A 115343-nucleotide genomic window follows, 5' to 3' on the forward strand; every position below is an offset into this window, starting at 1 on the left:
GTTTGAGAATTAAGGGGTGACGTGGACCAAGCTGCACCGATTGCGAGTTGAGGTCCTGCCGCAGGCTATTGGCCTTGTCCCGCAGATCGGCCAGCGTTCCCGAAACGGTGGGGCTCGCGTTGTTTCCATTCACGCCGCCAGCGACCAGGGTGTCATAGCTTGCCTGCGCTGCTGTCGCGCGGGCTTGCGCCTCCACAATCTGAGAATTGAGCTGGGTCATGGCTTGCGAGCTGACAAGCTGGCCGTTGCTCGAGGACAGTTTGTGGTCGCGTCTATAGGCTTCAACCTTCTTTTCAGCCTCCAGCACGTCAGCCTTCAACTGCCGCAGACGGCCGTCAAGCGCTGCCGCAGCGCGGCTTGCTCCCTCAGCTTCCGACTTGGCGAGTTCCTCCTGGAACGTCTTCACGATGGCTTGCGATATCTCGATGGCCTTGTCCGCCGTTTCCGCAGAGACGGATAGGGTCGTGACGAATGAGTGTTCATCCGCTTCGGTCTTGACGCTGTCCTGCAGTTTCGCAACGGCCGCAAGCTTGGCGTCGGATGCCGTGCCGCTCCTAGCGATTGCGCCAGGCGCAAACTCGGGATCGTCGGCCAGGTTGAGCTCATCCACAACATGTGAAAGGACGTTGCGGGAGGTCAGGACGCGCTGCTTGCTGCGCGCATTGAGCACCTGGCTGTCGACCTGGCTCGATTGCGCGTACAGGTCATTGTCCATCACCTGCAAATTGGCAGGATTGATCATGATGTCGGTTGCGACAGTGTAGCGCTTCTTGGCCGTGAGCCCATAGAAACCGCCGGCCAACGCACCCGCCAGCGCCAGCACCAATGCCGCCTTCAAACCAGCTCGCAGCCAGACAAAAAGACGGCGGAAGTCCAGCTCGAGGAAATCTCCAATCTTCTCCAGCGTGACGGTCGCGACCGGTTCCGTTTCCGGCGATGAAAGCGCGACCTTCGTTTGCTGCTGCACTCGACGGGGTCGCCCGGCCGCAGGCTGCCCGATGTGGCTCGCATAGGCCGGCGAATATGAGCCCGCGGGCGATCGCGTGTCAGCTATCGCCGATGCAATGCCCAGGAGTGATGTATTGGCGAGCCGCCGATTGGCTTTGCGCGCGAGAGCATCAATGCCGAAATCCGCAGCAGACGGGTGGGGAGGCGACTCGGACATAAAGCTGGCTCATGAACATACGCTACGTGCTGCCAGCATCGGCATTACCTTACCTTCATTAAGATTGGGTTATCCAAGTTCTTTTACCCTTATGGAATGGAATGTCGCGTGAGCGAGGCTAGGGGTCGCTGAGCCCGTGATTTCAATCACAAACCACATGCTGGTCAGATAAGCCGTGAGTGTCATCCCAAGCGTGAGGCAATTCGTGTCGACCGAGGCACGCCGGCAAAATGCTATATCTATCCTGTTATTTATTTTTGCGGCTTCTGCTTTCGTTCTCCGATCTGTCATCTCTCCACAACTGATGAACATGGTGATGTCCTATTCGACGAAAGGCGGCTCCTTTCCGGAGAAGCTGCACATAGGGACATATGCAATATTTATTTTGCTCGCGGTCATTCTTGGAACTCGGCCAATTCGGCTCGAAGGCGACGAGATTAGGCTATTCAAGTCGACATTATGCTTTTCGGCGCTGCTCGTACTCATCACGCCTTATCTTTTCATCATGGGCCGTGCCGGCTCCGCTGGCTTCATTATCGATTCCTACTTGGTCGCATGTGCGGCTGCGATGATCATGCTGTCTCTCAATGACGAGGCGCGGAGAGCGATCGGAAATGTGATGCTCGGAATGGTTGTCCTCAGCGCGATCATGGGAACGATAGAAGCCGTCACCCGGCATCGGTTCCTGCCCTATCCCTTGGAGGAACTGGAGTTTCGGCCGATCGGACTGTCGTCCCATCCCTTGGCGCTAGGATCGCTTTGCGCCACGGCCATTGGCTTTGTCACGCTGACGCGATGGCCTATCTGGGTTCGGGCGCTTTGCGTGTTCATTCTCTTCATCGGCACGGCCGCCTCGGGCGCTCGAGCTGCTTTACTTCTCGCCACTGGCGAGATCCTGTTCCTGCTTGTGTTCCTGCCTTGGCCGGGCCTGTCCTCCAGAGATCAACGACAGGCAAAACTGTTTGTGCTGATGTTGACTCTGCTGGGCGGCGCCGTGCTGATTGCGGCACTTTTTTCTGCAGGGCTGCTGAATCGGTTCAGCAATACGATCTTTGACGAGAACTACTTTGCGCGCGTCAAGATATACGATGTATTTCAGTTTGTTACCTGGAAGGATATTCTGCTTGGTATGAATCCCGACGACCTGCTGAAGATCGTCAATGAAAAACTCGGACTTCCCTATATCGAGAGCGCGCAGGTCGTCCTCACGCTGCTGTTTGGCCTGCCGATCGCCTTGGTCTTCGCGGGAGGCTTCTTCTGGTTCATCTTCCAGTTGCTCCGCAATGCGCCTCGGGCCGCTCACGTGGCTGCGATTGTTTGCCTGCTTGCGGCACTGTCTAATAATGGCCTTTCTTCGAAGTCGCCGGACATCGTGGAACTCGTGGTATTGCTGCTCGCCTTTCGAAACTTGGCTCCGGCCCGGCGCCTCCAGGCCGCTCCGCCGCTTCGTTGAGGCGATGATCAACCGGCGCTATCGACCACTTCCACCCTGCCGACACGGTTGAGAGTGTGGATGCCTCTGCGAGCCCAGGCAGATCCGGAGAGGACAGGGCGGGGCGAGGCAAACTGAACATCATCTCGGTCGAGCCGCACGAGTTGCATCAGGCCCAAGCCGCCTCCATAGGCTTTCGATCCGTTCTGTACCGGAAGCAGGAAGTCGCTCCCCTGTCGAATAAAGGCGCCGCCAGGCCGAGCTGCAGAATGGTCAATCGCGATCGGATTAAGCGCGTGGGCAATCCATGGCCCTCGCAATTGAGCTGCAGAATAGGCCACCATCGTGTCCGAAGCGCTGCCGTAACCAAAACGCTCAGTGCCAATCAGCCAGAGACGACCTCCACGCTCCAGCAGTGTGGCGTCGTTGATGTCCCGATCGCCGATGAGAATGGTGTCACGTACCCAGACATTCGGAAACTGTATGGCGCGGTACAGCACAAGCTCGCGTGCCGCCGCACTCTCGGGAATCATATAGATGTCGTCGCCGTGCGCGAAGACTTGCGGATAAGAGAGGTGATGCAGCTCCTGCAATACGCTCGTCGGCCTTCCGAACGTACCGTCCCCACGCAATTCCGTGACAGAGATAACGCCGCGACCCGTGGCGTAAGGAAATTCCTCTACGAACAAATAGACGCGGCCATCGAGCTCGAAAACAAAGGGGTCGGCGTAGAACCGTTGGCCATCATCCGGCAGGACGGTGAAGGGAGGACCGTCAAGCTGCCCCGTTTCCGCGACCCCTGGCCGGTCGATCAACCGGTATGCCACTTGCCAGTAAAAGGGGCGGCGCCCACGCCTGAGCTTTCGGACAACGCGTTCTGCAATGCCTTTGCCCAAGAACAAAGGATAGTGCCAGCCGAACTGCTTATGAACAGCGACCGCAATTGGCGCATCGGCAATGACTGGGGTTTTCCCTGCAGAAAAATGCCCGACGGCCTGCACGATCAGCGAAATCGCACCGGCGAGCAGGTCGTTGGAGGCTCGTGTAAGCCAGAGCCGGTCGCTGACCATCGGCCGCGCGCGGGCAACGATGGCGCCGTTGATGCGGGCAGCAAGTTCCGGCAACCGACCACTTGCGACCATCGCGCTCAGACCCGCTGGAAAGCTGTCGCAACCGCAAAACTCGATCGTCAGAGCTGGAGCACTTGACTCTGCGGCATTGCCTGCCAGATCGACGACAAGATCTGCCGGCGTGAGCCCCGTGGCGGGCAGAGGTTCGCATGTGGTCGCAAGCGAGCAGCCGAATTGCCGGCTTTCCAGGGCCAAGACTGCTTCCAATCCGCGCGGCGCTGACAGCTTTGTGGGGGCATGACGGATCGAGACGATGTGGCCGACCGCAGCCAATCGCGTCACCACCTCAACTTGCCATCGCCGGCATCCGGCGGTTGGAAGTGTGACCAGGACGCGCATCGCCGAAAAACTCATAATCAAATCGCCAAAACGCGATTTTCACGCGAGAGTCTTACAATCAAGTGTCTGTTTCTGATGGGGACATGGCGAGACGCCAGTTAATCGACAGCCATGTGCGCGATGCGGGGAGCAATCCCGGCAACGGGCGGTCGCGCAATTCATCAACTCGGCTCGTACTTCGTCGCCAGCAGGTCGCGTATGGCGCCTGCCTCGAAGCTAAGCTCGCCGGCGTGTCGGACGAAGTTCAGCCGTGCAGCGTGCCCTGCAGCGGCGTTGCCGGCCTGCCATGCGCGGCAACGCCCGATCTAGCACTCCGCCAGAGCAGGCTCGCCCTTGCGCTCCCGGATCAGATTCACGAAGCGACGAAAGAGGTAGTGCGAATCCTGCGGGCCGGGCGATGCTTCGGGATGGTGCTGCACCGAGAACACGGGCCGGCCGGTCAGCGCGATGCCGCAATTCGAGCCGTCGAACAGCGAAACGTGGGTCTCCTCCACGCCTTCGGGCAATGAATCGGCGTCGACCGCGAAGCCGTGATTCATCGAGACGATCTCGACTTTGCCGGTGGTGTGGTCCTTCACCGGGTGATTGGCGCCGTGGTGGCCCTGGTGCATCTTCTCGGTCCTGGCGCCGAGCGCCAGCGCCAGCATCTGGTGGCCGAGGCAGATGCCGAAGATCGGCAATTCCGTGTTGAGCAGGTCCTGGATGACGGGCACCGCATATTCGCCTGTCGCAGCCGGGTCACCAGGCCCGTTCGAAAGGAAGATGCCGTCGGGCTTCATGGCGAGGATCTCGTCGGCGCCGGTCTTTGCCGGCACGACCGTTACCTTGGCGCCAAGGCCCGCAAGCAGGCGCAGGATGTTGCGCTTCACGCCGTAGTCGACAGCCACGACATGGAGTTGCGGGTCTTCCTGCTCACCATAGCCCTCGTTCCAGACCCAGGGCGTCTCGTGCCAGACGGACGACTGTCCGGATGTCACTTCCTTGGCGAGGTCGAGCCCGACTAGACCGGACCAGGCTTGCGCCTGCCGCTTCAAATCATCGATATCGAACTTGCCGTCGGGCGAATGGGCAATGACGGCGTTCGCCATACCCTTTTCGCGGATCAGCGCCGTCAGCGCGCGGGTGTCGATGCCGGAAAGCGCGATCACGCCGCGCCGCTTCAGCCACTCGTCGAGATCGGTCGCGGCCCGGTAGTTCGACGGATTGGTAATGTCGGCCTTGAAGATCGCGCCGACGGCGCCGGCGCGGGCGGCAGGCACCAGGTCCTCGATATCCTCGTCATTTGCCCCGACATTGCCGATATGCGGGAAGGTGAAGGTGACGATCTGGCCGGCATAAGAGGGGTCGGTGAGAATTTCCTGATAGCCGGTGAGTGCCGTGTTGAAGCACACTTCGGCCACGGCGCTGCCGGTGGCGCCCAGGCCTCGCCCTTCGATCACCGTGCCGTCGGCAAGAACGAGCAGCGCCGTCGGCGCTTCGATCCCCCAGGGAGCGGTGATATCGGACATAGGGCTCTCCACAAATTAGGGCATGCTTCATGTTCGCGCGCCGGGGCACTGGCCGCGCAAAAGGCGCGGACGCAAAGGCGGGCAAACACGAGTTCATGCGAGATCTGGTAAATAGGGGATCGATATCGTCCGGTCAACTTCCAGCGACTGAATTCGTTTCTTCAACCAAAACAAAGGCTTGGGGCTGGGAAGCACGATTGCGCGGACCGCAGGGCAAGGTTATCCTTCGAGAAATCATCAGGAAGGCTTGGGAAATGCGCGAGACGATCAATGAAGCTTTGAAGACGGCATTGAAGGCGCAGGACAAGAGCCGCGTCTCGACGCTGCGCATGATGCAGGCGGCGATCAAGGACCGCGACATCGCCAATCGCGGCACCGGCAAAGGAGCCGCCACGAACGAGGAGATCACACAACTGCTCGCGAAGATGGTGAAGCAGCGCGAGGATTCGGCGAAGGCTTTTGACGAGGGCAACCGGCCGGAACTCGCTGCGCAGGAGCGCGCCGAGATCGAGATCATCCGCGGCTTCATGCCGAAACAGCTCAGCGACGAAGAGGTCGAGAAAGCCATTCAGGGTGCTATCGCTTCGACTGGCGCGGCCGGTGCTAAGGACATGGGCAAAGTGATGACGGCGCTGCGCGAGAAGTTCGCCGGACAGATGGATTTTGGCAAGGCGAGCGGGACGGTGAAGCGGCTGCTCGGATAGCAGCCCAGTCGCCGCAGTGCCGTCGTATGGATCGTCGAAGAATCTGGCAGAGCCGATATCGATGCTTTTCGGCAGGCTCATCGGTGGGGGGCTAGAGCAGCCGCGATGATGAAGGTTCGGGCAGGTGCGCGGTTGGGCTGCCCCCTAGCGGGTTCATGCCGCTGCGTTCAGGCGCTTTTCGGCCATTGGCGCGGATCCGGGCAGACCGCAGCGGAAACCCTCGCGCCATGTCGGAAATTTGAGCTGCAGACCGAGTTCACGCCTGGCCTTCGCATTCGAAGCTCCGCGGCCCTCGTTCATCCATTGAACGGCCGCTTGCCCGGCAAGGATGCGCCCCAGCCAGGCAGGCAAACGAAGCGGGCGTGGCGCCCCGACGGCGTCCGCGAAATATGGCAGCCAATCCGAGACTTTGGCCGGCTCGTCGTCGGCAATGTTGTATATGCCGCGACGACCATGCTCCAGGGCCGCTACAGTTGCGGCGGCGGCATCGTCGACGTGGATCCATGACCATACGCCTGCTCCGCTTCCGAGGATGGGGAACATCCGCTTGCGGACGAGCTCGATCATGTCTTCCGACGCTCCGGACCCGTAGAAGGCGCCGAAGCGGAGCACGATACCTCTCAAGGGCGCCTCGGTCACCGCGTGTTCAAGATGGCGGAGGGCTGCAAGCGACTCGACCTGAGCCTTTGCCGGGCGGGGATCGGACGGATCATCTTCGGTTTTCACCGGCTCGCCCTCACGGATATTGTTCCAGCCGGTAAAGCTCTGGGCAACAAGGCATTCCACTCCTGCTGCCCCGGCGGCGGCAAGCAGATTGTCGGTTCCCATTGTCCTGAGCGCATTGGTCGCGGCGAACCAGCGGTCGAAATGCTTGAGATCCGGTCTGCCTGCCAGCGCCGTCATCTGATGCACAACCGCGTCCGGGCGTGCCTGGGCGACGGCCTTGGCGACGGCGGCCCCGTCGAGACCGTCAAGGACAACGGGGATTGCACCGACGCTGCCGAGCTGTTCCGCTTTTTCGGCGCTTCGTGTGGTTGCGGTCACCTGATGCCCCCGATCGATCAATTGCCGCAGGAGCGGCCTGCCGATCGCACCGGTGGCTCCGGCCAGAAACACCCGCATGGCATATCTCCAATCGGTGAGAGACCATTCACTTTCCAAAAGACATAGGCTAGCATGCAAGAAAGCTCAATAGCGTTCGGCAGGCTTCCGGAGGGCGAGCAGAAGGGCCATGAAAAGCGGAATTCGAACGGAAGCAGCCGAAAGGGTATTCCAAGCGGCGCTGCGCCTCTTTGCTGAGAAGGGGTATGAACGCACCTCGATCCCCGAGATCCAGGCGGCCGCCGGCCTTTCTCCGAATTCCGGTGCCCTCTACAAGCACTTCCCCTCGAAGAAGGCGCTGCTCGAAGCCATCGTCGAGCACTACATCGCCGCCGCGAAATCCGCTCAGTCGCATCTTGCCGACCACGATTTGCCGCCACGGGAAGCGTTGGCCTGGATAGGCCAGAGGACCCTTCAAATGATGGCCGAGCGGCGCTCCGAACTGCGCATCTTCTGGCGTGACCTGGAGCAATTCCCGGAGCTGCAGCAGCGCGTACGCGAGAGCGTCATGCGAGCCACCTATCAAGGCCTGGCGCGATGGCTCGAGCGCCAGCAAGCCCTGGGCCGTTTCCAGGTCAAGGACAGCCGGGCGTCTGCGGCCGTTCTTGTCGGAAGCCTGGCCATGTTCCGGGCTTTCGAAGCCCTTTGGGGAGAGAAGGCGATCGACGTCGCAGACGAGGATTTCCTCTCGGCATGGCGGGAGTTCGCGGAAAGTGCCTTGGGTCTCGGGCGACGAGATCCATGCTAGCCCGATCAAGCCAGCATCGTCTCGGCGACTGGCGACCCGTGGTGCTGGAAATCCAACGACAGCGCGCCTGTAACCGCGCTGATACATTTGGCCGGATGCCCCGGCTCGGCACGGCATCAGGCGGAAACGCTTCGTTATATATCCTGCCCGACACGCACAGGGTTCACGGCTTTGTCACGAGGCGAACATGGGCGATGTCTACATTCCAACCGTCTGGTCGCAACGCTACAGAAACCTGCCGGCCGCTGAACGGGCAGACGTGGACCAGGAGGTCGACAAGCGGTTGAAGGAGAGGACTGGGATCAGCCGCACTCTCGATCCCAAGAAGGACCACGATCTCGCCAACCGGTGGCTGCGCATCCGCGACGAGGTCATGGCGCAGATGGCCGGAAAGGGTACGCCCGATCCGCGCAAGACCAGCCGCGGCCTGGCCTTCGGGTTGCCGTCGCCGATGAAGAATTTCGCGTTCCTGCTGCTTTACAACTACGACATCAACGACCACCGCCCGAAACCCGAGCACCTGAAAGTGCTCGATGGCGCGGTCGGTCCCCTGATGAATACGCCGGGACTGGACCTCCATATCGGCGTCATCGGCTATGCAAGCAGGACGGGCAGCGACGCGGACAACCAGATCCTGTCCGAGCGCCGGGCCGCCGAGATCGACAGATACCTGCGCAAGCTCGCCAAACCGTCCGTCTTCTTCTTCAAGGCGGGCGGCTCGGGTGAGAAGGACCAGGTATCGAAGACTGCCCAATATCGCGATGCCTGGCCGCTGCTGGAATCGCTCGACGAAGACGAGCGCGACCGCTCGGTTGTCGTCATGATCCAGTGGCAGTCGATCGGCGTTATCGACGCGCTCAATCAGCCTAATGTCGATTGGGACAAGGCATTCGACCAGGCGGCTAGGCGAGCGGCATTGCTCTATGCGCTGGGGGCGTTCACCAAAGTCGCCGCTGATTATGCTCCCTCGCCCAAGGTCAAGGGGGTTCCCTCACCCTGGAACCCGGTGACAGGCTGGCCGAACAGCTGGACGAATGATCGGCCGGATGGTTGGGCCGTGATGAACGCCATTCGGCCCGAGATCATCAGTGACATCGAGCTGGCCGCCAAACGGAAGGGCCTCAACATCTCGCGCGATGAGATCGAGCGCCGCTACGAAGGGTGGCTGAAGAGCCCGACGAACAAGTGGGTGCCCCGCGCTCCATAGGAAGGGTCTTCATGCAGCCAAGCTTCTGCAGAGTCTGGAAAGAAATCGGCGTTGCTAAATGGACATGGGATGTCAGGCCGACCCTCATGATCCCGATTCAGCGTCCGAGCCTGGTCCTGCTTCGCAACGCTGGCGGACACTGGCCCGCGGCCGGGCCGGGGCTCAGCATCACGCAGATCGACAAGGCCGGGGTCAGCGCCGCGCTCGACAGATATCTCGCGGGCTTCGACTTGACTGGCTCGCGCCGGAACGGTCTCAGCGGAGAGCTCGGGACGGCCATCCTGCTGGAGATCGCAAACGGCGGCATCCTGCTTTCCGTCGATTCCAGGCATGCAGGCGCATCCTGGCTCAAGGCCGGTCGCGTCAGGCAGGAAGTGTACGTCAGTCGTCCCCTGGTGTCCGAGATTACCTTCAAGTTCCTGCACCATCTCGACGAGCGCGGAAACATGTTGCCCGTCACCCACAAGGATCCGGCGTTCGTACCCGAATGGATCTCCGACCTAGACTGGATCCTGGGAGGACAGGCCAATGTCTGGTTCGAGCTGCAAAAGGCAGAGCCGGTGAAGATCAACAGGCAGCTGGGCAGTCCAGTAAACGACGTGGCGTTCAGGACCTACATCGCCCAGCATAAGGACGCGCTCGCGGACGTGACTGTGTTCCTGGTCGGCAAATGGAGCGGGAGCGGCCACGCCGGCGGAACATTCTTCACCGATTTGGGCGACGTGATCGCGCTCGCCGACAAACCGGGGATCCCGGTGGTCGAGGGCAACAATCCTTTCATCGTCACGCTTGCGCACGAGCTCGTCCATTACGTGCTTCACTTTCGCGGCAACAAGCGCAACATCCACCACCTGCCAGACCAGCACGCGCTGCTGAACAAGCTGGTGGAATCGACCGTGGTGACGCCGTTTCTGCAGCAGGCGCTCAATCCGGGATGAGAGCGCCACGGTGTCTGCGCGCAGGTCTCATTCGTCCGAGATGTCGATAAGCCTCGGCATTTCAGCCCTCCGCTCCTCCGCCGGCGCCGGCTGGGGCGGCATGGCGCCGCTGCGCCGCTCGGAGGCGTAGTTGTCGTATCGCCGGGCTGTAGCCGCCTCTCCCTCGACCGCGCCTTTGAGATGGCTCAATAGAAATGCGGGATGGGACCGTTCTGCGGCGTGACACGATCGCCGAGGTCCAGAAAGACCTCATCGACATAGCACCATCCCCACCCCTCGGGCGGATCATAACCCTCGATTATGGGGTGGCCGGTCGCCCGAAAGTGTTTCGTGGCATGGCGGTTGGGTGAGTCGTCGCAGCAGCCGACATGCCCGCAGGTGCGGCAAAGACGCAGGTGCACCCAAGCCGAGCCACTCTTCAAGCATTCCTCGCAGCCGAGCGCGCTCGGGGTAACATCTCGGATGTCTGCGGCGTGGCTGCATTCGAATGCCATCAGACTCTCCTCACCAGTTCAGGCGCAGTGGCGCGGCCATTTTGTGCGAGCCGAGCGTGCAGCGCTGCCACCACCTGTGCACCTTCACCGACAGCGGCTGCCACGCGTTTGATCGATCCAGAGCGCACGTCGCCGATGGCGAAGACCCCGGTGCGCTTCGTCTCCAGCGGGTGTTCCTGGCCCGCGAGCGCTCCGGTGCGGATGAACCCCTTATCGTCCAGCGCGATGTCGCTTCGCACGAGCCAGTCGGTGTTCGGTTCAGCGCCAATGAACAAAAATAGATGTCGGATGGCACGCGCCATTTCTCTGTCGTCATCGCGGCGTCGCCAGCGAACCGCTTCTAGAACGCCTCCCTGGCCTTCCAGGGCCGTAACCTCAGTATTCGTCAGCACTTCAATGTTCGGCTGCGCTTTGATGCGCTCGACGAGGTAGGTTGACATACTCGCCTCAAGGCTCTCGCGGCGCGCTAGCAGCCATACCTTCCTCGCTTGACCTGAGAGAAAAACAGCCGCTTGCCCGGCGGAATTGCCTGCCCCAACCAGCGCCACCTCCTGACCGCTGCAGAGCCGGGCTTCGATCGGGGAGGCCCAGTAGTGCACGCATGTTCCTTCGAACTCGGCGAGGTTGGCCATATCGAGGCGGCGATAACGCGCGCCGCTCGCCAAGACGACGGTTCGTGCCCGGACCATCTCGCCGTCACCGACGCTCAGCTGATGATACTCGCCGGTTGTATCCGGCGCATCGATCAGCTGCATCGCCTCATCCGGTATCGCCGTCTCTACGCCGAACTTCTGGGCCTGGTTGTAGGCGCGCGCCATGAGCGCCATTCCTGAAATTCCTGTTGGGAAGCCGAGGTAGTTCTCGATACGTGCGGAGGCGCCGGCTTGTCCGCCGAAAGCCCGACAATCGAGCACCAGCACCGATAATCCCTCCGACGCGGCATAGACTGCTGCAGCCAGACCGGCCGGTCCTGCACCGACGATCGCCACGTCGTAGAGCCTCGTTGCATCGATTGGACGCACCAGGCCGAGGCAGCGGGCGAGCTCGATCTCCCCAGGATTTAGCAGAAGCCGACCGTTCGGACACAGCACCATCGGCAGATGATGAGGGTCGACATCAAACCGCTCAATCATCGTCTTCGCACAAGGGTCACTTGCCGAATCCAGCACGCGAAGCGGCAGACCATTGCGTGCAAGAAAGCCTTGCAGCCGCAACACGTCGGCGCCGTCCACTTGACCGATGATGACAGGTCCGCTGTCACCGCTCTCCAGCAGGCCGACGCGCCGTAGGATCAGGGCCCTCATGATGCGTTCGCCGAGATTGGCCTCCTGGACAATGAGGTCGCGCAGTCTCTGCGAAGGGATGACAAGCGCCTCTACCGCTCCAATTGCTTCGGCATTAACGAGCGACGGCCTAGAAGAGAGCTGTGCTAGCTCGCCGACGAAACCGCCGGGGCCATGTGTGACGATGATCTCCCGCTGACCGATGCTGCTCTTTTGACTGATCTCCACGTTGCCCGCCAGGACGACGACGATTCCCGGAGCCACGTCACCGGCATTGAATATGCGTTCGCCCGACGCGTAGGAGGTCGCCTGGCCGAAACGGCCCATGCGGTCGATTTCGGTCGCAGCCAGAATCGGAAACGCCTGGTCGCGGCGGGTGATGTAGGTCGCACCGGAAGTGAGGGACATGGCTCATTGCTAGCAGATTTGAAGGTTGAACGCATCACTCATAGGAGCGTCAACGCGAGGCCTCGGCCTGTTCAGATCGCCGGCTATTCCGCCGGCGCCGGCTGGGGCGGCATGGCGCCACTGCGCCGCTCGGAGGCGTGGGATGTGAACGCGACGGCGGTTGCCACGATCATGGCCGCGATACCGAGCAGCGGCAGGCTGCGATAACCGAAGCCGCTGTTGAGCAGCGTCGCGCCGAGGAAAGCCGCAAGCGCGATGCCGATATTGAAGCCGGAAGGAATGAGCGACGAGGCAAGGTTAGGGGCGTCGGCCGTCCAGCCGAGGATCCGGGTCTGGACGCAGGTGCCGATAGAGAAGTTCAGCCCGCCCCACAGCGTCAGAGCCGCGACCATCGGCAGAGGGTAGGGGCTGACGGCATAGATCGTTGCGAGCACGACAGCCTGGAGCGCCAGCATCGCGATCAGCGAGGACATCAGTTTCCAGTCCGCGAGCCTGCCGCCGACGAAAACGCCGAGCGTCGAGCCGACGCCGTTGAGAAGCAGCACCCAAGGCACGTACTCCTCGCCCAGGCCGGTTACCTCCTTGAGCATCGGCGCGATGTAGGTGAATGGCACGAACTGGCCGATCATCAGCATCAGCATGATGATCAGCGACGTCCACACCTGCTGGCGACCGAGCGCGCGCACCTCTTTCATGAAGCCTGCGGGGCTCGCGGGCGATCGCGAACCGCGCGGCAGCAATGCGATCATCGCCACCGTTGCCATCAGGCCGAGGGCGAACATCGCCCAGAAGGTGGATCGCCAGCCCCAGAGATTGCCTATTGCCGTGCCGGCCGGCACGCCGATGATGTTGGAGACGGTGAGCCCTGCCAGGACCAGGGCTACGGCCCGGCCGCGCTGGGCTTCGGGCACCAGGCTGGTCGCGACCACCATGGCGACCCCGAAATAGGCACCGTGCGCGACCGCGATGGCGAAGCGGAGCAGAAGCATCGAAGCGAAGCTTGGCGCCAGCGCGCAGGCGGCCTGTCCGATGGTGAAGGCGATCGCGAGCCCAAGAAGCAGCGACTTGCGGGAGAGCCGTGCGGTGGCGAGCGTCAGCAGCGGGCCGCCGATCGCGATACCCAGTGCATAGCCGGAGACAAGATAACCGGCGCTAGGGACTGATACATCAAGCCCTTCCGCCACTTGCGGCAGCACCCCCGCGATCACGAACTCTGTCGTGCCAAAGGCGAATGCGGCGATAAAAAGAGCAATGAGGGGCAGCGGCATGAGAACTCCGCCGGCGGGGCGGTTTCGGTTGAAGCGGCCTCAAACCATGGAGCGCCGGCGCACGCAATCCACAAATTCTGGGCTAGAGTTTAGGTTTTCTTCAACATGGGCGCGGTGAGGTTCGTCACGGCAGGACTTCAACTCGCCTTAAGCCGGGAGCCGCCGAGCAGGCCCTGTTCTTCCAGAACGGGATAGGCGATCGAGGCGAGCAGGGAATTGATCTCCTTCAGGTCGCGGATCGTATCGAGGTGGATGGAGCTCGTCTCGAGGCTCTTCGCCGTGCCGGCGCGCAGCCTCTGGAAATGACTCTGGCTCGACCGCTTCTCGAGGTCGCGAAGCCGCTCCTTCTCGCGCACGACGAGGCGCGCGGTCTCGGCATCGCGCGACACCAGCACGTTGAAGGCGAGCCTGGCGTTGGCGAGCACTGAAGCATGGAAGGCAAGCAGCTCGTTCCATCCCTCACGCGTGAATTCCACGCCCCGATCGAACTTCTTGCGCACATGCACGAGCATGTTGCGCACGATGATGTCGCCGACCTGCTCGAGCTTGACGCAGGCGCCGATCAGTTCCTGGCAGCGCAGCGCCTCGGCTTCGGTAAGCGTGTGCTGCGTCATCCTGGCGAGGTAGAGCTTGATTGCCGCGTACTGGCGATCGACACGGTCGTCGAGGGCGGCGAGCGCCTTTATCTGCTGTGGGCTTGCATCTTCGTAGAGCTCGATGATGCGCTTCAACATGATCTCGACAGTTTCGCAGACCCGCACCACCTCGCGGGTGGCGTTGGCGAGCGCCTGGCGAGGCGTGTCCAGCACGCTCTCGTCGAGCGCGCTGAGCTCCGTCGCAGCAAGGGTCTCCGCAGGCGGCGGTGCGCCCAGCGACACGAATTTCTCCGAGGCGCGATAGATCAATCCTGCGAACGGCACTCCTGCCAGCAAGACCAGGCAATTGAAAAGAATATGGGCATTGACGATCCGGGTGGCTTCGGTCGCACCGAGAAAGCCGACCGGCGGCTTCAGCCACAGAAAGGCGACCAGCATGAGCAGCGAGCCGGCGCCGCGCATCATCAGATTGGCAGTCGGCACGACGCGCACGCCCGGAGCCTCATGGCGGGTGAGGAGCGGCGCGATGACGGAGCTGCCGAGATTGACGCCGAGCACCAGCACGATGCCGAGCTCGGTTGGGATCAAGCCCCGGCCGGCGAGCGTCACCAACAGGAGCACCGCGGCAATGCTCGAATGGAACAGCCAGGTGAGGATGGCCGCAAGCAGGTAGGCGGTGATCGGATCGCCAGAGAAATAGTCGACGACCACCGGAAGCAGCCGGCTGTCGCGGAGCGGCTCCGAAGCCTGGCCGATCATCAACAGGGACAGGATGAGAAGGCCGATGCCGACGAGGATGCGGCCAAGCTGGCGCCAGGCGCGCCGTTCGGTGGTCATGAACATCGCTGTTCCCACGATCAGGCAGACCGGCACCAGCAGGCTGAGATCGAAGCTGAGGAGCTTGACCACGAGCGCTGAGCCGATCTCGGCGCCGCGCACGGCAAGCTGACCGATCATACCCTCGACGATGCCGGCGCCGGCGAAGGAACCGACGAGGAGGGTAACTGCGGTGGAGCTCTGGAAGGCGATCGCAAGGGCTGCGCCCGCAATCACCGCAAGAAGCGGGTTCCGCATCGTGGCGCGCAGTTCGTGGCGCAGCAGGTCGCCATAGGCGCGCTCGACGCCGGTCCTCACCATGCGGGTAGCCCACAACAGCAGGGCCACGGCCCCACCGAGATGCAAGAGGATGACCGAGCCGCTCATCGAAACATGCAACCGCCTTTCGCGGGACAAATCAGGTTCAAAGTCAGCTCACAATAACCAAAAGCGTCTTAGTCGGCTAATAAAATCGGCAGGTTTTCTGCCTCTTGACTGCCCGACTCCGCTTGTTGTGCGCGAAATCATGGCAGGCAAAGCGAACGGTAAAAAGGCGGCCAGGTTCCGTTGCGACAGCTGACATCGGACGTGATCAACCGCGTCTAACCCTAAGACCCCATTACGGAAATGTAATAAACATGTTCAGTTTCAGTTCACCTTCGCAGCGATAAATTCGCGAGCGTTACGAAGGAGACTTTCATGAAACGCTTTATCCTCGCTGCTCTCGCCACCGCGACGCTCCTTGGCCCGACCCTCCAGGGTCAGGCGGCGCCGCTAATCGAGCCGAGCCGGCCTCAGTCGAACCTGGTCCAAGTGGACTGGAAGCCGCACGCCGAAAAGAGGGTTGTGGTCAAGGACAGGACCGTAGTGCACAAGGACAGGACGGTAGTGCATAGGGACAGGACAGTAGTGCACAAGTGGCCGAATAAGCCGGTCGCGCACAACAAGTGGCGAAACGGACAGAGATACGCAAATTGGAAGCGCTATCGGCCGGTTGAATATCGCCACTACGGTCTGCATCGTCCCGGCCCTGGCCAGAGGTGGATTCGCGTAGACAATGACTTCCTTCTGGTCGGCATCGCGAGCGGCATCATTGCAGGCGTGGTCGCCGCGCACTAACCGGTTCGAGGGATCGGCTGGATAGAGGAGGGCGGTCCAAGGGGCCGCCCTTAATCGTTAAGTGCTATGGGCTGAAGGCCAGTCCGCAACTTGGCCGCGCAATGCAGTTGTGTCAGCCGCGTCCAACTGTGGAAACCGTGTACGGAGAACATCCGCTCGTTCATTATGCCGCACAACGGTATATGAAGGGCCCAAAGGCTGCCAATGCGCTTCCCCAATTCCTTCCTCGACGAAATCCGTGACCGCGTGCAGATCTCCTCGGTGATCGGGCCGCGGGTCGCGTGGGACCGCAAAAAGACCAACGTTTCGCGTGGCGACTGGTGGGCCTGCTGTCCCTTTCATGGTGAGAAGAGCCCGTCGTTCCACTGTGAGGACAAGAAAGGACGCTATCACTGCTTCGGCTGCGGGGCTTCGGGCGACCATTTCCGCTTCCTCACCGAGCATGACGGGCTGAGCTTTCCGGAGGCGGTGGAGCGGCTCGCCGAAATGGCGGGCGTGCCAATGCCGGCGCGAGATCCGGACGCAGAAAAGCGCGACGTCGAGCGCGCCAGCCTGCAGGACGTGATGGAGCTTGCGACCAGTTTCTACCAGGACCAGCTCCAGTCGGCGGTCGGGGCGAGGGGGCGCGCTTACCTGCGGGATCGCGGATTGTCGTCGGCGACGCAGCAGTCTTTCCGGCTCGGCTATGCGCCGGACAGCAAGAACGCGCTGAAGGAATTCCTGGCCCTCAAGGGAATCTCCAAGGCGCAGATGGAAGCCTGCGGGCTGGTGGTTCACGGCGATGACGTGCCGGTCTCCTTCGACCGGTTCCGCGACCGTGTCATGTTCCCCATTCCTGATTCGCGCGGCAGGATCATCGCCTTCGGCGGGCGGGCACTCTCGTCCGATGTGCCCGCCAAATACCTCAACTCGCCGGAAACCGAGCTCTTCCATAAGGGAAACGTGCTCTTCAACTTCGCCCGCGCGCGCAAGGCGCTGCAGAAGGACGGCACGGTGATCGCCGTCGAAGGCTATATGGATGTGATTGCGCTGGCGCAGGCGGGTTTCGAGAATGTCGTGGCGCCGCTCGGCACCGCTCTTACCGAGAACCAGCTGGAGCTTCTGTGGCGGATGGCGGGCGAGCCGGTGCTCTGTTTCGACGGTGACCAGGCTGGCCTAAAGGCCGCATGGCGGGCCGCCGACATGGCGCTGCCGCTGATCCAGCCGGGCCGCACCGTGCGCTTCGCGCTCCTCCCGGAAGGCAAGGATCCGGACGACCTCGTCAGGGCCGAGGGGGCGGATGCCTTCCGGGCCGTGCTTTCGGAGGCACGGCCTCTCGCCGATCTCTTGTGGATGCGTGAGACGTCTGGTGGGGTCTTCGATACGCCGGAGCGACGTGCCGAGCTCGAGAAGACGCTGCGCGAGCTTGCCGGACGCATCCGCGACGAGAGCCTGCGCTACCATTACAGCCAAGAGATGCGCGAGCGCGTGCACGCATTCTTCGGTGCCCAGCGTTCGCGTTCTTATGACAAGTCCGGATTCGACAAAACGAGGGGGCGAGGGGGAGCGGAGCAAGGTCGGGAGTGGGCGCGCGGCGGCCGGACGACAGGGCGGCTTGCCGTCTCCGAGAGCCTTTCGCGCTCGGCGCTCGTCAAGCGCGCCGGCGCCGTCATGCCTCTGCGCGAAGCCGCGCTGGTGGTCGCGCTCATCAACCATCCGCTGCTTGCCGAGGAGAATTTCGAAGAGGTCGAGCGGCTGGAGTTCAGTCATGCCGAGTTGCGTTCGCTGCAGTCGGCGCTGATCGACGCACATGCCCACGGGCTTGCGAACGATCGTGTTACGACGGTCGAAGCGCTCACAAATGCGGGCCTCGGCGACAGCTGGGAGCGCGCGGTGAGCCTCGTGCGCAAGGCACGGCTGTGGCCGGCACTCGAGGACGCCGCCCTCGAGGACGCGCGCGAAGCCTTCCTGCAGGCACTCCACTTGCAGCGTAGTGCCGGCGCTCTACATAAGGAGCTCAAGGCGGCGGAAGCGGCGCTAGCAACCGACCCCACAGAAGAGAATTATCGGCATCTCGTCGAAATTCAGGCGCAATTCCGGGATGTCCAGGCTCCGGAAGCGCTTGTCGACGGGTTTGGCGTCTCGTCGGGGCGTGTGGCGCGGTAACTTGTAGCATTTGATTCGCTTTTTTAACGCGAATCAGGGAAGAGGCGCTTGACCTGCCGCCGGAATGACGGAATCAGGACGATTCGATAAAGTCGAGAGTGAAGCGCGGCCTTGTCCGCATCCTATTTAAACGGGACGGAGCACTTGATGCAGGGGCAGGGCGGGCGACCGGCCGGCTGCAACAGGGTTGAACGGGTACCGATGCCGCCGCCGCGGGTCCGCAAAGGGCGCCGGGGGGCGGCATAGCTGTATCCTCAACCGATCCCTCGATGGGGACGTGCTATATCCGGCCGCTTGGAGAAAGAAAAGCATGGCGAAACCAGAAAAGGAAGAGGCCGAGACCGAACGCGAGGCGACTACTGACGGCCCGCTGCTCGACCTCTCCGACGACGCTGTCAAGAAGATGATCAAGGCCGCCAAGAAGCGCGGCTATGTCACCATGGATGAGCTGAACTCGGTGCTGCCTTCGGAGGAAGTTACCTCCGAGCAGATCGAGGACACCATGTCCATGCTGTCCGACATGGGCATCAACGTCGTCGAGGACGAAGAGGCCGGCGAGGAGGCGGAGGCTGCCGAAGCCGACGCCGAAGAGGACGCCAACGAGCTTGCCGAGCAGACCGGCACGGCCGTTGCGACCACGGTCGCCAAGAAAGAGCCGACCGATCGCACGGACGATCCCGTGCGCATGTACCTGCGCGAGATGGGTTCGGTCGAGCTTTTGTCGCGCGAGGGCGAGATCGCGATCGCCAAGCGAATCGAAGCCGGCCGCGAGACGATGATCGCGGGCCTGTGCGAGAGCCCGCTGACCTTCCAGGCAATCATCATCTGGCGCGACGAGCTCAACGAATCGAGGATCCTGCTGCGCGAGGTGATCGACCTCGAGGCGACCTATGCCGGCCCGGAGGCCAAGCAGGCGCCGGTCGTCGAGCGCATTGAAAGCGCCGAAAAGCCACGCGAGGAAGAAAAGCCGCGTCGATCGCAGCGCGACGACGACGACATCACCAATGTCGGCGGCGAGACGCGCGCCGAAGAAGAGGACGACGAAGAGGACGAGGCGAATCTGTCGCTTGCCGCGATGGAAGCCGAGCTTCGCCCGCAGGTGATGCTGACCCTCGACGTCATCGCCGATACCTACAAGAAGCTCAGGAAGTTGCAGGACCAGCAGGTTGAGAACCGACTCGCTGCCGCCGGTACGCTCTCGCCCAGCCAGGAGCGCCGCTACAAGCAGCTCAAGGACGAGCTGATCACGGCAGTGAAGTCGCTTTCGCTCAACCAGGCCCGCATCGAGGCGCTGGTGGAGCAGCTCTATGACATCAACAAGCGGCTGGTGCAAAACGAAGGCAAGCTGCTCAGGCTCGCCGAGAGCTATGGCGTCAGACGCGAGGAGTTCCTCAGGGAGTATCAGGGGTCCGAGCTCGACCCGAACTGGATGAAGTCGATCTCCAACCTTTCCGGCCGCGGCTGGAAGGAGTTCACGAAGAACGAGAAGGAGACGATCAAGGATATCCGTTCCGAGATCCAGCTGCTCGCCACCGAGACCGCTATCCCGATCGCCGAGTTCCGCAAGATCGTGAACCAGGTGCAGAAGGGCGAGCGCGAGGCGGCGATTGCCAAGAAGGAGATGGTGGAGGCCAATTTGCGCCTCGTGATCTCCATCGCCAAGAAGTACACGAACCGCGGCTTGCAGTTCCTCGATCTCATCCAGGAAGGCAACATCGGCCTGATGAAGGCGGTCGACAAGTTCGAGTACCGGCGTGGTTATAAGTTCTCCACATACGCTACATGGTGGATCCGGCAGGCGATCACCCGCTCGATCGCCGACCAGGCGCGCACCATCCGCATCCCGGTTCACATGATCGAGACGATCAACAAGATCGTCCGCACGAGCCGCCAGATGCTGCACGAGATCGGCCGCGAGCCGACGCCGGAGGAACTGGCCGAGAAGCTCGCCATGCCGCTCGAGAAGGTGCGGAAGGTGCTGAAAATCGCCAAGGAACCAATCAGCCTCGAGACGCCGGTCGGCGACGAGGAGGATTCACATCTCGGCGATTTCATCGAGGACAAGGGCGCGATCCTGCCGATCGATGCAGCGATCCAGGCGAATTTGCGCGAGACCACCACGCGGGTTCTTGCCTCGCTCACGCCGCGCGAGGAGCGGGTTCTCAGAATGCGCTTCGGCATCGGCATGAACACCGACCACACGCTCGAGGAGGTTGGCCAGCAGTTCTCGGTGACGCGCGAGCGCATTCGCCAGATCGAAGCGAAAGCCCTGAGGAAGCTCAAGCATCCGAGCCGAAGCCGGAAGCTCAGGAGTTTCCTGGACAGCTAAGCTTTGGCGATCAGGCAGGTTATTGAAAGGGCGCCGCAACGGCGCCCTTTTTTATTTCCCTTCCCGAAATGCCGCCCGCTTGCCGGCTCTATATTAGCGGATCATAATTCATTCAGGCGGTGAGGGCACTGAACCGGCGCCGGGCACATTGCTTCCGACGTGTCGCGGCACCGGAGGGAGGTGCGACGTGACCACTTACATCATGCTGATCAACTGGACAGAGCAGGGCGTGAAGAATGTGCGCGAGTCGCCGAAGCGGCTCGACGCCGCCAAGAAGCAGCTGGGGGAGATGGGAGGTTCCTTCAAGGAGTTCTATCTCACCATGGGCGACTACGACATGGTGGCCGTTTGCGATGCGCCGGACGATGCGGTCGCAGCCCGCTTCGCGCTTTCACTAGGTAGTGGCGGCAATGTGCGTACCCGCACGCTGAAGGCGTTTCCGGAGGCGGCCTATCGCGAGATCATCAATTCGCTCGGCTGAGCGAGAGGCCGGCGGACCCTGAGACCGTTCGCCCCGAGGCATTCAGGTTGACAGGCATCCTGCCGCAACGGAAAACGGCAGGATGCTGCAGACGACCCTCACGATCGCAACATCGGGCCAGGGGCTTTATGAATTCACCGATCGCGCGGAGCAGTTCGCAGGCGAGGCAGGCGTCGAGACCGGGCTGCTTACGACTTTCGTGCGCCACACCTCCTGCTCGCTGATCATCCAGGAAAACGCAGACCCCGACGTACGCCGGGACCTAGAGGCCTTTTTCAGCCGGCTCGTGCCTTCAGCCGACCATCCCTCGATGAACTATCTCACCCATCGGGTGGAGGGCCCCGACGATATGCCCGCTCATATCAAGGCGGCGCTGAACGCGGTTTCGCTTTCGATCCCGGTCATCGGCGGGCGGCTCGCGCTCGGCACGTGGCAGGGGATCTATCTCTTCGAACATCGCGAACGACCGCATCGGCGCGAAGTGGTGCTGCACCTCAGCGCATAGCCGCTGCACGTCAGCGGCCTAGGGCAGCGCTGGGCTCGAGGGCAAGCCTGATGTATCGTAAGATATATCTTGACCTGGCGCCCGTCCGATCTTACGTAAGATATATCGTAAGACACTATGTGAGGTTTCAACATGCATGGATCTGGACATAATTGGGGAGGCCGGCAGGCCTTCTGGCATATGGCCGCAAGTCATGGCGGTCACGGCGGTTTCGGGCCGTTTGGTCGCGGCTTTCGAGGCGGCGGTCGAGGCGGTGGCCGAGGCGACTTTTTGCGCGCCGGGCGCATGCTCGGTGATGGCGATCTCAGGCTGATCGCGCTGAAGCTTCTCGAAGAGCAGCCGCGCCACGGCTACGACATCATCAGGGCGCTGGAGGAGCGGTCGAGCGGCTTCTACAGCCCGAGCCCCGGCGTGGTCTATCCGACGCTGACCTATCTCGAGGAGGCCGGCTACGCCACTTCGGCGACCGAAGGCAACAAGAAGATCTTCTCGATCACCGATGAGGGCAGGAGGCATCTCGCCGAGAACCGCGTCGCCGTAGAGCATGTGCTCGACCACCTCGAGCGCTTCGGCCGCAAGATGGCCCGTGCTCGTGAATGGTTCGACTGGCGTGACGACGATGACGGCGGCGACCGCCGTGAGCGCGACGTGCCGGAAGGAATTCGCAAGCTGAAATCGGTGCGGCGCAGGCTGAGGGCAGCCCTTGCCGATGCGCTCGAGGCGGAAGCCGACAAGCGCGCGCAAGCAATCGATATCCTCGAGCAGACCGCCGAGGCACTGGAGGCACTTTTTCGACGCTGATGTCAGAGCGGCGTGCGCTCAATGGGAGCGTCACGCCGCTCTACCTCTTTTTTGCTCTTCGGATTTGTCCAGAGAACCGCTGCGCAGTGTCCACTGACGCTGTCGCTTCGGTTCGGCCCGATGCTGTAGTTCACTTGCCGGCTGGTCGCGGGATCGCTAGTGAAGAGTTGATCCCGGCCGTTCGCCGGCGCAGTGCAACGTCATCACGGAGGTGGCCCATGTCGTTTCTAAGACGTCTCTTCGGGTCTTCCTCGGGCGGGGAGACCGCTGCTTCGTCAGTAGCCGTCGCCAAGGAGATCGAGCACAAGGGCTTCCTGATCCAGGCAACGCCCTACAAGGCCGAAGGGGGGCAGTACCAGACCTGCGGCGTCGTCTCCAAGGAGATCGACGGAGTGATGAAGGAGCACCGCTTCATCCGCGCCGACCGCTTCGCCGCGCTCGACGACGCGGTCGACATTTCGCTCAAGAAGGGCCAGCAGCTCGTCGACGAGCAGGGCGACCGGATTTTCAATTAGGTACTGTGGTCGAAGGGCTGCCGCTAGGTGGTGCGACCGCGGCGCCTCCATCAGGGACGGCTGGTGAACTGTCACTGGGTACGGCAGGAGCGGCTTCCGGGGCAGGCGTCTCAGCTCTCTCCGCCGCTGCTTTCAGCTTGGCGAGACCCCTCTCGAATTCGGGGCCGATCCGCGTGTCCAACGTAAGGCCAAACCAGCGCGGCGCGATGCCGTCGAGCTTGGATGTGAGGCTCCAGCTCGCCCTGGTGCCGGTTCCAGAGGGTTCGAGACCCCACACCATCACAGCCCTGCCTCTTGGGCCCAAATCGAGCTGCGAAACAACATGCCTCGGCGGATCATATTCGGTGATCGTCCGGCTGCCTGAGCCTATATTCACGTTTTCGGACACCCAGCTCACCTTCTGGCCGATGCCGATTGGGGGCCCCTCATAGTTGTATTTCATGCTGGGATCGCGCTCGGCCCAGGGTGAAAATTCCTGGAGGCGATGCAGATCGCCAACGATGGCGAAGACCTTTTCGGGCGGAGCGGCAATCTCCATGGAGCGCGTCACAACCGCTTGCGAAGGCAGCAGGAAGGAACCGCCGAGAATGATGATGGCGGCTGTGACGATCAGGTAGAAAATCGCTTTCAGAAGTCTGAGCACCTGTCCCTCCTAGGATAGTGCCATGGGAGCATTCGCTCGACCGTACGTTGCGTCAGCCGTCACCATCATGGGCACGCGTTCCGCCGTCAAGCAACCCCTCTATCAGGGCCCGCATGGCGAGACGAAAGGCGTCCCGATCTCCGCCTCTATCGATGGCCAGCGCTGCGCGATCGAAGGCTGCACCGACAAGGACCGTCAGCGCATCCACCGGCACGTTGCTTATGTCACGCCTGCGCATGGCCGCCACGAGTCCCTCCCGGAGCGTGCGGTTGCCGTGGCGCTCGTCGATCGCATCCATCTCCTCGCGACCCAGCACTGCTGGGCCGTCGAGCAGAAGCAGCCGGGTGCGGCCCGGCTCTCGCATGGCGTCTAGATAGGCGTCGCCCCCGGCAAGCAGCGCCTCGGCTGCGGACAAGGTGGCAGGCGCGCGGCGCTCGATCTCGACGGCGATGGTGGCCGCCTCCTGTTCGACCACGGCACGGAACAGCGCCTGCTTGTCTGCGAAATGATGATAGAGCGCGCCACGCGTCACCCCAGCCGCGGCCACGATGTCGGGGGTCGCGGTCTCCGCATAACCCCTTTCGACGAACAGTCGTCGCGCGGCCTCAATCAGGGCCGCGCGGGTCGCCTCGGTTCGCTCCTTGTTCGACCGGCGGGTTTCTCGTTGCATACATGCAGCCTGTATGTTAATGAAAGGAAACATGCAGACTGTATGTGAGTTGCTCAGGGAAGGAAAGCAATGAGAACGACCCAATACTATCCAGTGATTCTCACCCCGGACGTGGCGGGCACTGCCGCCTTCTACCAGGCACATTTTCGCTTCCGCCCGCTGTTCGAGAGCGACTGGTACGTCCACCTGCAGTCGGCCGAGGACAAGCGCGTCAATCTAGGTATCGTCGCTGGCGATCACGAGACGATCCCCGTCGAGGGGCAAGGACGGGTCTCAGGGCTCATCCTCAATTTCGAGGTGAAGGACCCGGATCGGATCTACGAACAAGTGAAGGCCGCCGGGCTGCCGATCCTCAGAACCCTTCGCGACGAGGAGTTCGGGCAGCGGCATTTCATCACCGCCGACCCGAACGGCGTCATGATAGACGTGATCAAGCCCATTCCGCCGAGCGGCCCGTTCGCTGAGCAATATGCGCCGGAGGCGTTGCCGCAGTAGTCGATTTCCCCGCTTGTGCCTTCAGCCGCTTGCTAGCATCATCGCCAGGCCCCATTCGCTGTGCGGAGAATACGGAGGACGGAATGTCGCTGGCAGGGAAAACGCTTTTCATCTCCGGCGGTTCGCGCGGCATTGGACTTTCGATCGCGCTGCGGGCAGCGCGAGACGGCGCGAATGTGACGATCGCGGCAAAAACGGCCGAGCCGCATCCGAAGCTGCCGGGGACGATCTATACGGCGGCCGAGGAGATCGAGAAGGCCGGCGGCAAGGCGCTGCCAGCCATCTGTGACATACGCGACGAAGCGCAGGTCGGCGAAGCTGTTGCCAGGACTGTCGAGCGCTTCGGCGGCATTGATATCTGCGTCAACAATGCGAGCGCCATCCAGCTTACGGGCACGCTCGAGACCGACATGAAGCGCTTCGACCTCATGCATCAAATCAACACGCGCGGCACGTTCCTCGTCTCGAAATTATGCATTCCCCACCTGAAGTTAGCGGCGAACCCTCACATCCTGAATCTGGCTCCTCCGCTCGACATGGCAGCCAAATGGTTCAAGAACCACGTCGCTTACACCATGGCGAAGTTCGGCATGTCGATGTGCACGCTGGGCATGAGCGCCGAATTCGCCAGACACGGCATCGCGGTGAACTCGCTGTGGCCGCTGACGGCGATCGATACGGCCGCCGTGCGCAATCTACTTGGCGGGGCAAACGTCGCGGCAATGAGCCGCTCGCCCTCGATCATGGCCGATGCGGCCTACGCGATCTTGAACCGCCCGGCGCGCGAGACGACAGGCAACTTCTTCATCGACGAGGAGGTGCTGAGGGCCGAAGGCGTGATCGACTTCTCCATCTACGCGCCAGGCACCAAGGGCCCTCTCGCCGGCGATTTCTTCGTGCCGGACGACGTGTTCGAGCGGACCGAGACGCAGGTGTCGCGGGTTTTCAATTAGCTATCCGTCACGCTCGTTCATGAGCGCACGCCGCCTAGAGATCCGGAGCTTCGGCGTCCTTCTTCTTGCCTTTGGCGAGTGCCGTGACGCGGTCGATGAAAGCGAGCAGCAGCGCCGAGAAGACGAAGGCGAGGTGCATCATGGTCAGCCACATCAACTGGTCGGTCGTGTATTGCGCGTGGTTCAAGAACACTTGCAGCAGGTGGATCGACGAGATCGCGACAATGGTCGACGCGACCTTGATCTTCAGCGAGCTGACGTCGATCGTGCCGAGCCACTGGATCTCGCCGTCGTGCTCGTCGAACCGGCTGACGAAATTTTCATAACCGGAGATGATGACCATGACGACCAGGCTTGCGACCAGCGCCGCGTCGATCAGGCCGAGGATCTTCAGGATCGTGGTCGTGTCGTTGATCACGAGCACCGTCGACAGGAACTCATAGAGCTTGGCGCCGAACGACACGGCATAAACCGCAAGGGCCAGCGCCAGGCCGAGATAGAAGACGACGAGTAGCCAGCGCGAGGCGAGAATCACCGATTCGATGGCAAGTTCGAGACGTTTCATGCGGGCTCCATTGAACAGGGGTCCTATGTCTCGCGCGGGCGGACTGCTTGCAAGAGGGGAGGAGGACGAAAGCAGCCCGGCCGGAGGAGGGGGTATCCGGCCGGGCCATCCCTCTTCTCGGAGGGATAGGGCAGGGAACCCTGCTTAATAGTTGGTGTAGGGCGGCCCGCCTTTCAACGGCGGGCCGTCATGCGATCAATCGGCGCTCGCAACGGGCGCGACCAGCGGTGTGATACGACGGATCACCACGCGCCGGTTCGCCTGCTCCGGCCCGTCGGTCCTGATCTTGAGGAAGCGCTCGCCATAGCCTTGTGTTGCGAGGTTCTCCGGCGGGATGTCGAAGACGTTGGTGAGCGCCTGCGCCACGGCTTCCGCGCGCTGGTCGGAGAGCGCCAGATTGGCGACATCCGACCCGACAGCGTCGGTGTGGCCTTCGATCAGGAAGGTTTCGGCCGGATTCTTCTTCAGTATCCTTTCCATGGCTTCGGCAACGCCTTCCAGCTTCGAAATTTCGCTCTCGGCGACCGCAGCCGACCCGAAGCCGAAATTGACGGTCGTGAGCTCGACGCGCGGAACCATGTCGCGGATACGGGCCGAACGCTTGACCTCGTCGACCGAGTAGAGACGCTTGACACGCTCGACGGGTGGGCGCTCGAGGAACTCGTAGTAGGTGTCGGGATTTCCGACATTGTCGGCGTCGAGGATGTAATCTTCCTCGGGGACGTCGAGCTGCATCGGCGGCAACTCCAGACCAGGGTCGCGCCAGTCTTCAAGGCGATCGGAATAGCGGTCGTCGACATAGGCGAGGACGTATTCACGCCCATCGGGGGTAATGCGTGAGCGCCGGACGATGTCGCCATAGCTGTTGCGGATCGTGACGACCCGCGTGCCGTCCTCGCGAACCACGGTCTCGCGGATGCGGTTGCGTGGCAGATCCTCATACTGCACATCGCGCGCCTGGCGCGTCAGCCGCGGACGGTCGCTGCTCTCCACGAAATTCTGGTTGTTGAACTGAACGACCACGCGGTCGCCCATCTTACGGACCACGTCGACGCCCTGCGGCCGCCGGCGCGACTCGATCGGCGGTGGCGGCTCCGCGATGCGCCTGCCTCGCTCTGCAGTGAGCGGCTGGAGCTCGGCCGGGCGTGCGGCCTCCTGCGCTGCCCTGTCGTCGGCAGGTGGCGGACCCGGCGGCGTGGCCGGCCGAGGAGGCTGAGCCTCGGCTTCCCCGCCCATCGTCTCGGCAGTTCCGCGCCTGTTTCTTCCGGCCGGTGCGGCGGGCGCTTCCTTGGCGCTGTCGAGCATGGGAGCGGCGTCCGGCCGTGCCTTGGCTGAGCCGGAATCGGGCTGCACCGTACTGTCGGGCTGCGTGCCGGGTTGCTCAGGAGCGGCCTGCGGCTCGTTTGTGTCGCCCCCCTTGCCTTCAGGCTCCTTGCCAGGGCCTTTGTGAGGTGTGGGGGCCGCCTCCTGGGGCTGCGTCGGAGTGCCCTGCGGAGCCGGTTCACCAGAAGCAGCGTTAGGCGTCTCCGGTTCTGCCGGAGTCGTCGACTTGGGCGGGACGGGCTTTGATTCGGGGGCCGGTGCTTTCTCGGGCTCTGCCTCTTGCGTCTGCTGCTCGACGCGGGTTTTCGACTTTGGTTTTCCAACATTGGGTTCGGCCTGGGGAGCCGGTTCAGCCTGCGACGCGGGCGGAGCCTCTTCGGGCGCGCCCTGCTGCCTGCCCTTCTGCTTGCGCGGCGATTCTTCCTGAGCCTGGGGCTGCTGCTGTTCAGGTGTCGCCTGCTCGGGCGCGGCTCGCTGCTTGCCCTTCTGCTTGCGCGGCGATTCCTCCTGAGCCGGGGGCTGCTGCTGTTCGGGTGTCGCCTGCTCGGGCGCGGCTCGCTGCTTGCCCTTCTGCTTGCGCGGCGGTTCCTCCTGGGCCGAGGGCTGCTGCTGTTCGGGTGTCGCCTGCTCGGGCGCGGCCTGCTGCTCGCTCTTTTGCCTGCGCGGCGGTTCCTCCTGGGCCGAGGGCTGCTGCTGTTCGGGTGTCGCCCCCTCAGGGGTGGCCTGCTGCTTGCCCTTCTTTCTGCGCGGCGATTCCTCCTCGGTCCGGGGCTGCTCCTGTTCGGGCGTCGCCTGCTCAGGCGCGGCCTGCTGCTTGCCTTTCTGCCTCCGCAGTTGCTCCTCCGGCTCGTCGCTCGGCGCGGTTTCGTCCTGTGCGAGCATCATAGCCCCAGCAACGTGCCGAGCCGGCGTCGATGCCTCATGCGGCGAAGCGGCATTCGCCAGTCCCCACGCGCCAGGCGCAGCCGCGAGCAGCAGGCCCAGGGCCGACCCCGCGAGAAGCTTGAACCGACATTTCATCCCATTCTCCTTGGTAAATCATCACTTACGTGGCCGGAAACACAAAGCATCTAAATTCGTTCCGAGAACGCCGTCTTCGAGGCCCTCGCCGGGCGGCACCGGCTCTTTTGCGTGGCGGGAAGGCGGCTGAAAGGTGGCTAGAGCAGGATGAATGGACGCATTCATCCTGCTCTAGCTCTTTGCTTTTGCAGCATGATCTTACCCGAATAGTCTGCAACTTTTCGGGATTATGCTCAGGGGCCTTGACCGCGATCTTCCACAGGACCAAATCCGCGCAATGAAACCCTTCTGGAAGACCAAGACCCTCGAGGAGATGACCACCTCGGAGTGGGAGTCGTTGTGCGACGGCTGCGGCAAATGCTGCATGGCTAAGCTCGAGGACGAGGATACCGGCAATATATATTGGACGACCGTCGGCTGCCGTCTGTTTGACGCGGGCCTCTGCCGATGCACGGACTACGAGCACAGGTTGGAAAGGGTCAGCGATTGCGTGAGGCTGACGCCGGAGAACGTACGCACGCTCACTTGGCTGCCGTCGACATGCGCCTATCGGCTCGTCGCGGAGGGCAAGGACCTTTACTGGTGGCATCATCTGATTTCGGGCAGTCCGGAGACGGTCCACCAGGCTGGCATGTCGATGCGCGAACGCGTCACGGCAAGCGAAAGCGATATTGAAGACACGGACGAGTATTTCGACCACACGCTCGAATTCGAGCCATGACGTCCGGTCCGGGCTGCGGTTTCTCCCCTCGAAAGTTTTCCTTAACCCGAAACAGCTTCCTCATGATGGCAGCCGGCTGGATGCGAATCAGCCTGCCGGCGTGACTGTGGCTGCCCCGGGCTGGAGCAGATGAACGTCAGATGAACGCCCGGTTCCCAGAACGTTCAGTTGGATCGCTCTAGGGTCGCGGCATCGCTTCGGCGAACCAGGTAAAAAAAGCGGCATAAGGAGAATTCTGCCATGCTCACCACCTTCAAGACAGCGGCCATCGCCGGCCTGATCGGCCTCAGCGCGCTCGCTGCTGTGCCTGCCAAGGCGGACAGCATCTATCTCGGCTTTGGCGACAACCATCGCGATCCGCGCTTCGGCGTCTATGTCGGCGGCGACGGCGAGCGCTACTACCGGCGCGATCATCGCCGGGACGACTACCGCTACGACGACAGGCGCGCGGAGCGCTGCAGTCCCGACCACGCCTTGTTCAAGGCAGAACGAATGGGCATTCGCCGCGCTCGCATCGACTTCGTGTCACCGAGGCGAATCGGCGTCGTCGGCCGCTCGCGCGGCGACTGGGTGAATGTGACCTTCGCGCGTGCGCCGGGCTGCCCCGTCATCGGCTGACGTGAAAGCGCCGAAAACTAAAGAGAGCGCCGCCGGCACTTCCGGCGGCGCTTTTGTGTATGTCCTCAGTCGACCCGATCAGCGCTGCGCACGACGCGCTCAGTCTCGGGATCGATCAGATGCAAAGCATCCAGGTTGACGGAAAGATCGATCTTATGACCGGCGGCTAGTCGGGAATCGGGTTCCAGCCGCGCGACGACCGGCTCGGCCGCCAGGTCGAAGTGAACCAGCGTCTCCATTCCGAGCGGTTCGACGAGCTTTATGACGACCGAGATCGTCCGCCCGGAGTCGGCCCCAGGAACAGCGAGCTTGAGATGCTCCGGCCTTATGCCGAGCATCATGGTTCTCCCGACCGAGTCGGCAAAGGTCCCGGCCCGCGAGTCGGGAATGCTGAGGCTATGGTCCGCCCCGATTTTGGCTGACAGCCCCACTGGCGAAGCCTCGATTGCCGCGGGCACGAAGTTCATCCCGGGGGATCCGATGAAGCCTGCCACGAAGCGAGTCGCGGGGCTCAGATAGAGCTCCTGCGGCGATGCCACTTGCTCGATCCGCCCCTTGTTCATGACCACTACGCGGTCCGCGAGGGTCATCGCCTCCACCTGGTCGTGCGTGACATAGACGGTCGTGGTGGCCACGCGGGCGTGCAATTGCTTGATCTCGGTCCGCATCTGCACGCGCAGCTTGGCATCGAGGTTGGACAAGGGCTCATCGAACAGAAAGACCCGGGGCCTGCGGATCAAAGCTCGCGCCATCGCTACGCGCTGGCGCTGGCCGCCGGACAGCTGGCGAGGCTTGCGGCCAAGCAGCGCTTCGATCTGCAACATCGCGGCGGTCTCTTCAAGGCGCCGGCTCACCTCCTGTTTCGGCGTGTGGCGGAGTTTCAGCCCGAAGGTGATGTTGTCGGCGACTGTCAGGTGCGGAAAGAGCGCGTAGTTCTGGAACACCATCGCTATATCGCGGTCGCCGGGCTCGAGGTCATTCACGACCCGATCGGCAATCCGGATTTCACCGCTCGTGATTGCCTCGAGGCCGGCGATCATTCGCAGCGTCGTCGATTTCCCGCATCCCGAAGGGCCGACCAGCACGACGAACTCGCCGGCGGTTATCTCCAGATCGATGCCATGCACGGTCTGCTGCCCATCATAGGCTTTCGTGAGTGCACGCAGTGACAAGTCGGCCAAGGGAAGTTCCTCTTGCGTCATCGAGGTGCGGGACATCAGTCCCGGGCGAAGACCCGCTCGGGCGTCAGCCAGAAGGGGGGCAGCATCAGCGGCGTGGCCGAAAGCGGAAGGATCGATGGCTTCACCTCCACGCCGAGCACGTCGCGCATGAACGTCCGGCGCTTTTCGATGCGGGCTGCGCAATCAGGATGACGCGCGACAAGCTCGGCGCGCAGCGCTTCGTCGGCGAATGTGACGGGGTCCTCGCAGTTGAGCGCCTGGCCCGCAGACATGGGTACGGGAATCACATCAACCTGGAAAGGCATGCCGGAGCGAATGCGATCGCTCGATCCCGGACGGACGGGCGTGTGCATCCACTCCTCGTGGCCGGTCAGGTGCCCCGGATTGAGCGCCGAGCGAAGCCCGGCTCGTGCGAGGGTCTCCACAACGGCCGCGTAGAGATCGCCCCCGGCGATGCCGATGTCGGCGGCGGCGTACCAGGTGCATAGCGCCTCGAAATAGCCGGATGCCTTCGCCTGGAAGGCATCGTTTTCGGTATCGAGCAAGCCGGCGCGCGAGGACAGTGCGCCCCAGAAGCCGAGGGCCGTCGTCACGCCGTCGCCGCGCCGCAACCTGCGCGCGGTCGGGCTGCGCAGCCCAATCACCGGCTCGCCGGGCGCGGCCGAGGCGAACATGGTATGCACGTTGATCGGCTCGCCCGTGTAGCGCATTCGCGCAACGGCATCATATTCCGTGTCGCCCTCGCGCACGCCGGACACAATCTGCCAGAGCGCCAGCGAGCAACGCGTTGCCGACCACTCCCATGCGGCGATCTGATCGACGTCGACCTGCGTGCGCAGGCCCGTCTCGGGGTGCATCAGAACGGCCGTCGCGTCGGACAAAGAGCCAGAGCGCCCCACGACCCGCTCGACCATTTGGACGTATGCCGCGGGCACGAAGAAGGCATGCGCCGGCTCATCTTCCTCTTGCGCTTCAAGGTATTTCCAGCCAGCAAGAGCGACGGAATCGCCTGCTTTCAAGCCGGCGTCGCGCAGCCGATCGGCCAGGCGCGGATGCTGCGAGCGATCCTGGCCAGGCAGGCTGAGCGACTGGGCGAGGAGCACTTCCACGCCGGGCAGGCGGGCCAGTGGCGCGTAGCTTTCCGATTCGTTTCCGGTGATCAGCACGCGGCGGCCGCCACGACCGAGCAGCAGGAACGCCTCCTCGAAACGCGGCTCGAAACCACTCAGGAAGGCGATGTTTCCGAAGTGCTCGCGGTCTGCGTAGACGATCAACCAATCCTTGCCGGCGCGTGCGAAGGCGGCATCTGCGCGCGCTGCAAAGGTCTCCGCGGGTACTTGCGGCTGTTCTCCGGGCAAGTCGAAGACGGGAGGCGTTACGGTTTTCAGTATGGGAGCCATGGATGCGAACCTTTCCGTGTTAGTCGCCGTAGAGCCCGTCTTCGGGCGTCCAGTCGAAGTCGGTGTCGAGAGGATAGGTCGGCCGTGGCAGGGCAGACCAGTCCAGGCGCCTCATGTCGAGTTGAGAAACCCCGTCGCTCAACAAGAGGATGTGACGGGCAGCTATGTCTTCCAGTTGCGGGTGAAGGTAGCCGAGCTTCACGACATAGGCCTTGTGCGCGGTCGGTTGAATGCCCATGGCCGTGAAGTGGTGTGGGGTGGTGATACCGATCGCGCGAGCATGGAAAGTGGCGAGAACGCCGCCGATCCGAACGCAGGCCCAGGCGCCTTCGTGCGACCGGTAGGGCTGAAAACCGCCCAACTCCAGCGTCTCGCCGCAGGCTTCGACGCGCGCGATCACGCGCCGCTCGGTGCGAGGCCGCGACACGTGCTCGGCCCCGAGCACGATCTCGACCTCGGCGCCGACCCCTGCAGCGATCAGGCGCTCGACCGTAAGCGGCGCGGTGATGCCGGCGACCACGATGTCGCTCGCCTGCGGGTCGTCGAGTGCCGCCTGCAAGACGAAGGTCAGGTCGCCCGCAGCACCCGCGGTGGTGTTGTCGCCGGAATCGGAAACGAATACCGGGCGTTCGACGGCGTCCAATGCCCGGCGCAGGCCCTCCGCCGTCTCGGCCGTCTCCATCCGAAGGCGGAATTCCGAGCGCTCCGCCCAGATGCTGGCTGCGAGGTCGACTGCGGCGTTGCGTGCCGCGGCAGCGTCGCCGTCGCTCACGGCAAAAGCGGTGACGGCCGTCGATGGCCGGTCGTTCCAGGCAAATCCGACAAGGATGTTGGCCTCCAATATCCCTGAACGCGCGTCATATTCGGGCAGCGAACCGTAGAGCTCGCGGGCGGGTCGCAGCGCCGTCACGGCCGTCTCGCCCGGCACCAGGATAGGGATCCTCACGGCGGCCTTCTTCGGGCGAATGCCGCTGCGGATGACATGGACGAGCTGGTCGGCTGCGCGCCATCCCGTCTCGCGATCATCGCGATGAGGCGCGGTGCGAAGGACGCTGAAGACTGTGGCTGCCGAGAGCAGGCCTGGCGTCATGTCGCCGTGGAGGTCAAGGGAGACGCCGATCGGCACTTGCGGGCCGACGGCGGAACGGATCGCCGCCACGAAGTCGGTATCGGCGTCCTCATCCATGCCGGCAACCTCGAGAGCGCCGTGATTGGCCACGAGCACGCCATCGAAAGGTCCACCCTCGATCAGCCGACGGATCGTTTCCGACTTGATCTCGTCATAGGCAGCGGCGGTCATGGGTCCGCCGGGCAGGGCTGTCGCCCAAAAGAGCGGTACCGCCTCGATATCTGGTTCTTCGGCCAGCCGGGCCAGCATGCCGCGAACCATCCAGACGTCGCCCGCGAGCATGTCCTCAGCATCGTAGCGCTGAACGGCCGTCGTATCGGTGGCGACGGGCGAAGCGAGCATGATCTCGATTGAGAGGCCGACAATGGCGATGCGCATGAAAGGGTCCTTGATCCAAATGATAGGGGCGCCGGAACAGGTCAGGGAATGACGCTCGACGCGTCGAGCCCCGTCACTCCATCGAGCGCGAGGGCGACGCCGCCCAGATACGGCCGGTCGGTCGCGATTTCAGAGAAGATCACGCGGGTCTGAGCCGCCATATTGGGGTGGGCAAGCCGTCCCAGGCTGCGCTCGAGCGATTGGCCGAGATAGCGCGATGCACGGGCCATGTCGCCGCCCAGCGCGACGACCGGCGGATTGAAGATGTTCACGAGATTGGAGACCGCCGCCCCAAGGATCTCGCCCGCCTGCTCGAAAACCGACACCACCGCGGGATCACCGGCTTCCGCGCGATCCAGAAGCGTATCGAAGCTGCGAACCGTCTTGCCGCCGCGGGCTTCCACCTCGGCCGCAAGGGCGGGCTCTGAAAGATAGGCCGACAGACACCCTGCCGCGCCGCAAGAACAGAGCCTGCCCTGGGGGACAACCTTCATGTGCCCAAGCTCGCCGGCCAGCCCGTGGGCGCCCAGGTAGATTTCCCCGTCGAGAAAAAGCGCGCCGCCGACGCCCGAACCTGAGAAAAGATAGATGAAGTCGTCAAGGTCGATGCAGTTGCCGAACATATGCTCGGCCATTGCCGCGGCCTTCACGTCATTGCCTATGTAGAGCGGCGCTGAAACGATCCGGCTGAGGAGGTCGAGAACGGGCACGTCGCGCCAGCCCAGGATAGGGGCGTGCACCAGCATGCCTTCCGTGCTTACCAGGCCGGGCAGCGATATTCCCACGCCGAGCAGGGGACTCGTGCGGCCGCTGGCGGCCGTGACCGCCGCGATGCCGTCCGCGACTGCGCGGTCGAGGGTCTTGACCTTGCGATTGAAGGACTGCCGGTGATGGGCGAGGGGCCGACCGTCCAGTCCCGCGGCCACGAAGCCGAGCTCTTCGGACTCGACCTGAACGCCGACCAGCAATCCGCTGTCCGGGGAGATCGACAAGCCTTCAGCCGGGCGACCGGGCCGGTTGCCTGCGGCTGTGGGCGTGCGCACGACCAGCCCGAGCTCGTCGAAGCGGGTGACGATAGAGGACACGGTCGATTTGTCGAAGCCGGTCCTCCGAATTATCTCCTTCTGGGAAATCTGCGGCTCGATCCGGATACGATGAAAGATTTCGTTCGCGTGATAGCGCCTGATGTCCGAAGTCCGCACCGGCTTCCCTCATTAATCCCGGATCAAGAAAAATATCTGGCCAAATCGACCCAAACTGTCAATCTGTTTCATCAACTTTCAGCGCTCCCCAGAGCTGAACACACTGCGATGTAGCCGAAAACGTGTCAATCTGGCCGGAATGGCGTTGACAGTCGGCAAGATGGAGGCATAATTTTTCTTGTACACAGATTATTGTGACCTGCCCGGCCATGGGTTTGGCAGTTGGCTCCACAGGGGAAAGAGATGAAAAAGATCATATGGCTTGGTGCCGCTCTCGGCGCCCTTGCGTCTACGATCACGGTTGGCGCGCAGACCGTGCCTGAAATCTGGCACTACTACGCAGCAGGCTCGGAAAAGGCCGGAATCGATGCGCTCATCGCCTATACGAACAAGCAAAATCCGGACGCCCAGGTTGCCGGGCGCGTGATCCCGGGCAACGCCGTCGAATTGCGCCGGCAGCTGCAGACGGCTTTCATGGGTGGACAGCCGCCGGCGATCTATCAGAGCTCGATGGCTTCCGAACTGAAGACTTTCGTGGATGGGGGACGACTGCATCCTCTGACGGATGTCTGGAAAGAGATCCGGGGAGATCAAATATTTCCAGAAGGCGTTCAGCGCGTCGTTAAGATCAATGGGGTACCCTATGGCGTTCCGTATGATCTGTCGCTGATCAACAATGTCTTCTACAACAAGGCGACCTTCGAAAAACTTGGAATCACTCCTCCGGCCGATTGGGATAGCCTCAAGGCGGCATGCAAGACCCTGCGGGATGCCGGAATTCAGCCACTCGCCAATGCCGGCGGGCCGTTCTGGAGCCTCTACAATTTCTATGCGCCCTTGGTGTCGACAGTCGGCGTGGATGGCTATTACAAGATCGCCTCCGGGGAACTCGCCTTCGACTCGCCGGAATTCCGCAAGGCATTGGCGCTCTATCGGGACACGATGGTGAGTTGCTACGCACAGAACTGGAGCGGCAAGACCTGGACCCAGGCCGCGGACGATGTCGTGAACGGCAACAGCGGCATGTTCATGATGGGAATCTGGGCGGCCGCCTATATGAAGCAGGCGGGCTTCGAGCCGGGCAAAGGCTTCGATGTCTTCCCGGCGCCCGGAACGGACGGCAAGGCGATCTTCCAGATGGATGTCTTCGCCGCGCCGGAAGGGCCGGCCGAGACGGTGAAGGTTGCCGGGAAATTCATCGAGGCCGCGGTCAGCCCCGAAGGCCAAGCGGCCTTTGCGGTGCCGAAGGGTTCGCTCGCACCCAACATCGAGGTCGATCCCAAGATCTACGATTATGCCGGCGCCAAGTTCGCCCAGCAACTCGCGGCCGCTTCGAAGGCCAATGCGGTGCTGCCGAACCTGTTCTTCCTGCTGCCGACGAAGGTCGGTACGGAGCTTGGAACCCAGATCGAAAAATTCGCGATCGATCCCTCCGAGGCCAATGAATCCGACCTGATCGCCACCCTGGAAGCGCTGCGGCAGGAAGCGCTTGCTGAAAACGCCTATACGAAGTGGTGAGGACACGGGGAGGGTGCGTTCGAAAGCGCGCCCTCCCCAATGCATGAGCACGTGGCAATGAAACAGCTGGTTCCGAGGCGCAGCGTTCTCTCGTCGACCACACGCGCGCATATCGCATTCCTGATCCTGCCGGTCGCGCTGTTCGCGGTGTTCTACGTCTATCCGATCCTTTCGACGGCTTATCTGTCGCTGCACAGCTGGGACGGCGTAGCGCCGACCATGCGCTATGTCGGTCTGCAGAATTATTTCGTTCTCGTCCGGCAGCCGCGCTTCCTTCATGCGGTCATGAACAACATGTCCTGGCTGGCCTTCATGCTGCTCGGCCCGACCGGGGTCGGTCTGCTGCTGGCCGCCTTGCTCGACCGCGGCCTCAGGGCCGAGAAAATTTACCGCATGATCTTCTTCCTGCCCTTCACCATCCCCGCGGTCGCAGTGGCGGCGATCTGGCGATGGGTCTACGAGCCGACGAACGGCTTGCTCACAGCGACCTTGCAGGCGGTCGGACTCGGTGGCTGGGCGCAGAACTGGCTCGGCGATCCGGCACTCGTCACCTATGCGTTGATGGGCGCCGTGCTGTGGTGGACGACGGGATTCGCATTCCTGGTGTTTTTCGCCGGGTTGAGGAACATTCCGGTGGAGTTCATAGAGGCAGCCCGCATCGAAGGGGCCTCGCCCTGGCAGATCTTCTGGAAGGTCAGCTTTCCGCTATTGTGGCCATCCACGATCATTGTGCTCGGCATGGCCGCGATTGACGCGATGCGGCTTTTCGACGTGATCTGGGCCACCACGAATGGCGGTCCCGCCTATGCATCGGAAGTGCTGGCCACCCAGATGTATGACGTGGCTTTCGGGCGCTTTGAGATGGGCAAGGCGAGTGCCATCTCCGTCTTTCTCCTCATTATCGCGGGGGTGGTCATCATGCCCTACATAGCGGCCATGTCACGGCGCGTGGCGGAAAGCGAGGCCGAATGACCTCGCTCTCGCGCAACCGGCCGGCCGCCGGCATCGTCGTCTTTATATTCGCGGCGCTCTTCGTTGCGCCGCTGGTCCTTGCCTTTCTAACCTCGATCAAGTCGCCTGCCGAAATCACGCGTGTGCTTGCACTGCCATCGGGCATATACATCGAGAATTACCGCATCGCCTTCGAACGCATGGGCCGCAGCTTTCTCAACTCGATCGCGATCACCGGGCCTGCTGTGGTCCTGTCGATCGCGGTCGGAGCGATCGCGGCCTACCCGCTCGCCTTCATGCGGGGCCGGGGAGGCCGCCTTACCTATTTCGTGCTGCTGACCGGCATGCTGGTGCCCTTCCAGATTGTACAAATTCCGCTGTTCCTGATGATCCGGGCGATTGGCCTATTCGACACCATACCCGGCCTCTGGCTGGTGCACACGGCCTATGCCGTGCCGTTCTGCACCTTCTTCATGCGCAACTTCTTCGCTTCCGTGCCGCGCTCGATGTACGAGGCCGCGCGGATCGAAGGCTGCAGCGTCTCCGGCTATTTCTGGCGGATACTCTTGCCTGCCTCCGTCTCAGGCCTTTCGGCGCTGGCGATCATCCAGAGCCGCGCGATCTGGAACGACCTCCTGTTCGCCATGACGCTGACGAGCAGCGACTCTGCCCGCCCAGCCACGGTCGCGATCGCCGGTTTCGCCAGCAGCCTGCAGGTCGAATACGGGCCACTCATGGCTGCCACGCTGATCTCCACCTTGCCGGTGATGCTGGCCTATCTCCTCTTTCAAAAGGCGTTCGTTCGCGGCCTGCTCGGAGGCGCCGGCAAGTGAGTTGCGTTTGATGTCGACGCGAGATCCCGCCCCTTCATCAATGCTGCGCGCAGTGGTCGACCGAATACTGCCCGAAGGGGAGGGGTGGAGTGGGCTATCCGTCGGCGCCGACCGCTTCGTTGCCCGCATGCTGGAAACGGATGCCAAGGACGATGCGCCGGCTATCGAAGCCGGCCTTGCAGAGCTCGCTGCTGCGGCCAACCATCGCGGTTCGGACATCAGCGCCTCCGATGGTGCCACGCTTGATGCGCTGATCGATGCGGTGCAGCACGAGCCCTGGTTCCGCCGGCTGACAGAGCTTGTCGCCGAGGGCGCTTACGCCGATCCCGACAACGGCGCGAACCCGGACGCCGTCACCTGGACCTCGATCGGTTACCGGCACGGTCTGGCCGAAGGACCGAGCGGTCCTCCAGCCCGACCGGCTCAGCCTGCCAGGACGATCGGCCCACAATCCATCATCGACTATGACGTGGTGATCGTCGGCGCCGGAGCGGGAGGAGGTGTGGCCGCCTGCGTGCTCGCGGAGGCCGGCAAGAACGTGCTCCTTCTCGAGCGCGGCCGCGAGCTGTCCTACGTCAATGACGGGCACCGGGATCATCTGCGTAACCACCGCCTGTCTCTCTACGGGCACAACACAGGCCCCGACCCCGATGACAACCCTCGGGTCATCGTCGCTTCGGACGGCTCGGAACGGCGGGTGAGGGCACATGAGGCGGGAGCCCATGCGAATGCTGCCGGGGTCGGCAGCGGCACCTTCGTCTATGGAGGCCTCGCCTGGCGTTTCCACCAGGATGACTTCCGCATGGCCAGCCGATACGGCGTTCCTGAGGGATCGTCGCTGGTGGATTGGCCGATCGACCTGGAGGACCTTGCCCCATTCTACGAGCGCGCCGAACGGGAGATAGGCGTCAGCGGCGCCGTCACGACTCCGCGAGGGTTGACGGAGCCCATGCCTGCGGTGCCGTTGCAAGCGGCCGGGCGATTGCTGATCGAGGGGGCGGGGCGTCTCGGCTGGTCGACGATCCGGCCGCCGGTGCTCATCAACACGCGTCCGCGCGAGGGGCGCGGCGCCTGTATCGGCTGCGGCTCCTGCGTGGGTTTTCCCTGTCCCGCCGGCGCGAAGAACGGCACGTTCAACACCGTCATTCCCCGCGCGCTCGCGACCGGGCGCACGACCCTCATCACTGGAGCGATGGCCGAACAGATCCTGCAGGACGACCGCGGCCGGGTAACAGGCGTCGTATGGCGGTCGATCGCCGACGGTGCCGACCATCGCCATATCGCCCGGGCTGGTGCCGTCGTCCTTGCCGCCGGCGCGATCGAGACGGCCCGGCTCCTTCTCGCATCCGCATCGCCTGCACATCCGGAGGGGCTGGGCAATGCGAATGGGCAAGTCGGCCGTCACCTGCAGGGGCACTGTTATCCGACGGTGTACGGCCTGTTCGACGAGCCCGTGCACGGCGAGCACGGACCCGGTGTGACGATCGCCACGACCGATTTCGTCCACGGCAATCCCGGCGTGATCGGAGGCGCGATGCTGGCGGACGACTTCATCATGACGCCGGTAGCCTTCTGGAAAAACGCCCTCCCACCTGACCTCACTCGCTGGGGCGGGAAAGCGAAGGATTTCATGATCCGCAACTACCGTCGGGTCCTGGCCGTGAAGGGGCCAGTCCACGAGATTCCCAATCCGGAGAGCCGGGTCACCCTGCATCCCGAAATCCGCGATCGCTGGGGAAATCGAGTGGCACGGCTGTCTGGTGCGGTCCATCCCGAAACGCTGCGCACGGCGCGTGTGATCGCCGCGCGGGCGCGGGAATGGCTAGCGTCGGCTGGAGCGCTTTCGGCCTGGGGCCCCGATCCGGTCTTCGGCCTCTCTGGCGGACAGCATCAGGCAGGTACCTGCCGAATGGGAACCGATCCGCGGCTCTCGGTGACGGATCCTTATGGCCGGGTCTGGGGTCACGATAATCTGGTGGTCTGCGATGCCTCGCTGCATCCGACCAATGGCGCCTTCAATCCGGTGCTGACCATCATGGCGCTGGCCTTCAGAAACGCCGAGCAACTGGCGTCGGCTTAGAAAGACCTCGCTCGCCGACGGCCGTACCGGCGTTGAGGGGCAATTGAAGCCGCCTGCGCCGCGCGTCAGCAACGGAGTTCGATTTCATCACCCAGACAGCATTGCCGCCGCGGGCTGCGCCGCTCGCGCCGCGCCAGTTGTTGTCCACAGCAGGCTCTTGCATTCTGATTCCACTGTTGTACGGTTGACTGGACAACTTGGACTGACAATGCCAACCGAGATCCGCGACCGCAAAGGGCCGCTCTACCTGCAGATCGCCGACCAGTTGCGCGAGGAGATAGGCTCGCTCGACAGCGGGGCGCGTATCAGGAGCGAACCGCAGCTCGCAAAGGATTGGGGCGTCAGCCGCTTCACCGTCGCCAAGGCGGTCGAGCAACTCGTCGACGAGGGGTTGATCACGCGCCGCCAGGGCAGCGGCACGTTCGTGGCCGAGGCGCCGCTCAGGCGCGCGCCCGGCTATCTGTTGAGTTTTACGGAGGCGGTCGAAGCAGCCGGGCATCAGGCATCGCACAGGCTGCTCGCCTTCGAACCGGTCGAGTGGCATGACGGGCTGCCCTACACTCCCGGGGCCGCCCTCATGCTGCTCGACCGCCTCCGGCTTGTCGATGGCAAGGCGGTCGCGCGGCATCGCTCGATTCTTTCCGCAGACCTCTTGGCCTCGACCGGGCTGACGCGGGAAATGCTGAGCCGGCCGAGCTTCTCGCTTTACCGCTTTTTCGAAGAGCGCGGCCTTTCCGTGCACAGCGCCACGGAGCGGCTGATCGCCTGCGCGGCGTCCAGCGACGACCGCAAGCTTCTCGGGCTGAAAGGCGAGGCAGTCGTGGTCGCCGTCACCCGCCATTCCTTTGCTGCCGACGGAACGCCGCTCGACGCCGTCAGCGCAATCTATGATGCCCGCCGCTATTCCTACGAGGCCCGCCTCGAAAGGCAGCATCAACTGGGGAACTCAAATCAGGAGAACAACAATGAAGACATCTTCAGCGATCGGCGCGGCCACATTGGCCCTCGCCTCGGCCCTTGGAGTGATCGCCGGGAGCGCAGCTGAGAAACCGGCGGCCCTCATCATCGCGCAAGGAGGGCTCGGCGATCAGTCCTACAACGATCTCGCCTATTCCGGCTTCGATAAGGCCGTGAAGGAAGCCGGCATAGAAGGCAAGCCGGTTGAATCGAAGGACGTGGTTGCGCAAGCGGCCGAGATCCTGCGCCGTGCCTCCGACGCCGATTTCGGACTGATCGTCGACCTCGAATATTCGCATGGCGAGCCGATGGTCGAAGTGGCGAAGGATTATCCCGACACCAAATACGTCATTCTCAACCAGGTGCGCGAAGGCGCGAACATCGCCTCGGTGCTGTTCGAGGAGCAGGAGGGCTCTTATCTCGCCGGCACGCTCGCCGCTCTCGTCACGACGGATACATCGATCAAGGGCATCAACCCCGAGCCGATCATCGGCGTGATCGGCGGCACCAAGTCGGCGGGCATTGACAAATTCATCGCCGGCTATATCGAGGGCGCCAAGGCCGCCAATCCGAACGTGCAGGTGAAGGTCGCCTATTCCAACAATTTCGGCGATCCGGCGATCGGCCTGCAGATGGCGAAGGCGATGTTCGAGGAGGGCGCCGACATCATCTACCAGGTCGCGGGCGGCACCGGCATGGGCGTCATACAGGCGGCCAAGGAAACCGGCCACTACGCCGTCGGCGTCGATACCGACCAGGACGCCCTCGCTCCCGGTGCAGTGCTGACCAGCATGGTGAAGCGCACCGACGTCGCCGTCGAAAAGATCGTGAAGGACTATGCGGCCGGCAAGTTCGAGGGCGGCAAGACGATCACCTTCGGGTTGAAGGAGAATGGCGTCGGGCTCTCCGAGATGAAATACACCAAGGACATCATCCCGCCTGCGATCCTCGAGAAGGTAGAGGCGGCGAAAGAGGGCATCCTCTCCGGCAAGATCAAGGTCTGGAACGTCGTCGACCAGGGCTATCCGGACTGGCTGAAGTAATCCTGAAATGGCCGCGGCGGTGTCCTTGCCTGGCGAGCAAACCGGGTTCGATCAGAGCGTGCGCCTGGGCGCGTTGAACGTCACGAGACGTTTTGGGGCCCTTGTCGCCAATGACGACATCACCTTCCGGGCAGAGCGCGGCAAGGTGCATGCGATCGTTGGCGGCAATGGCGCCGGCAAATCGACCCTGATGCGCATCCTGCAAGGCATGGATCGGCCGGACCAGGGCGTTGTGGTCGTGGACGGCCTGCCGGCCGTCTTTCTCGGCCCGGCCGACGCATTCGCTTGCGGTATCGGCATGGTCCATCAGGAATTCATGCTGGTGCCCGGCCTGACGCTGCTCGAGAATCTAGTGCTGGCGCATGAGCCGGTCGACGCAATCGGCCGCATCGACAAGGCGAAGGCGCGGGAGGAGGCGCAAAGGCTCGAGCGTCTGGCCGGCGTAAAGCTCGACTGGGACACGCCCGAGCAGGACGCGCCGGTGCATGTGCGCCAGATCGTCGAGATCCTGAGGCTGCTCTATCGCGGCGCCGACGTTCTCATTCTCGACGAGCCGACCGCGGTGCTGGCGCCTGCCCAGGTGAAACAGCTCATCGCACTCCTGCGCAAGCTCAGCGCCGATGGCCGCACAATCCTCTTCATCAGCCATAAGCTCGAGGAGGTGCTGGCGGTCGCCGACCAGATCACCGTGATACGCAACGGTAAGGTGGTCGGCAGCCTGCCGCGCGAAGAGGCGACAAAGGCGAAGCTCGCCGAAATGATGATCGGCGAAATCCTTTCCTGGCCGACAGCCAGGGCTGGCACTGCAGGCCGTCCCGTCCTGGAGATCAGCGGCCTCTCGGCGTCCGGCAAGCGCGGCCATGCCGGGCTGAGCGCATTCGATCTGACCGTGCGCGCCGGAGAGATCGTCGGGATCGCGGGCGTTGCCGGCAATGGCCAGGACGAACTCGCGGCCGCGATCACGGGGCTCGGACGGGTCGACAGCGGGGCGATCTGGCTCGACGGCAAGAATATTTCCACGCTGACGCTTCGTGAGCGCCGCGCGCTGGGTCTGAGCTACCTTTCGCCCGACCGTGCCGCGGAAGGGCTTTGCCTTGCCGCTCCGATCGCCGAGAACGCCATCGCCGGCCATCATCGTCGCCCGGACCTCAGCACCCGCGGCATCCTCAGGCGGCGCGCCATCGCTCGTCATGTCGGGAGCCTGCTCGACCGCTATTCGGTGAGGCGCGCTTCGGACTGGCTGCCAGCCGCGAGCCTCTCCGGCGGCAACCAGCAGCGGGTCGCGGTGGCGCGCGAGCTCGACGGCAATCCCAAGTTCCTGCTCGCCTGCCAGCCGACGCGCGGCGTGGATATCCGCGGCATCGCCTTCATTCATCAGTGCCTGCTCGACTTCCGTGACCGCGGCGGCGCCGTCCTGCTTATTTCCGAGGAGCTCGAGGAATTGATCGGCCTTTCCGATCGCATCGTGGTCGTCTATGGCGGCAGGATCACTGGCGAGGTGGCACGCGGCTCCGCCAGACTCGACGAGATCGGCCGCCTGATGCTGGGCGGTAGCAACGCATGACCGACAGTAGTGCGACATCGAGATTCCTGTCCGCTTTACGTTGGCAGGACGCTGCGGCCGCACTCGCGCCGCTTCTGCTTGCGCTCCTCGTCGCCGCCCTCGTGCTGGGGCTTGCCGGGCATAATCCGCTCGAGGTCTACCGGCTGCTCGCGGTCGAATCCTTCGGTGGCCAGAAGCGGATCGCGGCAACGCTTGCGGCCGCGACGCCGCTGATGCTGACGGGCCTTGCCACTGCAGTCGCCTTCCGCGCCGGCGTCTTCAATGTCGGCGTCGAAGGCTGCGTCTTCGTGGGAGGGCTGGCCGCCGCCTATGTCGGCTTCGCCTGGGCGGGACTGCCGGGTGTTGTCCTTCTGCCTGCGGCTATCATTACGTCCGTCGTCATCGGTGCGCTGTGGATGCTGGTGCCCGGGCTGCTCAAGGCGCGGCTCGACGTCGACGAGGTCGTGACGACGCTGATGCTCAACTTCATTGCGATCAGCCTGACAGCCTATCTCGTCAATGGGCCGCTGCTCGCGCCAGGCTCGGCCAACTCGGCGACGCCGATGATCGATGCGGCAGCGCGCCTGCCGAAGCTCCTGCCGCCTTCGACGCTCAACGCCGGCTTCTTGATCGCGCTTGCCCTGCTGCTTCTCTACGCATGGTGGGGCAGCCGCACTGCGCTCGGCTTCGAGACGCGCATGGCGGGCCTCAACGCCCGCTTCGCGACTGCATCCGGCATCGACGTGCCGATGCTCGTCATCAAGATGATGATGCTTTCGGGCGCCATCGGCGGGCTGGCGGGCGGTATCCATGCCCTCGGCGCGGTCGGCCGATTCGTCGCCGGTTTTTCACCTGGCTACGGCTTTACCGGCATCGCGGTTGCGCTGCTTGGCCGCGGCTCGGCGCTCGGCATCTTCCTTGCCGCGGTCCTGTTCGGAGCCCTCACGACTTCGGGCGCGACGATCCAGCTCTTCAGCGACGTGCCGATCGAGATCGTCAACATCCTGCAGGGCATGGTCATGATCTTCGCCGTCGCGCGTTTCGGCTGGATTTTTGGGAAAAGGCGGGCGGCAAGATGATCGACAACATCATCCATGCCGCAATCGTCATGACCACGCCGCTGCTGCTTGCCGCAATCGGCGGCCTCGTGAACCGGGTCGGCGGCCTCGTGAACATCGGTCTCGATGCGATGATGCTTGCCGGCGCGCTTGCCGGCCTGATCGTCGCATCTCAGAGCGGAAGCTGGCTCGCCGCGCTCATCGCCGCCGGCCTCATCGGCGCCCTCATCGGCCTCATGATGTCGCTCACCGTGACCCGCTTGGAGGCCAACGAGATCATTGTCGGGCTCGGCTTCAACGTCGCCATTGCCGGGCTCGTGCGCTTCTTCCTGAAATCCGCCTATGGCAGTTCCGGAACGCTGAACTTGCCCGATGTCGCGCGGCTGCCGCATTTCGACATTCCTGTCATCGCCGATATCCCGATCCTCGGTGCGCTCGTCTCCGGTCACGACCCGCTCACCTGGGCGGCATGGCTGATGGTGCCGGCAACGGCCTGGTTTCTTGCCCGTACACGGACAGGGCTCAGGCTGCGAGCGGCAGGGGCGGGCCCGCAGGCCGCCCGGGCACTGGGCTTGAACCCGCTGACGCTGCGCGACGCTTCGACCGTTTTCGCCGGCTTCATGGCCGGGCTGGCAGGTGCTTATCTGTCGATCGGGGTGGTCGGCATCTTCAACGAAGGCATTACCGCCGGGCGTGGCTTTATCGCGCTTGCCGCCTTCTATTTCGGCCGCAACCGGCCTTGGCCCACCGCGCTCTGCGCGCTGCTTTTCGGCCTGTTCGATGCCTTCCAGATCAGGCTGCAGGGCAGGGGGGTGCCGGCCGAGCTCGTGCAGACGCTCCCCTATGTGATGGTGATCCTGGTGCTGACGGTGATGGCGCTCGCGGTGCGGCGCAAGCGCGCGAAAGGAACATGACGATGGCGGTCAAGACTGCGCTCATCCTCGTCGACGTGATCAACTCCTTCTTCGAGCAGGGACACCCGAACTACTATCCGGGCGTCGAGGCCGTCATCGAGCCGATGAAGAAGCTGCTCGCGGCCGCGCGCGCCTCCGGCGCGATCGTCGTTCACGCGGTCGAAAGGCACCGGCCGGGATTCGAGGACTTCGAATGGCGGAAACTTCCGATCCATCACCTCGAGGATGCTCATGATGCCGCGTTCTTCGGCGACTTCCGCCCGCAAGGCCCGAGCGAGGCCGTCGTCCACAAGCGTCGCTTCAGCGCCTTCTTCGCCACCGACCTCGCCCTCTTTCTCGCCGAGCAGAAGGTAAGCCGTGTCGTCATCGCCGGCGTGAAAACCAATGTCTGCATCCGCGCGACCGCGCAGGACGCTTTCGCCAACGGCTTCGAACCGATCGTCGCGCGCGAGGCCACGAACTCGAACCGGCCACATCTCGCCGAGGCATCGCTCGAGGATATCGACCGCTATATGGGCCGCGTCGTCGCGCTCGATGACGCCATTGGGATGCTGACGCAATGAGGATTGCGATCACCGGCTATGCCAGCCTGGACCATGTGGCCACGCTCGACGGCGTGCCGCGGCCGGGCCGCACGACGACGATCCTCGGACGGCCCGACAATGCCTGGCCGAGGCTCGGCGGGAGCCCCTCCTATGTTGCAGCCGCCCTGGTGGCGAGCGGCGTCCCCGAGGCTTTCCCGGTGAGCTGGATCGGCGATGACTCGGCTGCCGGCGCCTATCTCACTCAGCTCACCGAAAAGCGCATTCCCCATGACGGTATCGTCGTCGTCCCAGGCGCTCGCACGCCGATCGCCATCCTCGCTTATGAGCCCGATGGCGGGTGCATATGCCTTTACGATCCGGGAATGTCGACGGAGCCGACGCTCTCTGATCTGCAGCGCGAGCTGATCGCCAAGGTCGATTGGGTCTGCGTCACCATCGGACCTCAGGATGCGACGGCCGCGGTTCTGGAGACGATCGGTCCCGCCGCCAGGCTCGCCTGGGTTGTCAAGCATGATCCCCGCGCGATGCCGGTGCCGCTCGCTGCGCGGCTTGCGGCGCGGGCCGACCTGATCTGCTGCAGCCAGGCGGAGAGCGCTTTCCTGGAGGAGGCACTCGCTTCGGCCGCTCCTCGCCAGGGGCAGATCAGGATCGAGACGCATGGCCGCGCCGGGGCCGCCTTTACCTGCGGCGAGGCGAACGGCTTCGTCGCGGCGAGCCCCGTCTGCGTCAGCGACCCGACGGGTGCGGGGGACAGCTTTGCGGGCGGTGTGCTGGCGGCCCTGGCCAAGGGCGAGACCGATCTTGCTTCGATTGTCGAAGCCGGACACCACGCGGCGGTGGCTCTGCTCGCCACGCGCCGCAAGCATGAAAGTTGAAAGTGCATTGATATGACCAAGGAAGAGCAATCGAACAGCGCCTGGTACATCGGCGCGGAACGCGCGGAGGTCGGCGACGCCGCGATCCTGATCGGCGACCCCGCCCGTGTGGGCCGCATCGCGAATCATATGAGCGATGTGCATCTCGTGCGCGAAAATCGGGGGCTGCGCACCATTACCGGCACGCGCGCCGGACGGCGGATCACCGTCAGCGCATTCGGCATGGGTGCGCCGATCGCAACCATCGTCCTGCATGAGCTTTTCGCGCTCGGCATCCGCACCTTCCTACGCATCGGCACGGCAATGGCCGTGCCGCCGGCCAGGCTCGGCGATTTCGTGCTGGCCGACGGCGCATTGCGGGCCGAGGGTACTTCCAACAGCTACGCGCCCCTGGGCTTTCCTGCGATCGCCGATTTCGCCCTGAACACCCGACTGCGCGAGCGCCTTGGCCGGTCAGAGCGTACTTGGCACGCGGGCATATTCGGCACCTATGACGGCTTCTACACGGAGATGTTCGGTCTTTCCGGCGAGCGCCGCGAGATGATCGCGGCGCTCAAGCGCGACATCGAACGCATGGGGCTCATCGGCACGGACATGGAGACGGCAGCGCTGCTGGTCGCCGCCCGCATTCTTGGCGCGCGCGCCTCGACGCTCTGCGTCGCGACAGTCGACGCGCACAGCCAGGAAAAGATCGGTGACGGAGAAATGGCGAAGGCAGAGGCCGAGCTGTTCGAAGTGGCGCTCGACGCCATCACCGCATTGCCGGCCTGACGGCAATCGAGCCCCCGCACCAACAAGAAGGAGCAGTAGGATGGCCTCCCTGGTCGACAATTATTTCACCACGCTCGCCGAACGGCTCGACAAAGTGCGAACCACCCAGGCGGGCGCCATCGAGAAGGCCGCCGAGCTTTGCGCCAAAAGCATTGCGGCCGGGAAGCTGGCGTTCACTTTCGGCACCGGCCATGGCGCGCTGCCGGCGCTGGAGTGCTTTCCGCGCACCGGCACGATCGTCGGGTTCCGGCCGATCGTGGAAAGTACGATGATCTCCTTCCATCACGTCTGGGGCGATATGGGCGCCAGGCAGTATCGCTTCATCCATGCACAGGAAGGCTACGGCAAGGCGATCCTGCGCTCGCACCAGCTCGACCCGGCCGATGCCATGATCCTGTTCTCGCATTCGGGCATCAACGCGGTGATCATGGACATCGCGATGGAGTGCAAGGAGCGCGGCATTGCGTTGATCGGGGTGACTTCGCTGCCGCATTCGAGCAGCGTGCCGTCGCGCCATTCCTCCGGCAAGCGGCTGTTCGAGGTGGCCGATGTGGTGGTCGACACAGGCATTCCGCTCGCTGACGCCTCGCTCTTCATCGACGATCTCGACTCGCCCGTTGGGGCATCATCGACCAGCATCACCATCGCAGTCGCCCATGCAATCGTCTCGGCCACGGCCGAGAAGCTGGTGAGACAGGGTGTCAAGCCGCATGTGATGGTGAGCCCGAATACGACGGGCAAGGAAGCAGCAAACCGCCAGAACGACGAGAATTACGAAGAACTGTGGCGTCGGCTGAAGGCACGGTGAGAATGATGGAACGCAAACTCTTCATCGACGGTAAGTGGCAGGAAGCGGCCGACGCCAATCGCATTGCGATCAACGACCCGGCGACCGGCGAATTCGTCGGGTCGAGCGCGCTGGCAAGCCGCAGGGATGTCGACATCGCCGTCGAAGCCGCATCACGGGCGTTGCCAGCCTGGGCGGAAACGCATGCCGACAACCGGGCCAAAATCCTGCACCGCGCGGCCGACCTGATCGTGGAACGTGTCGACGCCATCGCGGAGACCCTGACGCGCGAGCAGGGAAAGCCCGTTCCCGACGCGAAGAAGGAGATCCTGTTCGGCGTCGAGGTGATCCGCTTCTATGCCGAGGAAGGACGCCGCCTCGGCGGCTCGATGCGCCCGGCCTCGCGCGCCGACATCCGCAATCTGGTGACGACTGCGCCGGTCGGCGTTGTCGGCGGCATCATACCCTGGAACTATCCCGTCGACCTCTATAGCTGGAAGGTCGCACCGGCGCTCGCCGCCGGCTGCACGCTGGTTGCCAAGCCGCCGCATGAGACGCCGCTCGCGATCGGCATGGTGGTCCAATGTTTTGCCGATGCGGGTCTGCCCGCCGGCGTGTTGAACGACATTCCCGGTACAGGCCCGGAGGTGGGCGCCGCGCTTGCGGAGCATCCCGGCATCCGCATGGTCACGGCCACCGCGTCCGTTCCCGCGGGCCAGTCGATCATGCGCGCGGCAGCAGGCAACCTGAAGCGCCTGTCGCTCGAGCTCGGCGGCCAGTGTCCGTTCATCGTGCTTGACGATGCAGATCCCGCCGAAGCGGCCGCAGCAGCCGCACGGCGCTCCTTCTCGAACATGGGCCAGATCTGCATCGCAGTGAATCGCATCCTCGTCTCGAAAGGCATCCACGGCCGCTTTGTTGAGGCGCTGGTGGCGGAGACCACCAGGATAAAGCTCGGTCACGGCGTCGAGCCCGGGGTGCTTTACGGCCCCATGCTTCTCGACAGCGGCCGCAAGCGGGTTGCCGCGCACATCGAAGATGCCGTCTCGCGCGGCGGCAGGCTCCTTGCCGGCGGCGGCGCGCCAAAGGGCGCCGAGTACGAACGCGGCTTCTTCTTCGAGCCGACGCTTGTCGACGACGTGCCGGACCAGGCCCTTGCCATGACGGAAGAAACCTTCGGACCGCTTGCCGCCATCCGGCCAGTCGCCGACGACGAAGAGGCGTTGCGGGTCGCCAATGCGCTGCCCTTCGGCCTTTCGGCGTATGTCTATTCCGGCGATCTCGAGCGCGCCTGGAGGCTCGCCGAGAAGATCGAGGCGGGAGCGGTCGGCGTCAACGTGAACGACACGAGCGAGCTGCAGGCGCCATTCGGCGGCTGGAAGATGAGCGGCATAGGCCGCGAGCTTGGCCGCGAGGGCATCGAGGCTTTCCGCGAGACGAAGCACATAAAGCTGCGGCTGCGGGGCTGAACGCCGCGGCGCCGGTCACTTACAGGGCCGTTCGATAGACCGGCGTCTCGATACCTTCGTAACGGGCCTTGAGTTGCAGCGCGAGGAACTTCGAGAAGAAGCGCGACAGCGCGAGGTTGCCGCCGTGGAACCAGAGCGCTTCCTGGGCGGTCGGCTTGTACATGTTGCGCAGCTCGCCGTGCCAGGGGCCGGGATCGTTGCGCATGCCCGAGCCGAGTCCCCAGCAGGGGCCGACGGTATCAGCTGTTTCGCGATCGACGATCCTCGCCACCATCTCATGCATCGACTGGAAGCCGGTCGACTGGATGATTGCGTCGGCCGGCAGCTCCGTGCCATCCGCAAAGCGGATACCCGACGGGGTCAGGCGATCGATCGGAACACCGGCCTTCAACCCGATCTCGCCTGCAATGATGAGCTCGGAAGCGCCGACATCGACGTAATAGCCGGAGCCGGTCCGGTAGGCTTTCATCATCAATCCAGTCTGGTCCTCGCCGAAATCGAGGAGGAAACCGGAGGCTTCGAGACGGCGATAGAAATCGGCATCGCGCGCGCGGATCTTGTCATAGAGCGCGCGCTGCGCCTGCGGCTGCAGGGCGAAGGGCGTGGTGGCAGCGATCATGTCGGCCTTGTCCACATCGATCCCGTTCGTGACCGCAGTCTCGGAATAGATGTCGAAGGCAAGCTCCATCAGCGTTTCCGAGCGCACCACCGTAGTGGGTGAGCGCTGCACCATCGTGACATCGGCGCCTGCTTCCCACAGGTCGACCGAGACGTCATGGCCGGAGCTGGCCGCGCCGATCACCACGACGCGTTTACCACTATATTTGCTGCCGTCGGAATACGCGCTTGAATGCAGGATTTCGCCGTTGAAATCGTTGGCGCCCGGCAGATCGACAAATCGTGGCGGGCCGTAGGCGCCCGTGGCAAAGATGAGCTGCGAGGGCCTCAGGCTGACCGGTTGTCCTTCGCGCAGGAGGTTGACCGTCCAGAGCTTCGCAGCCGCGTCGTAGCGGGCTTTCACGACCTCGGTGGAGCTCCAGTAATTGAGCTCCATCACCTTCACGTACATCTCCAGCCAGTCGCCCATCTTGTCCTTGGGCGTGAAAACGGGCCAGTGCGGCGGGAAGGGGATGTAGGGCAGGTGATCGTACCAGACCGGGTCGTGTAGGACGAGTGAACGATAGCGGTTGCGCCAGGAGTCGCCCGCCTTGCGGTTCTTCTCGACAATGATGGTGGGAACGCCGAGCTGCTTCAGCCTCGCGCCGAGCATGATGCCGCCCTGGCCGCCGCCGATGATCAGGCAATAGGGTTGGCGCTCTACGCCGAGCTCGGCCTGCTCGATGGCCCGGAGCTCGGACCAGGTCTGCCGGTTGCGGTCGGCGCCGTGCCGGACGCCCATCGGGCGTGTACCGCCGGTGGCCTCCTCATGCCCCCTGAGCGATTGCAGCGTCGTCAGCACCGTTCGGCACTTGCCGCCTTCGAGACGGAATACGCCTTGCCCGCGGCCGGCCTTGGTCTCGAAATCGAACCAACCCTCGACATTGCCTGACTGGCCGGACGCGCTCACCAGCGCGAAGCCTGTCGGGCTGGTCGGCGCAAGCGTAGCCGCGAGCATATCGGCGACTGCCGCCTTCCCCTCCATCGTCTTCACGTTCCAGGTGAAGGCGACCAAGTCGCGCCAGTAGCAGTCCTCGACGAAGAGATCGAGCAGCGCGTCGATATCGCGGTTGGCGAGGCAGGTCGAGAAGCTGGCAAGCCAGGCCGAAGCCTCGGCTGCCGGGGCAGTCTGCAGCATAAGTCGGTTCCCCTTTGGTCGAACGGGCGGCCGCAAGGGCGCCCAAAACGGATGTGTCTCAGGAACTCCGCGCTCAGTCGCCCAGCGGCTCGAGTTCCTTGCCCTTCCTGTGGGCCAGCACGTTGTATTTGACACGGCGCAGCGTCTCCTGGGCCGAGCCGCCGAGCCTGTAGCCGGCGGCAACGGAGACGAGGTCGATGATGGCCAGGAAAGCGAAGCGCGAGGCGGTCGGCTTCATGGTGTCAGGGTATTCCGGGATGTCCACCGTGAGCCGCACGTCGCACACTTTGGCGAGTTCGCTATCGGGCGCGGTAATGCAGATCGTCCTGGCGCGATAGTGCCTGGCGAGCGCTACCGCTTCGATCACCTCATTCGTGCGGCCGGTCGCCGAGATCGCGATCACGAGATCGTTCGGCTTCAGAGTCGAAGCCGTCATGCGCATGATGTAAGGGTCGGAATGGGCAGAGACGACGACGCCGTAGCGGAACAGGCGATATTGCGTCTCCTGCGCCAGCGCGGCCGAACTGCCTCCGAGACCGAAGACGGCGACCTGATGCGCACTCGCGATGAGATCCGCGGCCTTCACCACCTCGGCCGGATTCACCTGAAGCTCGACTGCATTCAGCGCCTTGCGCGCCTCGCTGAAGACAGTACTCCAAAGCGGCGAGCCGTTCTCGGTCGGAGCCGGCGGCTGAGGCGCAGCCAGGTACATGCGACCGACCACGACGGACTGGGCGAGCTTCAGCTTGAAATCGCGTACGCCCTCGCAGCCGATGGCGCGGCAGAAGCGGGTGACGGTCGGCTCGCTGACATCGGCGCGGCGCGCGATTTCGGTATTGGACGCATCCACAGAGAAGGCCACGTCGTCGAGCACCACGTCGGCTACACGACGTTCGGCGGGGCGCAGATCAGCGTAGGAGTCCTTGATCTGCGACAGGATGTCGGGAATGAGCTTGCCGTAGCCGGGCCTGACGCCATGGCTTGCGGCTTCGCTCGTCAGAGGCCTCCTCCCTGCCATTCGGTCCGATTGGACATCTACCATGTCCGACCGGCCCCGCCGCGTCGCAGGAAGTGGTCGTCCCCTAACTTTTCCTCCGCTTTTTCACCTTGCATGCCGCAAATCATGTAGGAAAGTTACATACTTGGCAATAGGTGAAATACATGTTGTTTCTGCAGTTAATTGCACCTCACGCTTGCGCATCAATGTCGCTTGACACGAAAAGTAGGATAGTTACAAACTGAGCTGCCGATTGGGAAACATGGCGCTGAGGGGCGCCTCCGTCGGCCAACGAAACCCCAGCGAGGGGCAATGAACGCTCAGGCACTGCACCATCCAAAGCTCAAGGTACGCGGCGCGACCAAGGTCTATTCGACCCGTTCGGGTGACCTTCTGGCGATCGATCGCTGCAATCTCGATGTCCAGGCAGGCGAGATCGTCTCGATCGTCGGTCCCTCCGGCTGCGGCAAGACCACGCTGCTGTGGTCGATGTCCGGCTTGCACGGGCTTTCCAGCGGTGATGTCCTGCTCGACGGGAAGCCGGTGAATGGTCCAAGCCCCGAGATCGGCATGGTCTTCCAGGAGGCCAACTTGCTGCCCTGGCGCAATCTCGATGCAAATATTCGGTTCCCGTTCGAGATCAAGGGAACAAGGCCCGATCGGGCCTGGATCGACGAGCTGCTGCACAAGGTCGGCCTCGAAGGCTTCGGCTCCCGCTTCCCGCGCGAGCTCTCCGGCGGGATGCAGCAGCGCGCCGCGCTGGTGCGCGCACTCTCGTTCAAGCCCTCCGTGCTCTTGATGGATGAGCCGTTCGGCGCGCTCGACGCCTTCACCCGCGAGGAGATGAACCGGCTCGTCGAGCAGATATGGCTCGAAACAGGCACGACGATCGTACTCATCACGCACTCGATCGAGGAGGCGATCTTCCTCTCCGACCGGGTGATCGTATTGAGCTCTCGTCCCGGCCGGGTGGCCAATGAGTATCGCGTGCCGTTCGCGCGGCCGCGTTCGATGGAGATAATGTCCACCAAGGAGGTCTTCGACCTCACCAATGCGATCAAGCTGGAGATCGTGGGCGAGCAGAAGAGCCGCTTTGCGACCCCAGCCTCCCCAGCCGCCGCAGCTGCCCGTTGAGGATCACGTGAGCGACACCGACGTCATTCCCGAATTCAAGGCAAAATCAGCCGACGGCCAGGAGGTCGGCATCACCAATCTTTCCGCCTTCTCCTCCGGTCCAGGCATCAAGTCGATGGCCGAAGTGCTGGCGATCGTGCTGCTTGCAGTCGTGATCATCGGCGGATCGGAGATATTGCTCCACGTCTTCAATGTACCTGAATATGTGCTGCCCAAGCCGAGCGCGATCGCGCGGGCGCTGGTGACCGATTTCCCGCTCATTCTGCCGCATCTCGGCTATACGCTGGTCGAGCTCGTGTCGGGCTTCGTCATCGGCGCTGCGGTCGGGCTGGTAATGGCGGCAGTGATCACGCAGTTCCCCTTCGTGGAGAAGGTAGTGACGCCTTACATTCTGCTCCTGGTCACCACGCCGATGCTGGCGCTGGTGCCGCTGCTGATCCTGCGCTTCGGCTTCGGCTATACGCCGCGCATCATCGCGGTCGCGCTCGCCGCCGGGCCGATGGTGATGATCAACGCCGCCACCGGCTTCCGCCGGGTCGACCGCGCCAAGATCGCGCTCGCGCGCTCATATGGCGCCTCGACGCTGCAGATTTTCTGGAAGATACGCGCACCGATGGCACTGCCGATGATCCTGGTCGGCCTCATGATCGGCTCGATCTTCGGGCTGCTCACCGCGGTCGGCGCCGAAATGGTCGGCGGCGGCTTCGGCCTCGGCAATCGGCTGACCTCCTATTCCTCGATGATCCAGATGCCGCAGTTCTTCGCGGTCGTCTTGATCCTCTCCATACTGGGCATCCTGATCTACGTGCTTTTCTTCCTCATCGGGAAGAAGTGGGCGAGCTGGGAGGCCTGACCGACCCGCTGGCCTGGAGGAAATGGCCGGCGACACCGCAAGGGAACTAGAAAACTTCAATGGGGTGAATTCCATGACCGCGCTTTCCATGCAAGGCAGCATCAGCCGCCGCACGTTCCTTCAAGTTTCAGCCGCCGGCGTCGTCACCGCCACGGCGCTTTCGTCGATCGGCCGCGCGCAAGCGGCAGGCTACGAGAAATTCACCTGGATCTCGCCGCGCGGCACGCTCGAGGTGCTCGACGATTACCCGTACTGGGCGGGCAAGAAGATGGGTTATTTCGATGGGCTCAATACCGATATGCAGCCGGGACCCTCCGACGGCACGGCCTGCGTCAAGTTCGTCGATGTCGGCCAGGCCGATATGGGCTTTCCTTCGCCCGGCGTGTTCTCCTTTGCGCTGCAGAACAACATGAAGCTGAAGAGCGTGTTCCACATGGGTGCGCGCGACACCTTCAGCCTCGCCTTCCGCAAAGGGGAGGGCACCAACGACCTGAAGAAGCTCGAGGGCAAGACGATCCTTCTCGGCTCGGCGGCCTGGCAGTCGATCGTCGACCCGATGCTTGCCGTGCAGGGCGTTGACGTGAAGAAGGTGAAATATGTCGAAGCCGGCTGGCCGACCTGGGCGACCGCCCTGCAGGCGGGGCAAGGCGATGCTGCGCTCTCTTGGGAGGGCTTGCGCGCCGAGTGGATCGCCAAGGGCCTCGAGTTCGAATATTGGCTCGGCGTGCAGCACTCGCCGCTTCCCGCGAACACCTTCGTGGTCCGCACCGCCGATCTCGAGGATCCCGACAAGAAGGCGTATCTCGAGAAGTACCTGCGGGGCTGGGCGATGGGGCTCGAATTCGGCTACCAGAATCCGCGCGCCGCGGTCGAGGCCGTGTTCGAGCAGTTCCCGACCCTTGCCTCGAACCTTGGCCCCAAGATCGGCACCACGTCGATCCTGGAGCAGATCAACGTCTTCCGCGGTGACATGGACAAGCGCCAGGGCTGGGGCTCGCACGACATGTCGAGCTGGCAGGCCTTCTTCGACGTCACATTGAAGCTCGGGCAGATCACCAATGCGGTGAAGGCCGAGGATGTCTGCTCCAACGACCTGATCCACGGCGCCAACGATTTCGACAAGGCGAAGGTGAAGGCCGACGCGGATGGCTACAAGCTGACGGACCAGTTTGCGTCGATCGATGTCGAGGACATCAAGGCGCACATGTTCGATCAGGCCATCAAGAGCTGATCGAGCACGAGCCGAGCATGAGGCGGGCCACGCTGCTGCCCGCCTCCCATAACAGATGAAAGGGAGGGCGCGATGCCTGACAAAGTCAAGGTGTTGGTGGTGGGCCTGGGCAATATGGGCGCCTCGCACGCCAGCGCCTATCACCGCAATCCGGGATTCGAGATCGTCGGGCTGATGAGCCGCTCGATGAAATCCAAGAAGATCCCGGACGAGCTCAAGGGCTACCCGCTGTTCGAGGATTTCGACGAGGCGATGAAGTCCACGAAGCCCGACGCCGTCTCCATCAATTCCTGGCCGAACACGCACGCCGAATATGCGATCAAGGCGATCAATGCCGGCGCGCATGTCTTCATGGAAAAGCCGCTGGCGACCAACATTGAAGATGCCGAGAAGGTCGTGGCGCTGGCGAAGGCGAAGAACCGGAAGCTGGTGCTCGGCTACATCCTCAGGGTCCATCCGTCATGGGTGAAGTTCATCGAGCTGGGGCAGGGGCTCGGTAAGCCGCTAGTGATGCGGCTCAACCTCAACCAGCAGAGCAACGGGCCGGCCTGGAGCTGGCACAAGAACCTCATTGACTCGCTGATCCCCATCGTCGACTGCGGCGTCCACTATGTCGATGTCATGTGCCAGCTGACCGGGGCCAAGCCGGTGCGCGTGCACGGCATCGGCGCCAAGCTCTGGGCCGAAGCGGCGCAGCCGAACTACGGCCATCTCCACGTTACCTTCGACGACGGCTCCGTCGGCTGGTACGAGGCCGGCTGGGGTCCGATGATGAGCGAAACCGCCTATTTCGTGAAGGACGTGGTCGGGCCGAAAGGCTCTGTATCGATCGTCGCCGGGCAGGCGGAGAGCGGCAAGGACAAGCTCGAGGAGGTCTCGGACTCGGCCGATATCGACCGGCACACCAAGACGGACGCCCTCAAGGTGCATTATGCCGAAGTCGGGCCCGATAAGAATTTCGTGCGCAAGGACGAGATCATCTCGATGGAGGACGAGCCGGGACACCAGGAGCTCTGCGACCGCGAGCAGGCCTTCTTCCTTAAGGCGATCCGCGAAGATCTCGATCTCACCGAATCGATGGATGCCGCAGTGAACAGCCTGCGGATCGTGCTGGCGGCGGAGCAGTCCATCAACGAGAAGCGGGCCATCGAACTCGCTTGACGATCCCTCTCTTCTCGATCACCGGGCGGCGGGTGTCATGCCCGCCGCTGGTGTCCCGGTTCTGAAATTCGCGTGAGACAAACCGATGACCGATAGTGGAACCGAAGGGAGCTTCGACCTTGTCCTCAAGGGCGGACGCGTGATCGACGAACGCAACGGCGTCGACGCGGTGCTCGACGTCGCGGTGTCGAACGGCCGGATCGCGGCACTGGCCAAGGAACTGCCGGCCGGCGGCGCTGCAGTGCGCGACGTGTCCGGAACGATCGTGGCGCCGGGGCTGATCGACATCCATGCCCATGTCTATCACAAGGCGACCTCGCTCAGCGTCGATCCCGATATCGTAGCGCGGCGCTCGGCGATCACCACGCTGGTCGACGCCGGCAGTGCCGGAGCCGGCAACTATGACGGTTTCCGCGACTATGTCATGGCGCGTTCGCCGCATCGCATCCTCGCCTTCCTCAACATCTCCTTCCCCGGCATCTTCGGCTTCGACAAGGGCCTGTTCATCGGCGAAGCGACACTCAAGGAAATGCTGCCGGTCGACCGCTGCGTGGCCAAAATCGAAGCCAATCGGGATCGCATCGTCGGCGTGAAGGTCCGCATCGGCGGTCCTGCGACAGGCGATCTCGGGCTTGGGGCGCTGGAGCTTGCCCTGGAGGCGGCGGAGGCGACCGGCCTGCCGCTGATGACACATATCGGCGGACCGCCGCCAAGCTATGCCGAGGTCGTATCGAAGCTGAGGCCGGGCGACATCCTCACCCATTGCTACCGTCCGGAACCGAACTCCGCCATCGGTCCTGATGGCAGGGTACTCGCGGAAGTGCTGGCGGCGCGCGAGCGCGGCGTGCTGTTCGACATCGCTCACGGCATGGGTGCGTTCGGCTATGAGACGGCGGAAGCGGCTCTGAAATCGGGCTTTCCGCCCGACCTGATCTCGTCCGACGTCCACGTCATTTCGATCGAAGGTCCGGGCTATGATCTCTTGCACACGATGAGCAAGCTGCTCAATTGCGGGCTTCCGCTGCCCGACGTCATCGGTATGTCGACAAGCCGCCCCGCGCTCGCCATGCGCAGGCCCGATCTCGGGCATCTCGGCTTGGGTGCGGTGGCGGATATCTCGGTTCTCAGCCAGGTCGATTCAAATTTCGTCTTCGAGGATGTGGTCGGCGTGACGCGCGAGGGAACCACGCTGCTCGAGCCCGTCGCCTGCTATGCCGGGGGCGAGGAGATGGAGCTGGCGCCACGGCCCTTCGAGGAGCCGTATATAGTTTCGTGTGCACACGCGCATGTGGATCATTGAGCTAGTCTTAGATCGTCGGATAGAGCAAGACGAGCCCCCATCGTCGGATCGTCTCGTAGGAAACGGCAATCCCGCGCTCGAGCGGCATTTCCTCGACATGGCGTAGGCTCAACGGGAACCGGGCAATAGAGCCAGACAGCGTGAGCCATGATTTCGGCTGGAAAGCGATGGTTCTTGTAGCGGGCAGCTTCAGACATGCCCATGCCTATCGGCATCCATTAACGCAACAACAACGCCGCGCCGGCTCCTACATATATATACATATATATATAAGCGATGTCTTGAATAAGGTCGCGTTCTGCGCGAGCACCTGCGCTCGGTGCATCATGCAGTTATTTAAAAATTACCAAGTATTAAGCATAACTCTTTACCACCTCCGGCAGAACGGCTCGTGGACTGTTTTTCTGTTCGGATTTGGAGTGGGACCGATGAAGTGCACTTCCGCCATTGCCATTGTGGCTTTCAGTCTGATGGCGGGATCAGGAGCGGGTTACGCCGCCGATTTAATTCAAGCCCCTGTCGTTGAACCAGTGCCGGAACCGGTCAATTCCTCCGGCTGGTATATTCGCGGCGATCTTGGCTACAATTTCAAATCCAACACGGATGGCGACTGGAGCTTCTGGAATCAGTTCGATCCGCCCTATCGCGGGATTGATGACAAGCTGCGCTACGATGACTTCAACCTCAAGGCAGGCGCAACCTATGGAGTGGGTGTCGGTTACCGCTTCACCGACATGTTCCGCGCCGATGCGACGCTGGACTTCTTCCGCGCAGGCATCAACGGACGGACCGCCTGTCCGAGCTATGTGAAATCGGCAAAGGGCTTCAATCCCATCGAGGACAACTGCAACTACGAAGATTCCTCGACGGCCAATATCTGGACGGTCATGGCCAACGCTTATATCGACCTGCCACGGGTGGGACCTGTCACTCCCTATCTCGGCGCCGGGCTCGGTGCTGCCTATGTTCAGTACGACGACTGGACATCCCATGAAGTCTGCGCAGGCTGCACCTATTCAAGCGACAAGGACGGGCTGGATAGCTGGCGGTTCGCAATGGCTCTCATGGCGGGCGTCGGCTACGATCTGACCGATCAGCTCAAGCTGGATGTGGGTTACCGCTACATGCGCATCAACGGCGGCAAAGCCTATGGCTTCGACGCGGCCGACCGTAGCACGAACCCCTATGGCAATGCGGAAGGCCCCGGGGCAACCGGAACACAGGCGAACGACAACGGCTTCAACATGCATACGATCCGTACTGGCCTTCGCTACGAATTCCGCTAAGAGCACGAATAATTTACACAACGAGAATCCGGCCCTGCGCCGGGTTCTTGTGGCTACGACTCACGCGACAAAATCGATAGCTTGCCGTTCTGGACGGAGGCTAAACTAAACCTTTGCAGCACCGTTCTCATGTAGGAAACGACCCATGAACCAGATCGACTTGAACGGCCAGACAGCGGTGGTGACAGGCGGCGCGCAAGGCATCGGCTTTGCCATAGCGCAGCGGCTCGTGGCCTCAGGCGCGAATGTGAGCTTGTGGGACCTCAACGCCGAGGTCTTGGAGAAAGCGATCGCGGCACTGGGCGAGAAGGCGTCCGGCAAGCGGGTCGACATTACCGACCTCGACGGTCTGAAAGCTGCCCATGCCCAAGTGGAGGCTGAGGTCGGGCCGGTTTCCATCCTCGTCAATTCCGCCGGGATTGCCGGCAACAATGCCAGCCTCGACGAATACGACCCGGACGAATGGCGCAAGGTGGTGGAGATCAATCTGAACGGCACCTTCTACGTCAACAAGGTGGTGATCCCCTCGATGAAGGCGCGCAACTACGGCCGCATCGTCAACATCTCCTCGGTTGCCGGCAAGGAGGGCAACCCCAACCTTTCCGCCTATTCGGCGGCAAAGGCCGGCGTGATCGGGCTTACCAAGTCGCTGGGCAAGGAACTCGCCAAATACGATATCGCGGTCAACGCCATCACGCCGGCCACGGCCAAGACGCGCATCCTCGAGTCGCTCACCGACGAGTTCATCAACTACATGCTGGTGCGCATCCCGCGTGGACGCTTCCTGGAAGTCGAGGAGGCGGCATCGATGGTTGCCTGGCTGGTATCGAAGGAGAACTCCTTCACCACGGCCTCGGTCTTCGATCTGTCGGGCGGACGCACGACCTATTGATGCGCCATCGATGAAGGCAGTCTTCTCCCCGCCCCGAGCTTGTCGAGGAGGACGAGAGAAAAGTGTCGTCTTTCGACAAGCTCAGGACGCGCATGAGAGGGGGCACCGACGGTCAAATCAATTGGTAGTCCTCTCTCCCCAGGTCCAATTGCTCTGCGGGATGAAAGCCTGGGTCTAGCTAAATGCCGAAGACTCTAGGCGACCCGCCGCGCCTCGCCGGGGTTATTGGGCTCAAACGTCTCGATGTCGTCTATCGCATCCCTCAATGCGCCCTCGATGGTTTGGAGGTCGTAAGCGGCCTGCATGTTCATCCAAAACTGAGCGGTCGTGTCGAAGAACTTTGCCAGCCGAAGAGCCGTATCGGGTGTAACTGGTGTCTGCTCTGCTACGAGACGCTCTATACGCGTCCGCGGTACATGCAGTTTTTTCGCGAGGGTGTAAGGCTTCAGTCCAAGCGGAATGAGGTATTCCTCCCGCAGGATTTCGCCAGGATGGATGGGCGGTGCGAAGTGTGCGCTCATGATCGTAGACCTTGATGACAGAATAACAGGATCGCCAGGACAGACAGAAAGGCGTTCGCACGGTCTTTAGTGATAGTCGGTGATCTCAACATCCTCTGCATGTCCGTCTGTCCACCGAAAGCAGATGCGGAACTGGTCATTGATCCGGATTGAATGCTGTCCAACGCGGTGGGACGCCTTACCCCTTCACGCCGCCTGCGGTGAGGCCGGAGATGATCTTGCGCTGGAAGATCAGCACCAGCACCACGAGCGGCACGGTGACGATCACCGAGGCGGCCATGATGTTGCCCCAGGGGATCTCGAACTGCGAAGCTCCTGAGAGCAATGCGATCGCCACGGGTACGGTCCGCTGCTCGTTGCTGGAGGTGAAGGTGAGGGCGAACAGGAACTCGTTCCACGCCCCGATGAAAGCGAGCAGCCCGGTGGTGACGAGCGCCGGCCACATGAGAGGCAGGAAGACGCGCGTGATGATGATCCAGGGTGTTGCGCCGTCGACAATCGCGGCTTCCTCGATCTCGACCGGCAACTCGCGGACGAAGGTGGTGAGCACCCAGACCGTGAACGGCAGCGTGAAGATCATGTAGGAGAAGATCAGCGCAAAAGGCGAGTTGTAGAGGCCGAAGATCCTCACCAACTCGAAAAGGCCGGCGAGCACTGCCAGCGGCGGGAACATCGATACCGAGAGGATCGTGAAGAGCAGAACCGGGCGGCCGCGGAAGCGGATACGCGCCAGTGCGTAGGCGGCGGTGACACCGAGGAACAGCGAGATGAGAACGACCGCGGCCGAAACGAAGAGCGAGTTCGCCAGATTGCGCAGGAAAGTCCCCGTGGTAAGGACGGTCGCGTAGTTGCTGAGCGAGAACGACGTCGGCCAGTAGTCGACCTGGAAGAGCGCCGTTCCGGATTTCAGGCTGGTGATGACGGCATAGTAGAACGGAAACACGGCAACAACGACAATAATCGCCACGAGGAGGTAGAAGGCCGCGCGCTTGACGATCCACATCATGAGCGGCCTCCGCCCAGATCTACCCGGCCGAGATAGAGGTAGAGGATGGTCAGCAAGGCGATGATGACGAAAAGCAGCGTCGAGGCTGCGGAGCCGTAGGCGAACTTGTCGAACTCGAACAGGTTCTCACGCGCGAAGACGGACATCGACTTGGTCTGCACATTGTTCGGGGTCAGAACGTAGATCAGGTCGAATATCCGCAGGGCATCGAGACCACGGAAGATCACGGCCACCATCACTGCCGGCCGGATGAGCGGCAGGGTTACCTTCCAGAAAACCTTCCAGGGGCTGACACCGTCGAGCTTGGCCACTTCGTAGATTTCCTGGGGAAGCATCTGAAGCGCCGCGAGGATGAGAAGCGCCATGAAGGGCGTCGTTTTCCAGATGTCGACGACAAGCACGGCATACATCGCCGTGTCCGCGCTGGCGGTCCAGGCGATCTTGGTGCTGATGAGACCGAGCCTCAGAAGGATGTCGTTGATGATGCCGAACTGGTCGTTGAGCATCCACGCCCACATCTTGGCCGAGACGATCGTCGGGATCGCCCATGGAATGAGGATCGCTGCGCGCACGATGCCGCGACCGCGGAATTCCGCATTGAGGACGAGCGCGACGATCATGCCGAGGATCGTCTCGCTGGTGACCGAGATCACCGTGAAGCGCGCCGTGTTCCAGACGGAACGCCACCAGACGGGATCGACAAGCAGGCCGTCATAGATGACGCGGCCGCTGGGCATCCTCAGGATCGAGAAATAGTTGGAGAAACCCACCCATCGGGCCGCTTCGATGTCGGTGAGAGAGGCGTCGGTGAAGCTGAAATAGATGGTACGGATGAGCGGCCAGCCGGCGACGGCGGCAAGCACGATGAGCATCGGGGCGAGGAACACCCAGGCGGAACGCGCACGCTGCCGCAACAGCTGCGAGCGGCCGGCAGCCGCGACAGGCCTATCCAGCGTCAGTTCTGCCATGGTGCCTGCTCATCCCCATAACAACCTTAGAGCAAAACGAACGGCGGGCAAGCCCGCCGTTCCTCCGGTCTGCCGTTGCGAGCCAGCCGGTGCAATGAGATCACCAGCCGGCTCCCTGGAGTTTTGTCAAGGAAACCTCCAGGTCGGCGAGGTTGTCAGCGGCCGAGCCTTCGCCGGACAAGGTTTTGTGGACAGCCGTCCAGAACTGGCTCGAAACCTCGTTGTACTTGACCTTAGTCGGGGCCGAGGGGCGCGGCACCGCATTGAGGAAGACTTCCTTCCAGCGTGGAATTATCGGCTGCGCCTTGGCGATCTCGGGATCGTCATAGAGCGCCTGGATAGTCGGAATGTTCGACGTCTTCAGGACGCGGTACTTCTGCATCTCGGGAGAGGCGATCCATTTGACCAGCTCGATCGCTACGTCCGGGTTCTTCGAATATTTCGAGACCGCCAGGTTCCAGCCGCCGAGGGTCGCGGCCGAACGGGCGCCTTCGCCTGAGCCGGCCGGCAAGGGAGCCACGTCGAACTTGCCCTTGATGGGCGAATCCTCGCCGTTTCCGAGAGAATAGGCGTAGGGCCAGTTGCGCATAAAGACGGCGTTACCGGTCTGCCACACGCCGCGCGATTCCTCTTCCTGATAGGCGAGCACACCGGGAGGCGAAATCGTTCCGATCCAGCTCTTGGCCATCTCGAGGGCCTTGGCTGCCTGCGGGTTGTTGACCGAGATCGTGCCGTCCGGCTCGATGATCTGACCGCCGCCGTTCGACTTGATCCATTCGAGCGCGTCGCAGGTCAGCCCTTCATAGGCATTGCCCTGGAAGACGAAGCCCCACATGTCCTTGTTGCCGGCTTCGCGCTCCTTGTCCATGATCATCTTGGCCGTCTTGGCCATCTCGTCCCAGGTCTTCGGGACCTGGGCGCCATACTTGTCGAGGAGGTCCTTGCGGTAATAGAGCGCCGGTGCGTCGGTGAATATGGGCAAGGCGATCAGCTTGCCGTTGACGGTCTGCGATTCGATGATCGACGGGAAATGGGCAGCGACAACGTCCTTGGTCGCCTCGGTCAGGTCGACGAGCTGATTGGAGAGCTGCGGAGCCCAGATGACGTCGGTCTGGTAGACGTCGACGTCGCTGTTTCCGGCAGCAAGCCACAGCTTGTATTGGCCGAACTGATCCGTCGTGGAGGACGGCATCGGGACGATGTTGACCTTGTTGCCGGTCTTCTTTTCGAACTGATCGAGTATCTCGCGAAGGACCTGCAGGCCGTTGCCGGTGTCTCCCGACACTATCGACAGCTGGGCTGCCTGCACGGGTGTGGCGGCCAGCATGGCGCCTGCCGCAAGCGCGAGAAGGGCTTGACGAAACTTCATGACGATGAACCTCCCTTTACATCAGGTCGCGCAGAAGATTGAAAAACCGGCACTTTGGCGCGCCTCCTCTGCAGCGCCGGCGAGCTCTCAACGCCTGTTCACCTCCCTTGATCCGTGACGTGAACGGCAGAATGCGTCATGGGTTCCTGTCCGCGCAAGTGCGTTTGTCAACGAAGTTCCTGGCACTCGACGAGCTCGATGCGGCCTTTGCCTTTGATGTCGACGAAACCCAGCGAGCGACCGCGCGCCCGGTCTCGAATGCGATGCCATGCGCTGCCGCTGGTGACGACCGAGCCGGGATTGGCCTGGGCAGCGATGCGGGCCGCCACGTTCACAGTATCGCCCCATAGGTCGAAAACGAACTGACGCTTTCCGATTATTCCCGCAACGACCGGCCCGAACTGTATGCCGACCCGCACCTCCCACCGGGGTTCCATGTCGCGTGAGGCCGCTACCATGGCCATGCCGCATCTGAGGCTGGTCAGGATCGGATCGGGAATGGGTTCGAACAACCCGGCCGTCGCCATGAAGGCATCGCCGCTGGTCTTGATCTTCTCCATCCGGTGCCGTGCCACAATGAGCTCGTATTCGCCGACGAGCGCCTGAAGATGATCAACCACCTTCTCCGGCGGGTTCTCGTCACAGTAGGAGGTGAAGCCCACAATATCGCAGAACAGCACCGCGACTTCGTTGTAGCGGCGCGGATGGACCTCGTTTTCCGCCTTGAGTTCGCGAACCGCGCCGGGAGGCAGCATGGCGTGCAGCAGTTCGTCAGCGCGATGCCTTTCGTTCTCGACCTGCTGGAGGTAAACCGCTTCCTGGTCGCGCAGCCGCTTTCTTTCCAGACAGGCGGCGACCCGGGCTCTCAGCAGCACCGCGTTGAAGGGCTTGGGCAGATACTCGTCAGCACCGAGGCTGATGCAGCGCGCCACGCTGTCGATTTCCTCGACCCCTGAAATCATGATGACCGGGATGTTGCGCAGGGTCGTGTCGGCTTTGATGTGCTCGAGCACCTCGTAGCCACTCAGCTCCGGCAAGGTGAGATCGAGGAGGACGAGATCGAACGGCCGGGTGGCAAGCAGATCGAGTGCCTCGCGACCGTTCCTGGCCGAGGCTACGCCGTCATAGCCCTCGCGCTTCAGGAGTTCGCACAGCGTGAAGCGGAAATCCTCGTTGTCATCGACGATGAGCAGGGCGGGTTCGTTGGTACTCATAGGATCGGCGCCTTGACCGGATTGTACAAGCTGAGGCGCTGAGTGTCGTCAGCATTTGTCGACCGCGTTATCCCGTTCGGTCAGAGGAACGCTGCGCATTTGGTGGCCGCTGCCTGGCAGCGGCGTTTCGCGCGGGCAGTTTTATTGGCTTTTCCGCAGAAGAGCAGCGGCAGTTTCGCACGAGCGGAAGAAAGCAAACTGTTGCCGGCGCTTCTACGTCTCAACAGTCGGGCGCTCCAATTCGGTGGAGCGCCCGACTGCGCCGTCGACGTCGCCCAGTTCCGTCGTTTGCCGCAGCTTCTTGTCGCAAACCGTGGGGCGCTTTTGCGGGAGCTGCTCAGAACAGAAGGAGAGCTGGTTGCAACGTCGTGGCACCCTGGATGACGATATTGTTGCCTGAGCCGCCATCGAGGGTGTCCTGTCCGGGTCCGCCGATCAGCACGTCGTCTCCGGCGCCGCCGAGGAGAAGGTCTGCGCCGGCGCTGCCGATCAGCACGTCGGCACCGTCGCCGCCGTCGGCAGTCAAGAGAATGCCTCTCAGGCCGGAAGCGTCGATCACGTCGTTTCCGCCAAGCCCGTTGATGACGAGCCGGTCATTGGCGTCGAAGTTGGTGATCACGACGTCTGCGCCGAGACCGTGCACGGTGATCACGCCGTTATCATTCGTGACGGTGATCGTGTCGTCACCATTGGTGGCATCGATGACGATCGTATCCGCCTGGCCGTCGCCTGCTGTTCCACCGATTGTGCCGGCGAGATTCACGGCGACGCGCTGAATGTCAGTGCCGCTCAGGTCGTGAACATGGATGTTGTCGGCTCCGCCGAGCGCATTGAATGTGACGTGTTCGACGTCGTTCAGGTCCATATTGACGTTCGCGACATCGCGGAAGAAGCGCACGCGTCCGCCATTTGCCGAGATATCGATGTTCTCGGCGATGTTGGCGCCATTGAACTGCATGGTGTCGATCCCGGCCTGGCCTTCGAGCGTGTCGTTGTCGTCGCCGGGATTCCAGATGAAGGTGTCGTTGCCGGCACCCATGAGCGCGACGTCATTGCCGTCGCCGCCGCTGAAGAAGTCGTTGCCTGACCCGCCGATGAGGACATCGTTGCCGAGGCCCCCGTTCAGCGTGAGCGCATGACGCGAACCGGAGCCGTCTATCGTGTCGGCGCCGCTCTGGCCGTTCACGATGATCGAGTCGATGGATTCCAGCGCCGCTATCTTGGTCGTCGAGGCGAGGCCGCTGATGGTTGCCGAGGTTCCCGATGTGACGATCTTGATCGTCTCATCCAAATTCGAACCGAAGACGGTCACTCTGTCGGCCTCACCGTCCCCTGCTAAACCGCCGATCGTGGAGGCCAGATTGATGTTCACCTGCATGACACCGGTTCCGGTCATGTCCCCGACGACGACATTGTCGGCGCCGCCGAGCGCCCCGAAGTCGATCCGCTCGACGCCGTTCAGATCCATCGTCACGTTCGCGACATCCCGGGTGAGGAACGCCCGCCCGCCATTGGCGAAGATATTGACGTTCTCGCTGATATTCGCGCCGTTGAACAGCAGTGTGTCGAAGCCGTCCTGACCTTCGACGATGTCGTTGCCGTCGCCCGGATCCCATTGGAAGGTGTCGTTGCCTGCACCGAGGAAGGCAACGTCGTTTCCGCCGTCGCCGAGGACGAAATCATTGCCGTCGCCGCCGATGAGGACGTCGGCGCCCTGGCTGCCACGGATGGTGTCGTTGCCGGCGCCGCCGTCGATCGTGAGCTTGACGACGCCGGCCGGCAAGGTCGTGGCGGTGATGCTGTCGTTGCCGCCGAGGCCATTGACGACCAGCCTGTCGTTGGCGCCTTCCGCGTTCGCGATCGTTACTTGTGCGGAGAGGCCGACAACAGTCGCGGAAGTCCCGGAGCCGAGCACGTTGATCACGTTGCCGCCGTTCGTCCCGTTGACTATGACGGTATCGGTCTGCGCATCGCCGGAAGTTCCGCCCAGCATTCCTGCGAGATTCACATTGACCTGCCTGACGTCCGTGCCGGAGAGATCGTTGACGACGATCCTGTCAGCGCCACCGAGGGTATTGACATTGACGTGCTCGACGTCATTCAGGTCCATCACGATATTGGCGACATCGCGCGTGAAGCGTATGCGGCCGCCATTTGCCGAAATGTCCAAATTCTCTGCGACATTGGCACCGTTGAAGAGCAGGCTGTCGACGCCGGCCTGGCCTTCTATGATGTCGTTGCCGTCGCCCGGATCCCATTGGGCGACATCGTTGCCGGCTCCCATAAACACGCTGTCGTTGCCTTGATTGCCGTCGATGAAGTCATTGCCGTCGCCGCCGAGCAGGAGGTCGGCGCCGTTGCCGCCGAGGATGGTGTCGTTTCCCGCGCCGCCGTCGACAGTGATCTTGATGAGTGCACCCAGATTGCCCGTTGCCGAAAACCTGTCATCGCCACCATTCATGTTGAGCACGAGATTCTCGGTCGTGCCGATATCGAGGCTGAAGGCCGCCGGATCGAGGCGATCGAAGCGCACCCGCGCGCCATTGGCCGTAGCGGTGAAGACTTCCGCGCCGTTGCCGCCATTGACCTCGGCCGTATCGACCCCGTCGCCGCCTTCCATCAGGTCGCTGTCGTCACCGGGATTCCAGACGATTCGATCGTTTCCGGCCTCGCCGAACATCTGATCGTTACCGTCTCCCCCGGTGAGCGTGTCGTTGCCGGCACCACCGAAGAGGAGGTCAGCGCCGTCCTTGCCGATCAGCGTGTCGTTATCGGCCTGACCGAACAGCATGTCGCCTCCCGAGCCGCCGGTCATGACGTCATTGCCATCACCGCCGAACAGGTTGGCGGCGGGTAGCGGGCCATTCGCTTCGTCGAGCGTGAGGAAGTCGTTGCCGGCGAAGCCGAAGGCCTGGATCAGAATCGTATTGGCTACGGTTGGCATGCCCCCCAGGATTGGTATCAGGCCGCCATTGGCGAGTATCGTGCCGGCCGCATTGCGGCTGATCGTCAGGTTGTTGGCGGTGGCGTCCGCAATGAATGTGAGGACGCCCGCACCCGGGGAGAAGGTACCCGTAATTGCCATTGCTTCGTTCCTTCGATGGGGCGCAGTCGCGCCGCCGTGAGCTGATCAAAGTCCCGGGGAGTGCTTCAATGAGGATGGAAACATCCCAGAAGCTGCCCCACCGGTACGGCCAAGGCTTACGCGTGCCGCGTTTCGGCTGTTTTTCCGGAACGGCAGGGAAATGTTTCATTTGTTTCGTGCTTCGAGCCCGCTAAGTTCGGCGTGCGGAAACAATCGACACCAGAACAGTGCCGGCGGCGAAGCTGGCCAAGCTGGACTGCGACCCGAACCAGAAGGATGCAGCAGGTGAAGACGATCCTCATCACAGGCGCAAGCCGCGGCATCGGACGCGCCGCGGCCATTCTTGCTGGGCAAAAGGGCTGGTCCGTCGCCGTAGGCTACCTTGCCGACAGGACCGCTGCGGAAGCAGCCGTCGCCGCAGTCACCGAGGCCGGCGGTAAGGCCATTGCGGTCCAGGGCGACGTGGCGGTCGAGCCGGATGTGGTCTCGATGTTCAGCGAGGCCGCGACTTTGGGTCCGCTCGATGGGGTCGTCATCAATGCCGGTGTGGCGCTCGGACCTCCACTTCCGCTTGCCGAAATAGGGGTCGATCGTCTCCGCAAGGTCTTCGACACAAACGTGCTCGGAGCGTACCTTTGCGCGAGGGAAGCGGCGCGCCGGCTCTCCACGAGGCTGGGCGGCCATGGCGGCTCGATTGTGCTGATCTCATCAGCTGTAACGCGGCTTGGCGGGCCGTCCGAATTCGTCGACTACGCCGGATCAAAGGGGGCGATTGATACGCTGACGATCGGCCTCGCCAAGGAACTGGGCGGAGAGGGCGTTCGGGTCAACGCGGTGCGCCCGGGCATCATCGAGACAGAGATCCATGCGACCGGGGGACAGCCCGACAAGGCCCGTCGGGTCGGCGCCAACACCCCGCTCGGGCGGGCCGGCGAGGCAGGGGAGGTCGCAGAAGCGATCCTGTGGCTCCTTGGGGACAGGGCATCCTATGTGACCGGTGCGATCCTTGACGTCTCCGGGGGAAGGTGAAGCGCTGCTGATCGCCCGGCGCGGCAGCGCGCCACAGCAGCCCGATCACAGCTTCAGCGCATCCGATCCGGAGAGGTCCGATCGGCATGTGAGCGAAATTCTTCATAGTCCTGGCACATCCGATCCGGACAGGTCCGGTAGACGTGTGCGCGAATTTGAGACCGTGAAATGCCCATGTCCTTGAGCATGCAGTCGTCCAGTCTGGCAAGCGCACGCGCCGCGCTGCGATTTTGCAGGTACACCCAATAGGTTTTGAGGAGTTGCCGGATCTTTCCCGGCAAGGACGATTGGCGACGGTTCGAAGAGTGCATCGAGACGGTGGACATTGCCACACCTCCTTTGAGGAGACGCCGGAGAACGACGACAGCGCCGATCTAGAGCACTCCCGTTTCATCAGCTTTTCTGAACTCGGGAGAAAATGTTTCTTTTGTTTCAGACGCTTCTCCGGCGGCCCGGCACTTGCCCGATGTGAATTTTGGAAATGTGGCACCGGCAGCCCGCGCAGGTACAGTTTCGATACTTTCGGTGACAGGGAAGAAGTGCTTTGCTTGAGCGTTCTCTCGTCAAATGTTGCAGGTGCAACGGAAATTGAAACACAAGCGGCAACTCCCTGACTTCGTCTCGAAACAAAGGACCGGTACTGACGGCAGCATCACACGGCCGTGACGAGAAAGATCGGGGGGCGACAGACCGGATTGGGCCGCCGGGAGGAAGAGCGCATATGCACATACATGACCCGACAGTTCATAGTCGGACGGGTTACGCGCTGTTCGACGATCGCGATGTGCTCGTGGATGCCAATGCCGAAATATTCGGAGGAAGCGCTCCGTCTCGCGATGAAGCGGCGCGCATGGATCTTATTGCCGCCATCGCCAGGATTCTCCCAACCTTCGCGCGGTTCGACAATCTGGCCGTCGAACCGACCGAGGAGTTTGCGCAGCGCGTGGCAGAGCGCTGGAGACAAGGCAACGTACTGCCGGTCGAGGCTGAGACCGTCTGCGGGGGCTGGCGGCTACTGACCAGCCATCCGCGGCTCGGCGGCGGCCTCGCGCTGGTCAGCGCTGACATAACCGAGATGAAGCGCGCCCAGATCGCCCATCTGGAGAATGCGGAGATATTTCGTTGCATCACCGACAGTCATCCACTGCCGGTCTGGGTCGTCGATGAGGAGAGCAGGCAGATCCTTTACGAGAGCCTGGACGCCTCCAACATGCTTGGCCGCAAGTGGCTCCCACAGGAGCGGCAATACATAACCAATCATTTCGTGAATGCCGGCGATTTCGAGGAGATCAGGCTGCTTGCCGGCACGCGTGAGATCCTGCGCGATCACGAAGTCCAGCTTAGGCGTACCGACGGATCGACCGTCTGGTGTTCAACCAATTGCCGCCGCGGCATCTATCGCGGACGTCCCTCCCTCATCATCGGCGTGCTCGACATCACGGAACGCAAACAGCGCGAAGACCTGTTCGGCTTCCTCATCAAGCATCATCCGCTTCCCGTCTGGATGAGCGACGCAAGCTCCGGTGAAGTCATCTGTCAGAGCGAGTCGGCCAAACGGCTGTTCGGGCTCTCCAAGGAAGACGATGGCAGCGCCCCGACGCTCGCCGATCATTTCGTCGATCTCACCCGATATGCCGAGATCGGCCGGGAGCTGAAGCGCAACGGTGCGGTGGAGAATTGCGAGGCGCTTCTCAAGCGAGTGGATGGCGGCGAATTCTGGGCCAACGGAAATCTGTGCGTCGTCGAATTCCAGGGCCGGCAAGTGGTGCTTGCCGGCATTGCCGACGTAACCAAGCAGAAGAAGCGCGACGAAGAAATCGCGCTTGCGCGGGAGATGCTGGCAAGCGCGCTCGAGTCGCTGTCGGAGGGTTTTGCCCTCTACGACGAAGACAATCGGCTGGTCATGTGCAACCGGCTTTACCGCGAGATGAACGGTCCGGTGGCCGAGCTCATCGAGCCGGGCATGAAATGGACCGACATGCTTCGCGAAGCGGTGCGGCGGGGCATGTATCTGGACGCGGTCGGCCGTGAGGAGGAGTGGCTGAACGACCGTATCCGCAACCGAACTAAGTTCCAAAGCCACTACGAGGCCGATCTCGGCAACGGTATATGGCATTCGGTGTCGATGCATCGCACCGACCTTGGCGGTTTCGTCGTGACGCGGGCAGACATCAGCGAGCGCAAGAAGGCCGAAGCCGCCGAACGCGAAGCCACGGCCCTGCTGCAGAAGGTGCTGGATGCATGCCCGACGCCGATACGGATGTCATCGGTCGACGGGGAAACGATCTACCGGAACCCCGCCAGCAGGCAGCTATATGGCGACCGTCCGGAGCTGATCGACTATTACGTCGATCCGGATGACCGCGAGACGCTGATCGAGACGCTGCTGGACAAGGGCCGGATCGACGATTTTCGCGTGAGGCAGTACCGTTCCGACAACAGCATCTTCCGAGGTTCGATTTCGGCACGGCTGATCGAATTCCACGGACGGCAGGTGATCGTTTCGAACACGACCGATATCACCGACATGATCGCTGCTCAGGAGCAAAGCCGACAGTCAAACGAGCGATTGATCGACGCCATCGAGTCGCTCGCAGAGGGGTTTGCCCTCTACGACAAGGACGATTGCCTGGTGATGGCCAACAGCCGCTACCGGAAGATGCATGCGATAAGCGCGGACGTCCTGAAGCCAGGCGTGAATTGGTTCGAATTCCTTCGGGTGGCCGCAGAACGCAACCAGTTTCCCGTGGCTCCCGACCGGATCGACGAATGGTTGGCCGAGCGGGCAAAAGACCGGCGCGAGTTCCGCCAACAGGAATTCCAGCACACGGACGGCGGCTGGTTCTTCGTCTCGAACTGCCCGACGAGAGAAGGGGGGTTCGTCGTCACCCGCGTCGACATCACCGAGCGCAAACGGGCCGAGTTGGCGGCCAAAGAAGCCGACGAGATGGTTCGCAAGGTTCTCGAAGCCTGCCCGGTCAGCATTCAGATGACCGGCGCGAGTGACGGCAGGCTGCTCTATCGCAGCCCAGCCTCCGTCGAATTGCTTGGCGAGGCGGAAAGCGCCCTGGATTATTACGTCAACCTGCAGGATAGGGAGCGGTACATACGGCAGTTGCTGAAGGACGGCTCGGTCGATGACCTGAAGGTGCAACTCCGTCGCAGGAACGGCGAAGCCTTCTGGTGCTCGATGTCTTCCAGGCTGATCGACTTTCACGGGGAGGAAGTCATCGTCGCCTATGTCTACGATCTGACGGACCAGATCAGGATGCAGCAGGAGCTGGAGCTTCAGCGTGAGACGCTGCATCAGAACGAAAAAATGTCGGCCCTTGGCGGCCTGCTGGCCGGCGTCGCGCATGAGCTGAACAACCCGCTTTCGGTGGTGCTGGGGCTCTCCTTGATGCTGAAGGAGAGCGCCACGGACGCGAAGTCCGCCGAGCGTGCCGGCAAGATCGGCAAGGCAGCCGAACGTTGCGCTCGTATAGTCAAGACTTTTCTGGCGATGGCGAGGCAGCAGCCGGCACGGACGTCTAACGTCACCATCGATGAAGTGATTGCAGCCGCAGTCGAGGTTGCAGGATATTCCGTCCGCTCGTCGGACATCGAGCTCGCGATCGAGCTCGAGCCGGACCTTCCGCCGATCTGGGCAGACCCCGATCAGCTCAGCCAGGTGTTGATCAACCTCATCGTCAATGCGGAGCAGGCGCTGCATGGCTGGGATGGGCCGAGGAAGATAAGCGTCACGGCCCGGCTCCATGCGAACAGCGAGAGCGTCGTCGTCGAGGTTTCCGACAGCGGTCCCGGAATCCCCCGGGATATCCTGCCGCGCATCTTCGAACCTTTCTTCACCACGAAGGGCGTCGGCGAGGGGACCGGGATAGGCCTGTCCTTCTGTCACCGTGTCGTGCAGTCACACGGCGGTACCATTCAGGTAGAAGCGACGGAGGGCCGCGGCTCGACATTCGTCGTTTCCTTGCCCGCGTCCCACTGCCTCGACCAGAGCGCCGGTCCAATCGAGGAGACCGAGGCACCCGCGAGATTCGACAACCTCGCCTGTCTGGTCGTCGAGGATGAGACGGAAGTGCGGGAACTGATCGCCGATGTACTGCGGCGGGATGGCTTCCAGGTCGTCGTTGCCGGATCCGGCGAGGAGGCGCTGAGGCAGATCAACAGCAGGAACTTCGCGCTAATCCTGAGCGACCTCAAGATGCCCAACATGGATGGCCGCCATCTCTTCAATCACATTTCGGATCGCCATCCGGCAAAAGTTGAGAGGCTCGCCTTCCTTACAGGGGACACGATCAGTCCGGATGCCCAGGTCTTCCTGCGCGCAACGAAACGCCCGTATCTCGAAAAACCGGTCAAGCCGACGGACCTCAGGGCCTTCGTTTCGAAGCTCGTCAACAAAGCCGCTTGAGAGGGACGCATGTTGATTTGCCGGCCCTTGCGGCGAGGTTTATCTTTTCAGGTTAGTCACTTGCCGAACACAGCTTTGACCGCCATTGCGCATATCGTCGTTTGCGATGACGAGCCGGATATACGGGACACGGTCTCGGAATATCTGCAGGGCAAGGGCTATGCCGTGACCACGGCCGATGGGGGCCTCGCGCTCCGCAGGATCGTCGACAGCGAGCATGTCGACGTGGTCATACTCGACATAAAGATGCCAGGCGAAGACGGCTTGTCACTGGCGCGTTACCTGCATGAGCATTCCAAGGTCGCGATCATCATGCTGACGGGTTCGGCGGAGGTCGTGGATCGGGTAGTCGGGCTGGAGATCGGTGCGGACGACTATGTCGGCAAACCGGTGGACCTCAGAGAACTGCTTGCCCGCGTGAAGGCGGTGCTGCGCCGGACCTCAGGACAGTCCGCACCATGGGGAGAGGTCACGCCCGGGCGCTCGCTGCAATTCGGAACCTGTCGCTTCTTTCCCGAGACGCACAAGCTGTACAACGCCCAAGGGGAGGAGGTCGCGATTACGCCGATGGAATCCCAGCTCCTGACCGTCTTCGCCGAGCATCGCGGACGAATCCTCAATCGCGACCAGCTGCTCGAGCTCGCTCACGACCGGGGATGGGAGCCCTTCGACCGAAGCATCGACATCCGCATCTCTCGCCTGCGCAAGAAGATCGAGCCCAATGCGACCAAGCCCGAGGTGATCAAGACGGTGCGCGGGGTGGGATACGTGTATTCGTAGGGTGCATCGATTTCGGGGCGCGCTCTCCTCCTACAGGCGAGACGGATAAGCCTGTGCGCGTCGCGCCCCCCTCTGTCCTGCCGGACATCTCCCCCTCAAGGGGGGAGATTGGCTGTCATTAAGGATTTCGCCAATCTCTGAACTTGGCGATTTGCGAAACCAAAGCGGCGGTCCGATCTCCCCCCTTGTGGGGGAGATGTCCGGCAGGACAGAGGGGGGCAACATAGGGCGCGGCAATGCCAAAAAAGCCATTCCTGCCTCGTTCCGCTGATAAGCCGGTTTAGAATTGACAGTACCGTCAAACCGTGTACCTTCAATTTGAAACGTTTGCAGAACTCCTGCAAACGTTTCAACTTCAGGAGTAGCGCACAATTCGTCCAAAGACGCTCAAGGAACTGGCCGGCCATCTTGACCTGTCGATCACGACGGTGTCGCGGGCGCTCGCCGGCCACGAGCAGATTGCGCTGGAGACGCGCAAACGCGTCGTGGCGGCTGCGAAAGAGCTTGGCTATGTTCCCAACACGGCGGCCCGGACGCTGGTTTCAGGACGCAGCGGTTTCGTCGCAATGGTGCTGCCGGTCCGCGGCCCCCATCTCGTCGATTCCTTCCTTGGCGAATTCGTCACCGGGCTGGGGGAGGGGCTGGTACAGCATGGCGCGGATCTTATCCTGGCAGCTGCGGCAGTCGGCCAATCGGAGCTTTCGGTGCTACGCCATGTGGTCGAATCCGGCCGCGCCGACGGTGTCGTCGTCACGCGCATCGCCGAGACCGACGAGCGGCTTGCCTACCTGCGCGAGCGCAAGTTCCCATTCGTAGCGCATGGCCGTCTGCTCGACGCCGACTTCCCTTACAATTGGCTGGACACGGACGGCGCCCACGCCTTCGGCGAAGCTTTCGACATGCTGTACGAGCTCGGTCACCGCCATTTCGGCCTGTTGACGATCTCCGAGCCGATGACCTTCCGGCATCTGCGCCAGGATGGACTTGCGGCAGCAATCGCAAGACGCGGTGACCCGTCGGTGCGGCTCACGGTCGCCACCGCCCCACGCTTCGATCGCGGCGCCCGCATCCAGGCAGTCAACCGCATGCTCGCCGCCCCCGAGCGGCCGACGGCGATCGTCGGGTTGTTCGACGAGCTGGCACTCACCGTCATGGAGGAGGCGTCACGCGTCGGCCTCTCGATCCCGCGCGATCTTTCGGTGATCGGTTTCGACAATATCGCCGCCTCGGCCTACGCGCCGCCGGGGCTCACCACCTTCGATGCCTCGATCCGCCAATGCGCGCGCGAGATCGCGGAAATGCTGCTTGCGGTCATCACCGACAGATCGAAGGAGCCGCTGTCGCGGCTCGTGCGGCCGACGCTTGTCACCAGGGCAAGCCACGGTCCCGTACCCGGAAAATAGATCAGCGCCCGAGATCGGCGCGCGACAGGGAGGAAGGAATGAAATCGCTGAAGATTCTCGCCGGCGCGATGCTCGCGGCTTCGCTGCTTGCAAGCGGAGCAAAGGCGCAGGTACTGTTCTGGTCGACCCAGGCCCGTCCGGTCGAAGAGGCGCAGAAGATGCGCGAGGACGTGCTCAAGGCTTTCGAGGGCGGCGCGGACTACCAGGTTGCCGAGGATGGGCCATGGCTCACCCGCGTCCAGGCCGAGCTGCAGGCCGGCTCAGGCTCGATCGGCATGCTTGGCGGCATTCATGGCGACTTCACCGCGGTTGCGGGCGGCTTGTCCGATCTGTCCGGCGTCGACCTTGGCGGCGTCACCGTCAACAAGGCCTATGTGGAGCTCGGCAAGCTCGGCACGAGCGAGCAGAAGTACCTGCCCTGGATGCAGGCGACCTATCTGATGGCAGCCAACAAGAAGGCGCTAGAATTCCTTCCGAAGGGGGCGGATCTCAACAAGCTCACCTACGACCAGCTCATCGAATGGGCAAAGAACATGGCGGACGCCACCGGCTCGCCGAAATTCGGCTTCCCGGCCGGGCCGAAGGGCCTGAAGCACCGTTTCTACCAGGGCTTCCTTTATCCGTCCTACACCGGTTCGATGGTGACGAAGTTCCGCTCGGCAGAGGCCGAGACGGCCTGGAACAAGATGAAGGAACTGTGGGCCTATACCAACCCCAACTCGACCAACTACGCTTTCATGCAGGAGCCGCTCTTGACCGAGGAGGTCTGGGTTGCCTTCGATCACATCGCGCGGCTTGCCGATGCCTTCAACCAGCGGCCTGACGACTTCGTAGCCTTCCCGGCACCGGCCGGCCCTGCCGGCCGCGGATTCATGCCGGTGGTGGCGGGCGTCGCAGTGCCGAAGACTGCGCCGGATGCGGAGAAGGCCAAGGCACTGGCGGCCTATATGCTCAAGCCGGAGACGCAGATCGCCACGTTGCGCGCCACCAACTTCTTCCCCGTCATCGACGTCAAGCTGCCGGACGACATGCCTGCCTCGGTCAAAGCCTTCCAGCCGGCAATTGCAGCCATGACAGGCGCCGACGATGCGCTTCCCGCCCTGTTGCCGATGGGGCTCGGAGAGCTCGGCGGCAAGTTCAGTCAGGTTTATACGGATACGTTTGAGCGCGTCGTGCTCGGCGGAGAAGACGTGCGCGCCACGCTCGACGAGCAGGCGGGCGTTCTGCGCGGCATCATCGAGCAGGCTAAAGCGCCATGCTGGGCGCCCGACAAGCCGTCCAGCGGGCCTTGCCCAGTGGAATAGGGATCCTCCGCCTGAGGCGCCCGGGTGCTTCGTGGAGTTACCGGGCGTCTCCCTTTGCTGAGGGCGCGGCATGCGACCAAAGGTATTGCCATATCTGCTGCTTCTGCCAGCGACGCTGTTTCTGTGCGTGTTCTTCCTCCACCCGTTCCTGCTGGTCGCCTGGGAGGCGTTCTCGCGCGACGGCGTCGCGACGCTCGACAATTTCCGCACCATGGCCGGGAACTGGAAATTCCCCCAGGCACTGCGCAACACATTGCTGCTGGCCGCCATCGTGGTGCCGCTGCAGCTCGCGCTGGCGCTCTCGATGGCTTCGATCGTCACGCGCATGGAGAAGGGCCGCAGCGCCGTGCTCTACATCTTCGCCATCCCGCTCGGCATATCCGATCTTGCTGCCGGGCTGATCTGGCTCGCCATCTTCGAACAGTCAGGCTTCCTCAACACGCTGCTCACGGGGCTCGGCCTCGTCGCTAAGCCGGTGATGTTCCTCGGTTACCAGAGCAAGGTGATGATCTTCGTGGCAGTGGTGCTCGCCGAAGTGTGGCGCGCCACCGCCATCATGATGGTGATCCTCGTCGCCGGCATGGGGCTGATCCCCAAGGAGTATGGCGAGGCGGCCGAGGTGTTCGGCGCCGGCCCCTGGAAGCGTTTCGTAAAGATCACCCTGCCGCTGCTCAGGCCCAGCCTGCAGACCGCGATCATCCTGCGCGTGATCCTCGCCTTCGAGGTTTTCGCCGTCGTCGCCGCGCTCGGCGGCTCGAACCTGCCGGTGCTGATGGGCGAGACCTACAACTGGCAGTTCACGCTGCAGGACCGCAACGTCGCTGCCGCTGTGGCCATGGTGATCCTGGCGATCTCGATCGGTTTCACCTTGTTCTTCCTCTACGCGCTACGCGTGCCGAAGGAGGCGCGGATATGAGCACCACGACAGTCTCGGAGCCGTCTGTCGCCGCTCCGGCGGCCGCCGACGCCCGCAAGGCCGGCAACTGGCTGTTCATCGCCGGCGTCATCCTGCTTTGCGTCTGGGTCCTGCTCCCGATCTATCTGCTGCTCGTCAACGCGCTGTCCGCGCCGGCCGAGGTTACCGCTTTCCCGAAACGCTTCTTCCCGTCCTTCGACACGGGAAGCCTCTCCTTTTTCATCAATTTCGCAGGAGTCGCGCGGGCGCTGTGGAACTCGGTGCTGGTCGCCGCCATCACCATGGTGCTGTCGATCGGCATCGGCGCGCCGGCCGGCTACGCCCTGTCGCGCTTCGACTTTCCAGGCAAGGAAGCGTTCCGATTCCTCGTGCTGATGACGCGCGCCTTCCCGCTGCCGCTGCTTGCGCTGCCGCTGGCGGTCATGTTCATCCGAACAGGGCTCGACGACACGGCATTCGGCCTAGCGCTCGTCCACACAACGCTGGCGCTGCCGTTTGCGGTGCTCATCACCTTCTCGCTTTTCTCGGGGATTCCCTTCGAGCTCGAGGAGGCCGCCTGGACGCTGGGGTGCACGCGGCTGCAGGCCTTCACGAAGGTCATCCTGCCGCTCGCATTGCCGGGCATCGCCGCTTCAGCGATCTTCGCGTTCGTCATCTCGTGGAACGAGGTCTTCGCGGCCGCGGTCCTCACCATCGAGAACCGCACGCTTACGGCCTTCCTTCTGCAGAGCCTCGGCGAGTCGCCGCTCTATCTCAAATTCGCCGGCGGCGCGGCGCTGGTGATCCCCGCGCTCATCTTCATCTTCGCGGTGCGGAAATATCTCTTCGCCATGTGGGGCATAGCCAACCGTTAAAGCATGATCCCGAAAAGTTGCAGACTTTTCGGACAAGATCATGCTGGGAAAGCAAAAAAGGTAGAGCTGGCCGGAGGAAACGGAATGGCAGAAATCCAGATCAGGAAAGTGGCCAAGCGGTTCGGCTCCTTCACGGCGCTGCATTCGATCGACCTCACCATTGCCGACCAGGAGTTCATGGTGCTGCTCGGCGCTTCGGGCTGCGGCAAGACCACGCTGCTCCGCATCGTGGCCGGCCTCGAAACGCCCGGCGAGGGCGAGGTCTGGATCGGCGATCGCCGCGTCGATCGGCTACCGCCGCGCGAGCGCGGCATCGCCATGGTTTTCCAGAACTACGCCGTGTTCCCGCATCTCACGGTGTTCGAGAACATCGCCTTCGGCCTGCGCATGAAGAAGCTGCCGCAGCAGGAAATCGAGCGCCGCGTCAACCGCACGGCCGAGCTCATGCATATCGAGCAGCTCCTGAAGCGCTACTCCGGTCAGCTTTCCGGCGGCCAGCGCCAGCGCGTGGCGGTGGCCCGGGCACTTGCCATGGAGCCCGATGTCATCCTGATGGACGAGCCGCTGTCGAACCTCGATGCGCTGCTGCGCCTTGAAATGCGCGCCGAGCTGAAGGGTGTGCTGGCCGCCTCGAAAACCACCACCATCTACGTCACCCACGACCAGGTCGAGGCGATGAGCCTCGCCGACCGCATCGCGGTCATGCACCAGGGCAGGATCGTGCAGGCTGCCGCGCCGGTCGAGGTCTACCGCAATCCCGCCGCGCGCTTCGTTGGCTCCTTCATCGGCAATCCGCCGATGAACTTCATCCCGGCGACGAAGGCGACAAACGGCAGCTGGTCGGTGGCCGGCCTGACGTTAGATGGACCGAGAAGCGACAAGCCGAGGATCGACTTTGCCATCCGGCCCGAGGATGTCGAGGCCGGCAGCGACGGGCTTGAGGCCACCGTGCGGATCGTCGAGCCGCTCGGTCCCCATACGCTCGTCACCTGTGACGTAGCCGGCGGCCTGTTCCGCGCCGTGCTGGAATCGAGTTGCGCCGTCAAGGTCGGCGACCGGCTCAGGCTCGCCCCGAAGCCGGATCGCATACGTTGGTTCGATCCGGAGACGACGGCGGCGCTGTCTTGAGTGGATAGTCCTCGATGTTGACGCCCTACGTTGCCCCCCTCTGTCCTGCCGGACATCTCCCACACAAGGGGGGAGATTGGACGGCCGCTTTGGTTTCGCCAGTCGCCAGGCTTGGAGTTTGGCGAAACGATGGATGACAGCCGATCTCCCCCCTTGTGGGGGAGATGTCCGGCAGGACAGAGGGGGGCGCGAAGGGGCGCTACCTTTCTAGCTTCACAACAGAAGATCAGACCCATGAATTCCTTGCAGAAACACGACTTCATCGACCGCGCCGTCGAGGTGCTGAAGGAGAATGACCAGGGCGGGTACACGATCCCGACCAAGGGCCTCTACCCCTATCAATGGAACTGGGATTCCTGCCTCACCGCGCTCGGCCAGGCGCATTACGACGAAGCACGCGCATGGACGGAAATCGAGACGCTGTTTGCCAATCAATGGCCGGACGGCATGGTTCCGCACATCGTCTTCCATGTCCGGAACGACGGCTATTTTCCGGGGCCCGACGTCTGGCGCACGGGCAGGCCGGTCGCCACTTCCGGGATCACGCAGCCCGCAGTCGCAGGCTTCGCGGTCAGGCGCCTCTTCGAGCGGGCAAACGACAAGGTGGCGGCCGCCCGACGCGCGCGCGCGCTGCTGCCGAAGATCGACGCCTGGCACCGCTGGTTCTATGCGAACCGCGATCCGAAAGGCGAGGGGCTGGTCGCCATCGTTCATCCCTGGGAGTCGGGGCGCGACAATTCCATCGACTGGGACGAGGCTTTCCAACGCGTGCCGACCCATGGCGTCGAGCCCTATGTGCGGCGCGACACCCAGCACGCCGATCCGGCGCATCGACCGACCAAGGAACAGTACGACCGCTACATCTGGCTGGTGCAGCATTTCCGCGGGCTCGGTTGGGACAATTCGAAGCTACACGACGCTTCGCCTTTCCAGATCGTCGATCCCGGCTTCAACGCCATCCTGATCCGCAGCTCGTCCGATCTTGCCGACCTCGCGCTCGACTTTGGCGAGCACGCGCTCGCCGCTTCGAGCCGGGCGCGCGCCGAGAAGGGCATCGCAGCGCTGGAGCGGTTGTGGAGCGAACCGGACCAGCAATATCTCTGCCTCGACCGCGTCACCGGGAAACTGGTCGACAGCTGTTCGATCGGCGGGCTGATGCCGGTCTTTGCCGCGATCCCCGGCGCGCGCGCCTATTCGATCGCTCGGACCATCGAGAAGTGGGCTGAAAAGGCGAGCTATGTCGTACCCTCGCACGATCCCGATGACCCGCGCTTCGATGCAAAACGCTACTGGCGCGGGCCGGTCTGGCTGGTGGTCAATTACATGATCGCGGACGGCCTTGTTGGCGCAGGCGAAACTGCGGTCGCCGATCGGATAACCCAATCCAGCTTGAAGCTGATCGAGCAGAGCGGGTTCGCCGAATACTACGATCCTCTCACCGGCGAGCCGCTCGGCGGCGGACGCTTCACCTGGACGGCGGCGATGGTGCTGGAGTTTTTGCAGGCGGCTTGATGGAGCTTTGCAGGGCTTCTTCTTGGCAACGCCTCACCCTACGAACCGCATAGTTGAGTTCGCAGCACCCTACGGCGCCCCCCTCTGTCCTGCCGGACATCTCCCCCACAAGGGGGGAGATTGGACGGCCGCTTTGGCTTCGCCAACCTGCAGCGTTGGCGATTGGCGAAATCCTCGATGACAGCCAATCTCCCCCCTCGTGGGGGAGATGTCCGGCAGGACAGAGGGGGGCGCTGTCCCGCCGAGTTATCCACGGTAGCTGGGCCGCGGATTTTCACCGCTTGACGAAGCCCCATGATCGCGCAAAATTGCTCAGATGTCAGACCAATTTTGACCATGACTTCAATGCGCAGGCGCGATGATGAGGGCCCCGGAATTGCTGCTACGCGCGTGGCGATCGCGCCGCTGCCGGCGATCGATCGCGGCAAGCAGGTCATGGATGCGCTGGCCGAATATGTCGAACGCGCCGCGCTCAAGGTCGGTGACCGCCTGCCGACGGAACGCGAGCTGATGGCGGCGCTGTCGGTCGGGCGCTCGACCATTCGCGAGGCGATCAGGCGTTTCGAGGCGCTCGGCGTCACGGAGACCCGCAAGGGCAGCGGCACCTATCTTCTGAAGTCGATCTCTGCCGGCACGATCCACATGCCGCTGTCGCTCGATACGGCAAAGCTGCGCGACGCGTTGCTTCAGACGCTCGAAGTGCGCCGTGGCATCGAGGCCGAGGCGAGCATGGTTGCGGCGCTGCGGCGGACGACGAAGGACCTGCGGAACATCGAGGAAAAGCTCGTTGAGATGGAACGCGTCCATCTCGCTACCGGAACCTCGGGGCCAGAGGACCTTGCCTTCCATCTGGCGGTCTACGATGCCACGCACAATCCGCTCTTCAGGCAGTTGCTCGAACAGATGCGCGAAGCCTTCGAGCGCTTCTGGGAGCATCCCTTCGACCGGCAGGATTTCGCCCGGCGGTCGTTCCCGTATCACCGCGAACTGTTCGACGCCATTGTTGCGAAAGACACGGAACGAGCGCGCGAGAAGACGCTGGAAATTCTCGCAATTGTCGAGGAGGACATCGAGGAAATGTCGAAATGAACGATATTCGCGACTTCTTCGATGAAGCCTCGCTCATTGCCGCGCATGACGAAGGCAACGCCTTCGACGCGGTTGTGCCGCCGATCGTGCAGACCTCGCTCTTCACCTTCGGGAGCTACGACGAGATGCTCGCGACCTACCGCGGCGATAAAGTTCGCCCGACCTACACGCGCGGGCTGAACCCGACCGTGCGCATGTTCGAGGAGATGCTGGCGAAGCTGGAAGGTGCGGAGGATGCGATCGGCTTCGCCAGCGGCATGTCGGCGATCTCTTCGGCGGTGCTCTCCTTTGTCGAGCCGGGCGACAGGATCGTCGCGGTCAAGCACGTCTACCCCGACGCCTTCCGCCTGTTCGGCACCGTGCTCAAGCGCATGCGGATCGAGGTGATTTATGTCGATGGGCGCGACGAGGAAGCGGTCGCGAAAGCACTACCCGGCGCCAAGCTGTTCTATATGGAAAGCCCGACGAGCTGGGTGATGGAGGCGCACGATGTCGGCGCGCTTGCGGCCCTTGCCAAGGCCCGCGGAATTCCGACGATCATCGACAACAGCTGGGCAAGCCCGATCTTTCAACGGCCGATTTCGCTCGGCGTCGACCTCGTCCTCCATTCGGCCTCCAAATATCTCGGCGGTCACAGCGACGTCGTTGCCGGTGTGGTCGCCGGCTCGAAAGAGATGATCGGCCGCATCCGCGGCGAGGCCTATCCCTATCTCGGCGGCAAGCTCTCGCCCTTCGATGCGTGGCTGTTGATCCGGGGCTTAAGGACACTGCCGGTCCGCATGCGCGCGCATCAGGCGTCCGCGCTCGAGGTCGCAAGGCGTCTCCAGGATCATCCGGCCGTCGAGAAGGTTTGCCACCCCGGCCTCGCCAACCGGCTTCCGGCAGGGCTCACCGGCACCTCCGGCCTTTTCTCATTCATCTTCCGCGACGGGATCGATGTCCGCGGCTTCGCCGATCGCCTGAAGCTCTTCAAGCTGGGCGTGTCCTGGGGCGGTCATGAGAGCCTCATCGTGCCCGGCGAAGTCGTGCTGCAGCAGAAGGCTCAGCCCAATTCCGCGATGGCGTTCGGCATCCATCCGCGGTCCGTGCGTCTCCATGTCGGCCTCGAGGGAACCGAGGCGCTGTGGGGTGACCTCGAGGCGGCGATCGCTGCTGCCTCCGCCAATGAAGATAACTGAAGCAACCAGAGAAGAAGGGAACGGAAATGAGAAAGCTTCTTATCGCGGCAATGGCGACTGTCCTTATGTCGGGGACAGCGCTCGCCGACACGACGCTGAAGCTGGTGGAGGTGATCACCAGCCCGGAGCGTACCGAGACGCTGAAGTCGATCGTCTCGAAATTTGAGGCCGCAAACCCCGGCACGAAGGTCGAGATCATCTCGCTGCCCTGGGGCGAGGCGTTCCAGAAATTCGCGACCATGGTGTCGGCCGGCGACCTGCCCGACGTGATGGAGATGCCGGATACCTGGCTGTCGCTCTACGCCAATAACGGTCTTCTCGAAAACCTCGAGCCTTATCTCGCCAAATGGGAGTACACCAAAGGCCTCACCGACCGTGCGCTGGAGCTCGGTCGCGACGTGAACAACACGGCGTATATGCTGCCTTACGGCTTCTATCTGCGCGCCTTGTTCTACAACAAGAAGCTCTTCCAGGAGGCCGGCGTCACCGAGCCGCCGAAGACGATGGACGATTTCTGGGCAGCCTCGGAGAAGGTTTCCAAGCTGCCGGGCAAATATGGCTATTGCCTGCGCGGCGGCCCGGGCGGCCTGAACGGCTGGGTGATGTTCGGCGCGAGCATGGCCGGGTCGAATGCCTTCTTCAATGACGACGGTACCTCGACGATGAACAGCCCGGGCTGGACCAAGGGTCTGACCTGGGTGATCGACCTCTACAAGAAAGGCCTGGCGCCCAAGGACAGCGTGAACTGGAGCTTCAACGAGGTCGTGGCCGGCTTCTACACCGGCACCTGCGCCATGCTCGATCAGGATCCGGATGCGCTGATTGCAATTGCGGAGCGCATGAAGCCGGAAGACTATGGCATCACCACCATGCCGAAAGGGCCGGACGGCAAGACCTTCCCGACCATCGGCTATGCGGGCTGGTCGATGTTCAATGCCAGCCAGAACAAGGACCTCGCCTGGAAGCTGATCGCAACGCTGGAAGGCCCTGAAGGCAATGTCGAGTGGAACAAGCGCACCGGAGCGCTGCCGGTCCACAAGTCAGCGGAGAAGGATCCCTTCTACTCGAGCGAGCAGTTCAAGGGCTGGTTCGCCGAGCTCGAAGACAAGAACGCGATCCCGACCGTGATGCCGACCTATCTGGAGGAGTTCGCCTTCTTCAAGGATTCGCTGGTCATCAAGACGAGCCAGCAGGCTCTGCTCGGCGACATCACGCCCGACGAGATGGCGAACCAGTGGGCCGACTATCTGACCAAGGCGCAGCAGAAATATCTGGCCAAGAAGAAGTAATGCGGCGGCGCTGCCTGCCTGATCATGGCAGGTAGTCCCGACGGGCGAAGGAGCCCGGAGCACCTTCGCCCGTCTCCGCAAACTGGAGCAGAAACGTCCGACTGATGGCCCCGACCGATGGCCCCCACTGATGGCACTTGAAGCAACCGCCAGCCTTTCAGCGCCGCCGCGCCGCTCGCTGCTCGACCGGATTTCCAACGGTGCCGCGCCGTATCTCTATTCGGCTCCGGCGCTGATCCTGATCGTCACGATCATGCTCGTGCCGCTGGTGCTCGGGCTCTCCTACGCTTTCCGCGACGTGCAACTGCTCAACCCGTTCTCGGGCGCCTTCATCGGGCTCGATCATTTCCGGGCGCTCTATCGCGACGAGAATTTCTATCGGGCACTGCGCAACACGCTGTGGTGGACCGGCGCGTCGGTGCTGCTGCAGTTCGTTTTCGGGCTGATCCTGGCACTGCTGCTCGACAAGCCTTTCACCGGCCGCGCCCTAGTGCAGGCGCTGGTCTTCCTGCCCTGGGCAGTGCCGACCTTTCTCACAGGGCTCAACTGGGCCTGGATGTTCAACCCGGTCATCGGCCCGCTGCCGCATTGGCTATATGCGCTGGGCATCATGAGCGAGCCGGCCAACATCCTGTCGAACCCGCAGCTCGCCATGTGGGGGCCGATCGTCGCCAATGTCTGGTGGGGCATCCCGTTCTTCGCGATCACCATGCTGGCGGCGCTGCAGGCGATCCCGCGCGACCTCTACGAAGCCGCCGCGATCGACGGGGCAGGGGCGGTGAGAAGGTTCACTTCGATCACCCTGCCGTTCCTTGCCCCCACCATCGCGATCACGGTGCTGTTGCGCACAGTCTGGATCTCGAACTTCGCCGACCTGATCATCGTGATGACTAATGGCGGGCCGGCCGATCGCACGCAGATCGTCGCGAGCTACATCTTCACGCAGGCCTTCAAGGCGCTCGACTTCGGCTATGCCTCGGCGATCGCGCTGGTGCTCCTGGTGCTGCTGCTCGCTTATTCCATGCTGATCATCGTGCTCAGGCAAATGCTCATGGATCGGGGCTGACCGGGATGAACGCGCCTTCGATCCTTGGAACCGTGCTGCACCGCCTGGCGATCCTCTGCTACGTGGTCTTCGCGCTCTTCCCGCTGTTCTGGTTGTTGAAGGTGTCGGTCACGCCCAACGACCTGCTCTATTCCGAGGGGATCAGGCTGTGGCCGTCTCGCACGAGCTTCGAGCATTTCAGCTTTGTACTCACGCACAGCGCCTTTCCGGTCTTCTTCAGGAACAGCATGATCGTGTCCGGCGCGACTGCCGCGATCGTCACCATGCTTGCATCCCTGTCCGGCTATGCGCTGTCGCGCTTCAATTTCCGCGGCAAATACTGGCTGGTGGCGCTCATGCTGCTCACCCAGATGTTCCCGCTGGTGATGTTGGTCGCGCCGATCTTCAAGATGTTGTCGCCAATCGGGCTCACCAACAGCCTGACCGGGCTGGTGATCGTCTACACCGCCTTCAACATCCCCTTCGCGACCTTCCTCATGCAATCCTTCTTCGACGGTATTCCGAAGGAACTGGAGGAGGCGGCCAAGATTGACGGCGCCACCCAGTTCATGGCGTTCCGACAGATCATCCTGCCGCTGACTTTGCCCGGCATTGCCGCGACGCTCGGCTTCGTCTTCACGGCGGCCTGGAGCGAGCTGCTCTTTGCGTTGATGCTGATCTCGAGCAACGACTCCGCCACCTTCCCTGTCGGCCTTCTCTCCTTCGTATCGAAGTTCTCAGTGGATTTCGGACAGATGATGGCGGCCGGCGTGCTGGCCCTGATCCCGGCGTGCCTCTTCTTCCTGTTCATCCAGCGCTACCTCATTCAGGGCCTTACGGCCGGCGCGGTAAAGGGCTGATAATTGTGGGCTGACATATGGCTTCGATCGACATCAGAAACGTCCGCAAGAATTTCGGCATCGTCTCGGTGCTCCACGGCGTCGATCTTTCGATCGAGAACGGCGAGTTCGTCGTGCTGGTCGGCCCGTCGGGTTGCGGCAAGAGCACGCTTCTGCGGATGATCGCCGGACTGGAGGAGGTGACCGAAGGCGAGATCCAGATCGGCGGCGCCCGCGTCAACGAGCGTGCGCCGAAGGACCGCGACATCGCCATGGTCTTCCAGTCCTATGCGCTCTACCCGCATATGAACGTCGCGCAGAATATGAGCTACAGCCTGCGGCTGAGAAAGGCGGCACGCGAGAAGATCGAGGCGGCGGTCAGCGGCGCGGCCGAGAAGCTGGGCTTGCAGCCGCTGCTGGAGCGGCGGCCGAAGGCGCTGTCAGGCGGCCAGCGCCAGCGCGTGGCGATGGGGCGCGCCATCGTACGGCAGCCGAAAGCGTTCCTGTTCGACGAGCCGCTTTCCAACCTCGACGCCCGGCTGCGCGAGCAGATGCGCTCCGAGATCAAGAAGCTGCACAAGGACCTCGGCGCGACCTCGATCTATGTGACCCACGACCAGATCGAGGCGATGACGCTGGCCGACAGGATTGTTGCCATGCATGCGGGCGTGGTGCAGCAGGTCGGGAGCCCGCTGGAGCTCTACGACCGCCCCGCCAATCTGTTCGTCGCCGGCTTCATAGGGTCTCCTGCCATGAATTTCCTGTCAGCACGCTATGAGGCGAACGGCGACAGGGCGACCGCGAGGCTGTCGGATGGATCCCTCATCGAGCTTCCTTCTCACTACCAGATCGAAAACGGTGCCACTGTGACGCTCGGCATCCGGCCGGAGCATGTGGTGATGTCGCCGGGCTCGCAGGACGGAATGGAAGCGGCGGTCGACCTTATCGAGCCGACTGGCTTCGGCATCATCCTGCATCTCAGCCTGCATGGCGTGCCGTTCAACGTGTTTACGCTCGACCGGGAAGCGCTGACGGCAGGCCCGAAAGTGAAGGTCTCTTTCCCGCCGCGACACGTGCATGTCTTCGGCGAGAATGGAAACCGAGCAGCTGAGGCCGGCTCGCGGAACTAAGTCTTCTGAACCCGACCAGCCTTTTCGGCGCCTTCCAGGGGCGCTGATCAAATCACAGCGTCAAAGGCTGAGACCCGCCGCGATGCAACCTGCCGAATGCGCAGGTTTGATCCGTTGCAGTCATCCCTTGCCATCTTCCATATGCCGGAAGCGGATGGAAAGTTGGCGTTCGCTTCTCACCAACTCGCCAAGATCGGCGGCAGCATTGGCAGGAGCGGCATCCAGCCTGAACTATTCAAGGCCCGCTCGGCGCAAGCCCTCGACGTACCTGGCACGGTCCTCAGCCCGTATCAATGGGTGGTATTTCTCGACCCAGGCGATGCTGACATTCGGCTGTAGGCGCTTGCATTCGACGAGTCCTTGACGTGCGGTTTCCAGGTCACCGGCTAGTCCTGCCGCCGCTGTGAGTGTGCGCCAAGCGGTTCCAAAGTTTGGTCTCATCTGTACGGCCCGACGTTCTGCCCCTACCGCTTCGGAGTAGCGGCCGGCGACTAGATGGCAAAGCCCTTCGACCGAAAAATTCGCTGCTTGGGTTTGATCAAGGGGACTCAATCGTCGTGCAATTTCGAGCTGACGGAGACCATCTTCCTCAAGTCCGGCATAGCCGTACGCTGCTCCCAAGATTATGCGGGCGAATACGAAGTTTGGGTTGCGCTGCAGTGCCTCGTTCAGTTCCTCCACCGCCGGCCCAAGTCGTCTCGAAAACGAGTATACGTAACCTGCGGCAAAATGGGCCCATGCGTCGTCGGGATCGAGGTCTATCGCACCCTGGGCAAGGGCGAGGGCACTGGAAATGCCTGGCTCAAATTCCAAATTGCCGGAGACTACACGGGTGGCGAAGGCCCACGCGAGTAGGCTGCGGGCGCGTGCATAGTGGGGATCAAGCTCAATCGCTCGCTTCAGGAGGTTAATGCCAGTGTCTTCGTCTTGAATAACCCAGGTCCAGATATAAGGCATTGCTCGGACAACGCAGCCCCACGCATCGAGACTCTCCGGCGCCTTACTTTGAAGGCGAAGGCGTTCAGCTGCGTAAATCTGCGGCTCTATCGCCGCTACAACGCTGTGAGTGATCTCGTCCTGCACCGCGAAAATATCAGAGGCAGGGCGGTCGTAGCGCTCTGCCCAGATGTGGTTGCCGCTGGCCGCGTCGATGAGCTGCCCGGTAACCCGTACCCGCTCACCAGCTTTGCGGACGCTGCCTTCCAGTATGTAGCGAACACCAAGCTCGCGCGCGACCTGGCGGATATCTGGAGCCTTGCCTTTGTACGCGAAGGTTGAATTGCGCGCGATAACGAAGAAGCCCCGCAGCTTGGACAAGGCGGTAATGATGTCCTCGGCGATCCCGTCGCCAAAATATTCCTGTTCGGGGTCGCCGCTCATGTTCTGGAACGGCAGGACGGCGATCGACGGCTTTTCGGGCAGCACTAGTTTTCCATCGGACAGATCGGGCACTAGCGGCTCTCTTTCGGCGCCCCGGTTTAAGGCCACACGATATGCTCGCACCGGCCGTGCAATGTTTTTGAGCTCTTTGTCGCCGATATCCTCGAAATCGAGTTTCAGCTTGTCGCGCACCTGTTCATATGCCGCACCCGACAGGCAAATCCCATTAGGTTCGGCGATACCTTCCAGACGGGCAGCAATGTTAACGCCGTCGCCCATCAGGTCGCCGTCGCTCTCCTCGACTATGTCGCCGATATGGATACCAATGCGGAACTCGATACGTCGATCAGGCGGCACGCCCACATTGCGTTCGAGCATGGCGTTCTGCACCTCGATGGCGCAGCGCACGGCATCGACCACGCTGCGGAATTCGACGAGAGCTCCGTCGCCTGTACGCTTCACTACGCGCCCGGCGTGAACCGCGATGGTGGGGTCGATGAGATCGCTGCGGAGCGCCCGGAGTCGTGCGAGCGTCCGATCTTCGTCCGAGCCAGCCAGCCGGCTGTATCCGACGACATCGGCGGCCAGGATCGCCGCAAGCTTGCGGGTCTCACTCACCTTGCCCCTCCTTCGCCATCAGACATAGCACACACGCAAGAACAAGACTGCCCCATTTCCATAAGCTTGGTTCAAGACCACCCATGGCATTCCGAGTCCGGCGGCAGGTTTCGAAGGGCGATATGTAGTCGGCCATTCGGAAGGTCTCGAATTGGCGCTTGCCGCCGCTCGCGTCGTAGAGCCTGTGACTTCCATAGCTAGTCATTTGGCTTCGATGAGTGCAGCTACCGACTTGGCGGACAGGCAGCCAATGTGGAGCCCTTCGCGATGGTTGTGGAAAAAATCGGCGCGGCCCAACAGGCTGCCGTAAGCCTGAGCCGAGGCAAATCCGCAAAAATGTGGCGCTCCGCTATCGGCGTAAGGTGCGAGCCAATCTTCGAACGCGATGCTCCTCCCGGGGTGAAACGAGGGTTCGGCACCATTGACATCGAAGACTCACCCCGGTTAGGTAGATTCCATATTCTAGATTATATAGAATATGGAATTCTGGGAGCTGGAGGTAACCTCCGGCATGGGATTGGAGGAGTGAATGATTCAGCCTGCAGATATTGCGGCCTCGGTGTCGCGTCGCGTGCTCCTGGTCGGCACAGCATCCCTCGCGCTTCTTGGCGCAGTGGATGTCAGCGCCTACGCGCAGGACGGCCTTGGCACCGCGGAGCAACCTGTTGAAATCCATGTGATGGCCAACGAAGCGTTTTCAACCGCCATCCAGGAAACGGAAGTCGCGGAGTTCAACAAACACTATCCGAACATCAAGGTGACAGTTGACGGCGTTCCCTATGTGGAATTGCTGGCCAAGATGATGCTCGATGCCACGAGCCCGACGCCGACCTACGATGTACTCATCGTTGACGATCCCTGGACGCCGCAGCTTGCCGAAGTCGGAGCCTTGGCAGACCTCAAGAGTCCCGAATTTGCAGCCTGGACCGCATCTGATTACGACTGGGCCGATTTCAACGCCGCGCCGCTGGCGGCCAGCGAATGGAAGGGCGTCCAGTATGGCGTGCCGCTCCGTTCGAACATGCTCATGATGTTCTACAATCGTGCGCTTTACGACAAGGCCGGCGTCCCGCATCCGACCCCTGACCTGACCTGGGCACAGTACATGGAACAGGCGCCGAAGCTGGTTCAGGATACGAACGGCGACGGGAAAGTGGATGCCTGGGCAGTCGACACCTATTTCGTTCGCGAACCACTGACCCCCACCATCTGGCAGACCATCATGAACTCGAACGGCGGCAAGCTGCTCGACGCGGATGGCAAGCCGGCCTTCAACAGCGAGATCGGTGTTGCGGCGCTGGATACGCATCGTAAGCTGCTCGAATACGCCCCTCCCGGAGCCCTGGCACACGGCTATACGGAATCGCTTCAGGCATTTCGTCAGGGAACCGTCGCCACGATGTTCCAGTGGGGCAGCGTGTATCGCAGCTCTGCCGTGGACCCCAAGACGACTACGCTGAAACCGGAGCAGGTCGGCGTGCAGGTCATGCCGGTCGGGTCGGTAAGCGCCGGTGCTCATCGCGGCATCTGGAGCGGATCGGTCAGCGCCAAGAGCGAGAACAAGCAGGCCGCCTGGGCCTTCGTGCAATGGCTCTCTTCGAAGGAAGGCGAGGCCTTCCGTGCGAACGCGCTCGGCACATTCCCGGCACGCAAGTCGACGCTCGCCTCAAAGCCGCAAAGCGATTGGCTCGTTCCGGTCTACCCGGCGCTGCAGTTCGCGTACGACGTGTCGGCCAAGGGCGAGATGTGGCGCATCCGCGATCCCAGATCGGATGCCGCACAGCAGATTCTTGCTGACGAGATCGGCCGCGCCATGGCCGGCAAGACGTCCTCGGCGGATGCACTCAATGCCGCTGCCGAAAAGATCGCCGACGTTCTGAAGTAAGCGGCCAGGATCTCGTGGATGGCGGTTTTCGCCATCCACGACTGTGGCGCCCGTCCTTCGTCGGGAGAGTCCGTCGCGAACCTCGGTGGCATTCCCGCAGGTTGAAAAGCGTCGCCACACGAGTCGAGCGGAATCTCGGAGAGAGCTTTGAGCAGTCAGCTGTCAGTATCCACCTATCAGCCCTCGCGCCCGGGGCGTAAGTTCGCCGACTTTCTGTCGCGTTGGGCGTTCATGGTGCCGGCTGCCGTTTTGCTCGGTGCCGTTCTGGCATACCCGATCTTCTACACGATCGAGATCAGTTTTTCGCGCTTCGATCTGGCAACCTTCAGCGCGGTCGAATGGGTTGGCTGGCAGAACTACAGCCGCGTGCTGTCGGATTATCGTTTCTGGGAATCGATGCAGGTCACGCTGATCTACCTCGTGTTTGCCTTGCCCGCGCAGATAATCCTCGGCTTCTCGATTGCATTCCTGATCAATGCCGAATGGCGCGGCCGTAGTGTGGTGCGGGCGCTCTTCCTGATCCCGATGGTCGTCGCGCCGGTCGTCGCGGGCGGCCTGTGGCGCATGATCCTCGACCCGCTTTGGGGCATGACCACATATTTGATGAGCCTGGCGGGCCTCGAACCGCTCGACTGGTTCGGCAACGCGACGCTTGCAATGGCCGCGCTCGTCATCATCGACACCTGGCGCTGGACTCCGTTTGTCGTTCTCACAGCGACGGCCGCGCTACTTGCCCTGCCAAGGGACGTGTTCGAGGCGGCCGAGATCGATGGCGCCGGCTGGTGGTCGAAGCTCTGGTCGATAACGCTGCCCTTGCTGGCGCCGATAATTGCCGCGACTTTCGTCGTGCGCTGGCTGGGCGCGGTCAAGATGTTCGATATTGCGCTAGCCGCCACCTATGGCGGCCCCGGCGGCGCGACCAACGTTGTCAACCTGTTCATCTACGAGGAGGCCTTCCGGTCCCTGCATTTTGCGGAATCGGCGGCAATGGCTGTCGTCATCCTCGTCATCACGATGGTGCTGACCGGGGTCTTCCTGTGGGGCAGCACGCGTCTGGAGGAACGGTTTTGAACACGACCGGCATCCTTGCCGCCCCTCGGCGCCGCGTCAGGCCAGGCCCCTATATCCGCATCGTCGCAGGTGTTGTTTTCTGTTTCATCTTCCTGTTCCCGCTCCTTTGGATGTTCCTGACGTCGCTCAAGGAGCAGCGCGACATTTTCACCATGCCGCCAACCCTGTTCTTCACCCCGACGCTTGAATCCTACGTCACCTATCTGCAACGGCCCGATATCTGGCGGCGCCTCGTCAATACGGTGATTGTCGCCGTCGGTTCCGGCATCGTGTCGGTCATCGCCGGCGGGATGGCGGGTTACGCACTCGCGCGTATCAAGCTTCGCGGTGCTCGCACGATCGGCCTGCTGATCATCCTGTCGCGTGGGGTGCCGCCAATCGCGCTTGCGGTGCCGATGTTTCTCGTCGCCCGAAAGCTCGGCCTGACCGACAAGCACATCACGCTGATCCTCGCCTATTGCACGTTCCTGATTCCTTACGTGATGTGGCTGATGCGCGGCTTTTTCCTCGCCTTGCCCAAGGAGCTGGAAGAGTCGGCGATGCTGGATGGCTGCAGCCGCTTCGGCGCTTTCTTCAAGATCATCGTGCCGATCTCGCTGCCCGGTCTGCTCTCGACAATGATCTTCAGCATGATCCTGGCATGGGAGGAACTCTTGTTCGCCCTCGTTCTGACCAATCGCAAAGCTTCGACAATTCCTGTCGCGATCCAGGGCATAGCCGGCGACACCATCAACGGGGCCAATTGGGGCGCGCTGACGGCCGTCGGCACCATTACGGTCATCCCTGTCATCATCTTTGCATTGATAGTCCAGAAGTGGCTTATCCAAGGTCTCGCAGATGGAGCGACGAAAGGGTGATGGCGGTGGATACTCCGGTATTTCTATCAAAAACGGATATGGCTCGACGCCATATCCAGAAGCTGATCATCACTAAGGCGGTGAAGCCCGGCGATCGGATCACGACCCGCGCGATATCCGAAGCGCTGGGCATCTCGGAGACTCCGATCCGCGAAGCGATCCGCAGTCTGGCCGCCGAGGGATGGCTCGAGATCGAGACCCATGTCGGTGCGATCGTCGCCAGCGCCGGGGCGGACCAGCTTCGCGAGATCTACGCCTTGCGCGGGCGAATTGGCGCGCTGGCCATCGAGTTGGGATGGCCCGACTTCGACGCCGCGCGACTGGCGGCGATCAATAGAAACATCGCGGCCTCCGACATCGCCATCAAGGCCAATGATGCGGCAGCCTATACGCAGTTGAACCACGATTTTCATGCGCTCCTTTGCAGTTCCTCTCATTCGCAATGGTGCCTTCGTCTGCTGACCAATCTGACCGCGATGACCTCGGTCACCTTCGGGTTTGTCATTCTGCCGGATCGGATGGCTGCGTCGCTGGCGGAGCACCGCGCGATCCGGGATGCGATCCAGGCCGGCAACATGGCCGAAGCGGCAAAGCTTGTCGTCGAGCACGAGCAGGCGGGATACCGCGCACTCGTCGGCGAGATCGAAGAGAACAAACGACAGGCGCGGGAACAGGCGGCGATCTGATCGCCAGCGCGCACATGCCCAGGGAGAACTGAATGAGTGCAGTCGAAATCAGGGAGGTCCGAAAGTCCTACGGCAACCTCGAGGTCCTGCGTGGCGTTTCGATCCATATCGACGGCGGCAAGTTTGTCGCGCTCGTCGGTCCTTCCGGCTGTGGAAAATCGACGTTGCTGCGCATGATTGCCGGCCTCGAGGAAGTCACCGCCGGCGAAATCGCAATCGGCGGGCGCGTCATCAACGATGTCGCGCCGAAAGACCGCGATATTGCGATGGTCTTCCAGAACTACGCGCTCTATCCGCACATGAACGTGCGGGAGAACATGGGATTCGCCCTGCGTCAGCGCGGGACGCCAAAGGCCGAGATCGAAAAGCGGGTCTCGGATGCGGCCCGGATCCTCGGCCTGGAGAAGTTGCTGGAGCGAAAGCCCCGCGCCTTGTCGGGCGGCCAGCGCCAGCGCGTCGCCATGGGGCGCGCCATCGTCCGCAAGCCGAACGTATTCCTGTTCGACGAGCCGCTTTCCAATCTGGACGCCAAACTGCGCGTGCAGATGCGATCGGAATTGAAGGAACTGCACCAGCGCCTCGGGGTAACTACCGTCTACGTCACACATGACCAAATCGAGGCCATGACACTTGCCGACTACGCGGTGGTGATGAATGGCGGCGTGATCGAACAGATGGGGCCGCCGCTACATCTCTACGACAAACCGAAGAGCCTCTTTGTCGCTGCGTTTATCGGCTCGCCGCCAATGAACTTCCTGGAAGGCAGGATCGAGGGTGGCGATACGCTCGTCCTCGACAACGGAGCACGGTTGACGCTCCCGCGGGCCATTGGAGCCGTCCAGCGCGTAACAGTGGGAGTTAGACCCGAACATTTCGTAGCTGACAAAGAGGGGTGGCCCGCGGTGGTTTCCATCGTCGAGCCAACCGGTTCCGAAACCCAGATCACGGTGCGTCTCTTCGATCATACCGTTCGCGTGCTCATCCGGGGCCGGACCGACGCCAAGCCAGGCGAAACCATCCGCCTGACCGTGCCCGCCGCCGACATGCACGTGTTCAACGCCGGTACAGGCAAACGCCTCGACGCGTAAATGCGACCGGTCGAAGAAAGGGCGCAAGGATGGACCTGAACAAGTATTTCATTGATGGCCGTTGGGTGGACGCCCTGGGCGACACCAGGCTATCGCTTATCGACCCCAACACGGAAGAAACCTACGGCAAGGTGGCGCTTGGCAGCGACGCAGACGTCGACGCCGCGGTAGCGTCGGCAAGGCGCGCCTTCCCGGCCTGGTCCCTGCTCGACGCCCGGTTCCGGATCGCCTGTGTCGAACGGATGCTGGAGATCTATCTCAGCCGCATCGATGAAATGGCGAAGGCGATTTCGCGCGAGATGGGCGCTCCCATAGATCTGGCGCGTCAGGCGCAGGCCGCGCTCGGCCAACGGCACATGACGAACTATCTCGCCGCCATGAAGGATTTCGAGTTCATCAGGCCACTCGGGCTCCATGCGCCGAACGATCGGATCGCGCTGGAGCCTGTCGGGGTGGCTGCGCTGATAACGCCCTGGAATTGGCCGATCCATCAGATCGCGCTCAAAGTCGTGGCCGCGCTGCTCGCCGGATGCACGATGGTGCTCAAACCGTCCGAAATGGCGCCTTTGTCGGCAACCCTCTTTGCCGAGATAATCGAGGCGGCTGGCGTTCCGGCTGGCGTCTTCAATCTGATCCATGGCGATGGCCTGGGCGCCGGGCAGCGGCTTTCCACTCATCCCGACGTCGACATGGTGAGTTTTACCGGATCGACCCGTGCCGGCATTGCGATCTCAAAGGCGTCCGCCGACACCTTGAAACGTGTCGGCCTCGAGCTTGGCGGAAAGGGTGCCAATCTGATTTTCGCCGACGCCGACGAAAAAGCGGTAGAGCGCGGCGTTCGCCAGTGCTTCGTCAACAGTGGCCAGAACTGTAACGCGCCGTCGCGCATGCTTGTCGAGCGATCTATCTACGATCGCTCGGTGGAGATCGCCGCCAGCATCGCGAAGTCCGTAGCTGTGGGGCCATCGGATCAGCATGGGGCGCAGATCGGGCCGGTCATATCGGCAAAGCAATTCGAGCGGATCCAGAGCCTCATGGAAAGCGGTATCGCCGAAGGGGCACGGCTTGTAGCCGGCGGCCCGGGACGCCCCGCCGATCTCAATCGTGGCTATTTCGTCAAGCCCACCGTGTTCGCCGACGTGTCGAACGACATGACCATAGCGCGCGAGGAGATCTTCGGCCCAGTCCTGTCGATCATTCCTTTCGACAACGAGGAGCAGGCGATCGAAATCGCCAACGACACCCCTTACGGCCTTACCAACTACGTCCAGAGCCAGGACCATGAACGCCGTATGCGCGTCGCCCGGCGGCTACGCTCGGGGATGGTTGAGATGAACGGTCAGCCGCGCGGCGCCGGCGCGCCATTCGGCGGCATTAAAGCGTCCGGACATTCGCGCGAGGGCGGTCGCTGGGGCATCGAGGAGTATCTGGAGGTCAAGTCGATCTCCGGGTGGAGTCAGGTTCAGGCGTGAAGCCGGACCGAGTAGTTGGACAGACCAGGAATGACCATGAAAAACAAAGCTACCGTCGCCGAAGTGAGAACGCTGTCGTGCAGCAATTCCTTTCGGAACTACCACTTCCTCAAGATAACCACTGAAGGTGGAGTGGTCGGCTGGAGCGAGTTCGACGAGAATTTCGGATCGCCTGGCGTCTCGGCAGTGATCAATCAGATCAGCCATCGCCTGATCGGCCAGAGCGCCATGCTCCATGAGCATATCCGCGAAGACCTGCGCAATGTCGTACGCCCTGCTCTCGGCGGAGTGGTCGGCCAGGCTCTCGGGGCGATCGAGAACGCCCTTCTCGACGTCAAGGCCAAGGTGATGGATGTCCCGTGTCACGTGCTGCTCGGCGGCAAGGTGCGCGACAAGATCCGGGTCTACTGGTCCCACTGCGTCGCCTATCGCATGCGCGCTCCGCATTTCTCGCCGGTCATAAAGGATTCCGAAGGCGTGCGCCAGATCGCGCGCGATGTCGGCGCGGGTGGGTTCACGGCGCTCAAGACGAACATCTTCGAATATGACGGGAACGACAGCATCGAACCCTGGTCGCCAGGGTTTGGCCGCCCCCACGATCCGAGCATGAATGTCGAACGCAGGACCCTGAAGAACCTGCGTCGTCATCTGGAAATCATGCGCGAGGCTGCGGGGCCGGACATCGACATTCTGCTCGACCTGAATTTCAATGCGCGGACCGAAGGCTATCTCCAAATCCTGCGGGAAACGAGCGACCTCGACCTGTTCTGGGTCGAGCTCGACCTTCTGGACCCCAAGGCGCTCGCCTATATCCGTTCGCACAGCCCCCATCCGATCTCGTCTTGCGAGACCCTGATCGGCTTGCAGCAGTTTCTGCCCTATTTCGAGAACCGCTCTGTCGACGTCGCTATCATCGACGCGCCGTGGAACGGCGTGTGGCAATCGGTGAAGATCGCCGCGGCGGCCGAGGCCTACGACGTCAACGTCGCGCCGCACAATTTCTACGGGCACCTGAGCACGATGATGAACGCGCATTTCAGTGCCGTGGTGCCGAATCTTCGCATCATGGAGACGGATATCGACCGCATTGCCTGGGACAGCGAAGTCTTCAGCCACGTGCCTGAAATCAAGGACGGCTATCTGGTCCTTCCGGATCGTCCGGGTTGGGGCACCGAGCCGGTTGAAGCCGCCTTGAAGAAATATCCTCCCCTGGAGAAGGTCGGGATGTTCCATCGCACCCAAACACCGCGCCTCGCCGTCTAGAGGATCAGAACAAAGGGATAGAGCAGCGCCGCGGTCCAACTTGAACGCACGCCGCTCTAGGCAAGTGCGCGGGAAATCACGTAGGGACTCCTCCAATGAACGAGCCGGTTGACGTTCTGATCATCGGCGGCGGTGCTTCTGGCGCCGCCGTTGCCTGGAACCTCGCCGAGACGCGGATGCGGATCGTCTGCCTTGAGCAGGGCGACTGGCCGCGGTCGCAGGATTTTCCGTCGAATGGACGTGACTGGGAGACGCGGCAGTCTGAAGACTATGCGCTCAGCCCCAATCGTCGCGGCGGCATTGCGGACTATCCTATCAACGACGATGGTTCTCCGATCAAGATCGCGAATTTCAATGGCGTCGGGGGCGGCACGGTCTTTTATGCCGGCCACTTCCCGCGCATGCATCCGTCCGACTTCCGGGTGCGTTCACTGGACGGCGTGGCCGACGACTGGCCAATCGACTACAGCACCCTCGAGCCCTTCTTCGAGATCAACGACCGGATGATGGGGGTGTCGGGGCTTGCCGGCGACCCCGCCTATCCCAAGAAAGAGCCGCCGATGCCCCCGATACCGCTTGGGCACACCGGCGAGATGTTCGGGCGCGCCATGAACCAGCTTGGCTGGCACTGGTGGCCGGCCGACACGGCCATCAACGCGCGCGCCTATGAAGGCCGCGCGCCCTGCATCAACATCGGGCATTGCGGCCATGGCTGCGCGCAGGGCGCCAAGGCCGCCGTCGACGTGACCTACTGGCAGGAGGCCGTACGCAACCGTATCGAGGTGCGGACACGCTGCCGGGTGAGCCGTATCGAAACGAATGAAGATCGGATGGCGGTCGGCGCCTGGTATTTCGACGCCAATGGCGAAGAGGTGTTCCAGCCGGCCGAAATCGTCATCATCGCCTGCAACGGCATCGGCACGCCGCGCTTGCTGCTGAATTCCGCCTGCGAGCGGTTTCCAAACGGTCTTGCCAATTCCAGTGGCCTGGTCGGCAAGAACCTGATGCTCCATCCCTATGCGATGGCGCGTGGCCGGTTCGACAAGCAGCAGGACGGCTTCCGCGGCGCCCGAGGCTTTATGTGGAGCATGGAGTTCTATGAGACCGATCCGCAGCGCGGCTATGTGCGTGGCTACTGCTATCAGTTCACGCGCGGTTTCGGGCCGGCGACGACGGCGATCAACGGCATGGCGGACAACCTTATCCCCTGGGGCGAAAACCACCATGACGCATTTCGGCATTACTTCGACCATCAGGCCGGCATGGTGTCGATCTGCGAGGACCTGCCCGAGGAAATAAACACCGTCACGCTCGATCCTGGTCTGAAGGACAGCAACGGCATCCCCGCGCCCAGGATCACCTACCGGATCGGCGAGAACACGCAAAAGATGCTGGATCATTCCATCGCGCGCGGCACGGAAATCCTGCTTGCCGCCGGCGGCACCGACATCGTCACCCGCTCGCCGCTATCCCACGCCGGCTGGCACCTGCTCGGCACCGCCAGGATGGGCAAGGACCCGAAGCGGTCGGTGGTGAACGAATGGGGCCGCAGTCACGATGTGAAAAACCTGTTCATCGTCGACGGCAGTGTTTTCGTGACGTCGGGCGGCGTGAACCCGACATCCACGATCCAGGCGGTCTCCCTCTATATCAGCGACCAGATCAAATCGCGCCTGCATGAGCTCTTCGATTGAAATCCGCCATGATAAACCATCAGGACAACCATCCGATCGCCGCCTTGTCTCAGCCTGAGCAGGAGTGCTTGCGTGCCATCGCGGGCTGCATAATCCCTCCCAGTTTCAAATATGGCATTCCTGGCGCAGACGATCCCGCGATCTTTGACGACCTTCTCGCATCCATTCGACGGGACGGCGATGCGCTTCGCAATATCCTTGCTACGGTCGACCGTAACGCTGGCGGCCGGCTTGCCGATCTCGCGCCCACCGAGCGTTGCGCGCTTCTCGCTCGTTTGCGCGACGAGCGGCCCGGATTCTTCAGCGTCGTAGAGGCTCTGACGTCGCGCGCCTATTATGGCAATGACGCGGTATTGAGGTCCATCGGCATGGAGCCGCGGCCGCCCTTCCCGAAAGGGCACGATCTCCCGCAAGGCGATCTTTCTCTGCTCGACGCCGTACTGCGTCGCGGCAAGGTCTATCGGGATGCTGACGTCAGCGGGCATTCGGTTTGAGCGTTGACCTGCTTCCCCGTCCTTGATTGGCCGCCAACCGCCCCATCGCGGATGTAGTTGCGCTCCGTCTCCTGGCTGAACCGGCGTATGGTCATGTCGTAGATCAACCGCTGGCGCAGCGGACTGATCGTGCATCGCGCTGTTCCCCTAAGGTCAATATCTTGTCCGTCCTTCCCCATGGTAAGGCGCTCGGCACCAGCGTGTTCACGTGGTGAACGTGCTGTCAGTGGGCTCTTGTGCGCGTCGCCGCGACAGCAAGGGCGTGAGCAGGTTCGAGACATAACAGGCACGGAGGACGGAAAATGAAACCATTGCGAACGATGGCCCTGGCCGGCCTGTCGCTTGCGGCAAGCACGCTGCTGGCAGGTATGCCTGCTCAGGCCCAGGCACCATCGCAGCCAAACATCCTCGTCATCATGGGCGATGATATCGGGATGTGGAACATTGGCGCTTATCATCGCGGCATGATGGCCGGCCGCACCCCCAACCTGGACGCGATGGCCAAGGAAGGCATGCTCTTTACGGACTATTATGCGGAGGCCAGCTGCACGGCGGGGCGCGCCAACTTCATCACAGGTGAACTGCCGATCCGAACCGGCATGACCACAGTTGGCCAAGCCGGCGCGTCGATAGGCATTCCGGCCGAAGCGGTGACTATCGCAACTATCTTGAAGTCAATGGGCTACGCCACCGGTCAGTTCGGCAAGAACCATCTGGGCGACAAGAACGAATTCCTGCCGACCGTTCACGGCTTCGATGAGTTTTTCGGCTACCTCTATCATCTCGACGCGATGGAGGACCCCGCGCATCCCAACTATCCGCAGGATCTGTTGAACGTGGTGGGGCCGCGCAACATGGTTCACAGCTGGGCAACCGACAAAGATGATCCGACCGAGATGCCGCGCTGGGGCAGAATAGGCAAGCAAAGGATCGAGGATGCCGGCCCGCTCTATCCCAAGCGCATGGAAACGGTCGACAACGAGATCCGCGACTTCGCTACGAGCTTCATGGAAAGAGCCAAGCAGGCCAACAAGCCCTTCTTCGTCTGGCTGAACCCCACGCGCATGCATATAGTCACCCACCTCTCTCCCAAATACGAGGGCATGCGAAACTCTGAGAACGGCTGGTCGGAAGAGGAAGCCGGCATGGCCCAGCTCGATGACGACGTCGGGCTTGTGATGAAAAAGATCAAGGATTTAGGTGAGGATAACAACACCATCGTCCTGTTCACGACCGACAACGGGACTGAAGTGTTCACCTGGCCCGATGGAGGGCAGACGCCATTTGCCCAGTCAAAGGGTACTGTGCTCGAGGGTGGCTTCCGCGTACCCGCAATCCTTCGCTGGCCTGGTCATGTGCCCGCCGACACCGTGCAGAACGGCATCTTCTCGGGCCTGGACTGGTTGCCGACCTTTGTTGCCGCAGCTGGCAATCCGAACATCACCAACGAACTGCTGCAGGGCAAGACCATAGGCGACCGGACCTACAAGAATCATCTTGATGGCTACGACCAGACGGCGGCTATTACCGGCAAGGGTCCGTCCGCACGCCACGAGATATTCTATTTGGGCGAAAGCACGGTCGGCGCAGTTCGCATCGACGACTACAAGTTCCGCTTCATCGATCAGCCTCAAGGCTGGATTGGCGAAAAGACTCATCCCGACGTGCCAGTCATCGTCAACCTGCGGCTCGACCCATTCGAGAGGACCGGCTGGCCCAACAACGGAACGAAAGAGGGCGGACAGCAATACTTCGATTGGTTCAAGTACCAGTTCTGGCGCTTCGTATTTGTCCAGCAGGTGGTCGGAAAGGAACTCCAGACCTTCCTCGACTTTCCCCCAATGCAGCGAGGCGCCAGCTTCAACCTCGACGCAGTCAAGGCCGAGATGCAGAAGCGCATGGACGAGGCTCAGGCGGCAGCAAAAGGTCCGGGCAACTGATAGCCAGCCCACCCTGAATGCGGGCGGCCTCTGGGAAGGGCCGCCCATTTCGTCTGCCAAGAGAATTTCCGCACATATGTCGCGGCCGTTTGCGCGACCATGGAAGTTCACAATGTTGCGACCACATGATTTCGCCATGACGGCCCGCTGCAAGCCGCCGCAAATATGACGAGGTTCTGGACTGGTGCCCTGGTTCGGCGGAAGGGCAGCTTTCTTAAGCTCATTCCAGTTAGCGCTGCTCGACGGCTCCCACGATCGGGCCGAAGCCGCCGTGCCAGGACCAGTCATTGCGGCCAAGTTCGGGCGAGTAGAGGCCCGTGCCGCGGCCGCCGTCGAGAAAGAGAGCGTTGCGGCAGCCGAGGCGGTCGCGGAACAAGCGTGCGAAGTCGTAGAAATTGACCGGGCTGTCGCTGATTGCGAAGTGGACGCTGCCCGAAGCGGAGACGCCGACGCCAGTGCGGCGTGTTCGGTCGCGTGAGCCTTCGATGAAGGCGGGATGAAGCCGGCCGTTGACGACCAGCATCGGGCCGGACTGAGTGGCGTAATCGGCCTTGGGCCTGAGGCTCAGGAAACGCTCCGTGGTAAGCACGCCGGCACTCCCGCCGTCGATATAGAAGACGCCGTTCGGCTTCTTGTAGAAATTCGGGACCGGATGGACGTCGGCGGGCGCAGCCGCCGCTTCGACCGGGCGAAGTTCCCGCCCTTCCTCGACATGGAGCCCGAGCGGCGTGAAGTCGGGCAGGAACATGCCGGCGTTCATAGCGAAGGTGAGTTTGGTGCCTTGGCGGTCAAGCGCGCCCGCGAGCGCGGAGAAGGTTCGATAGGGCCTGCCGCTCTCATCGCGCCAGAACAGGCGCAGTTGCGCCTCTGCGGGATCGAAGCTGCAGACCACATAACCCATGTCCTCGAAGTGCGCGCTCCGGCACGGGCCATCGGCATGAGCCGGGGCGACTGCATGGAGCCCCAGAAGCCCGGCCGCTGCGGCGACCGCGACGCGGAGCATCCTGCGGAAGGGGAGGGATGTCGTTTGCCTCTTTGTCATGGCGTGGATGTTAGTCGAGCGACCACAGGAGTGACCACCCCTGCACTCCAGCGCAATCGCATGTGAGGTCGACCCCCACTCCGGTTCGCTTCGCGAACCACCTCTCCCTCGGTCGACGGGGGAGAGGAAGCGCCGGCCGCAATGCCACGCGCTTTTCCTCTCCCCTTTTGAGGGGGAGAGGTGCCGAGCGAAGGGAGGCGGAGCGGGGGTCCGCGCCGGCATATGCAATTGCCCTGCCTGCACCAATAGGCGCGTGAACTCCCAGGCCAGCTATTTTCGTCTCACGCGTCACAAACGCTTCTCCTCGATCGTCTCGACATGGGCACCAAGCCCTCCAACAGCGGCAGTCAGCCGTACAGTCCTAGGAGAATGCCATGAGCAAGAGCGCAACTTTCGTCAGGCACAAGGCAAAGCCTGGCAGGCGCGACGACGTCAAAGGCGTGTGGGAGAAATACGCGCGCGAGTATGTCGCCGGCGGCGACGGCACGCTCAGCTACTATTATTGCTACGACGACAGCGATCCCGATACGGTCATCGTGTTCCAGCTCGGCGCCGACCAGAGCAGCAATCAGGACTTCGTCAAGCAGCCCTGGTTCGCCGACTACCAGCGCGAAACGGCCGAACTGCTCGCCGGGCCGTCGGAGGTTCGCACGGCGACGCCACAATGGGTGAAGGGCAGCGTCTAGTCACCACCGGGAATCCGGCAGGTGGACCGCCACCCGCCGGTTCCACAACTTGATCAGTACCTTTCGGCAATTTCCATCCACATTTCGCCGCTACGGTCCGTTGACGAACGAAATTGTCCTGCGGACCCTGACATTGGCAGGCTATTCTACCGCAGCACGTTGACCGCAAACCGCAATCGCCCCCTATAATCTATTAAATTCATAGACGAACTGGAGATGTCCCGCTGGGGTGTCGAAGCTCGTAGATCTCAAAGGGAAAGCGACATGCCAAAGACGGAATCCAATCCGATCGAACTTGGCACAAAAGCCGCGGATTTCCTGCTGCCCGACGCGCAGGGCGTGCTGCACAAACTCGCGGATTTCGACGCTAAGCCTGCGCTGCTCGTCGCCTTCATTTCCAATCGTTGCCCCTTCGTCCTCCTGATCCGCGAGCAGTTCGCGGCCTTTGCCCGCGACTATGCGGAGAAGGGCCTCCAGGTGGTGGCGATCAATGCCAATGATCATGCGGCTCATCCGGAAGAGGCGCTGGCGCGGATCGGCGAAGAGGTCGAGAAGAGCGGCTACGCCTTCCCCTATCTGAAGGATGAATCGCAGGAGACGGCCAAGGCCTATGGTGCCGCCTGCACGCCGGACTTCTTCCTGTTCGACGCGGATCGGCGGCTTGCCTATCACGGACAGTTCGACGACGCGCGGCCGGGCAATGGCAAGAACGTGACCGGCGCCGATCTCAGAGCTGCCGCCGACGCGGTACTGAAGGGCGAGAGGCCTACCTCGAACCAGGTATCCTCGATCGGCTGCAACATCAAATGGAAGCCCGGCAACGAGCCGGCCTGGTTCCCTCAAGCAGCTTGATCGCCTCTGTCGAAGCAGCGAGCAGCGCCGCTCATCCCGCTCCATCCATAGTCGCACGCGAGCTCAGATGCCGAAGAAAACAAGCAGGGCAGCGGCCAACGATGTCGTGACAATCGAGGCTGACGTTCTGGTCCTCGGGGGAGGGCCATCGGCCGCCTGGGCAGCCATCGCAGCGGCCGAAAACGGCGCGCGCGTGGTGCTGGTCGACAAAGGCTATCTCGGCACGAGCGGTGCCACGGCACCCTCGAACACGGGAACCTGGTGCGTGCCGCCCGGCGAAGCCCGGCACACGGCCGTCGAGCGGCGCTGGCAGCGCACCGGCGGGCTGGGCGACCAACGCTGGATGCTGCGCTGCGTCGACACCGCCTATCAGAACCTGCTCAGGCTGTCCGAATGGGGCTACCCCTTTCCTAGCGAGGATGACGGGAGGCTCTACATCGCCAATCTGCGCGGGCCGGACTACATGCGCTTCATGCGCCGGCGTGTGCTCGCCGCCGGCGTTACGGTGCTCGACCATCATCCGGCGCTCGAGCTCCTTTCGGACGGAGATGCAGTCGTCGGGGCTGCGGGCCTTGCGCGTCAGGCGAGCCGAGAGTGGCGTGTCGATGCGAAAGCAGTGGTGCTCGCCACCGGCGGCTGCGCCTTCCATGAGCGCATCCTCGGCTCCACCGGTCTCGCCGGCGAAGGCTACCTGATGGCGGCAGAGGCAGGTGCCAGCCTTTCCGGCATGGAGTTCACCGGCAAGTACACGCTCGCGCCCTTCGGCACGTCGCTGAACAAGGGCCTGCCCTTCCGCTGGGCCTCCTTCTATCGCGAGGACGGGTCGCCAATCCTCGGCCCCACGGGCGAGCCGCTCACCAACGGCATCGGCGAGCGCGAGGGGGAAATTGCGAGGGCGCTGATCGAAGGCCCGGTCTATGCCCGCCTCGATGAAGCCGAACCCGCCCTGCAGGGCTGGCTCCGACAAGGGCAGCCGAATTGTTTCGTGCCGCACGACCGCGCCGGCGTCGATCCGTTCAAGGATCTCTTCCGCATCACACTCAGGGCCGAGGGCACGGTGCGCGGCACCGGCGGCATCCATATCGTCTCGGATGACTGCGCGACGGGCGTGCCCGGCCTCTACGTCGCGGGCGATGCGGCAAGTCGCGAGCCGATGACGGGCGCCGTTTCCGGCGGCGGCGCCGTCAACTCGTCCTGGGCGCTGGCAAGCGGCTGGTGGGCAGGTCGCGGTGCTTCGGCCCATGCGAAACGCCGCGGCGCAAAGCCGTTCCATACGCAAGCTCGGCGGCTCGGCCAGGCCGGCCTGCGACCGGCCGCCTCGGCTCGTGCCGACATCCAGCCGAAAGAGGTCATCGAGGCCGTTCGCGACGAAGTCATCCCGCTGGAGAAGAACTACTTCCGCAGCGGCGCGCGGCTTGCCGAAAGCAGCACCCGGCTAGAGGCAGTCTGGCGCGACGTCCGCGACCATCTCTCTGGCGAGGGGCTCGGCAGCATCAAGGCTCGCGAGGCCGCAGCGATTGCTGCTGTTGGCCGCTGGTCGGTGGCAGCCGCATTCATGCGCACCGAAAGCCGTGGCATGCACCGCCGCTCCGATTTTCCGGACAGAAGCGAGGCTTTCACTCAGCAGCTGCTCATTACAGGCGTAGACAGGTTCCGTATCGAGAGCAGTGCCGGACAGCCGGCGGAGCTTGCGTCATGATCGAGATCGTGTCGGCTAGGCGCTGCATCGAATGCGATATCTGCGTGAAGGTCTGCCCGGCCAATGTCTTCGACGCCACCGAGAACGGCGCGCCCGTAATCGCTCGCCAGAACGACTGCCAGACCTGCTTCCTTTGCGAGATCTACTGCCCGACCGACGCGCTTTACGTGGCGCAGATGGCCGAGGAGCCGACCGGCATCACCGAAGAGGAGGTGGAGGCGCGGGGCCTGTTCGGCAGCTATGCCCGTGCGCTCGGCTGGAGCCGCGGCAAGGCCGGCGGCGCACAATTTGATCCGACGCATCGAATCCGTGTGGCGCAGTGACGGAGCAAGACCATGGATAGAATAGTCGTCAGCGACGTCAGAAAGACCTTTCAGCTCAAGCCTGGACAGTTCGTCACGGTGGATGGCGCGGAGGCGGATCGGATTACGGTGCTCGACGGCGTCCGACCTCGCGATCCGCAAGGGCGAGTTCATCACGCTGGTCGGGCCGAGCGGCAGCGGCAAATCCGTGCTGCTCGATATTATCGGCGGCTTGACGCAGGCCAGTGGCGGTGAGGTGCAGCTTGACGGCAAGCTCATCACCCGCCCGGACGCCCGAACCGGCTATGTCTTTCAACAATATGCGCTATTCCCCTGGCGCACCGCGCTCGCCAACATCGAATATGCGCTCGAGGTCCGCGGCGTGTCGAAGTCCGAACGTCGGGCTACGGCGAAGCACTTCCTGTCCCTTTTCGGCCTTGCAGGTTTCGAGGACCGCTTTCCGAACCAGCTTTCCGGCGGCATGCAGCAGCGCGTGGCGATCGCGCGCGCGCTGGCGAGCAATCCCGAAGTGCTTTTGATGGACGAGCCTTTCGCGGCACTCGACGCCCAGACGCGCGACATCCTTCAGGACGAACTTCTGCGCATCTGGGGCAAGATCAAAACGACGGTCGTGTTCGTAACCCATGCCATCGACGAAGCCATCTATCTGGCCGACCGGGTCGTCGTGATGACCGCTCGGCCCGGAACGGTGAAGGAAATCATCGAGATCGACCTGCCGCGCCCGCGCTACGGCGATATCCGTTCTAGCCTGGAATTCAACGGATATCGCGCCCGCGTCTGGGAGGCGCTTCGCGACGAAGTCAACAAGGCCCAGAAGGACTGGGGCCTTTCCGCTGCATTCGCCAACTGACTGCTTGAGGGACCGACCATGGCCTATCTGACCGACAAGCTTGGCGGCGCCGGCAGTTTTCAGCCCTTCACGATGGGCACGAAGGAGCCTGCCAAGCGCAAGAGGCGGAGCGCCGAAGCAGGCACGGTGAGCTACGGGCTGCCGCTGCTGTTCTCGTTCTTCCTTCTGTGGGAGATCGCGCCGCGGCTCGGCTGGCTGAACCGCATCTTCTTCCCGCCGCTCTCGGAGGTGCTGGTCGCCTGGAAAGACCTGCTCGTTTCCGGGGCACTCGGAGAGCATATCGGCATCAGCCTGCAGCGCGCGGCGCTTGGCTTCGGGCTGGCGGTATTGGTCGCGATTCCTCTTGGCTTCCTGATGGGACGCTATTCGAGGTTCGAGAAGATCTCCGACCTCCTCGTCCAGACACTTCGAAACACCTCGCAATTCGCGCTTCTGCCGGTGTTCATCCTGCTCTTCGGCATCGGCGAGGCGTCCAAAGTCGCCATGACCTTTTACTCCTCCATCTTCTTCCTGCTGGTCAACACGATCAGCGGCGTGAAAGGCGTCGACCCGTTACTCATCAGAGCTGCCCGCTCAATGGGCACGACCGACCTCGATCTGTTTCGCAAGGTGATCCTGCCCGCGAGCATTCCCTCGATCGTCGCCGGCGCACGGCTGGCGGTGAAATCATCGATCTTCGCCGTCATCGGCGCCGAGATGCTCGCCGCCAAATCGGGCCTCGGCTACCTCATTCAGCAATCGCAGCTGATGATGGAAACAGCAGACATGTATGCCGGCATCCTGACGCTCACTGCGGTCGGCCTCGTCGTCAACTACCTGCTCGTCTGGTTCGAGCGCTGGGCAACAGCCTGGAAGGACCACTCCGAGGCTTCGCCGCACTGAAATCCATACATCCCAAAGCCGATTGATCCCAGGAGGACCAGCATATGTCCCGAATTCCCTTCCAAGCGTTACGGAGGCAGCTGTTCAAGGCCGCAACCGCAGCCGTCGTCTCTCTCGCCGCCCCGGCCTTCGCCCAGGACAAGCCTGAGGTGATCCGCATCGGCAGCACCGCGCCGGGTCATCTGAAGTTCATCCTCGCCCAGCAGAATGGCTGGTGGGAGAAGGAGTTCGCCAAGGACGGCATCAAGGTCGAGCTGCTCACCTTCAACGGTGGCTCGGAGGCGACGACTGCGCTCGCGACCGGTGCGATCGAGTTCACGTATACCGGCAACAATCCGGCCCTCCGCGTGGCCGCGTCCGGCGCCGACGTGAAGGCGATCGGCCTGTCGAGCTATGTGAAATCGGACGGATCCGAGATCGTCGTCAAGGCCGATTCGGCGCTGAAGACGCTTGGAGATCTCAAGGGCAAGAAGGTCGCCTATCTCACGGGCACGGTGCGGCATTCGCAGTTCAGCAAGGCGCTGAAGAGCGTCGGCCTGACCACAGCCGACGTCGAAGGGCTAAACCTTGCTATCGAGGCCTCAGGCCCGGCGCTGCTCCGCGGCGACATCGACGCGATCGTCGAGAGCAGCAATACCGCCGCAAGGTTGGTCGAGACAGGACAGGCCCGTGTTCTCTACGACACCTCCACCCATCCCGAATGGAACGCGCCCTACATCATCTCGGCAAATGCTGCCTTCGCCGAGAAATATCCCGACCTCGTCAAGCGGCTGCTCAAGGTCGATATCGAACTTGCCCGCTGGGCCGATGCCCATCCAGAGGAGACAATCAAAATTTTCGTGGATGCGACCAAGTCGTTGGAAGCCTCCGTCCGCAAGACCTACAGTGATGGCGTCTTCCATCAGGATCCGAAGATCACCGATGAGGCACTGACGGCGCTCAAGGGCGAAGAGGAATTCATGGCGAGCGCAGGGCTGCTCAAGGGATCGGTCGATTACGACAAATGGATCGACAAGCGCTATCTCGACGCCGCCTATGCCGAGGTCGACGCCGTGCGGTAAGCCGCTACCTCCGGCGCCTCGTTGAGCGTCGCTCACCAAGCATTGAAAGATTCTCTTTTGCCCGGTAAACGCGCGTCCAGCCATTCTTCATTCGAGTGTTCGTCGCCGTACCGCACGGCTCAAAGCTTTCAGGGACAAAAGAGACAATGAGAAAAACAAAGACTTTAAGCGCGCTTGTGTCGATAAGCGGCGCGATCGTCGCTTCGCTGGCCGCTGCCACGGCGGCCCACGCCGACATCACCATCGGCGTCGTAGCGCCGCTGACCGGGCCGGTGGCAGCCTATGGCGACCAAGTCAAGAATGGCGTCGAAGCCGCGGTCGAAAGCATCAACAAGAACGGCGGCATCGGCGGCGAGAAACTCGTCCTGAAGCTGGCTGACGACGCCGGCGACCCCAAGCAGGGCGTCTCGGCCGCCAACCAGCTGGTGGGCGAGGGGATACGCTTCGTGGTCGGCCCGGTCACCTCGGGGGTAGCGATTCCGGCCTCCGATGTTTTCGCCGAGAACGGCGTGTTGATGATCACGCCGACGGCCACGGCGCCCGACCTGACCAAGCGTAGCCTCACCAACGTCTTCCGGACCTGTGGCCGCGATGACCAGCAGGCCGAGGTTGCGGCGCGCTACGTGCTCGAGCATATGAAGGACAAGCGCATCGCCGTCATTCATGACAACGGCACCTACGGAAAGGGCCTGGCGGACGCATTCAAGCAGGTGATCAACGGAGGCGGCGTGAGCGAAGTGCTCTACACCTCGCTCACGCCCGGCGAGAAGGACCTGTCCGCCCTCGTCACGCGCTTGAAATCGGAGAATGCCGAAGTGATTTATTTCGGCGGCTACCATCCCGAAGGCGGTCTGCTTGCCCGCCAGCTCCATGACATCGGGGTTCATGCCCAGATCATAGGCGGCGAGGGGCTTTCCAATACCGAATACTGGGCGATCGGTAACGAAGCCGCTGCCGGAACGATCTTCACCAACGCCACCGATGTGACGAAGAGCCCGGCTTCGGCCGACTCGCTCAAGGCTCTGAAGGAAAAGGGCATCCCGCCGGAAGCCTTCACCCTCAACGCATACGCCGCGGTTGAGGTGCTGAAATACGGTATCGAGAAGGCGGGCAAGGCCGACGACGCGGAGGCGGTTGCCACGGCGCTGAAATCGGCCGACGCCATACCGACGGCCATCGGCCAGCTCAGCTACGGCGACAATGGCGATCTCACATCGCCAAGCTTCAGCCTGTTCAAATGGGAAAACGGCCAGATCGTCGGCATGGAGTAATACAGGTCCGCCCCGATCTGATGCGAGAAGCCCGCCTGAGCGCGGGCTTCTTTTTTCGGGAAAACCCCTAATCTTAATCTAGAGGCCGGAATAGTAGTCCTTCCATCGTGCACTGAGCTCGTCCTCGGTCGCGCCGAGATCGTAGGCGGGGGTAGTGACCACGGCCGCCGAGCGGACCTCGACCTCGATGAAATTCCTGATGAGCTCCGCCAGTTCGCCCCATCGATCGAAATGATGCCTGAGTGCGGCGAACTCGGACGATCCCTTTGTGATCACCATTGCCGTTCCCTTGATCCGGACCGCCTTGCGGATGAAGATGTCGAGGAAATTGATCTCGATCGAGGGATTGGCGCGGATGTTGCGCAACGTTCCGGGAGAACGAATCTCGCCGAACAGGATGCGGTCATCGTCGAGCGCGACCATGGTGCCCTTGGGCGACAGGTTTGGCGTTCCATCGGCATTGACTGTGGCGACAAAGCCGATGCTGTGCCGCGCCACGATCCCCTTCATCTCTTCGGTCAGAAGCATCTCTCCGGCTCCTCTGTGCCAATGTTACTGATCGCATGAAGCGCCTTCCGCCTCAAAGCCAGATCGGAACGGTCGAAAGCGCAAGAAGGACACCCAGGACGAGATTGAGCACGCGCCACTGCCGATCGGTGCGCAGCCGGCGGGCAAGCGCCGAACCGCCCAGGCACCAGAGCGACAGAGACGCGACGGCCGAGATGCCGAACACTGCCCCGACCACGGCGGCCAATCGAACCGGCGAAGCGGCCAGACCGGAATAGGACGCGGCAGCGCTCAACGTCGTTGCCCATGCTTTGGGGTTGAGCAGCAGCAGAAGAAGGCCGGTGAGGAAGCCCATTGGCTTCGTCGACCGCTTGCCGTCGAGAACGGGCGGACCGCCATGCCCGACCTTCCAGGCCAGCCAAAGCAGGTACACAGTGCCGACAAGGCGCATCGCCAGCCGCAGGGCGGGCGCAGCCGCAATCAGCGCGGCAAGGCCGCCACCGGCAGCGGCAGCGAGCGAGGCAAGCCCGACGACGATGCCGGCGATCAGCGGAATGCTACGCCTGAAGCCGAACTGGAGGCCGGACGCGGTCGCCAAGGTCGTCGCACCGCCGGGTGTGATAGTGGTAACGGCTGTAAACAGGAGCAGCGACAGAAGAAGGGCGCTCACGCGGCGCTCCCATGGGCATCGACGGAAGGTTTGGCGGGGGCCGGCTGACTTTCTATGAGTCGCGCCAGGCGCGATATGCCTTCGCGGATCATCTCCTGCGATCGGAGCGAATAATTGATCATCCTGTCCCCCCGGTGAAAGCAGCAGCTCACCAGCCGCCGCGCGACAGCCAAATTTCGAGCATCGGCAGGCGGTCCGAACCCCAGAACGGCTCCCCATCCACGATGAAGAACGGCGAGCCGAAGACCCCCTTGCCGATAGCTTCGTCGGTGCGGGCACGCAGCGCGTCCTTGTATCTCTGGTCCGAGGCGGACCGAACGAGCGCCGGCGCGTCGAACCCGACTGAGGCACCCAGCGTGGCCGCAACGCCGGCATCCGTGATGTCCAGGCCTTTCGCATAGAGGCCGTCGAACAGGCCGAGCGCGAACTTGGGCGCCGCCTCCGGGTTCATCTGCTCGGCAGCGTAGAACATGCGGGCCGGCACGAGCGACACGATCGGGAACTTCGGCGGCAACGTGTAAGGAACGCCGCGCAAGCGCGCCAAGCGCTCCCAGTCGCGAAACGCATAGTCGCCGCGCAGTGACTGGTCGGGCAGCGGCGCCATTTTGGTGAGCTTGAAAACCACGCCGAGCAGGAACGGACGCCACGCCACCGACCGGCCGTGGCGGCGCGCCAGCTCCTCGATCTCCAGGGCTGCAAAGTAGGCATAGGGAGAACTGAATTCGAACCAGAACTCGATCGGTCCGCTCGTGCCGGTCATGGATTTAACCTGCGATGGAACCCGTGGCTATGCCGGAGTGCCGCGGTGTTCGCGCAGCCGCCGCCGCATCCGGCAAATACGGACTGCAATGCGAAAAGCTGTCCGGCTGGTTCCATCTTCGGCCGACCATTCCAACGATCAATCGTGTGGTTTTTGCTGATAACAAGTGATTGATCCTAAGCCATTGTGAGGCGCCTTGCTGACTAGGGAGGACCGGCCGAGCCAGGCAAGCGAACTTTCCTCAACTGATCATCAGCAGCGCTCATCCGCCTCCCTCCCATTACGCGTAAGGGATGAAAGCAAGTCGCCGACAGGTGAGCTCTTCTCGCACGCCCCCAGCTGTTCGTTGGCCTAGACTGGATCAGCCACAGCATTGGAGCCGATCATGACAACGATGCTCACCCCAAATTCGGGCACCGTCAAGCAAGACGGATCGGCACCTTCGCCGCTCGTCGCCATCGTGGTTGCCGGCATGGTGCTTTCACTTTGCATGGGGCTCAGGCAAAGCCTTGGCCTGTTTCTCCAGCCGATCCGTGCCGATCTCGGCGTTTCGGCGAGCGCATTCGGGTTCGCGCTGGCGCTGCAGAACCTGGTGTGGGGCTTGGCTCAGCCGGTCGTCGGCGTGTGCGGCGACCGCTACGGCCCGCGCCCGGTCCTGATCGCCTGCGCGGCCATATACGCGTCGGGACTCGTCCTGATGGCCTGGGGTGGGCCGCTCATCGGCCTCAACATCGGTGCGGGCGTGCTTGCAGGAATCGGTATTGCCGGCTGCGGATTCGGCGTCGTGCTGGGTGCCGTCTCCCGGGCCGTGCCGCCTGAAAAACGCGTGCAGGCGGTCGGCATCGTCTCGGCGGCGGGCTCGGTGGCAACCCTGCTGATTGCTCCCATCGGCC

101 protein-coding genes and 3 pseudogenes (2 of these 104 only partly in view) are annotated in these 115343 nt (G+C 62.6%); 71 read left to right on the top strand and 33 right to left on the bottom strand.

Going from position 1 to position 115343, the window contains the following annotated elements; all coding sequences use genetic code 11:
* Positions 1 to 1165, bottom strand: the 5' portion of a protein-coding gene (locus tag SAZ10_RS11715) for a GumC family protein (protein WP_318609388.1). 455 nt of this gene lie to the left of the window's left edge; the window shows 1165 of its 1620 coding nt (coding positions 1-1165); the start codon lies at positions 1163 to 1165; its stop codon lies beyond the left edge, outside the window.
* Between the two features lie 205 nt (positions 1166 to 1370).
* Here SAZ10_RS11715 and SAZ10_RS11720 point away from each other — a divergent pair, with 205 nt between their 5' ends.
* On the top strand, positions 1371 to 2618 hold the full coding sequence (locus tag SAZ10_RS11720; protein WP_318609389.1) for a VpsF family polysaccharide biosynthesis protein: 1248 nt from the start codon (positions 1371 to 1373) through the stop codon (positions 2616 to 2618).
* An 8-nt stretch (positions 2619 to 2626) separates the two neighbouring features.
* On the opposite strand, the gene SAZ10_RS11725 is transcribed toward SAZ10_RS11720, so the two are convergent.
* On the bottom strand, positions 2627 to 4000 hold the full coding sequence (locus SAZ10_RS11725) for a hypothetical protein (RefSeq protein WP_412535201.1): 1374 nt from the start codon (positions 3998 to 4000) through the stop codon (positions 2627 to 2629).
* Positions 4001 to 4371: 371 nt separating this feature from the next.
* A complete protein-coding gene (gene carA / locus SAZ10_RS11730; RefSeq protein ID WP_318609390.1) occupies positions 4372 to 5574 on the bottom strand; it encodes a glutamine-hydrolyzing carbamoyl-phosphate synthase small subunit in 1203 nt (400 codons plus the stop codon).
* A 254-nt stretch (positions 5575 to 5828) separates the two neighbouring features.
* On the opposite strand from carA, the gene SAZ10_RS11735 reads away from it, so the two are divergent.
* The gene (locus tag SAZ10_RS11735; protein ID WP_318609391.1) at positions 5829 to 6278 is read left to right on the top strand and encodes a GatB/YqeY domain-containing protein; all 450 of its coding nucleotides are present in this window, start codon (positions 5829 to 5831) and stop codon (positions 6276 to 6278) included.
* A gap of 153 nt (positions 6279 to 6431) precedes the next feature.
* Here SAZ10_RS11735 and SAZ10_RS11740 read toward each other — a convergent pair whose 3' ends face one another.
* Positions 6432 to 7400 carry an NAD(P)-dependent oxidoreductase gene (locus tag SAZ10_RS11740; protein ID WP_318609392.1) on the bottom strand — a complete coding sequence of 323 codons (969 nt, stop codon included), beginning with the start codon at positions 7398 to 7400 and terminating at the stop codon, positions 6432 to 6434.
* 109 nt (positions 7401 to 7509) lie between these two features.
* Between SAZ10_RS11740 and SAZ10_RS11745 the strand changes: the two genes are divergently transcribed.
* From SAZ10_RS11745 to SAZ10_RS11755, 3 genes are all read left to right on the top strand, one after another.
* A complete protein-coding gene (locus SAZ10_RS11745) occupies positions 7510 to 8127 on the top strand; it encodes a TetR/AcrR family transcriptional regulator (protein ID WP_318609393.1) in 618 nt (205 codons plus the stop codon).
* Positions 8128 to 8314: 187 nt separating this feature from the next.
* Complete coding sequence (locus SAZ10_RS11750) at positions 8315 to 9334, top strand: OmpA family protein (protein ID WP_318609394.1); 1020 nt, start codon at positions 8315 to 8317, stop codon at positions 9332 to 9334.
* A gap of 86 nt (positions 9335 to 9420) precedes the next feature.
* The gene (locus SAZ10_RS11755; protein WP_318609395.1) at positions 9421 to 10272 is read left to right on the top strand and encodes a hypothetical protein; all 852 of its coding nucleotides are present in this window, start codon (positions 9421 to 9423) and stop codon (positions 10270 to 10272) included.
* A 27-nt stretch (positions 10273 to 10299) separates the two neighbouring features.
* On the opposite strand, the gene SAZ10_RS11760 is transcribed toward SAZ10_RS11755, so the two are convergent.
* From SAZ10_RS11760 to SAZ10_RS11780, 5 genes are all read right to left on the bottom strand, one after another.
* Positions 10300 to 10461: a hypothetical protein gene (locus tag SAZ10_RS11760; RefSeq protein WP_318609396.1), complete on the bottom strand. Its 162-nt coding sequence runs from the start codon at positions 10459 to 10461 to the stop codon at positions 10300 to 10302.
* Positions 10458 to 10766, bottom strand: a complete 309-nt coding sequence (locus tag SAZ10_RS11765) for a UBP-type zinc finger domain-containing protein (RefSeq protein WP_318609397.1) — start codon at positions 10764 to 10766, stop codon at positions 10458 to 10460. The genes SAZ10_RS11760 and SAZ10_RS11765 overlap by 4 nt, the downstream gene beginning before the upstream one ends.
* The gene (locus SAZ10_RS11770) at positions 10766 to 12457 is read right to left on the bottom strand and encodes an FAD-dependent oxidoreductase (protein WP_318609398.1); all 1692 of its coding nucleotides are present in this window, start codon (positions 12455 to 12457) and stop codon (positions 10766 to 10768) included. The genes SAZ10_RS11765 and SAZ10_RS11770 overlap by 1 nt, the downstream gene beginning before the upstream one ends.
* Before the next feature lie 83 nt (positions 12458 to 12540).
* The gene (locus SAZ10_RS11775) at positions 12541 to 13725 is read right to left on the bottom strand and encodes an MFS transporter (protein ID WP_318609399.1); all 1185 of its coding nucleotides are present in this window, start codon (positions 13723 to 13725) and stop codon (positions 12541 to 12543) included.
* A gap of 137 nt (positions 13726 to 13862) precedes the next feature.
* Positions 13863 to 15524: a Na/Pi cotransporter family protein gene (locus SAZ10_RS11780; protein WP_318609400.1), complete on the bottom strand. Its 1662-nt coding sequence runs from the start codon at positions 15522 to 15524 to the stop codon at positions 13863 to 13865.
* 312 nt (positions 15525 to 15836) lie between these two features.
* Here SAZ10_RS11780 and SAZ10_RS11785 point away from each other — a divergent pair, with 312 nt between their 5' ends.
* From SAZ10_RS11785 to SAZ10_RS11815, 7 genes are all read left to right on the top strand, one after another.
* Positions 15837 to 16256, top strand: coding sequence for an RcnB family protein (locus SAZ10_RS11785; protein WP_318609401.1), 420 nt, complete (start codon positions 15837 to 15839; stop codon positions 16254 to 16256).
* Positions 16257 to 16460: 204 nt separating this feature from the next.
* Entirely contained in the window at positions 16461 to 18401 is a 1941-nt protein-coding gene (gene dnaG / locus SAZ10_RS11790) for a DNA primase (protein ID WP_318609402.1), read from the top strand.
* Between the two features lie 310 nt (positions 18402 to 18711).
* On the top strand, positions 18712 to 20730 hold the full coding sequence (gene rpoD, locus SAZ10_RS11795; RefSeq protein WP_318609403.1) for an RNA polymerase sigma factor RpoD: 2019 nt from the start codon (positions 18712 to 18714) through the stop codon (positions 20728 to 20730).
* A gap of 187 nt (positions 20731 to 20917) precedes the next feature.
* Positions 20918 to 21211, top strand: coding sequence for a GYD domain-containing protein (locus tag SAZ10_RS11800; protein ID WP_318609404.1), 294 nt, complete (start codon positions 20918 to 20920; stop codon positions 21209 to 21211).
* 82 nt (positions 21212 to 21293) lie between these two features.
* Positions 21294 to 21716, top strand: a complete 423-nt coding sequence (locus SAZ10_RS11805) for a secondary thiamine-phosphate synthase enzyme YjbQ (RefSeq protein ID WP_318609405.1) — start codon at positions 21294 to 21296, stop codon at positions 21714 to 21716.
* A 132-nt stretch (positions 21717 to 21848) separates the two neighbouring features.
* Positions 21849 to 22517: a PadR family transcriptional regulator gene (locus tag SAZ10_RS11810; RefSeq protein ID WP_318609406.1), complete on the top strand. Its 669-nt coding sequence runs from the start codon at positions 21849 to 21851 to the stop codon at positions 22515 to 22517.
* A gap of 218 nt (positions 22518 to 22735) precedes the next feature.
* Entirely contained in the window at positions 22736 to 23032 is a 297-nt protein-coding gene (locus tag SAZ10_RS11815; RefSeq protein WP_318609407.1) for an HlyU family transcriptional regulator, read from the top strand.
* Here SAZ10_RS11815 and SAZ10_RS11820 read toward each other — a convergent pair.
* A complete protein-coding gene (locus tag SAZ10_RS11820; RefSeq protein WP_318609408.1) occupies positions 23025 to 23675 on the bottom strand; it encodes an SRPBCC family protein in 651 nt (216 codons plus the stop codon). The two genes, SAZ10_RS11815 and SAZ10_RS11820, sit on opposite strands and share 8 nt — an antisense overlap.
* A gap of 52 nt (positions 23676 to 23727) precedes the next feature.
* Positions 23728 to 24345, bottom strand: coding sequence for a TetR family transcriptional regulator (locus SAZ10_RS11825; protein WP_318609409.1), 618 nt, complete (start codon positions 24343 to 24345; stop codon positions 23728 to 23730).
* A gap of 69 nt (positions 24346 to 24414) precedes the next feature.
* Here SAZ10_RS11825 and SAZ10_RS11830 point away from each other — a divergent pair, with 69 nt between their 5' ends.
* Entirely contained in the window at positions 24415 to 24840 is a 426-nt protein-coding gene (locus SAZ10_RS11830) for a VOC family protein (RefSeq protein WP_318609410.1), read from the top strand.
* Between the two features lie 83 nt (positions 24841 to 24923).
* On the top strand, positions 24924 to 25793 hold the full coding sequence (locus SAZ10_RS11835; RefSeq protein ID WP_318609411.1) for an NAD(P)-dependent oxidoreductase: 870 nt from the start codon (positions 24924 to 24926) through the stop codon (positions 25791 to 25793).
* A gap of 34 nt (positions 25794 to 25827) precedes the next feature.
* On the opposite strand, the gene SAZ10_RS11840 is transcribed toward SAZ10_RS11835, so the two are convergent.
* Both SAZ10_RS11840 and SAZ10_RS11845 read right to left on the bottom strand, forming a co-directional pair.
* Complete coding sequence (locus SAZ10_RS11840) at positions 25828 to 26358, bottom strand: TIGR00645 family protein (RefSeq protein WP_318609412.1); 531 nt, start codon at positions 26356 to 26358, stop codon at positions 25828 to 25830.
* A gap of 195 nt (positions 26359 to 26553) precedes the next feature.
* Positions 26554 to 28701: an OmpA family protein gene (locus SAZ10_RS11845; protein WP_318609413.1), complete on the bottom strand. Its 2148-nt coding sequence runs from the start codon at positions 28699 to 28701 to the stop codon at positions 26554 to 26556.
* Between the two features lie 277 nt (positions 28702 to 28978).
* Between SAZ10_RS11845 and SAZ10_RS11850 the strand changes: the two genes are divergently transcribed.
* Together SAZ10_RS11850 and SAZ10_RS11855 are read left to right on the top strand one after the other, a co-directional pair.
* Positions 28979 to 29422: a YcgN family cysteine cluster protein gene (locus SAZ10_RS11850; RefSeq protein ID WP_318609414.1), complete on the top strand. Its 444-nt coding sequence runs from the start codon at positions 28979 to 28981 to the stop codon at positions 29420 to 29422.
* A gap of 240 nt (positions 29423 to 29662) precedes the next feature.
* Positions 29663 to 30040, top strand: a complete 378-nt coding sequence (locus SAZ10_RS11855; RefSeq protein WP_318609415.1) for a hypothetical protein — start codon at positions 29663 to 29665, stop codon at positions 30038 to 30040.
* Between the two features lie 65 nt (positions 30041 to 30105).
* On the opposite strand, the gene SAZ10_RS11860 is transcribed toward SAZ10_RS11855, so the two are convergent.
* From SAZ10_RS11860 to SAZ10_RS11875, 4 genes are read right to left on the bottom strand one after another with little or no spacing between them, the layout of a single operon-like run.
* Positions 30106 to 31221, bottom strand: coding sequence for a sn-glycerol-3-phosphate ABC transporter ATP-binding protein UgpC (locus SAZ10_RS11860; RefSeq protein ID WP_318609416.1), 1116 nt, complete (start codon positions 31219 to 31221; stop codon positions 30106 to 30108).
* A gap of 35 nt (positions 31222 to 31256) precedes the next feature.
* Entirely contained in the window at positions 31257 to 32621 is a 1365-nt protein-coding gene (locus tag SAZ10_RS11865) for a Xaa-Pro aminopeptidase (protein ID WP_318609417.1), read from the bottom strand.
* 19 nt (positions 32622 to 32640) lie between these two features.
* Positions 32641 to 34128 carry a M81 family metallopeptidase gene (locus SAZ10_RS11870; RefSeq protein ID WP_318609418.1) on the bottom strand — a complete coding sequence of 496 codons (1488 nt, stop codon included), beginning with the start codon at positions 34126 to 34128 and terminating at the stop codon, positions 32641 to 32643.
* A 41-nt stretch (positions 34129 to 34169) separates the two neighbouring features.
* Positions 34170 to 35330 carry an ROK family transcriptional regulator gene (locus SAZ10_RS11875; RefSeq protein WP_318609419.1) on the bottom strand — a complete coding sequence of 387 codons (1161 nt, stop codon included), beginning with the start codon at positions 35328 to 35330 and terminating at the stop codon, positions 34170 to 34172.
* A gap of 243 nt (positions 35331 to 35573) precedes the next feature.
* On the opposite strand from SAZ10_RS11875, the gene SAZ10_RS11880 reads away from it, so the two are divergent.
* The 14 genes from SAZ10_RS11880 (at position 35574) to SAZ10_RS11945 (ending at position 50674) form a co-directional block, all read left to right on the top strand.
* The gene (locus SAZ10_RS11880) at positions 35574 to 36848 is read left to right on the top strand and encodes an ABC transporter substrate-binding protein (RefSeq protein WP_318609420.1); all 1275 of its coding nucleotides are present in this window, start codon (positions 35574 to 35576) and stop codon (positions 36846 to 36848) included.
* Between the two features lie 57 nt (positions 36849 to 36905).
* Positions 36906 to 37820 carry a sugar ABC transporter permease gene (locus tag SAZ10_RS11885; protein WP_318609421.1) on the top strand — a complete coding sequence of 305 codons (915 nt, stop codon included), beginning with the start codon at positions 36906 to 36908 and terminating at the stop codon, positions 37818 to 37820.
* A complete protein-coding gene (locus SAZ10_RS11890) occupies positions 37817 to 38632 on the top strand; it encodes a carbohydrate ABC transporter permease (RefSeq protein WP_318609422.1) in 816 nt (271 codons plus the stop codon). Before SAZ10_RS11885 ends, SAZ10_RS11890 begins: the two co-directional genes overlap by 4 nt.
* 10 nt (positions 38633 to 38642) lie before the next feature.
* A complete protein-coding gene (locus SAZ10_RS11895; RefSeq protein ID WP_318609423.1) occupies positions 38643 to 40712 on the top strand; it encodes a GMC oxidoreductase in 2070 nt (689 codons plus the stop codon).
* A gap of 208 nt (positions 40713 to 40920) precedes the next feature.
* Complete coding sequence (locus tag SAZ10_RS11900; protein WP_318609424.1) at positions 40921 to 41757, top strand: GntR family transcriptional regulator; 837 nt, start codon at positions 40921 to 40923, stop codon at positions 41755 to 41757.
* A complete protein-coding gene (locus SAZ10_RS11905; RefSeq protein ID WP_318609425.1) occupies positions 41678 to 42712 on the top strand; it encodes a BMP family lipoprotein in 1035 nt (344 codons plus the stop codon). Before SAZ10_RS11900 ends, SAZ10_RS11905 begins: the two co-directional genes overlap by 80 nt.
* 7 nt (positions 42713 to 42719) lie before the next feature.
* Positions 42720 to 44276 (top strand): ABC transporter ATP-binding protein, encoded by a 1557-nt coding sequence (locus tag SAZ10_RS11910; protein ID WP_318609426.1) that lies wholly within the window; start codon positions 42720 to 42722, stop codon positions 44274 to 44276.
* Entirely contained in the window at positions 44273 to 45334 is a 1062-nt protein-coding gene (locus SAZ10_RS11915) for an ABC transporter permease (RefSeq protein ID WP_318609427.1), read from the top strand. Before SAZ10_RS11910 ends, SAZ10_RS11915 begins: the two co-directional genes overlap by 4 nt.
* Positions 45331 to 46227 (top strand): ABC transporter permease, encoded by an 897-nt coding sequence (locus SAZ10_RS11920; RefSeq protein ID WP_318609428.1) that lies wholly within the window; start codon positions 45331 to 45333, stop codon positions 46225 to 46227. Before SAZ10_RS11915 ends, SAZ10_RS11920 begins: the two co-directional genes overlap by 4 nt.
* Positions 46228 to 46229: 2 nt before the next feature.
* Positions 46230 to 46790 (top strand): isochorismatase family cysteine hydrolase, encoded by a 561-nt coding sequence (locus SAZ10_RS11925; RefSeq protein ID WP_318609429.1) that lies wholly within the window; start codon positions 46230 to 46232, stop codon positions 46788 to 46790.
* Positions 46787 to 47647, top strand: a complete 861-nt coding sequence (locus tag SAZ10_RS11930; RefSeq protein ID WP_318609430.1) for a carbohydrate kinase family protein — start codon at positions 46787 to 46789, stop codon at positions 47645 to 47647. Before SAZ10_RS11925 ends, SAZ10_RS11930 begins: the two co-directional genes overlap by 4 nt.
* 12 nt (positions 47648 to 47659) lie before the next feature.
* Positions 47660 to 48418 (top strand): nucleoside phosphorylase, encoded by a 759-nt coding sequence (locus SAZ10_RS11935; RefSeq protein ID WP_318609431.1) that lies wholly within the window; start codon positions 47660 to 47662, stop codon positions 48416 to 48418.
* A gap of 40 nt (positions 48419 to 48458) precedes the next feature.
* Positions 48459 to 49226 (top strand): SIS domain-containing protein, encoded by a 768-nt coding sequence (locus tag SAZ10_RS11940; protein ID WP_318609432.1) that lies wholly within the window; start codon positions 48459 to 48461, stop codon positions 49224 to 49226.
* A 2-nt stretch (positions 49227 to 49228) separates the two neighbouring features.
* Complete coding sequence (locus tag SAZ10_RS11945; protein ID WP_318609433.1) at positions 49229 to 50674, top strand: aldehyde dehydrogenase family protein; 1446 nt, start codon at positions 49229 to 49231, stop codon at positions 50672 to 50674.
* A gap of 19 nt (positions 50675 to 50693) precedes the next feature.
* On the opposite strand, the gene SAZ10_RS11950 is transcribed toward SAZ10_RS11945, so the two are convergent.
* Both SAZ10_RS11950 and SAZ10_RS11955 read right to left on the bottom strand, forming a co-directional pair.
* On the bottom strand, positions 50694 to 52469 hold the full coding sequence (locus tag SAZ10_RS11950; RefSeq protein WP_318609434.1) for an NAD(P)/FAD-dependent oxidoreductase: 1776 nt from the start codon (positions 52467 to 52469) through the stop codon (positions 50694 to 50696).
* 73 nt (positions 52470 to 52542) lie between these two features.
* Positions 52543 to 53487: a MurR/RpiR family transcriptional regulator gene (locus SAZ10_RS11955; protein WP_318609435.1), complete on the bottom strand. Its 945-nt coding sequence runs from the start codon at positions 53485 to 53487 to the stop codon at positions 52543 to 52545.
* 291 nt (positions 53488 to 53778) lie between these two features.
* On the opposite strand from SAZ10_RS11955, the gene SAZ10_RS11960 reads away from it, so the two are divergent.
* The 5 genes from SAZ10_RS11960 (at position 53779) to SAZ10_RS11980 (ending at position 59145) form a co-directional block, all read left to right on the top strand.
* Complete coding sequence (locus tag SAZ10_RS11960; protein ID WP_318609436.1) at positions 53779 to 54600, top strand: ABC transporter ATP-binding protein; 822 nt, start codon at positions 53779 to 53781, stop codon at positions 54598 to 54600.
* A gap of 7 nt (positions 54601 to 54607) precedes the next feature.
* Positions 54608 to 55453, top strand: a complete 846-nt coding sequence (locus tag SAZ10_RS11965; RefSeq protein ID WP_318609437.1) for an ABC transporter permease — start codon at positions 54608 to 54610, stop codon at positions 55451 to 55453.
* A 73-nt stretch (positions 55454 to 55526) separates the two neighbouring features.
* Entirely contained in the window at positions 55527 to 56684 is a 1158-nt protein-coding gene (locus tag SAZ10_RS11970; protein WP_318609439.1) for an ABC transporter substrate-binding protein, read from the top strand.
* 72 nt (positions 56685 to 56756) lie between these two features.
* Positions 56757 to 57845 carry a Gfo/Idh/MocA family oxidoreductase gene (locus tag SAZ10_RS11975; RefSeq protein WP_318609440.1) on the top strand — a complete coding sequence of 363 codons (1089 nt, stop codon included), beginning with the start codon at positions 56757 to 56759 and terminating at the stop codon, positions 57843 to 57845.
* A gap of 85 nt (positions 57846 to 57930) precedes the next feature.
* A complete protein-coding gene (locus SAZ10_RS11980) occupies positions 57931 to 59145 on the top strand; it encodes an amidohydrolase/deacetylase family metallohydrolase (protein ID WP_318609441.1) in 1215 nt (404 codons plus the stop codon).
* Positions 59146 to 59182: 37 nt separating this feature from the next.
* On the opposite strand, the pseudogene SAZ10_RS11985 reads toward SAZ10_RS11980, so the two are convergent.
* Positions 59183 to 59333: pseudogene (locus tag SAZ10_RS11985) on the bottom strand (IS6 family transposase); the annotation flags it as partial.
* Between the two features lie 240 nt (positions 59334 to 59573).
* Between SAZ10_RS11985 and SAZ10_RS11990 the strand changes: the two are divergent.
* Entirely contained in the window at positions 59574 to 60431 is an 858-nt protein-coding gene (locus tag SAZ10_RS11990) for an outer membrane protein (RefSeq protein WP_318609648.1), read from the top strand.
* Between the two features lie 145 nt (positions 60432 to 60576).
* A complete protein-coding gene (locus tag SAZ10_RS11995) occupies positions 60577 to 61323 on the top strand; it encodes an SDR family NAD(P)-dependent oxidoreductase (RefSeq protein ID WP_318609442.1) in 747 nt (248 codons plus the stop codon).
* 194 nt (positions 61324 to 61517) lie between these two features.
* Here the strand turns inward: SAZ10_RS11995 and SAZ10_RS12000 are convergent, their stop codons facing one another.
* The 7 genes and pseudogenes from SAZ10_RS12000 to SAZ10_RS12030 all read right to left on the bottom strand — a co-directional run bounded on the left by SAZ10_RS12000 (position 61518) and on the right by SAZ10_RS12030 (position 69486).
* On the bottom strand, positions 61518 to 61844 hold the full coding sequence (locus tag SAZ10_RS12000; RefSeq protein WP_318609443.1) for a HigA family addiction module antitoxin: 327 nt from the start codon (positions 61842 to 61844) through the stop codon (positions 61518 to 61520).
* A 66-nt stretch (positions 61845 to 61910) separates the two neighbouring features.
* Positions 61911 to 62015: pseudogene (locus SAZ10_RS12005) on the bottom strand (type II toxin-antitoxin system RelE/ParE family toxin); the annotation flags it as partial.
* A gap of 7 nt (positions 62016 to 62022) precedes the next feature.
* The gene (locus tag SAZ10_RS12010) at positions 62023 to 62850 is read right to left on the bottom strand and encodes a carbohydrate ABC transporter permease (RefSeq protein ID WP_318609444.1); all 828 of its coding nucleotides are present in this window, start codon (positions 62848 to 62850) and stop codon (positions 62023 to 62025) included.
* Positions 62847 to 63818, bottom strand: a complete 972-nt coding sequence (locus tag SAZ10_RS12015; RefSeq protein ID WP_318609445.1) for a sugar ABC transporter permease — start codon at positions 63816 to 63818, stop codon at positions 62847 to 62849. The genes SAZ10_RS12010 and SAZ10_RS12015 overlap by 4 nt, the downstream gene beginning before the upstream one ends.
* Before the next feature lie 100 nt (positions 63819 to 63918).
* Complete coding sequence (locus SAZ10_RS12020) at positions 63919 to 65187, bottom strand: ABC transporter substrate-binding protein (protein WP_318609446.1); 1269 nt, start codon at positions 65185 to 65187, stop codon at positions 63919 to 63921.
* Positions 65188 to 65354: 167 nt separating this feature from the next.
* Positions 65355 to 66401, bottom strand: coding sequence for an adenylate/guanylate cyclase domain-containing response regulator (locus SAZ10_RS12025; RefSeq protein WP_318609447.1), 1047 nt, complete (start codon positions 66399 to 66401; stop codon positions 65355 to 65357).
* A gap of 337 nt (positions 66402 to 66738) precedes the next feature.
* Positions 66739 to 69486 carry a calcium-binding protein gene (locus tag SAZ10_RS12030; protein WP_318609448.1) on the bottom strand — a complete coding sequence of 916 codons (2748 nt, stop codon included), beginning with the start codon at positions 69484 to 69486 and terminating at the stop codon, positions 66739 to 66741.
* A 276-nt stretch (positions 69487 to 69762) separates the two neighbouring features.
* On the opposite strand from SAZ10_RS12030, the gene SAZ10_RS12035 reads away from it, so the two are divergent.
* Complete coding sequence (locus SAZ10_RS12035) at positions 69763 to 70515, top strand: SDR family oxidoreductase (protein ID WP_318609449.1); 753 nt, start codon at positions 69763 to 69765, stop codon at positions 70513 to 70515.
* A 53-nt stretch (positions 70516 to 70568) separates the two neighbouring features.
* Here SAZ10_RS12035 and SAZ10_RS12040 read toward each other — a convergent pair whose 3' ends face one another.
* On the bottom strand, positions 70569 to 70841 hold the full coding sequence (locus tag SAZ10_RS12040; RefSeq protein WP_318609450.1) for a DUF1127 domain-containing protein: 273 nt from the start codon (positions 70839 to 70841) through the stop codon (positions 70569 to 70571).
* Positions 70842 to 71236: 395 nt separating this feature from the next.
* On the opposite strand from SAZ10_RS12040, the gene SAZ10_RS12045 reads away from it, so the two are divergent.
* The 14 genes from SAZ10_RS12045 (at position 71237) to SAZ10_RS12110 (ending at position 89399) form a co-directional block, all read left to right on the top strand.
* Entirely contained in the window at positions 71237 to 74932 is a 3696-nt protein-coding gene (locus tag SAZ10_RS12045; RefSeq protein WP_318609451.1) for a PAS-domain containing protein, read from the top strand.
* A gap of 60 nt (positions 74933 to 74992) precedes the next feature.
* Positions 74993 to 75712, top strand: coding sequence for a response regulator transcription factor (locus SAZ10_RS12050; protein WP_318609452.1), 720 nt, complete (start codon positions 74993 to 74995; stop codon positions 75710 to 75712).
* A 395-nt stretch (positions 75713 to 76107) separates the two neighbouring features.
* Positions 76108 to 77115, top strand: coding sequence for a substrate-binding domain-containing protein (locus SAZ10_RS12055; protein WP_318609649.1), 1008 nt, complete (start codon positions 76108 to 76110; stop codon positions 77113 to 77115).
* Between the two features lie 38 nt (positions 77116 to 77153).
* Positions 77154 to 78419: an ABC transporter substrate-binding protein gene (locus SAZ10_RS12060; RefSeq protein WP_318609453.1), complete on the top strand. Its 1266-nt coding sequence runs from the start codon at positions 77154 to 77156 to the stop codon at positions 78417 to 78419.
* 70 nt (positions 78420 to 78489) lie between these two features.
* Complete coding sequence (locus SAZ10_RS12065) at positions 78490 to 79335, top strand: sugar ABC transporter permease (RefSeq protein WP_318609454.1); 846 nt, start codon at positions 78490 to 78492, stop codon at positions 79333 to 79335.
* On the top strand, positions 79332 to 80189 hold the full coding sequence (locus tag SAZ10_RS12070; RefSeq protein WP_318609455.1) for a carbohydrate ABC transporter permease: 858 nt from the start codon (positions 79332 to 79334) through the stop codon (positions 80187 to 80189). The genes SAZ10_RS12065 and SAZ10_RS12070 overlap by 4 nt, the downstream gene beginning before the upstream one ends.
* Before the next feature lie 84 nt (positions 80190 to 80273).
* Positions 80274 to 81317, top strand: coding sequence for an ABC transporter ATP-binding protein (locus SAZ10_RS12075; RefSeq protein ID WP_318609456.1), 1044 nt, complete (start codon positions 80274 to 80276; stop codon positions 81315 to 81317).
* Between the two features lie 234 nt (positions 81318 to 81551).
* Positions 81552 to 82829: an MGH1-like glycoside hydrolase domain-containing protein gene (locus tag SAZ10_RS12080; protein WP_318609457.1), complete on the top strand. Its 1278-nt coding sequence runs from the start codon at positions 81552 to 81554 to the stop codon at positions 82827 to 82829.
* A 345-nt stretch (positions 82830 to 83174) separates the two neighbouring features.
* Positions 83175 to 83918 (top strand): FadR/GntR family transcriptional regulator, encoded by a 744-nt coding sequence (locus SAZ10_RS12085; RefSeq protein WP_318609458.1) that lies wholly within the window; start codon positions 83175 to 83177, stop codon positions 83916 to 83918.
* Positions 83915 to 85096: a PLP-dependent transferase gene (locus SAZ10_RS12090; RefSeq protein ID WP_318609459.1), complete on the top strand. Its 1182-nt coding sequence runs from the start codon at positions 83915 to 83917 to the stop codon at positions 85094 to 85096. Before SAZ10_RS12085 ends, SAZ10_RS12090 begins: the two co-directional genes overlap by 4 nt.
* A gap of 26 nt (positions 85097 to 85122) precedes the next feature.
* On the top strand, positions 85123 to 86385 hold the full coding sequence (locus SAZ10_RS12095) for a sugar ABC transporter substrate-binding protein (RefSeq protein WP_318609460.1): 1263 nt from the start codon (positions 85123 to 85125) through the stop codon (positions 86383 to 86385).
* A 130-nt stretch (positions 86386 to 86515) separates the two neighbouring features.
* On the top strand, positions 86516 to 87451 hold the full coding sequence (locus tag SAZ10_RS12100) for a sugar ABC transporter permease (protein WP_318609461.1): 936 nt from the start codon (positions 86516 to 86518) through the stop codon (positions 87449 to 87451).
* 5 nt (positions 87452 to 87456) lie between these two features.
* Entirely contained in the window at positions 87457 to 88290 is an 834-nt protein-coding gene (locus SAZ10_RS12105; protein WP_318609462.1) for a carbohydrate ABC transporter permease, read from the top strand.
* A gap of 17 nt (positions 88291 to 88307) precedes the next feature.
* Positions 88308 to 89399, top strand: coding sequence for a sn-glycerol-3-phosphate ABC transporter ATP-binding protein UgpC (locus SAZ10_RS12110; protein ID WP_318609463.1), 1092 nt, complete (start codon positions 88308 to 88310; stop codon positions 89397 to 89399).
* A gap of 231 nt (positions 89400 to 89630) precedes the next feature.
* Here SAZ10_RS12110 and SAZ10_RS12115 read toward each other — a convergent pair whose 3' ends face one another.
* On the bottom strand, positions 89631 to 91397 hold the full coding sequence (locus tag SAZ10_RS12115) for an adenylate/guanylate cyclase domain-containing protein (RefSeq protein ID WP_318609464.1): 1767 nt from the start codon (positions 91395 to 91397) through the stop codon (positions 89631 to 89633).
* A gap of 529 nt (positions 91398 to 91926) precedes the next feature.
* Here SAZ10_RS12115 and SAZ10_RS12120 point away from each other — a divergent pair.
* The 10 genes from SAZ10_RS12120 (at position 91927) to SAZ10_RS12165 (ending at position 103847) form a co-directional block, all read left to right on the top strand.
* A complete protein-coding gene (locus tag SAZ10_RS12120; protein ID WP_318609465.1) occupies positions 91927 to 93282 on the top strand; it encodes a sugar ABC transporter substrate-binding protein in 1356 nt (451 codons plus the stop codon).
* A gap of 147 nt (positions 93283 to 93429) precedes the next feature.
* Positions 93430 to 94353 (top strand): sugar ABC transporter permease, encoded by a 924-nt coding sequence (locus tag SAZ10_RS12125; protein ID WP_318609466.1) that lies wholly within the window; start codon positions 93430 to 93432, stop codon positions 94351 to 94353.
* A complete protein-coding gene (locus tag SAZ10_RS12130; RefSeq protein ID WP_318609467.1) occupies positions 94350 to 95210 on the top strand; it encodes a carbohydrate ABC transporter permease in 861 nt (286 codons plus the stop codon). The genes SAZ10_RS12125 and SAZ10_RS12130 overlap by 4 nt, the downstream gene beginning before the upstream one ends.
* Before the next feature lie 38 nt (positions 95211 to 95248).
* Complete coding sequence (locus tag SAZ10_RS12135) at positions 95249 to 95896, top strand: GntR family transcriptional regulator (RefSeq protein WP_318609468.1); 648 nt, start codon at positions 95249 to 95251, stop codon at positions 95894 to 95896.
* A gap of 32 nt (positions 95897 to 95928) precedes the next feature.
* A complete protein-coding gene (locus SAZ10_RS12140; protein WP_318609469.1) occupies positions 95929 to 96984 on the top strand; it encodes a sn-glycerol-3-phosphate ABC transporter ATP-binding protein UgpC in 1056 nt (351 codons plus the stop codon).
* Between the two features lie 29 nt (positions 96985 to 97013).
* Positions 97014 to 98456, top strand: coding sequence for an aldehyde dehydrogenase family protein (locus SAZ10_RS12145; protein WP_318609470.1), 1443 nt, complete (start codon positions 97014 to 97016; stop codon positions 98454 to 98456).
* A gap of 30 nt (positions 98457 to 98486) precedes the next feature.
* A complete protein-coding gene (locus SAZ10_RS12150) occupies positions 98487 to 99719 on the top strand; it encodes a mandelate racemase/muconate lactonizing enzyme family protein (RefSeq protein WP_318609471.1) in 1233 nt (410 codons plus the stop codon).
* Between the two features lie 95 nt (positions 99720 to 99814).
* A complete protein-coding gene (locus tag SAZ10_RS12155; protein WP_318609472.1) occupies positions 99815 to 101413 on the top strand; it encodes a GMC family oxidoreductase in 1599 nt (532 codons plus the stop codon).
* 8 nt (positions 101414 to 101421) lie between these two features.
* Positions 101422 to 101907, top strand: coding sequence for a hypothetical protein (locus tag SAZ10_RS12160; protein ID WP_318609473.1), 486 nt, complete (start codon positions 101422 to 101424; stop codon positions 101905 to 101907).
* A 302-nt stretch (positions 101908 to 102209) separates the two neighbouring features.
* Positions 102210 to 103847 carry an arylsulfatase gene (locus SAZ10_RS12165; RefSeq protein WP_412535202.1) on the top strand — a complete coding sequence of 546 codons (1638 nt, stop codon included), beginning with the start codon at positions 102210 to 102212 and terminating at the stop codon, positions 103845 to 103847.
* A gap of 229 nt (positions 103848 to 104076) precedes the next feature.
* On the opposite strand, the gene SAZ10_RS12170 is transcribed toward SAZ10_RS12165, so the two are convergent.
* Entirely contained in the window at positions 104077 to 104889 is an 813-nt protein-coding gene (locus SAZ10_RS12170; RefSeq protein WP_318609474.1) for a phosphodiester glycosidase family protein, read from the bottom strand.
* Positions 104890 to 105263: 374 nt separating this feature from the next.
* On the opposite strand from SAZ10_RS12170, the gene SAZ10_RS12175 reads away from it, so the two are divergent.
* From SAZ10_RS12175 to SAZ10_RS12210, 8 genes and pseudogenes are all read left to right on the top strand, one after another.
* Positions 105264 to 105575, top strand: a complete 312-nt coding sequence (locus tag SAZ10_RS12175) for a hypothetical protein (RefSeq protein ID WP_318609475.1) — start codon at positions 105264 to 105266, stop codon at positions 105573 to 105575.
* 264 nt (positions 105576 to 105839) lie between these two features.
* Positions 105840 to 106427 (top strand): thioredoxin family protein, encoded by a 588-nt coding sequence (locus SAZ10_RS12180; protein ID WP_318609476.1) that lies wholly within the window; start codon positions 105840 to 105842, stop codon positions 106425 to 106427.
* Positions 106428 to 106494: 67 nt separating this feature from the next.
* A complete protein-coding gene (locus tag SAZ10_RS12185) occupies positions 106495 to 108126 on the top strand; it encodes an FAD-binding protein (protein ID WP_318609477.1) in 1632 nt (543 codons plus the stop codon).
* Positions 108123 to 108449: a ferredoxin family protein gene (locus SAZ10_RS12190; protein ID WP_318609478.1), complete on the top strand. Its 327-nt coding sequence runs from the start codon at positions 108123 to 108125 to the stop codon at positions 108447 to 108449. The genes SAZ10_RS12185 and SAZ10_RS12190 overlap by 4 nt, the downstream gene beginning before the upstream one ends.
* Positions 108450 to 108461: 12 nt before the next feature.
* Positions 108462 to 109299: pseudogene (locus SAZ10_RS12195) on the top strand (ABC transporter ATP-binding protein).
* 72 nt (positions 109300 to 109371) lie between these two features.
* A complete protein-coding gene (locus SAZ10_RS12200; RefSeq protein WP_318609651.1) occupies positions 109372 to 110181 on the top strand; it encodes an ABC transporter permease in 810 nt (269 codons plus the stop codon).
* Positions 110182 to 110225: 44 nt separating this feature from the next.
* On the top strand, positions 110226 to 111242 hold the full coding sequence (locus SAZ10_RS12205) for an aliphatic sulfonate ABC transporter substrate-binding protein (protein ID WP_318609479.1): 1017 nt from the start codon (positions 110226 to 110228) through the stop codon (positions 111240 to 111242).
* 146 nt (positions 111243 to 111388) lie between these two features.
* Positions 111389 to 112513, top strand: coding sequence for a branched-chain amino acid ABC transporter substrate-binding protein (locus SAZ10_RS12210; protein WP_318609480.1), 1125 nt, complete (start codon positions 111389 to 111391; stop codon positions 112511 to 112513).
* 78 nt (positions 112514 to 112591) lie between these two features.
* Here the strand turns inward: SAZ10_RS12210 and SAZ10_RS12215 are convergent, their stop codons facing one another.
* The 3 genes from SAZ10_RS12215 to SAZ10_RS12225 all read right to left on the bottom strand — a co-directional run bounded on the left by SAZ10_RS12215 (position 112592) and on the right by SAZ10_RS12225 (position 114450).
* Entirely contained in the window at positions 112592 to 113041 is a 450-nt protein-coding gene (locus SAZ10_RS12215) for a pyridoxamine 5'-phosphate oxidase family protein (RefSeq protein WP_318609481.1), read from the bottom strand.
* Positions 113042 to 113093: 52 nt separating this feature from the next.
* Positions 113094 to 113690, bottom strand: a complete 597-nt coding sequence (locus SAZ10_RS12220; RefSeq protein ID WP_318609482.1) for a LysE family translocator — start codon at positions 113688 to 113690, stop codon at positions 113094 to 113096.
* A gap of 148 nt (positions 113691 to 113838) precedes the next feature.
* Positions 113839 to 114450 carry a 2-hydroxychromene-2-carboxylate isomerase gene (locus SAZ10_RS12225; RefSeq protein ID WP_318609484.1) on the bottom strand — a complete coding sequence of 204 codons (612 nt, stop codon included), beginning with the start codon at positions 114448 to 114450 and terminating at the stop codon, positions 113839 to 113841.
* A 385-nt stretch (positions 114451 to 114835) separates the two neighbouring features.
* Here SAZ10_RS12225 and SAZ10_RS12230 point away from each other — a divergent pair, with 385 nt between their 5' ends.
* Positions 114836 to 115343, top strand: partial view of an MFS transporter gene (locus SAZ10_RS12230; protein ID WP_318609485.1) — the start only. Its footprint extends 761 nt past the window's final position; only the first 508 of its 1269 coding nucleotides appear in the window; the start codon lies at positions 114836 to 114838; its stop codon lies off the right edge, out of view.

The organism is Mesorhizobium sp. BAC0120 (genome assembly GCF_033542235.1).
GTDB lineage: Bacteria > Pseudomonadota > Alphaproteobacteria > Rhizobiales > Rhizobiaceae > JAWRCU01.

What these genes read in the sequence shown, in the direction of transcription:
- carA (WP_318609390.1), bottom strand. Translation starts at nt 5,574, where the DNA reads ATGTCCGATATCACCGCTCCCTGGGGGATCGAAGCGCCGACGGCGCTG.
- SAZ10_RS11735 (WP_318609391.1), top strand. Translation starts at nt 5,829, where the DNA reads ATGCGCGAGACGATCAATGAAGCTTTGAAGACGGCATTGAAGGCGCAG.
- SAZ10_RS11740 (WP_318609392.1), bottom strand. Translation starts at nt 7,400, where the DNA reads ATGCGGGTGTTTCTGGCCGGAGCCACCGGTGCGATCGGCAGGCCGCTC.
- SAZ10_RS11745 (WP_318609393.1), top strand. Translation starts at nt 7,510, where the DNA reads ATGAAAAGCGGAATTCGAACGGAAGCAGCCGAAAGGGTATTCCAAGCG.
- SAZ10_RS11750 (WP_318609394.1), top strand. Translation starts at nt 8,315, where the DNA reads ATGGGCGATGTCTACATTCCAACCGTCTGGTCGCAACGCTACAGAAAC.
- SAZ10_RS11755 (WP_318609395.1), top strand. Translation starts at nt 9,421, where the DNA reads ATGATCCCGATTCAGCGTCCGAGCCTGGTCCTGCTTCGCAACGCTGGC.
- SAZ10_RS11765 (WP_318609397.1), bottom strand. Translation starts at nt 10,766, where the DNA reads ATGGCATTCGAATGCAGCCACGCCGCAGACATCCGAGATGTTACCCCG.
- SAZ10_RS11770 (WP_318609398.1), bottom strand. Translation starts at nt 12,457, where the DNA reads ATGTCCCTCACTTCCGGTGCGACCTACATCACCCGCCGCGACCAGGCG.
- SAZ10_RS11775 (WP_318609399.1), bottom strand. Translation starts at nt 13,725, where the DNA reads ATGCCGCTGCCCCTCATTGCTCTTTTTATCGCCGCATTCGCCTTTGGC.
- SAZ10_RS11780 (WP_318609400.1), bottom strand. Translation starts at nt 15,524, where the DNA reads ATGAGCGGCTCGGTCATCCTCTTGCATCTCGGTGGGGCCGTGGCCCTG.
- SAZ10_RS11785 (WP_318609401.1), top strand. Translation starts at nt 15,837, where the DNA reads ATGAAACGCTTTATCCTCGCTGCTCTCGCCACCGCGACGCTCCTTGGC.
- dnaG (WP_318609402.1), top strand. Translation starts at nt 16,461, where the DNA reads ATGCGCTTCCCCAATTCCTTCCTCGACGAAATCCGTGACCGCGTGCAG.
- rpoD (WP_318609403.1), top strand. Translation starts at nt 18,712, where the DNA reads ATGGCGAAACCAGAAAAGGAAGAGGCCGAGACCGAACGCGAGGCGACT.
- SAZ10_RS11805 (WP_318609405.1), top strand. Translation starts at nt 21,294, where the DNA reads ATGCTGCAGACGACCCTCACGATCGCAACATCGGGCCAGGGGCTTTAT.
- SAZ10_RS11810 (WP_318609406.1), top strand. Translation starts at nt 21,849, where the DNA reads ATGCATGGATCTGGACATAATTGGGGAGGCCGGCAGGCCTTCTGGCAT.
- SAZ10_RS11815 (WP_318609407.1), top strand. Translation starts at nt 22,736, where the DNA reads ATGTCGTTTCTAAGACGTCTCTTCGGGTCTTCCTCGGGCGGGGAGACC.
- SAZ10_RS11825 (WP_318609409.1), bottom strand. Translation starts at nt 24,345, where the DNA reads ATGCAACGAGAAACCCGCCGGTCGAACAAGGAGCGAACCGAGGCGACC.
- SAZ10_RS11830 (WP_318609410.1), top strand. Translation starts at nt 24,415, where the DNA reads ATGAGAACGACCCAATACTATCCAGTGATTCTCACCCCGGACGTGGCG.
- SAZ10_RS11835 (WP_318609411.1), top strand. Translation starts at nt 24,924, where the DNA reads ATGTCGCTGGCAGGGAAAACGCTTTTCATCTCCGGCGGTTCGCGCGGC.
- SAZ10_RS11840 (WP_318609412.1), bottom strand. Translation starts at nt 26,358, where the DNA reads ATGAAACGTCTCGAACTTGCCATCGAATCGGTGATTCTCGCCTCGCGC.
- SAZ10_RS11845 (WP_318609413.1), bottom strand. Translation starts at nt 28,701, where the DNA reads ATGAAATGTCGGTTCAAGCTTCTCGCGGGGTCGGCCCTGGGCCTGCTG.
- SAZ10_RS11850 (WP_318609414.1), top strand. Translation starts at nt 28,979, where the DNA reads ATGAAACCCTTCTGGAAGACCAAGACCCTCGAGGAGATGACCACCTCG.
- SAZ10_RS11855 (WP_318609415.1), top strand. Translation starts at nt 29,663, where the DNA reads ATGCTCACCACCTTCAAGACAGCGGCCATCGCCGGCCTGATCGGCCTC.
- SAZ10_RS11865 (WP_318609417.1), bottom strand. Translation starts at nt 32,621, where the DNA reads ATGGCTCCCATACTGAAAACCGTAACGCCTCCCGTCTTCGACTTGCCC.
- SAZ10_RS11870 (WP_318609418.1), bottom strand. Translation starts at nt 34,128, where the DNA reads ATGCGCATCGCCATTGTCGGCCTCTCAATCGAGATCATGCTCGCTTCG.
- SAZ10_RS11880 (WP_318609420.1), top strand. Translation starts at nt 35,574, where the DNA reads ATGAAAAAGATCATATGGCTTGGTGCCGCTCTCGGCGCCCTTGCGTCT.
- SAZ10_RS11885 (WP_318609421.1), top strand. Translation starts at nt 36,906, where the DNA reads ATGAAACAGCTGGTTCCGAGGCGCAGCGTTCTCTCGTCGACCACACGC.
- SAZ10_RS11890 (WP_318609422.1), top strand. Translation starts at nt 37,817, where the DNA reads ATGACCTCGCTCTCGCGCAACCGGCCGGCCGCCGGCATCGTCGTCTTT.
- SAZ10_RS11895 (WP_318609423.1), top strand. Translation starts at nt 38,643, where the DNA reads ATGTCGACGCGAGATCCCGCCCCTTCATCAATGCTGCGCGCAGTGGTC.
- SAZ10_RS11900 (WP_318609424.1), top strand. Translation starts at nt 40,921, where the DNA reads ATGCCAACCGAGATCCGCGACCGCAAAGGGCCGCTCTACCTGCAGATC.
- SAZ10_RS11905 (WP_318609425.1), top strand. Translation starts at nt 41,678, where the DNA reads ATGAAGACATCTTCAGCGATCGGCGCGGCCACATTGGCCCTCGCCTCG.
- SAZ10_RS11910 (WP_318609426.1), top strand. Translation starts at nt 42,720, where the DNA reads ATGGCCGCGGCGGTGTCCTTGCCTGGCGAGCAAACCGGGTTCGATCAG.
- SAZ10_RS11915 (WP_318609427.1), top strand. Translation starts at nt 44,273, where the DNA reads ATGACCGACAGTAGTGCGACATCGAGATTCCTGTCCGCTTTACGTTGG.
- SAZ10_RS11920 (WP_318609428.1), top strand. Translation starts at nt 45,331, where the DNA reads ATGATCGACAACATCATCCATGCCGCAATCGTCATGACCACGCCGCTG.
- SAZ10_RS11925 (WP_318609429.1), top strand. Translation starts at nt 46,230, where the DNA reads ATGGCGGTCAAGACTGCGCTCATCCTCGTCGACGTGATCAACTCCTTC.
- SAZ10_RS11930 (WP_318609430.1), top strand. Translation starts at nt 46,787, where the DNA reads ATGAGGATTGCGATCACCGGCTATGCCAGCCTGGACCATGTGGCCACG.
- SAZ10_RS11935 (WP_318609431.1), top strand. Translation starts at nt 47,660, where the DNA reads ATGACCAAGGAAGAGCAATCGAACAGCGCCTGGTACATCGGCGCGGAA.
- SAZ10_RS11940 (WP_318609432.1), top strand. Translation starts at nt 48,459, where the DNA reads ATGGCCTCCCTGGTCGACAATTATTTCACCACGCTCGCCGAACGGCTC.
- SAZ10_RS11945 (WP_318609433.1), top strand. Translation starts at nt 49,229, where the DNA reads ATGATGGAACGCAAACTCTTCATCGACGGTAAGTGGCAGGAAGCGGCC.
- SAZ10_RS11950 (WP_318609434.1), bottom strand. Translation starts at nt 52,469, where the DNA reads ATGCTGCAGACTGCCCCGGCAGCCGAGGCTTCGGCCTGGCTTGCCAGC.
- SAZ10_RS11955 (WP_318609435.1), bottom strand. Translation starts at nt 53,487, where the DNA reads ATGGCAGGGAGGAGGCCTCTGACGAGCGAAGCCGCAAGCCATGGCGTC.
- SAZ10_RS11960 (WP_318609436.1), top strand. Translation starts at nt 53,779, where the DNA reads ATGAACGCTCAGGCACTGCACCATCCAAAGCTCAAGGTACGCGGCGCG.
- SAZ10_RS11970 (WP_318609439.1), top strand. Translation starts at nt 55,527, where the DNA reads ATGACCGCGCTTTCCATGCAAGGCAGCATCAGCCGCCGCACGTTCCTT.
- SAZ10_RS11975 (WP_318609440.1), top strand. Translation starts at nt 56,757, where the DNA reads ATGCCTGACAAAGTCAAGGTGTTGGTGGTGGGCCTGGGCAATATGGGC.
- SAZ10_RS11980 (WP_318609441.1), top strand. Translation starts at nt 57,931, where the DNA reads ATGACCGATAGTGGAACCGAAGGGAGCTTCGACCTTGTCCTCAAGGGC.
- SAZ10_RS11990 (WP_318609648.1), top strand. Translation starts at nt 59,574, where the DNA reads ATGAAGTGCACTTCCGCCATTGCCATTGTGGCTTTCAGTCTGATGGCG.
- SAZ10_RS11995 (WP_318609442.1), top strand. Translation starts at nt 60,577, where the DNA reads ATGAACCAGATCGACTTGAACGGCCAGACAGCGGTGGTGACAGGCGGC.
- SAZ10_RS12000 (WP_318609443.1), bottom strand. Translation starts at nt 61,844, where the DNA reads ATGAGCGCACACTTCGCACCGCCCATCCATCCTGGCGAAATCCTGCGG.
- SAZ10_RS12010 (WP_318609444.1), bottom strand. Translation starts at nt 62,850, where the DNA reads ATGATGTGGATCGTCAAGCGCGCGGCCTTCTACCTCCTCGTGGCGATT.
- SAZ10_RS12015 (WP_318609445.1), bottom strand. Translation starts at nt 63,818, where the DNA reads ATGGCAGAACTGACGCTGGATAGGCCTGTCGCGGCTGCCGGCCGCTCG.
- SAZ10_RS12020 (WP_318609446.1), bottom strand. Translation starts at nt 65,187, where the DNA reads ATGAAGTTTCGTCAAGCCCTTCTCGCGCTTGCGGCAGGCGCCATGCTG.
- SAZ10_RS12025 (WP_318609447.1), bottom strand. Translation starts at nt 66,401, where the DNA reads ATGAGTACCAACGAACCCGCCCTGCTCATCGTCGATGACAACGAGGAT.
- SAZ10_RS12030 (WP_318609448.1), bottom strand. Translation starts at nt 69,486, where the DNA reads ATGGCAATTACGGGTACCTTCTCCCCGGGTGCGGGCGTCCTCACATTC.
- SAZ10_RS12035 (WP_318609449.1), top strand. Translation starts at nt 69,763, where the DNA reads ATGCAGCAGGTGAAGACGATCCTCATCACAGGCGCAAGCCGCGGCATC.
- SAZ10_RS12040 (WP_318609450.1), bottom strand. Translation starts at nt 70,841, where the DNA reads ATGTCCACCGTCTCGATGCACTCTTCGAACCGTCGCCAATCGTCCTTG.
- SAZ10_RS12045 (WP_318609451.1), top strand. Translation starts at nt 71,237, where the DNA reads ATGCACATACATGACCCGACAGTTCATAGTCGGACGGGTTACGCGCTG.
- SAZ10_RS12060 (WP_318609453.1), top strand. Translation starts at nt 77,154, where the DNA reads ATGAAATCGCTGAAGATTCTCGCCGGCGCGATGCTCGCGGCTTCGCTG.
- SAZ10_RS12065 (WP_318609454.1), top strand. Translation starts at nt 78,490, where the DNA reads ATGCGACCAAAGGTATTGCCATATCTGCTGCTTCTGCCAGCGACGCTG.
- SAZ10_RS12070 (WP_318609455.1), top strand. Translation starts at nt 79,332, where the DNA reads ATGAGCACCACGACAGTCTCGGAGCCGTCTGTCGCCGCTCCGGCGGCC.
- SAZ10_RS12075 (WP_318609456.1), top strand. Translation starts at nt 80,274, where the DNA reads ATGGCAGAAATCCAGATCAGGAAAGTGGCCAAGCGGTTCGGCTCCTTC.
- SAZ10_RS12080 (WP_318609457.1), top strand. Translation starts at nt 81,552, where the DNA reads ATGAATTCCTTGCAGAAACACGACTTCATCGACCGCGCCGTCGAGGTG.
- SAZ10_RS12085 (WP_318609458.1), top strand. Translation starts at nt 83,175, where the DNA reads ATGCGCAGGCGCGATGATGAGGGCCCCGGAATTGCTGCTACGCGCGTG.
- SAZ10_RS12090 (WP_318609459.1), top strand. Translation starts at nt 83,915, where the DNA reads ATGAACGATATTCGCGACTTCTTCGATGAAGCCTCGCTCATTGCCGCG.
- SAZ10_RS12095 (WP_318609460.1), top strand. Translation starts at nt 85,123, where the DNA reads ATGAGAAAGCTTCTTATCGCGGCAATGGCGACTGTCCTTATGTCGGGG.
- SAZ10_RS12100 (WP_318609461.1), top strand. Translation starts at nt 86,516, where the DNA reads ATGGCACTTGAAGCAACCGCCAGCCTTTCAGCGCCGCCGCGCCGCTCG.
- SAZ10_RS12105 (WP_318609462.1), top strand. Translation starts at nt 87,457, where the DNA reads ATGAACGCGCCTTCGATCCTTGGAACCGTGCTGCACCGCCTGGCGATC.
- SAZ10_RS12110 (WP_318609463.1), top strand. Translation starts at nt 88,308, where the DNA reads ATGGCTTCGATCGACATCAGAAACGTCCGCAAGAATTTCGGCATCGTC.
- SAZ10_RS12120 (WP_318609465.1), top strand. Translation starts at nt 91,927, where the DNA reads ATGATTCAGCCTGCAGATATTGCGGCCTCGGTGTCGCGTCGCGTGCTC.
- SAZ10_RS12135 (WP_318609468.1), top strand. Translation starts at nt 95,249, where the DNA reads ATGGCTCGACGCCATATCCAGAAGCTGATCATCACTAAGGCGGTGAAG.
- SAZ10_RS12140 (WP_318609469.1), top strand. Translation starts at nt 95,929, where the DNA reads ATGAGTGCAGTCGAAATCAGGGAGGTCCGAAAGTCCTACGGCAACCTC.
- SAZ10_RS12145 (WP_318609470.1), top strand. Translation starts at nt 97,014, where the DNA reads ATGGACCTGAACAAGTATTTCATTGATGGCCGTTGGGTGGACGCCCTG.
- SAZ10_RS12150 (WP_318609471.1), top strand. Translation starts at nt 98,487, where the DNA reads ATGACCATGAAAAACAAAGCTACCGTCGCCGAAGTGAGAACGCTGTCG.
- SAZ10_RS12155 (WP_318609472.1), top strand. Translation starts at nt 99,815, where the DNA reads ATGAACGAGCCGGTTGACGTTCTGATCATCGGCGGCGGTGCTTCTGGC.
- SAZ10_RS12160 (WP_318609473.1), top strand. Translation starts at nt 101,422, where the DNA reads ATGATAAACCATCAGGACAACCATCCGATCGCCGCCTTGTCTCAGCCT.
- SAZ10_RS12165 (WP_412535202.1), top strand. Translation starts at nt 102,210, where the DNA reads ATGAAACCATTGCGAACGATGGCCCTGGCCGGCCTGTCGCTTGCGGCA.
- SAZ10_RS12170 (WP_318609474.1), bottom strand. Translation starts at nt 104,889, where the DNA reads ATGACAAAGAGGCAAACGACATCCCTCCCCTTCCGCAGGATGCTCCGC.
- SAZ10_RS12175 (WP_318609475.1), top strand. Translation starts at nt 105,264, where the DNA reads ATGAGCAAGAGCGCAACTTTCGTCAGGCACAAGGCAAAGCCTGGCAGG.
- SAZ10_RS12180 (WP_318609476.1), top strand. Translation starts at nt 105,840, where the DNA reads ATGCCAAAGACGGAATCCAATCCGATCGAACTTGGCACAAAAGCCGCG.
- SAZ10_RS12185 (WP_318609477.1), top strand. Translation starts at nt 106,495, where the DNA reads ATGCCGAAGAAAACAAGCAGGGCAGCGGCCAACGATGTCGTGACAATC.
- SAZ10_RS12190 (WP_318609478.1), top strand. Translation starts at nt 108,123, where the DNA reads ATGATCGAGATCGTGTCGGCTAGGCGCTGCATCGAATGCGATATCTGC.
- SAZ10_RS12200 (WP_318609651.1), top strand. Translation starts at nt 109,372, where the DNA reads ATGGGCACGAAGGAGCCTGCCAAGCGCAAGAGGCGGAGCGCCGAAGCA.
- SAZ10_RS12205 (WP_318609479.1), top strand. Translation starts at nt 110,226, where the DNA reads ATGTCCCGAATTCCCTTCCAAGCGTTACGGAGGCAGCTGTTCAAGGCC.
- SAZ10_RS12210 (WP_318609480.1), top strand. Translation starts at nt 111,389, where the DNA reads ATGAGAAAAACAAAGACTTTAAGCGCGCTTGTGTCGATAAGCGGCGCG.
- SAZ10_RS12215 (WP_318609481.1), bottom strand. Translation starts at nt 113,041, where the DNA reads ATGCTTCTGACCGAAGAGATGAAGGGGATCGTGGCGCGGCACAGCATC.
- SAZ10_RS12225 (WP_318609484.1), bottom strand. Translation starts at nt 114,450, where the DNA reads ATGACCGGCACGAGCGGACCGATCGAGTTCTGGTTCGAATTCAGTTCT.